This is a genomic window from Desulfosalsimonas sp. (assembly GCF_055149105.1).
Genome location: NZ_JBSRLA010000001.1, coordinates 1 through 112602 on the forward strand (window position 1 = coordinate 1; position 112602 = coordinate 112602).

General features: G+C 55.1%; 107 protein-coding genes, 1 tRNA gene and 1 riboswitch (1 of these 109 only partly in view). Of the genes, 57 read left to right on the top strand and 51 right to left on the bottom strand.

Annotated elements, in window-relative coordinates:
* The first annotated feature begins 383 nt into the window (after positions 1–383).
* From ACTCIA_RS00005 to ACTCIA_RS00045, 9 genes are all read left to right on the top strand, one after another.
* Complete coding sequence (locus tag ACTCIA_RS00005; RefSeq protein WP_462999752.1) at positions 384–1184, top strand: ParA family protein; 801 nt, start codon at positions 384–386, stop codon at positions 1182–1184.
* A 25-nt stretch (positions 1185–1209) separates the two neighbouring features.
* Complete coding sequence (locus ACTCIA_RS00010) at positions 1210–2100, top strand: ParB/RepB/Spo0J family partition protein (protein ID WP_462999753.1); 891 nt, start codon at positions 1210–1212, stop codon at positions 2098–2100.
* Positions 2101–2103: 3 nt separating this feature from the next.
* A complete protein-coding gene (locus ACTCIA_RS00015; protein ID WP_462999754.1) occupies positions 2104–2631 on the top strand; it encodes an NYN domain-containing protein in 528 nt (175 codons plus the stop codon).
* A gap of 1 nt (position 2632) precedes the next feature.
* Positions 2633–3058, top strand: coding sequence for a DUF3842 family protein (locus tag ACTCIA_RS00020; RefSeq protein WP_462999755.1), 426 nt, complete (start codon positions 2633–2635; stop codon positions 3056–3058).
* A gap of 19 nt (positions 3059–3077) precedes the next feature.
* Positions 3078–3272: a CooT family nickel-binding protein gene (locus tag ACTCIA_RS00025; protein WP_462999756.1), complete on the top strand. Its 195-nt coding sequence runs from the start codon at positions 3078–3080 to the stop codon at positions 3270–3272.
* A 34-nt stretch (positions 3273–3306) separates the two neighbouring features.
* On the top strand, positions 3307–5040 hold the full coding sequence (gene ispH, locus ACTCIA_RS00030) for a 4-hydroxy-3-methylbut-2-enyl diphosphate reductase (protein ID WP_462999757.1): 1734 nt from the start codon (positions 3307–3309) through the stop codon (positions 5038–5040).
* Positions 5041–5084: 44 nt separating this feature from the next.
* Positions 5085–5372, top strand: a complete 288-nt coding sequence (locus ACTCIA_RS00035; RefSeq protein WP_462999758.1) for a Smr/MutS family protein — start codon at positions 5085–5087, stop codon at positions 5370–5372.
* Between the two features lie 9 nt (positions 5373–5381).
* Entirely contained in the window at positions 5382–6581 is a 1200-nt protein-coding gene (locus ACTCIA_RS00040; protein ID WP_462999759.1) for an MFS transporter, read from the top strand.
* Positions 6582–7108: 527 nt separating this feature from the next.
* Complete coding sequence (locus ACTCIA_RS00045; RefSeq protein ID WP_462999760.1) at positions 7109–7765, top strand: hypothetical protein; 657 nt, start codon at positions 7109–7111, stop codon at positions 7763–7765.
* 321 nt (positions 7766–8086) lie between these two features.
* Here the strand turns inward: ACTCIA_RS00045 and ACTCIA_RS00050 are convergent, their stop codons facing one another.
* The 5 genes from ACTCIA_RS00050 to ACTCIA_RS00070 form a co-directional block, all read right to left on the bottom strand.
* Positions 8087–9901 (bottom strand): SUMF1/EgtB/PvdO family nonheme iron enzyme, encoded by a 1815-nt coding sequence (locus ACTCIA_RS00050; RefSeq protein WP_462999761.1) that lies wholly within the window; start codon positions 9899–9901, stop codon positions 8087–8089.
* Positions 9902–9903: 2 nt separating this feature from the next.
* Positions 9904–10632 carry a PP2C family protein-serine/threonine phosphatase gene (locus tag ACTCIA_RS00055; protein ID WP_462999762.1) on the bottom strand — a complete coding sequence of 243 codons (729 nt, stop codon included), beginning with the start codon at positions 10630–10632 and terminating at the stop codon, positions 9904–9906.
* A 151-nt stretch (positions 10633–10783) separates the two neighbouring features.
* Positions 10784–11215, bottom strand: a complete 432-nt coding sequence (locus ACTCIA_RS00060; protein ID WP_462999763.1) for a hypothetical protein — start codon at positions 11213–11215, stop codon at positions 10784–10786.
* Between the two features lie 128 nt (positions 11216–11343).
* Positions 11344–12978: an SLC13 family permease gene (locus tag ACTCIA_RS00065; protein ID WP_462999764.1), complete on the bottom strand. Its 1635-nt coding sequence runs from the start codon at positions 12976–12978 to the stop codon at positions 11344–11346.
* Positions 12979–13018: 40 nt separating this feature from the next.
* Positions 13019–13588, bottom strand: a complete 570-nt coding sequence (locus ACTCIA_RS00070) for a CBS domain-containing protein (RefSeq protein ID WP_462999765.1) — start codon at positions 13586–13588, stop codon at positions 13019–13021.
* A 467-nt stretch (positions 13589–14055) separates the two neighbouring features.
* On the opposite strand from ACTCIA_RS00070, the gene ACTCIA_RS00075 reads away from it, so the two are divergent.
* A complete protein-coding gene (locus ACTCIA_RS00075) occupies positions 14056–14958 on the top strand; it encodes an MBL fold metallo-hydrolase (RefSeq protein WP_462999766.1) in 903 nt (300 codons plus the stop codon).
* A gap of 36 nt (positions 14959–14994) precedes the next feature.
* Here ACTCIA_RS00075 and ACTCIA_RS00080 read toward each other — a convergent pair whose 3' ends face one another.
* Complete coding sequence (locus tag ACTCIA_RS00080; RefSeq protein WP_462999767.1) at positions 14995–16377, bottom strand: metallophosphoesterase family protein; 1383 nt, start codon at positions 16375–16377, stop codon at positions 14995–14997.
* 76 nt (positions 16378–16453) lie between these two features.
* Here ACTCIA_RS00080 and ACTCIA_RS00085 point away from each other — a divergent pair, with 76 nt between their 5' ends.
* Both ACTCIA_RS00085 and ACTCIA_RS00090 read left to right on the top strand, forming a co-directional pair.
* Positions 16454–16714 (top strand): hypothetical protein, encoded by a 261-nt coding sequence (locus ACTCIA_RS00085; protein ID WP_462999768.1) that lies wholly within the window; start codon positions 16454–16456, stop codon positions 16712–16714.
* Positions 16715–16749: 35 nt separating this feature from the next.
* Positions 16750–17265 (top strand): universal stress protein, encoded by a 516-nt coding sequence (locus tag ACTCIA_RS00090; protein WP_462999769.1) that lies wholly within the window; start codon positions 16750–16752, stop codon positions 17263–17265.
* Here the strand turns inward: ACTCIA_RS00090 and ACTCIA_RS00095 are convergent.
* The gene (locus ACTCIA_RS00095) at positions 17259–17648 is read right to left on the bottom strand and encodes a hypothetical protein (RefSeq protein WP_462999770.1); all 390 of its coding nucleotides are present in this window, start codon (positions 17646–17648) and stop codon (positions 17259–17261) included. The two genes, ACTCIA_RS00090 and ACTCIA_RS00095, sit on opposite strands and share 7 nt — an antisense overlap.
* A 34-nt stretch (positions 17649–17682) precedes the next feature.
* Entirely contained in the window at positions 17683–21090 is a 3408-nt protein-coding gene (locus ACTCIA_RS00100; protein WP_462999771.1) for a UvrD-helicase domain-containing protein, read from the bottom strand.
* 426 nt (positions 21091–21516) lie between these two features.
* Here ACTCIA_RS00100 and rdgC point away from each other — a divergent pair, with 426 nt between their 5' ends.
* Positions 21517–22143 carry a recombination-associated protein RdgC gene (rdgC, locus tag ACTCIA_RS00105; RefSeq protein ID WP_462999772.1) on the top strand — a complete coding sequence of 209 codons (627 nt, stop codon included), beginning with the start codon at positions 21517–21519 and terminating at the stop codon, positions 22141–22143.
* A complete protein-coding gene (locus ACTCIA_RS00110; RefSeq protein WP_462999773.1) occupies positions 22136–22675 on the top strand; it encodes a hypothetical protein in 540 nt (179 codons plus the stop codon). The genes rdgC and ACTCIA_RS00110 overlap by 8 nt, the downstream gene beginning before the upstream one ends.
* A gap of 32 nt (positions 22676–22707) precedes the next feature.
* Here ACTCIA_RS00110 and ACTCIA_RS00115 read toward each other — a convergent pair whose 3' ends face one another.
* Positions 22708–23265: a manganese efflux pump MntP gene (locus tag ACTCIA_RS00115; protein WP_462999774.1), complete on the bottom strand. Its 558-nt coding sequence runs from the start codon at positions 23263–23265 to the stop codon at positions 22708–22710.
* A 108-nt stretch (positions 23266–23373) separates the two neighbouring features.
* On the opposite strand from ACTCIA_RS00115, the gene ACTCIA_RS00120 reads away from it, so the two are divergent.
* The gene (locus tag ACTCIA_RS00120) at positions 23374–24624 is read left to right on the top strand and encodes a thiolase family protein (RefSeq protein ID WP_462999775.1); all 1251 of its coding nucleotides are present in this window, start codon (positions 23374–23376) and stop codon (positions 24622–24624) included.
* A gap of 81 nt (positions 24625–24705) precedes the next feature.
* Here the strand turns inward: ACTCIA_RS00120 and ACTCIA_RS00125 are convergent, their stop codons facing one another.
* Positions 24706–25152: a hypothetical protein gene (locus tag ACTCIA_RS00125; RefSeq protein ID WP_462999776.1), complete on the bottom strand. Its 447-nt coding sequence runs from the start codon at positions 25150–25152 to the stop codon at positions 24706–24708.
* Positions 25153–25269: 117 nt separating this feature from the next.
* On the opposite strand from ACTCIA_RS00125, the gene ACTCIA_RS00130 reads away from it, so the two are divergent.
* A complete protein-coding gene (locus ACTCIA_RS00130; protein WP_462999777.1) occupies positions 25270–26451 on the top strand; it encodes a TraB/GumN family protein in 1182 nt (393 codons plus the stop codon).
* Positions 26452–26464: 13 nt separating this feature from the next.
* On the opposite strand, the gene purN is transcribed toward ACTCIA_RS00130, so the two are convergent.
* Positions 26465–27268 (bottom strand): phosphoribosylglycinamide formyltransferase, encoded by an 804-nt coding sequence (gene purN / locus ACTCIA_RS00135; protein WP_462999778.1) that lies wholly within the window; start codon positions 27266–27268, stop codon positions 26465–26467.
* A gap of 191 nt (positions 27269–27459) precedes the next feature.
* On the opposite strand from purN, the gene mazG reads away from it, so the two are divergent.
* The 12 genes from mazG (at position 27460) to gltA (ending at position 41775) form a co-directional block, all read left to right on the top strand.
* Positions 27460–28224 carry a nucleoside triphosphate pyrophosphohydrolase gene (gene mazG, locus ACTCIA_RS00140; RefSeq protein ID WP_462999779.1) on the top strand — a complete coding sequence of 255 codons (765 nt, stop codon included), beginning with the start codon at positions 27460–27462 and terminating at the stop codon, positions 28222–28224.
* Between the two features lie 398 nt (positions 28225–28622).
* Positions 28623–29495: a methylenetetrahydrofolate reductase gene (locus ACTCIA_RS00145; RefSeq protein ID WP_462999780.1), complete on the top strand. Its 873-nt coding sequence runs from the start codon at positions 28623–28625 to the stop codon at positions 29493–29495.
* 106 nt (positions 29496–29601) lie between these two features.
* Positions 29602–32634: an FAD-dependent oxidoreductase gene (locus ACTCIA_RS00150; protein ID WP_462999781.1), complete on the top strand. Its 3033-nt coding sequence runs from the start codon at positions 29602–29604 to the stop codon at positions 32632–32634.
* Positions 32634–33080 carry a hydrogenase iron-sulfur subunit gene (locus ACTCIA_RS00155; protein ID WP_462999782.1) on the top strand — a complete coding sequence of 149 codons (447 nt, stop codon included), beginning with the start codon at positions 32634–32636 and terminating at the stop codon, positions 33078–33080. Before ACTCIA_RS00150 ends, ACTCIA_RS00155 begins: the two co-directional genes overlap by 1 nt.
* 29 nt (positions 33081–33109) lie before the next feature.
* Complete coding sequence (locus tag ACTCIA_RS00160; RefSeq protein ID WP_462999783.1) at positions 33110–33778, top strand: methylenetetrahydrofolate reductase C-terminal domain-containing protein; 669 nt, start codon at positions 33110–33112, stop codon at positions 33776–33778.
* Positions 33775–34698 carry a methylenetetrahydrofolate reductase gene (locus ACTCIA_RS00165; RefSeq protein ID WP_181549492.1) on the top strand — a complete coding sequence of 308 codons (924 nt, stop codon included), beginning with the start codon at positions 33775–33777 and terminating at the stop codon, positions 34696–34698. The genes ACTCIA_RS00160 and ACTCIA_RS00165 overlap by 4 nt, the downstream gene beginning before the upstream one ends.
* 61 nt (positions 34699–34759) lie before the next feature.
* Positions 34760–35146, top strand: a complete 387-nt coding sequence (locus tag ACTCIA_RS00170; protein ID WP_462999784.1) for a response regulator — start codon at positions 34760–34762, stop codon at positions 35144–35146.
* Between the two features lie 43 nt (positions 35147–35189).
* Positions 35190–36152, top strand: a complete 963-nt coding sequence (locus ACTCIA_RS00175) for a hypothetical protein (protein ID WP_462999785.1) — start codon at positions 35190–35192, stop codon at positions 36150–36152.
* A 59-nt stretch (positions 36153–36211) separates the two neighbouring features.
* Positions 36212–37699: a PAS domain-containing sensor histidine kinase gene (locus ACTCIA_RS00180; RefSeq protein WP_462999786.1), complete on the top strand. Its 1488-nt coding sequence runs from the start codon at positions 36212–36214 to the stop codon at positions 37697–37699.
* A gap of 166 nt (positions 37700–37865) precedes the next feature.
* The gene (locus ACTCIA_RS00185) at positions 37866–39413 is read left to right on the top strand and encodes an ATP-binding response regulator (protein WP_462999787.1); all 1548 of its coding nucleotides are present in this window, start codon (positions 37866–37868) and stop codon (positions 39411–39413) included.
* Between the two features lie 74 nt (positions 39414–39487).
* Positions 39488–40321 (top strand): sulfide/dihydroorotate dehydrogenase-like FAD/NAD-binding protein, encoded by an 834-nt coding sequence (locus tag ACTCIA_RS00190; protein WP_462999788.1) that lies wholly within the window; start codon positions 39488–39490, stop codon positions 40319–40321.
* Positions 40322–40362: 41 nt separating this feature from the next.
* Positions 40363–41775, top strand: a complete 1413-nt coding sequence (gene gltA / locus ACTCIA_RS00195; RefSeq protein ID WP_462999789.1) for an NADPH-dependent glutamate synthase — start codon at positions 40363–40365, stop codon at positions 41773–41775.
* A gap of 10 nt (positions 41776–41785) precedes the next feature.
* On the opposite strand, the gene nadA is transcribed toward gltA, so the two are convergent.
* A complete protein-coding gene (gene nadA, locus ACTCIA_RS00200) occupies positions 41786–42691 on the bottom strand; it encodes a quinolinate synthase NadA (protein ID WP_462999790.1) in 906 nt (301 codons plus the stop codon).
* Between the two features lie 64 nt (positions 42692–42755).
* Complete coding sequence (locus ACTCIA_RS00205) at positions 42756–43439, bottom strand: LolA family protein (RefSeq protein ID WP_462999791.1); 684 nt, start codon at positions 43437–43439, stop codon at positions 42756–42758.
* Between the two features lie 504 nt (positions 43440–43943).
* Between ACTCIA_RS00205 and ACTCIA_RS00210 the strand changes: the two genes are divergently transcribed.
* Positions 43944–46352, top strand: coding sequence for a 3-hydroxyacyl-CoA dehydrogenase NAD-binding domain-containing protein (locus ACTCIA_RS00210; protein ID WP_462999792.1), 2409 nt, complete (start codon positions 43944–43946; stop codon positions 46350–46352).
* 35 nt (positions 46353–46387) lie between these two features.
* Complete coding sequence (locus tag ACTCIA_RS00215) at positions 46388–47593, top strand: thiolase family protein (RefSeq protein ID WP_462999793.1); 1206 nt, start codon at positions 46388–46390, stop codon at positions 47591–47593.
* A gap of 116 nt (positions 47594–47709) precedes the next feature.
* Here ACTCIA_RS00215 and serC read toward each other — a convergent pair whose 3' ends face one another.
* Entirely contained in the window at positions 47710–48798 is a 1089-nt protein-coding gene (serC, locus tag ACTCIA_RS00220; protein ID WP_462999794.1) for a 3-phosphoserine/phosphohydroxythreonine transaminase, read from the bottom strand.
* Positions 48799–49095: 297 nt separating this feature from the next.
* On the opposite strand from serC, the gene hisD reads away from it, so the two are divergent.
* The 3 genes from hisD (at position 49096) to ACTCIA_RS00235 (ending at position 51878) form a co-directional block, all read left to right on the top strand.
* Positions 49096–50397, top strand: a complete 1302-nt coding sequence (gene hisD, locus ACTCIA_RS00225) for a histidinol dehydrogenase (RefSeq protein WP_462999795.1) — start codon at positions 49096–49098, stop codon at positions 50395–50397.
* 133 nt (positions 50398–50530) lie between these two features.
* Positions 50531–50971: a DUF134 domain-containing protein gene (locus ACTCIA_RS00230; protein ID WP_462999796.1), complete on the top strand. Its 441-nt coding sequence runs from the start codon at positions 50531–50533 to the stop codon at positions 50969–50971.
* A gap of 52 nt (positions 50972–51023) precedes the next feature.
* On the top strand, positions 51024–51878 hold the full coding sequence (locus tag ACTCIA_RS00235) for a P-loop NTPase (protein WP_462999797.1): 855 nt from the start codon (positions 51024–51026) through the stop codon (positions 51876–51878).
* A 101-nt stretch (positions 51879–51979) separates the two neighbouring features.
* Here the strand turns inward: ACTCIA_RS00235 and ACTCIA_RS00240 are convergent, their stop codons facing one another.
* On the bottom strand, positions 51980–54076 hold the full coding sequence (locus tag ACTCIA_RS00240) for a 6-phosphofructokinase (protein WP_462999798.1): 2097 nt from the start codon (positions 54074–54076) through the stop codon (positions 51980–51982).
* 254 nt (positions 54077–54330) lie between these two features.
* On the opposite strand from ACTCIA_RS00240, the gene ACTCIA_RS00245 reads away from it, so the two are divergent.
* Both ACTCIA_RS00245 and ACTCIA_RS00250 read left to right on the top strand, forming a co-directional pair.
* Positions 54331–54726, top strand: coding sequence for a pyridoxamine 5'-phosphate oxidase family protein (locus ACTCIA_RS00245; protein ID WP_462999799.1), 396 nt, complete (start codon positions 54331–54333; stop codon positions 54724–54726).
* A 447-nt stretch (positions 54727–55173) separates the two neighbouring features.
* Positions 55174–55878, top strand: coding sequence for a rubredoxin-like domain-containing protein (locus ACTCIA_RS00250; RefSeq protein ID WP_462999800.1), 705 nt, complete (start codon positions 55174–55176; stop codon positions 55876–55878).
* A 575-nt stretch (positions 55879–56453) separates the two neighbouring features.
* Here ACTCIA_RS00250 and ACTCIA_RS00255 read toward each other — a convergent pair.
* From ACTCIA_RS00255 to proV, 4 genes are all read right to left on the bottom strand, one after another.
* Positions 56454–57647 carry a hypothetical protein gene (locus tag ACTCIA_RS00255; RefSeq protein ID WP_462999801.1) on the bottom strand — a complete coding sequence of 398 codons (1194 nt, stop codon included), beginning with the start codon at positions 57645–57647 and terminating at the stop codon, positions 56454–56456.
* Between the two features lie 254 nt (positions 57648–57901).
* A complete protein-coding gene (proX, locus tag ACTCIA_RS00260; RefSeq protein WP_462999802.1) occupies positions 57902–58942 on the bottom strand; it encodes a glycine betaine/L-proline ABC transporter substrate-binding protein ProX in 1041 nt (346 codons plus the stop codon).
* Between the two features lie 82 nt (positions 58943–59024).
* Positions 59025–59870, bottom strand: a complete 846-nt coding sequence (locus ACTCIA_RS00265) for an ABC transporter permease (protein WP_462999803.1) — start codon at positions 59868–59870, stop codon at positions 59025–59027.
* An 8-nt stretch (positions 59871–59878) separates the two neighbouring features.
* The gene (proV, locus tag ACTCIA_RS00270) at positions 59879–61117 is read right to left on the bottom strand and encodes a glycine betaine/L-proline ABC transporter ATP-binding protein ProV (protein WP_462999804.1); all 1239 of its coding nucleotides are present in this window, start codon (positions 61115–61117) and stop codon (positions 59879–59881) included.
* A gap of 408 nt (positions 61118–61525) precedes the next feature.
* Between proV and ACTCIA_RS00275 the strand changes: the two genes are divergently transcribed.
* On the top strand, positions 61526–62422 hold the full coding sequence (locus tag ACTCIA_RS00275) for an acyltransferase (protein ID WP_462999805.1): 897 nt from the start codon (positions 61526–61528) through the stop codon (positions 62420–62422).
* A gap of 18 nt (positions 62423–62440) precedes the next feature.
* Here ACTCIA_RS00275 and ACTCIA_RS00280 read toward each other — a convergent pair whose 3' ends face one another.
* Positions 62441–62833, bottom strand: coding sequence for a hypothetical protein (locus tag ACTCIA_RS00280; protein ID WP_462999806.1), 393 nt, complete (start codon positions 62831–62833; stop codon positions 62441–62443).
* Between the two features lie 308 nt (positions 62834–63141).
* On the opposite strand from ACTCIA_RS00280, the gene ACTCIA_RS00285 reads away from it, so the two are divergent.
* Positions 63142–63639: a rubrerythrin family protein gene (locus ACTCIA_RS00285; protein ID WP_462999807.1), complete on the top strand. Its 498-nt coding sequence runs from the start codon at positions 63142–63144 to the stop codon at positions 63637–63639.
* Positions 63640–63654: 15 nt separating this feature from the next.
* Here the strand turns inward: ACTCIA_RS00285 and ACTCIA_RS00290 are convergent, their stop codons facing one another.
* From ACTCIA_RS00290 to infC, 22 genes are all read right to left on the bottom strand, one after another.
* Positions 63655–64995, bottom strand: coding sequence for a YihY/virulence factor BrkB family protein (locus ACTCIA_RS00290; RefSeq protein WP_462999808.1), 1341 nt, complete (start codon positions 64993–64995; stop codon positions 63655–63657).
* A 17-nt stretch (positions 64996–65012) separates the two neighbouring features.
* Positions 65013–66623 (bottom strand): fumarate hydratase, encoded by a 1611-nt coding sequence (locus ACTCIA_RS00295; protein ID WP_462999809.1) that lies wholly within the window; start codon positions 66621–66623, stop codon positions 65013–65015.
* A gap of 31 nt (positions 66624–66654) precedes the next feature.
* Positions 66655–67941 (bottom strand): phosphomethylpyrimidine synthase ThiC, encoded by a 1287-nt coding sequence (thiC, locus tag ACTCIA_RS00300; RefSeq protein ID WP_462999810.1) that lies wholly within the window; start codon positions 67939–67941, stop codon positions 66655–66657.
* A gap of 176 nt (positions 67942–68117) precedes the next feature.
* On the bottom strand, positions 68118–68891 hold the full coding sequence (locus ACTCIA_RS00305; RefSeq protein WP_462999811.1) for a sulfide-dependent adenosine diphosphate thiazole synthase: 774 nt from the start codon (positions 68889–68891) through the stop codon (positions 68118–68120).
* A gap of 99 nt (positions 68892–68990) precedes the next feature.
* Positions 68991–69099, bottom strand: a riboswitch (TPP riboswitch).
* Positions 69100–69212: 113 nt separating this feature from the next.
* Entirely contained in the window at positions 69213–70061 is an 849-nt protein-coding gene (locus ACTCIA_RS00310) for an MBL fold metallo-hydrolase (RefSeq protein ID WP_462999812.1), read from the bottom strand.
* Complete coding sequence (gene dut / locus ACTCIA_RS00315) at positions 70058–70516, bottom strand: dUTP diphosphatase (RefSeq protein WP_462999813.1); 459 nt, start codon at positions 70514–70516, stop codon at positions 70058–70060. The genes ACTCIA_RS00310 and dut overlap by 4 nt, the downstream gene beginning before the upstream one ends.
* A gap of 15 nt (positions 70517–70531) precedes the next feature.
* Positions 70532–72709: a polyribonucleotide nucleotidyltransferase gene (gene pnp, locus ACTCIA_RS00320; protein WP_462999814.1), complete on the bottom strand. Its 2178-nt coding sequence runs from the start codon at positions 72707–72709 to the stop codon at positions 70532–70534.
* 435 nt (positions 72710–73144) lie between these two features.
* Complete coding sequence (gene rpsO, locus ACTCIA_RS00325; protein WP_181549464.1) at positions 73145–73414, bottom strand: 30S ribosomal protein S15; 270 nt, start codon at positions 73412–73414, stop codon at positions 73145–73147.
* Positions 73415–73464: 50 nt separating this feature from the next.
* A complete protein-coding gene (gene truB / locus ACTCIA_RS00330) occupies positions 73465–74454 on the bottom strand; it encodes a tRNA pseudouridine(55) synthase TruB (protein ID WP_462999815.1) in 990 nt (329 codons plus the stop codon).
* Positions 74451–75434, bottom strand: a complete 984-nt coding sequence (locus tag ACTCIA_RS00335; protein ID WP_462999816.1) for a DHH family phosphoesterase — start codon at positions 75432–75434, stop codon at positions 74451–74453. The genes truB and ACTCIA_RS00335 overlap by 4 nt, the downstream gene beginning before the upstream one ends.
* Complete coding sequence (gene rbfA / locus ACTCIA_RS00340) at positions 75394–75774, bottom strand: 30S ribosome-binding factor RbfA (RefSeq protein ID WP_462999817.1); 381 nt, start codon at positions 75772–75774, stop codon at positions 75394–75396. The genes ACTCIA_RS00335 and rbfA overlap by 41 nt, the downstream gene beginning before the upstream one ends.
* Entirely contained in the window at positions 75771–76073 is a 303-nt protein-coding gene (locus ACTCIA_RS00345; RefSeq protein ID WP_462999818.1) for a DUF503 domain-containing protein, read from the bottom strand. Before ACTCIA_RS00345 ends, rbfA begins: the two co-directional genes overlap by 4 nt.
* Positions 76066–79059 carry a translation initiation factor IF-2 gene (gene infB / locus ACTCIA_RS00350; protein ID WP_462999819.1) on the bottom strand — a complete coding sequence of 998 codons (2994 nt, stop codon included), beginning with the start codon at positions 79057–79059 and terminating at the stop codon, positions 76066–76068. Before infB ends, ACTCIA_RS00345 begins: the two co-directional genes overlap by 8 nt.
* 50 nt (positions 79060–79109) lie before the next feature.
* Complete coding sequence (nusA, locus tag ACTCIA_RS00355) at positions 79110–80432, bottom strand: transcription termination factor NusA (protein ID WP_462999820.1); 1323 nt, start codon at positions 80430–80432, stop codon at positions 79110–79112.
* Positions 80426–80956 (bottom strand): ribosome maturation factor RimP, encoded by a 531-nt coding sequence (locus ACTCIA_RS00360; protein ID WP_462999821.1) that lies wholly within the window; start codon positions 80954–80956, stop codon positions 80426–80428. The genes nusA and ACTCIA_RS00360 overlap by 7 nt, the downstream gene beginning before the upstream one ends.
* Before the next feature lie 129 nt (positions 80957–81085).
* Positions 81086–81161, bottom strand: a tRNA-Gly gene (locus ACTCIA_RS00365).
* Positions 81162–81327: 166 nt separating this feature from the next.
* Positions 81328–81666 (bottom strand): MerR family transcriptional regulator, encoded by a 339-nt coding sequence (locus ACTCIA_RS00370; protein ID WP_462999822.1) that lies wholly within the window; start codon positions 81664–81666, stop codon positions 81328–81330.
* A 51-nt stretch (positions 81667–81717) separates the two neighbouring features.
* Positions 81718–84132: a phenylalanine--tRNA ligase subunit beta gene (pheT, locus tag ACTCIA_RS00375; RefSeq protein WP_462999823.1), complete on the bottom strand. Its 2415-nt coding sequence runs from the start codon at positions 84130–84132 to the stop codon at positions 81718–81720.
* A gap of 1 nt (position 84133) precedes the next feature.
* Entirely contained in the window at positions 84134–85141 is a 1008-nt protein-coding gene (gene pheS / locus ACTCIA_RS00380; RefSeq protein WP_462999824.1) for a phenylalanine--tRNA ligase subunit alpha, read from the bottom strand.
* Between the two features lie 38 nt (positions 85142–85179).
* Positions 85180–85530, bottom strand: coding sequence for a 50S ribosomal protein L20 (gene rplT / locus ACTCIA_RS00385; RefSeq protein WP_181549454.1), 351 nt, complete (start codon positions 85528–85530; stop codon positions 85180–85182).
* 27 nt (positions 85531–85557) lie between these two features.
* Positions 85558–85755, bottom strand: coding sequence for a 50S ribosomal protein L35 (gene rpmI / locus ACTCIA_RS00390; RefSeq protein WP_462999825.1), 198 nt, complete (start codon positions 85753–85755; stop codon positions 85558–85560).
* A 411-nt stretch (positions 85756–86166) separates the two neighbouring features.
* Positions 86167–86661 (bottom strand): translation initiation factor IF-3, encoded by a 495-nt coding sequence (infC, locus tag ACTCIA_RS00395; RefSeq protein WP_332308989.1) that lies wholly within the window; start codon positions 86659–86661, stop codon positions 86167–86169.
* A gap of 262 nt (positions 86662–86923) precedes the next feature.
* Between infC and ACTCIA_RS00400 the strand changes: the two genes are divergently transcribed.
* Genes ACTCIA_RS00400 through ACTCIA_RS00410 form a run of 3 tightly spaced genes read left to right on the top strand, consistent with a single transcriptional unit; the run spans position 86924 to position 89372 of the window.
* Positions 86924–87715, top strand: coding sequence for a YkgJ family cysteine cluster protein (locus ACTCIA_RS00400; protein ID WP_462999826.1), 792 nt, complete (start codon positions 86924–86926; stop codon positions 87713–87715).
* Positions 87699–88514, top strand: a complete 816-nt coding sequence (locus ACTCIA_RS00405) for an SDR family NAD(P)-dependent oxidoreductase (RefSeq protein WP_462999827.1) — start codon at positions 87699–87701, stop codon at positions 88512–88514. The genes ACTCIA_RS00400 and ACTCIA_RS00405 overlap by 17 nt, the downstream gene beginning before the upstream one ends.
* Positions 88515–88565: 51 nt before the next feature.
* Positions 88566–89372 (top strand): YkgJ family cysteine cluster protein, encoded by an 807-nt coding sequence (locus tag ACTCIA_RS00410; protein WP_462999828.1) that lies wholly within the window; start codon positions 88566–88568, stop codon positions 89370–89372.
* Between the two features lie 89 nt (positions 89373–89461).
* Here ACTCIA_RS00410 and dapA read toward each other — a convergent pair whose 3' ends face one another.
* The gene (gene dapA, locus ACTCIA_RS00415) at positions 89462–90496 is read right to left on the bottom strand and encodes a 4-hydroxy-tetrahydrodipicolinate synthase (protein ID WP_462999829.1); all 1035 of its coding nucleotides are present in this window, start codon (positions 90494–90496) and stop codon (positions 89462–89464) included.
* A gap of 359 nt (positions 90497–90855) precedes the next feature.
* Between dapA and ACTCIA_RS00420 the strand changes: the two genes are divergently transcribed.
* The 5 genes from ACTCIA_RS00420 (at position 90856) to ACTCIA_RS00440 (ending at position 96066) form a co-directional block, all read left to right on the top strand.
* On the top strand, positions 90856–91482 hold the full coding sequence (locus tag ACTCIA_RS00420; RefSeq protein WP_462999830.1) for a tetratricopeptide repeat protein: 627 nt from the start codon (positions 90856–90858) through the stop codon (positions 91480–91482).
* Between the two features lie 174 nt (positions 91483–91656).
* Positions 91657–92976, top strand: a complete 1320-nt coding sequence (gene dsrA, locus ACTCIA_RS00425) for a dissimilatory-type sulfite reductase subunit alpha (protein WP_462999831.1) — start codon at positions 91657–91659, stop codon at positions 92974–92976.
* Between the two features lie 15 nt (positions 92977–92991).
* A complete protein-coding gene (gene dsrB / locus ACTCIA_RS00430; protein ID WP_462999832.1) occupies positions 92992–94137 on the top strand; it encodes a dissimilatory-type sulfite reductase subunit beta in 1146 nt (381 codons plus the stop codon).
* 119 nt (positions 94138–94256) lie between these two features.
* Positions 94257–94502, top strand: coding sequence for a dissimilatory sulfite reductase D family protein (locus ACTCIA_RS00435; RefSeq protein ID WP_220128229.1), 246 nt, complete (start codon positions 94257–94259; stop codon positions 94500–94502).
* Between the two features lie 100 nt (positions 94503–94602).
* On the top strand, positions 94603–96066 hold the full coding sequence (locus ACTCIA_RS00440) for a cobyrinate a,c-diamide synthase (RefSeq protein ID WP_462999833.1): 1464 nt from the start codon (positions 94603–94605) through the stop codon (positions 96064–96066).
* 110 nt (positions 96067–96176) lie between these two features.
* Here ACTCIA_RS00440 and ACTCIA_RS00445 read toward each other — a convergent pair whose 3' ends face one another.
* From ACTCIA_RS00445 to pyrR, 5 genes are all read right to left on the bottom strand, one after another.
* Positions 96177–96629 (bottom strand): cytochrome c3 family protein, encoded by a 453-nt coding sequence (locus ACTCIA_RS00445; RefSeq protein ID WP_462999834.1) that lies wholly within the window; start codon positions 96627–96629, stop codon positions 96177–96179.
* A 152-nt stretch (positions 96630–96781) separates the two neighbouring features.
* Positions 96782–97552 (bottom strand): twin-arginine translocase subunit TatC, encoded by a 771-nt coding sequence (tatC, locus tag ACTCIA_RS00450; RefSeq protein WP_462999835.1) that lies wholly within the window; start codon positions 97550–97552, stop codon positions 96782–96784.
* On the bottom strand, positions 97545–97949 hold the full coding sequence (locus tag ACTCIA_RS00455; RefSeq protein ID WP_462999836.1) for a twin-arginine translocase TatA/TatE family subunit: 405 nt from the start codon (positions 97947–97949) through the stop codon (positions 97545–97547). Before ACTCIA_RS00455 ends, tatC begins: the two co-directional genes overlap by 8 nt.
* A 50-nt stretch (positions 97950–97999) precedes the next feature.
* The gene (locus ACTCIA_RS00460) at positions 98000–98503 is read right to left on the bottom strand and encodes a MogA/MoaB family molybdenum cofactor biosynthesis protein (protein ID WP_462999837.1); all 504 of its coding nucleotides are present in this window, start codon (positions 98501–98503) and stop codon (positions 98000–98002) included.
* Positions 98504–98540: 37 nt separating this feature from the next.
* Positions 98541–99083, bottom strand: a complete 543-nt coding sequence (gene pyrR / locus ACTCIA_RS00465) for a bifunctional pyr operon transcriptional regulator/uracil phosphoribosyltransferase PyrR (RefSeq protein ID WP_462999838.1) — start codon at positions 99081–99083, stop codon at positions 98541–98543.
* Between the two features lie 152 nt (positions 99084–99235).
* Between pyrR and mobA the strand changes: the two genes are divergently transcribed.
* The 5 genes from mobA to mltA are packed head-to-tail and all read left to right on the top strand — an operon-like array spanning position 99236 to position 103268.
* Positions 99236–99850, top strand: coding sequence for a molybdenum cofactor guanylyltransferase (gene mobA, locus ACTCIA_RS00470; protein WP_462999839.1), 615 nt, complete (start codon positions 99236–99238; stop codon positions 99848–99850).
* 4 nt (positions 99851–99854) lie between these two features.
* Positions 99855–100214, top strand: a complete 360-nt coding sequence (locus ACTCIA_RS00475; protein WP_462999840.1) for a molybdenum cofactor biosynthesis protein MoaE — start codon at positions 99855–99857, stop codon at positions 100212–100214.
* A 22-nt stretch (positions 100215–100236) separates the two neighbouring features.
* Positions 100237–100740: a cyclic pyranopterin monophosphate synthase MoaC gene (gene moaC / locus ACTCIA_RS00480; RefSeq protein WP_462999841.1), complete on the top strand. Its 504-nt coding sequence runs from the start codon at positions 100237–100239 to the stop codon at positions 100738–100740.
* 22 nt (positions 100741–100762) lie between these two features.
* A complete protein-coding gene (locus ACTCIA_RS00485) occupies positions 100763–102061 on the top strand; it encodes a DNA recombination protein RmuC (RefSeq protein ID WP_462999842.1) in 1299 nt (432 codons plus the stop codon).
* On the top strand, positions 102045–103268 hold the full coding sequence (gene mltA / locus ACTCIA_RS00490; protein ID WP_462999843.1) for a murein transglycosylase A: 1224 nt from the start codon (positions 102045–102047) through the stop codon (positions 103266–103268). The genes ACTCIA_RS00485 and mltA overlap by 17 nt, the downstream gene beginning before the upstream one ends.
* An 8-nt stretch (positions 103269–103276) precedes the next feature.
* Here mltA and ACTCIA_RS00495 read toward each other — a convergent pair whose 3' ends face one another.
* The gene (locus tag ACTCIA_RS00495; RefSeq protein ID WP_462999844.1) at positions 103277–104443 is read right to left on the bottom strand and encodes an MFS transporter; all 1167 of its coding nucleotides are present in this window, start codon (positions 104441–104443) and stop codon (positions 103277–103279) included.
* Positions 104440–105525, bottom strand: a complete 1086-nt coding sequence (locus ACTCIA_RS00500) for an AI-2E family transporter (protein WP_462999845.1) — start codon at positions 105523–105525, stop codon at positions 104440–104442. Before ACTCIA_RS00500 ends, ACTCIA_RS00495 begins: the two co-directional genes overlap by 4 nt.
* Positions 105526–105724: 199 nt before the next feature.
* On the opposite strand from ACTCIA_RS00500, the gene ACTCIA_RS00505 reads away from it, so the two are divergent.
* The 4 genes from ACTCIA_RS00505 to polA are packed head-to-tail and all read left to right on the top strand — an operon-like array spanning position 105725 to position 109805.
* Positions 105725–105949: a hypothetical protein gene (locus tag ACTCIA_RS00505; protein ID WP_462999846.1), complete on the top strand. Its 225-nt coding sequence runs from the start codon at positions 105725–105727 to the stop codon at positions 105947–105949.
* A 60-nt stretch (positions 105950–106009) separates the two neighbouring features.
* Positions 106010–106459, top strand: a complete 450-nt coding sequence (locus tag ACTCIA_RS00510; protein ID WP_462999847.1) for a hypothetical protein — start codon at positions 106010–106012, stop codon at positions 106457–106459.
* A gap of 9 nt (positions 106460–106468) precedes the next feature.
* The gene (locus ACTCIA_RS00515; RefSeq protein ID WP_462999848.1) at positions 106469–107095 is read left to right on the top strand and encodes an HAD family hydrolase; all 627 of its coding nucleotides are present in this window, start codon (positions 106469–106471) and stop codon (positions 107093–107095) included.
* A 28-nt stretch (positions 107096–107123) separates the two neighbouring features.
* On the top strand, positions 107124–109805 hold the full coding sequence (gene polA, locus ACTCIA_RS00520; RefSeq protein ID WP_462999849.1) for a DNA polymerase I: 2682 nt from the start codon (positions 107124–107126) through the stop codon (positions 109803–109805).
* Between the two features lie 53 nt (positions 109806–109858).
* On the opposite strand, the gene ACTCIA_RS00525 is transcribed toward polA, so the two are convergent.
* On the bottom strand, positions 109859–110035 hold the full coding sequence (locus tag ACTCIA_RS00525) for a hypothetical protein (RefSeq protein ID WP_410267926.1): 177 nt from the start codon (positions 110033–110035) through the stop codon (positions 109859–109861).
* Positions 110036–110256: 221 nt separating this feature from the next.
* Here ACTCIA_RS00525 and map point away from each other — a divergent pair, with 221 nt between their 5' ends.
* From map to ACTCIA_RS00540, 3 genes are all read left to right on the top strand, one after another.
* Positions 110257–111141 carry a type I methionyl aminopeptidase gene (gene map, locus ACTCIA_RS00530; RefSeq protein ID WP_462999850.1) on the top strand — a complete coding sequence of 295 codons (885 nt, stop codon included), beginning with the start codon at positions 110257–110259 and terminating at the stop codon, positions 111139–111141.
* Positions 111142–111204: 63 nt separating this feature from the next.
* The gene (locus tag ACTCIA_RS00535; RefSeq protein ID WP_462999851.1) at positions 111205–112155 is read left to right on the top strand and encodes an amidohydrolase family protein; all 951 of its coding nucleotides are present in this window, start codon (positions 111205–111207) and stop codon (positions 112153–112155) included.
* Positions 112139–112602, top strand: the 5' portion of a protein-coding gene (locus ACTCIA_RS00540; protein WP_462999852.1) for a YkgJ family cysteine cluster protein. It continues 313 nt past the right edge of the window; only the first 464 of its 777 coding nucleotides appear in the window; it begins with the start codon at positions 112139–112141; its stop codon lies off the right edge, out of view. The genes ACTCIA_RS00535 and ACTCIA_RS00540 overlap by 17 nt, the downstream gene beginning before the upstream one ends.

Genomic DNA, 112602 nt, shown 5'->3' on the forward strand with positions numbered 1-112602 from the left:
CGCGTCCGCTGTTGTTGCAGGAAGGAAGCCCTGCGGCCGGGGTCAGTTTTTTCGCTCCTGACCGTTTACGGATTCAGCCAATGCCTTCGCTTAAAATTTTAAAAACTCGGCCTGTCGGCCTCAAACAGTTTGAAATTTTTTAGCTCCGGCATTTGCTGAATTTTTCCGTAAACGCTCAATGTCGCTTCAAAAACTAACCCCTTCCTTGGACTTCCTTGGAAGTCCTAAAACTGGTATAATCGCCAATCAATAAAAAAATAACTTTTTGATTTTACTTAACACTTAATCACTTAAAACTTAACACTGCCTGCAAAAAAGACTTTTTACAGGCTTATCATTCTTGAATTTGCAAACAGTTATTTTTATGGTACAGAGGTTTTATTATGGCACATATGATCTGCATTGCAAATCAAAAGGGAGGGGTGGGCAAAACCACCACCGCCATCAATCTGGCTGCCGCCCTGGCCCATGCCGGCAAAACCACTCTTCTCGTGGACTGTGATCCCCAGGCCAATGCCACCACTGGCCTGGGAATCGACAAAAGCGGACTGGAAAAGACCCTGTACCATGGTTTGATCGGCCATGCCGATGCCCAGGACATCATTGTTGAAAGCGGTGTGCCCCGGCTCTGGCTGATGCCGTCCCGGGTGGAGCTGATCGGTTTTGAGGTGGAAATGTTAGGCGATGCCTCACGGGAGCGGCTGCTTCAGCAGTTGCTGTCCCCGTGCAGTCAGGCATATGATTATATCCTGCTGGATTGTCCGCCTTCTTTGAGTCTACTGACCGTCAACGCCATGACCGCCGCCCACGGGGTTCTGATTCCCCTGCAGAGCGAGTTTTACGCATTGGAAGGCCTGGGTCAGCTTCTGCAGACGGTCAAGCGGATCAAGCAGCGGATGAACCCGTCTTTGAAAATCGAGGGAATCCTGCTGACCCTTTTTGACAAGCGGACCAATCTTTCCGGTCAGGTGGCCGAAGATGCGGAAAAATATTTCAAAGACATGGTCTATGATACGCGGATTCCCAGGGCCGTGCGTCTGGCCGAGGCCCCCAGCTACGGCAAACCCATTCTTTCCTATGACCCGGCCTCGCCGGGGGCGGTGAGCTACAGTGCTCTGGCAAGGGAAATGTTGCGGAAGCACAATGCACCCGGAGCCCCGGGGCTGCAAAAGACCGCCAGCTGACAGATGCTCATGAAAAGGGGGGACCATGAAAGCCGATGATGCCGGCGCAACCGAGAAAAAACGCAAGCGCGGCCTTGGTAAAGGCCTGGATGCGCTGTTTCCGGATATTGAAATCGGGGACCAGAATCAACAGCCGGAATATTTTCCATGTGATATCAATCGCATCTGTCCCAATCCTTTTCAGCCCCGCAGGCAGTTTCCCCGGGAAGAAATGGCCGAACTGGCCGAATCCGTGAAAATCCATGGCGTGCTTCAGCCTCTGTTGGTTCGGGAAGCCAAAAACGGCTATGAACTCATTGCCGGCGAACGCCGGCTTCGGGCAGCCAAGATGGCGGGCTTGTTTACCGTGCCGGTGGTGGTTCGGGGCATTGGTGATCAGCAGCTGCTGGCCCTGTCCATTATTGAAAACATCCAGCGGGCCGATCTCAATGCCATGGATGAAGCTGAAGCTTATCAGCGGCTGCTTGACGAGTTTGGCTTAACCCAGGAGCAGGTGGCCGGCCAGGTGGGCAAAAGCCGCTCGGCAGTGGCCAATTTCCTGCGGCTGAACCAGCTTGCCGACACGGTCAAGGAGCATGTGCGCACAGGGGATCTGAGCATGGGCCATGCCCGGGCCCTTCTGGGCGCGGACAATCCGTCTTTGCAGCAAACCGCCTGCCGGACGGTGGTCTCGCGAAAGCTTTCCGTCCGGGAAACGGAAAAACTGGTTGCCCGGTTAAATACCCGGACCAGTGATCAACCACAGCCTGCGGCTTCCAGCGAGGAAATCCATTTTGCCGGTCTTGAAGAGGACCTGGGGCGCAGGTTCGGCACCCGGGTGAAAATCAAGCGGCGGGGCAAAAAAGGGCGCGTGGAGATCGAGTTCTATGATGACAATGATCTGGACCGCCTCCTGGCTTTGCTCAAAACCGATTAGATCATGGCCCTGCATCTGATCATAGACGGTTACAACCTGATCCGCAGGTCTGACCGATTGCGCCGCGCTGAAGACAAAAGCCTCGAACTCGGGCGCCGGGCCCTGATTGATGAACTGGCCGCTTATAAGCGGATCAAGGGCTACAAGATTACCGTGGTATTTGACGGCGGCCAAAACAATGATCCTTTTGAGGCCAGGTCTGCCGAAAAAGGAATACGGATCCGGTTTTCACGGTACGGACAGACCGCGGACGCGGTGATCGTAAATATGGCCTGCCGGGATGCGCAAAAGGCCATGGTGGTTACCGCGGATCGGGAACTGGCCGCCAAAGTGGCTGCAAAAGATGCAGTCCCCGTGGATCCGGGCGAGTTTGAGGAAAAAATGGAAATGGCAAGGCTGATGGAAGTCAAGGGTACCGGCGCAGAAGACGGGGATCGTCAGGGCTGGGTGCCGACCACCCGGAAAAAAGGGCCGGCCCGGCGCCTGCCCAAAAGCCGCCGCCGGCAGCTTCGAAAGGTGAAAAAATTATAGAATGAAAACCATCTGTGTCATAGACGGCCAGGGCGGCGGTATTGGTGCGGCCATCATCAAGCGGCTGCGTGCGTTGTTTGAAGAGGACGTGGAGATTGTGGCCCTGGGCACCAATGCCATTGCCACCGCCCAGATGCTCAAGGCCCGCGCCAATCGGGGTGCATCCGGAGAAAATGCCATTGTGCAGACCGTGGCCCGCATGGATGTGCTCATCGGGCCCCTGGGCATTGTCATGGCCAATGCCATGATGGGCGAGGTAACACCGGAAATCGCCGGGGCCGTTGCATCCAGCCCGGCACCCAAGATGCTGGTGCCCCTTTCCCAGGAAAATGTGGCGGTTGTGGGTGCATCCAGCATGCCCCTGCCCCACCTGCTGGATGTGCTCATTGCAGAGCATCTGCAGCCCTGGTTGGACGAATTCAATTGAAACAGGAGAATATTGAAAAATGTGCGAAGCCAATGCATATCTGATAAAAGAACAGGAACCGGAACTGATCATGGAGGCCGTGGATACCATCGAACCAGAAGACGGGGGATTTAAACTGGTCAATATTTTCGGGGAGCAGAAATTCGTCCGGGCGGCCATTCATTCCCTTTCCCTGGTGGATCACAAGGTGTTTTTCAAAAAGGATGAAGCCTGAATCCGGTGCCTGGCCAACAGTTCCCGGGAGATGCATGAAGATTACAATCGCAACAACGGCCGGGTTCTGCATGGGCGTGCGCCGGGCGGTGGAACTGGCCCTGGATTCCGCCAACCAGGATGGCGGGCCCATTTATACCTATGGCCCCCTGATACACAACCCCCAGGTTTTGGCCATTCTCGGGCAAAAACAGATCTCTGTGATAGAAGAGATCCCGGAAACCGGCCGGGGCACGGTGATCATCCGGGCCCACGGAGTACCGCCGGAAGATAAGCATGCTCTGAAAGATGCCGGTTTCAAGGTCATAGATGCCACCTGCCCAAGGGTCATCCGGGTCCAGTCCATTATTGCCCGGCACGCAAAGCAGGGTTTTGCTGTGATTATCGCAGGAGACCGGGAGCATCCCGAGGTGCGGGGGTTGCTTGGATATGCCGGCAGCCGGGGCCATGTGGTCAATTCCTTTGAAGAGATAGAGGCCCTGCCGGCCTTTGAAAATGCCATCATCGTTGCCCAGACCACCCAGAACACCGCGTTTTTCGAAAAGGTCAAGCAATGGGCCGGCGAAAACCGGCCGCATTATCGGGTTTTTGAAACCATTTGCGACTCCACGGAAAAGCGTCAGGCAGAGGTCCAGGCCCTGGCCCGGCAGGTGGATGCCGTGGTTGTGGTGGGCGGCTATAACTCCGGCAATACCCGGCGGCTGGCCGATATTGCGGGCCGGTCCGGGAAAAAGGCCTTTCACGTGGAAACCGCAGAGGAGCTTCCTGTCGAAGAGTTGACGGAATGCCGGAGCATCGGCATTACCGCCGGGGCGTCAACGCCCAACTGGACCATCCGTCAGGTCGTGCAGCACATGGATCGGCGGCTGACCGGAAAAGGCGGTCGATGCAGGCGATTTGTGCATATGCTGATGCGGTGCCTGATGCTTTCCAACCTGTATCTTGCCGTGGGGGCCGCAGGTCTGGCCGCAGCAGGGACCTGGCTGCAGGGTGTGCCTTTAAGACCCCATTATTTGGGTATTGCGGCATTATACACCCTTTCCATGCATACCCTGCACCATATGCTCGACCGGATGGCAGACCGGTACAATGACCCGGACCGGGCGCGGTTTTACCAGGAAAACCGGTATGCCCTGACAATTCTGGCCGGTGCCGCCGGTCTCGGGGGTCTGGGTGTGGCCTGGGCAATGGGGCCGTTGTTTTTCTGGCTGCTGCTGTGCATGAGCCTGCTCGGGGTGGTCTATAACCTGGAAATCGAGGGAAAAGGGCCGGGTGTGGAGAAAATTTCCGTGTTCAAGCGCATCCCCGGCTCCAAGACCGTGCTGGTGACCCTGGCCTGGGGGATGGCCGCGGCCCTGTTTCCGGCACTGGACGCCCAGGGCTACTTTACCCCGGCCAGTATTGCGGCCTTTGTCTGGATTTCCGCCCTGGTGTTTGTGCGAACAGCGTTTTTTGACATCAGTGACATGCAGGGAAGCCGGATTGTGGGCCGGGAAACCATTCCCATCATTCTGGGCGAGCGCCGGACCCTTTTGCTGCTCAAAGGCGTTCTGGCGGTGCTGATTGTGCTGCCGCCCCTGGCTGCGGCCGCAGGCGTTCTGCCCTTGTTATCGTCCGCGTTGAGTCTTTGCCCGGCAGCCATGCTCGCATTTCTGGTGAACCATGAACGCACCGGGCATTTTCCGGGTGTGTTCCAGGGGTTTATAATGGAAAGCCATTTTGTGTTTGCAGGCCTCCTGGCTTTTATCTGCACAGCCCTGGCCGGATAAACATTCGCAGACCAACCCGGCCGGGCAAAATCTGGACAAAAGACATGGATGAATTTGTTGAAATTCCGATAACCGGGGAATTGGATCTCCACACGTTCAGGCCTTCGGAAGCCGGCGACTTAATCGATGATTATCTGGAGGCGTGCCTGGAAAAAGACATTACCGTGGTGCGCATCATTCACGGAAAAGGCACCGGCAAACTCCGGCAGCGGGTGCATGCGGCACTCAAGCGCCACCGGCTGGTGGCCCGTTTTGAACTGGCCTCCCCGGATTCCGGCGGCTGGGGGGCCACCCGGGTGTGGCTCAAGTCCCCGGACGCCCGTGAAGCCTGACAGGCATTGATGGAAAAATTTCCCAGAAAAGTTTTTGCCACTCTTTTTTTTGCTATTTTTGTATCGGTTACAGGGGTGGGCATCGTGGTGCCCCTTTTGCCGGTATATGCCCATGAGCTTGGCGCCAGCGGTTTTTCCATCGCCCTGATTTTCGGCGGTTTTTCCCTTTCGCGCACGTTTTTTCTCCCCTGGTTCGGCCGGCTTTCTGATGCGCACGGCAGAAAACCCTTCCTGGTAATGGGGCTGTTTTCCTATTTTGTTATTTCCGTTGCATTTGTCCTGGCCCATCAAATCCACAGCCTGATTGCCATCCGGCTCATCCAGGGGGTGGCTTCGGCAATGATCATGCCCGTGGCCCAGGCATATGTGGGCGATATCACCCCTGAGGGAAAAGAGGGCATCACCATGGGCGGATTTAACATGTCGGTGTTTGCCGGCCTGAGCATCGGCCCCCTCATGGGCGGAGTGATCCGGGATGTGTTCGGCCTGAACATGGCTTTTGTCTGTATGGGGGCTTTGGCGTTTTTTGGTTTTTGTCTGGCCGCAGCCCTGCTTCCCCCGGTTACCGGAGAGCGGATTTATGCGGTGGGCCGGGTCCCGGTGAAGTGGCGCCTGCTCGTGCGCGACCCGATGCTGGTGTCGCTTTTTTCCTTCCGCATGGTCTATACCACCTGCATCGGCATCATCTGGGGGTTTTTGCCCGTTTATGCAAATGATGCATTTGCGCTTTCCAGTTCTGCTGTGGGCCTGCTGGTGATGCTTGGGGTTTCGGTAAGCGGTCTGATCCACATTCCCATGGGCATGCTGGCTGATCGCTGGGACAAGCGCTTTATGGTGGTGATCGGCGGCATCGGAGTGGTTGTGGCAATGCTTTTGATGGGCACTGCAAAGGGGTTTTCCGGTCTGTTTGCGGCAAACGTGGTTTTCGGAATCGGCGGCGGCATTGCCATGCCCGCAGTCATGGCTTTGGCCGTGATCCGGGGCCAGAAGATCGAGGCCATGGGGTCGGTGATGTCGATGATTACCGTGGCCCACAGTCTGGGCATGCTTATGGGATCGATTTTTGCCGGGCTGGTTATGGACTGGTTTGAACTCAGGTATGCATTTTTTCTGGGCATCCTGATCATGGCCGCGGGCACGGGCCAGTTTTTTGCCGGAACCCGGCATTCAGACGCAGCCGCCAGGCCCGGACGGGAAAAAACATCATAAAAAGCTTTTTTACCGCGTCCGCTGTTTGTCAGGAAGGAAGCCCTGCGGCCGGGGTCAGTTTTTTCGCTCCTGAGCGTTTACGGATTCAGCCAATGCCTTCGCTTAAAATTTCAAAAACTCGGCCTGTCGGCCTCAAACAGTTTGAAATTTTTTAGCTTCGGCATTCGCTGAATTTTTCCGTAAACGCTCAATGTCGCTTCAAAAACCGACCTCGTCCTTGGGCTTCCTTGGAACTGTTCCCCCAAGGCCGCAAGCCCGGGACCGAGCTATAACAGTAACTTTTCCTGAGGTTGCTTCAGAGACTTGAATGTGTTTCTCTGGCTCCCTTGGTGTGAAATTTTGCACACAGTCGGCCATGATGCCGGCCCGGGGGTGGTTTGCGAGTCGCATTGAGCGCGCAGGCGGTCAGCAGGGAGCAAATCGCCATATGCGAAAATTATAGAATCAAGCACTGGCAGCAACTTTTTTGAAGTTAGAAGGCCTTTTCAGATAGCCGGAGCTGAAAAACAGTTCGGAAGAGGAAATTTATGCAGACTGCAGGCCAATATGCCGTGATAACAGGTGATTTTACGGGATTTTCGGCAATGGATGCCAGTGCACGCCGGTCCATGCCCGGGCTCATGAACAAAGCCGGTAAGGCTTTTTGCCGGCTGATGCCCGGGGTTATGCCGTATCCCATCTCTGTGTTCCGGGGCGACAGCTGGCAGGCCCTGTTTTCCGATCCGTCATGCGCCTTGCGGGCCGCGGTGTTTATCCGGGCCTACATCCGGGCCTTTGGCGGCCATTCGGGTTTTGACACCCGCATGGCCATTGGCATCGGGGAAGTGGATTACGTGCCTGAAAAACAGGTGACAGCCGGAGACGGCACGGCCTTCCGGCGCTCCGGAAAGATGCTGGAAAAAATGGGTTCGCCCCGGGCCGGGGATCTTCGCTACGCTTTTGACAATGCTCCGTTTGAAGTCGTCATTGACGCACTGGTGCGCGCCACCGGGGCACTTATGGAAACCTGGCGGCCGCTTCAGGCCAGAGCGGTGATCGGACGTCTGGAGGGTTCAAAGATCGCCCAAATTGCGGCTGATTGGCCCGGGCCGGTTTCGCCCCAGGCCGTGTCCCGGCATTTGAAAAAAGCCCGCTGGAATGCAATCAACCACGCCATTGCAGTGTTTGAGCAAATCCATAAATAAGCCATTTAAGGTTTAATTTTTGTTTTAAATCTTAAAAGGTTTAATTTTTGCCTGGCTTCAAAATCTGCTGCAAAAAAAACATTTTCACGGGTTTTCGCACGCGGGGCGGTCGGGTGACGGTTTGCTCCCTGCTGACCGCTTGCGCGCTCAATGCGACTCGCAAACCGTCCCCCGTCCGCCCCGCGTGGCCGCCTGCAGGTCTTTGATGGGTAGGGCAAAAACAGGTGATGGGTATCGCGGTGAACTTCGGTCCGGGTGCGGCAGCCGGGCCTGCACCCCCACCGGGGCCACGCGGAAAAAGGCGAAGAAGACGGGGCTGGCTCAGGATTTTCTTTTTCGGCTCACAGGGGTCATGACAACGCGGAATCCCAGGTAATTGCCCTTGAAATCCGCATTTACGCTGGCCCGGTAGGAGCAGCGCAGTTCGCTGGCAAAGTTGCACCAGCTGCCGCCCCGGATGACCCGGCGGGGACCGTCAGCGGAATGCACGGGGTTTTTGTAGCCGTGGCGGCGGTATGCCTCTTCATGGTAAGTGTCTTCGCACCACTCATAGATATTTCCGGCCATGTCGTGCAAATCCAGGTCATTGGGCTCCAGGCCCCCCACCGGATGGGTCCGCATGCCGCTGTTGGCCGAATACCACGCGATCTTGTCCAAAGGCTTGTTTCCCGGGTATTTTTCCTGGCGGCCGCCGCTTCTGCAGGCGTATTCCCACTCGGCTTCCGTGGGCAGGCGGAAATGGTACCGCCCCTTGTTCATGGCGGTGAGTTTCTGGATAAAATCCCGGGCGTCATGCCAGGAAACCTGCTCCACGGGATGAAGACCGCTTTGCTTGAACCAGGCCGGATTTTTGCCGCGCACCTTCTGCCATAGGGTTCCTGAGGCCACCTTTTTCCACTGCTCCTGGGTGACCGTGTATTTGGCCAGCCAGAATCCGTCGATAAACACCTCGTGCACGGGCATTTCATCGCGGTTTCCCTCGCCGTCCCAGGTTCCGCAGCCCATCTGAAAAACTCCGGTGGGAACCCAGGTAAAAACCATTCCGATGGTGGGCTCCTCCCAGTTGTCCCCTGGCTGGTGCGGGCCGGATGCAGCAGGCAGCACCCGGGGCTTTTCTTTGGGCGACTGCCGCTCCAATCCGGTTTTTGACCGGGATTCAGGCCCGGATGCCGGGGCGGCGGAAGAAATCTGCTCTGCAATACCTGTCATTGCAGGCCTGGGCGTTTCAGGGTCTGCAATTTTGTTGGCGCCGCCTGTGCCGGTTTCCACAAAAGAAGCACTGCCCCGAAGATAACCAAGGATAGCTTCAAAATCCGGGGGACGGTCCTGGGGGCGGAAATTCAGACACTGGCTGATTAAAATCTGGATACCAAACGGCAGGTCCGGGCGGGTAAATTCCAGGTCATGTTCCTTGATCCGCCGAAGCCTTTCACTGAAGGTTTCCTGTTCATACGGAAGCGCACCGGCCCAGATGAAATAGCTGACAAACCCGTAGGAAAACACCAGGCTGGAGATGCCCGCCTGGCTGCTGTGGGTCAGGAGCTCCGGGGCGGACCAGTTGGGGGTGAACTGGGCGCTGGAGGAAACCGAGGTGCTGCTGATGCGCTCCAGCCCCCCGAGATCCCCGATAATTAAGCGGTTGTGCTGGTTGATCAGCAGATTTGAGGGTTTGAGATCCTTGACGATAAACGATTCACTGGTTCTGTCGGAAAGCCGGTTTAAGATTTCAGCCAGTTCCAGCATGAGCTTTTCCGCCTCTTCCGGAGGCAGTGGAAAATGGTCCAGAACCCGATCGAGCAGGTTATACGGACAGAATTCCATCAAGATCACCAGGTGTGCCCTGGCCTCCTGTTTGGACACCTGTTTGTCCACCAGGTGAAAATCATAGATCTCAATGACACCCTCGCCCTTGATCTTGTCGTAATATTCCTGGATGGCATAAAAATCATGGGAAATCTTGGAGTCCAGGTCCCCCGGGGTGCGGTGGGACAGGGAGCGCTCCACCATGATGGGCACCACCTTGACCGCCCGCTCCTTGAGATTGTCCTTTACATGGTAGACCACTCCGTAAACACCGGATCCGATTTTCCGGACAACCTCGTAGGTGGGAAGGCATTTTTTAATGATGTCCTTCAATTTTATTCCTCGATCCGGGCAATAATGAAACTGGTATTGTCGGTCAGTCCTTTCCTTCTGGCGGCGTTGGCCAGTCTGGCACCGTTTTTTACCGGTTCGGGGCCAAGTAGCTCATGAATTTGGGAATCCGGAAAAATATCCGTGAGTCCGTCAGAGCAGATCAGGTAGGTGGCTGAACCGTTGACGGGATGCAGATCTGCATAAATTTTGCGCTGGGGCCACACCTGGGAAAAGACCGGTCCGATTCCGAATTCGATCAAATGTTTGTAAGGGTGGGTGGCGGCTTTTTCCGCATTGACCATTTTTTGGTCAACCATGTCCTGGACCAGGGAATGATCATGGGAGACGTATTCGATAAAATCCGAATGAAAGCGGTAAACCCGGCTGTCTCCGGCATTAAAGACAATGGCCGTCATTCCGTCGCAAAGCAGGCCGGCAATAGTGGTGCCGCAGTGCATCGGCAGATCTTTTTCGGCCCGGGCCTGAATGGTGTTTAAGGCATCGCGCACTGCCTGCCGGGAGATGCCGTTGGTCCAGTTGTGGCTTTCAATCTGTCTGCAGGTAAACTGGCTGGCTTCCGCCCCGCCCTGGTGACCCCCCATGCCGTCGCAGACGGCGAGCAGCAAAGTGTCTGTGGAGAAGCTGTTTCTGCGGCTCAAAAGATCGGCCTGAAACAAACTCTGTCCGTCGACTATGCAGTCCTCCTGCCGGTGGCGGGGTCCGATCATCATGGCTGAAAATATCTGGCATTGCATAAGATTGGCCGCAAAAGTGTGGTTTCAGATCGTGGATATCATGGCAAAACCGTCTGGATTTTGCAAGACTGTTTTTCCTCTGTTTTTTTTCGGGGTTGCAGCAGGCAAGGTGTTTTTCACAGGCTGGCTACCGGAGCACGCCTGTCTGGCGGAGCCGGTAAATATATATGCATACAGCGATCAGGATACCGTAACCCAGGACATATCCGCCGATCATCTCCGTTGTGGTGCCGGAAAAGCCAGGGAGAGAAGACAGGCCGGAAAATACGGGCAATGTCAGCCGGACTGCGAGCAGGCCCGTGAAAATCGGAAAAGCGATGCGCCGCATCAGGAAAAGACTGACAGCCCCGACAATGTTGGCTGCAGGCAAAAGCCCCCACAGGGAAGCCTGCAGCAGCGTTTTCATGCTGTTGACTTCTTCCGGACCGGCCCCGCCCCTGTAAAGAAGAATCAACACCATGGCCACGGTCATCAGCCCGGATACACCGAATCCCAGATAAAAAATCGAGATCAGCCATACCCAGATGGAACGACTGCTTTTGGGCTGTGCCGGGTTCATTTTACGGCCTTCAAAACAGAGGGTGTCAGGGATATGCGTCCCAAATTGGCAGGGCACCCAAAAAAATCTTTCCATCTTGATCTTTTGGGTGCCCTGTTGATTAATACCGGTGATCAAACAATTTGCGGTTAATGGGCCGCGCCTTCGGCTGCCTTGGATAAGTCAGCGGCGCCGCTTTCAAATACTTTCGTGGCCGTCTCCAGAACTTCCGGCGGAAAACCCACAATCTTAAACATCACGCCAAAGGCCAGTACCCAGACCACCACCAGGCAGATGACCCAGAGGATAAAGCCGTATTTTAGAAAATCGATGGGAGCAATGGCCCGCTCGCCGGTATCCGGATAAGTCCCCAGCCCGTAGACAATGGCGTTGTTGGGGGTGCCAACGATGAGAAAATGGGCAAACGAGGTGGCAAAGGCCACGGCCAGGCCCGAAGCCCAGGGTTCTCCGGCGACTTCGGACATAATTCCCATGGGGATGACAATGGGTCCGAGAAGGGCCGTGGTTCCGGCATCAGACATGAAGTTGGTCATCAGGCCGGAAAATGAGGACAATCCCACCCAGAGGCCGAATCCCTGGCTCATGCCCGCATAGCTCAAAATGCCCATAACGCTCTGGGCCAGCCACAGGGCGGCACCGGTTTCCTTGAGCAGGGCGCCCAGGGTCAGGGCGCCGCAGTACATAAACCAGGCATCCCAGGAAATGCCGCCCAGGATTTTGTTCCAGGCCGTGGTGCGGAAAATCACGGGGATGATCAGGGCCAGCAGCGCAGGGCCGCCCAACCCGAGATCAGCGAAAATCCAGAGCCCCAGGATAACAATGAGCATGGCAAAGGTGACATATTCCGCGTATTTCATCTTGCCCATTTTCCGGGTTTCTTCCTTCATGGCCGCAAGGCCCGGGGTCAGGTCCTTGTGCTTGATTTTTCCGGAAAACAAAACAATCATGTACACGGCCACGATCAGGCCAAGCACCGGCACCATGGGAAAGCCGTAGGTCATCCAGGTGAAAAAATCCATGGGCACGTTATAACCCTGCCAGAAGCCCATCATGATCACGTTTCGCCCGCCGGCGGCCGGAGATCCCACGCCGCCAACGTTTAAGGCAAAACATAAGGCAAAAAGCAGAAACTTGGCCAGGTTGGGGTCGTGTTCGATTCTGCCGCCGGAGCTCTTTTCGGATACCACCCCGAAATAAACCGCCATCATCACCGGGGTCATGAATGCACACATGGCATGGGCGGAGATAAAAGAGCCGATAATGGCCATGCTGATGCACAAAACAAAAATGGGGGTGTAAAATCCCCTGGTCCAGCCCAGAATCCATGTGGCCAAACGCTTGTGCAGGCCCACATCCACTACGGCCACCCCCATGGCCAAAACCCCAAGCAAAAAAAGCGGGGCATCACCGGCAAAGGTTTTGCCGATCATGCCCCGGGGAAGAAGACCGAGAAAATAAGCCAGAAGCGGCATCAGGATGCCGGTCAGGCCGATGGGGATCGCTTCTGTGGCAAAAAAGATAATGGCCATGGGGATGATGCCCAGCACGGTCATGGCCTTGTCTGCGGCATGGTCCAGGTTTTCGGCAATGCCCCAGTCAATCAATTTATTGGCAATGCCGTGTTTGTCAATGGTTTCCACCAGGCTTTCCGGGGTGGGTAAAATAAATCCGACCACAACAAAAAATGCAATACCGACAATCAGCCAAAGGGTCTTGTTGGCCAGAATCCCGCCCTGGCCGCCGGTGTCTATTTCATGGCTCATATGTGCAATCTCCTCGGGTTGTAAACGGTTTGAACTCAGATTAGAGGCTGCATTCCTTCATTGCGTCCACGACCTGCTTAAATACGTCGGTCAATCGCAGAATGCCAACAATGTTGTCCCGGTCGTTGGTCACCAGCAGGGATTGGTGCTGGCCCATGATCAGCTGGTTGATGGCCACATCCAGGGAATCTGTATTTTTAACAAATTCGCCTTCTTCAGGAACGTGCATACAGTCTTTTGCCTGCATGCCGGCCGCCTTTTTGCAGATATCCATCAGCGGCTTGTCCCACAGGGAAAACTGCTTGACCATAGAGCGCAGAAATTCCTGGCTGAATCCGCTGGCCATCATCCGCCCGGCATTTCCGCCGGCGGCCTGTTTGTATTTTGGCTCCAGGCTGCGCAGGATGTCGAGCTGGCTGAGTTTTCCCACAACCCTTTTTTGTTTGTCATAGACCAGAATGGCCCTGTGGGGATATTGGGCGCCCGGGCGCTTGTATTGCTCCTGGGCTTTTTCCAGTGCCATGACCGCATCAAACAGGCTGGCGTTCTGGTCGATGGTGGCGTATTCTTCAAGCGGCACCATCATGTCCTGGACAGTAATTTTTTTCATGGCAGCACTCCTCCTGGTTTCCGGTGCTGTCACCGGGTTTTGGTCATATCCTTTTTGAATTTTTATGAAATTGACTTAAGCTTTGTTCAGCCTTTTGTGCATTTGTCCCTGTCTCTTCATTTCGGGCCATATCCCATGGATTGAAGATTGTGGACTTACTAAATTTTCTTTTTGGTGTCCAGTTTTTTGTTTCAAGTTGTTTATGTTTCAAAATGTTTCGAGGCGCATGTCTGCTGGATTTTTCCAGGAACCGGGGAGAATTAAAAAACGGCCAAATCCCCAATGAGACAATTTCTCAAACAGAAATCAGATTATAATCTTTCTGGCAGGTTGCAGGCAACCCTGAAATTTTGTATACTCGGCCTGAATTTTTCCTGGACTTTTACGGCGCCATCTGAAATCAGACTTTTTACGGTGCCATCTTCGTTGGAGTCTATCATTTTTTTTTGTTTTTGACAGGAGAATCAATGATTCTGCAAACCACCGGTTCTGTGACGCCTTTGCTGCATCTGCTTGGCCCGTCTGATCTGCCGGCCTTTCTGATTCAATCTGATCCGCCTGTTCTCATTGATGCGGGCATGAGCGCCGTGGCTCCGCAGTATATCCGTGAGGCAAAGGCTATATTAAACAGCCGCGGTCCTGCTGATCTGTTTTTGACCCATGTGCATTATGATCACTGCGGGGCTGCGGCATGGCTGAAAAAGGCTTTTCCGGAAATGCGCATCTGCTGCTCAGAAGCCGGAAAAGATCTGCTTTTGCGTCCCAATGCGGTTTCCACCATTGGAAAGTTAAACCATGCCGGTGCCGGCTATCTCCAACAGATGGGCCAGGCTGACAAGGAGGCCCCGGAATTTGAGGTCTTTGAAGTAGACCGTGTCATAGAAGACGGCCAGAGCATTGCCCTGGCACCGGGCCTGAGCCTGCAGGCGTTTGCCACCCCGGGCCATACCCGGGATTCCATGAGCTTTTATCTCCAGGAACAAAAAATCCTGTTTACCGGAGAAGCTGCCGGCATCATGGCGCCGGACGGCTATATTTTTTCCGAGTGGCTCACGGATTACACCGATTATATGAATTCCCTGGAAAAACTGGCCGACCTGGAAATCGAGATTCTGTGCCCCGGCCACGGGTTTGTTCTCACCGGAAAAGATGCCGCCGATTACATGCCCAGGGCCATTGAAAGCGGCCACAGGTTCCGGGAACTGATTGAGACCACCCTTGAGCAAACCGATTGGGATGTGGAGCAAGCCAAGCAGCACATCAAGCAGATCGAGTATGATCCGCTTGCCGATCCCAAGCAGCCGGAGTTTGCCTATCTGTTAAACCTGGACGCAAAGATCCGCGCGGTTATGCGCGTTTGCACCCAGTGATCCGGCAAGTGCCGGCCGGCATGTCCCGGCCTGGAGTCAGAAATTATCCGGTTGCTGCCGGGACGTGCTTTCCAGGTCGATGACCAGTCGGTTGTCTGCCGGGGGCAGGTCGGTCCACCATCCTTCCACAAGGTCTTTTTGAAAAAATAAAACCAGTCTGCCCATTATCCCGGTGCCCTTTGCGCTGATAACCGTATCGGGTTTCTGCTCGTCGCCTGCCAGATGGGCCAGGTAGGCCTCTGCGATTTGCGGGGCAAGCAGATCCATGCCTTTTTCTGAAACATGGTATTTTTCCAGTGCATCCCCGGCCAGGCCCACGGTGCCTTCCATGGCAAAGTTGCGGGCGTAGTCCGGAAATTCTTCTGGCATGGAATCAATGGCTTTTATAAACCGGCTTTCAATGGTGCAGGTCTGCCCGGCGGATATGGTGATTTCGCGCCAGGGGCAGGGCCAGGTCACCAGGGAGCCGGTTTCAATGTCAAATACCGGGTTTGGAATATCTTCAAACTGTTTTACCGTTATATCCTGGGCGTGGAAATGACCGGTAAACACCAGGCGCACCCCGTAGGCGGCCAGCAGCCGGGCAATGGCTTCACTGTGATCCACCACATATTCGCCGTAGTATTTTTCATTTCCGGGGTAATGCGCCACCAGTCCGTGATGCATCATTGCAATGGCGGCCTTGTTGTTTTTCCGGGCCTGTATCAGCATCTCCTCAAGCCATTTAAGGGTCTTGTCTGAAAAACGGCCGTTTACCATCGGATGGCCGCCGGCCCTGTTTTTGCGCCACAGGCATGAATCCAGGGCAAAAAGCCAGAGCCCGTCCACGGGTTCGGCCACATAGCTCAAAGATGCGGAGTCACGGGAGATGGCATTATCGTATCCGTAAGCGCCGTAAATCTCACTGAACCCTTGGGGTTCCACGGTTTCCACGCCCTGGCTGCCTTCATTGGTATAGCGCACCGCCTCGGGGTTGCGGACGTCATGGTTTCCCGGAACCACGTAAATGTCTGCCGTCGGGTGCAGGCGGCGGATTTTTTCAGCCACCCGCTGGTGGTTAATGCGTTCGCCGTCCTTGGTCATGTCCCCGCAAATGAGGATGAAATCCGCAGGTTCTTTTTGTATCTCAGAAGCGGCGGCTTCCAGGATTTCATCGCTTAGGGCCAGCATTTTTCGGTCTTCACGGATGTAACGGGCAAAATCCGGCCCCGAGGTGCCAAGGCCGGGATGGTAATAATGCGGATCAGTGAGAACAATAAAGCGGGCGGCGGGGTAATCGGCCGGCTGCGGCAGCCTATGGGAAAGCTTCGGGTCCTGCTGATACCGGAAAGAGGCCGGCTCCGGTCCGGATTTGCCGCAATTTGTGCAAAAGATGCAGGCGATGAATGACAAAATCAGGATAATGGGCCGGGTGCGCATGGGCTGCCTCCTTGCTGTGAAAATTTGCCTTGTTTTATAGCACACAAGCAAGGCCGGTTTCACGCCAAATTCCATAGTGCAGGCAAAAAAATCCGAACAAGGATTGAATTTGCAGTTGTGTGAATGTAAAACCAAAGCCATGAACAAAGTTTCTTTCCATGCCCCTGTATCGGATCGGATCCGGACGGCTGGTTTTGTCCTGGTGGCATTGGTGTACGTGATTTCAGGCTTCCGGGCAGTGAACTGGCGGACTGAAGACGGGATGGGCCATGCTTTTTTCAGGCTTTTACCGCTGGCGCCGGCCTGTTTTCATGCCTATTTTTATTTTGTTAAATGATAAAGACTGATTCCATGTTCCAGGGAGGTCTGCCCATGTTTAAAGAAGTTGAATCCATATTGTTTGCCACCAATCTTTCGGAAAACTGCCGGCCGGCACTGGATGCCGCCATTGCCATGGCCACCCGCCACCAGGCCGAGCTGGTGCTGCTCCATGTCGTTGACCGGGATGTGCCCGGCCAGATTGAGGAGCATTTCAAGGCCGTTTTGGGCGAGGAAAAATGGGCGGCAATCAAACTGGAGCACGAACAGGATGCCCGTCAGGCGCTGATCGGGAAAATGTCCACGGATAAACTCAGCCGGAAGGTGATCCGGCGTTACTGCCGGGATGCGGGTATGGACCCGGATTCCTGCGGCTTTGCCTGGCGGGAGGTTGTGGTCCTAAACAGCGATATTGCCGGCACCATTGTTTCCCAGTGCGATGGAAACAACTGCGACATGATTATCATGGGCAGCCGCAAAGGGTTTCTGGGGGGAAATTCTGTGGGGTCGGCCATCAAGGCGGTTTTGCGGAAATCCAAAATCCCGGTGCTGGTCGTGCCGGCTCAATAAGGGCGGTTTGCGGATTTGGTCTGGTCCTTGAGCTGTTTTTTTGCGTATTTTACCGGAAAATCCGGATGCATAAGATACGGCCGCATGTTTTTGTCAAAATCCGCGCGAAGACTTTCAAAAACGCTGGTTTTTTCCTGCTGGTCAATAAACCGGCGCTGACGGGTATGCTCCCAGACAAGCGTTTCTCCCAGCCGGTTTTTGATCTCCTCCTGCGGGGGCAGATCATTGTCCTGGTTTGTTCCGTAAAGGCTGTGGACGGAAACAAGTAGGCGGGCCCGAAGGGTCACCAGCATCCGGTCTCCGATCTGGGTGACAGATGCGTCATAAATTTCCAGCACAGCCTGGTTGTCCAGAATCGTTTTTTCAATCAGTGTCTCTTCCATCAGATCTGTCTGCCTTATGGTTATTTGTGCTGATTCATTGGGAAAATAATTGCAATTGTATCTGTCTGGATTTTTTTGAAAAATTGTCTGGAGCCGGTTTTTTGAGATCCGCTGCGATTTCGGCCATAAACGGTGAAGGTTTTTGCTGCCGGGTTTGACCGTAAATTTTCCGGGTCCGGGCCGAGCAAAGAAACAGCTCGGACATGGCCCGGGTGATGCCCACGTAAAAAAGCCGGCGCTCCTCTTCAATATCTGTCGGTTTGCTGTCCGCCCCGTGATAGGGAATCAGGCCGTCTTCGCATCCAGCCACAAAAACCACCGGAAACTCCAGGCCCTTGGCCGCGTGCAGGGTCAAAAGCGAGACGTTTTCACTGCCATCTTTGCAGAAATCGGCATCCGAGCAAAGGGCCAGCGTTTCTGTAAATCCACCGACATCTGCGCCAAAGGCCCCGGCCATCCGGCGCAGTTCCGCGATGGTTTCTTTTGTGCGCACGTCCGCCTCAGGCAAACCGGGGCCGAGCCATTGGAAAATTTTTTCCAGTTTTTCGGGTGCCGGATCCTTTCGGGCGCTTGTTTTCAGGTCTGTCAACTGCTCAACAAAACGCCCCAGGCTTTTTGATGCTCCGGAGCTCAGGCATTCCACCCCGGTCCGGTGGGCTTCTGCCAACAGGCCGTTTACCGAAAGCCCCTGTCTGCGGGCCCAAGCCTTGAGATCAGCCAGGTCTTTTTTGGGAAAGTCAGGGAAAAGCACCGCCAGGACCCGGAGCAGGTCCCGGCTGGCCGCTGATCCCTCCAGGATCTTGAGGGCTGAAACCGGTTCTGCAATGCCTGCGGCCTCCCAGACATGGGCCTTGCTGGCCAGCCGGCAGGGAATGCCGGCGTCCTGGAAAACCCCGGCAAAGACTTCGGCCTGGGCACGGGTGCGAAACAGCACGGCAAAATCGGCAAATGAGCGTTGGCCCCCGTCTTTGGCAAACTGGTCCGCTTTGTCAAAATCATGGAAATCAAAGCCCATGCCGCCCACCATCTGCTCGATGGTTTTGCCCACTGCCACGGCTTCGCCCCGTTGATCCGCCGCCTGGATCAGATGAAGGTAAGGGGTGCCGGAAATGTCGGAAAAAACGGGCTGGCAATGCCGGCTGTCGCCTTTTTCGCCCAGGACCTGGCCGGCGGCTGAAAGAATGGTTTGCGTGGACCGGTAGTTCCGGCGAAGATGTATGATGCGGGCACCCGGAAAATCCGTTTCAAAACATTGGAAATAGGCCGGATCCGATCCCCGGAAACCGTAAATGGACTGGTCCGGATCACCGATAACACAGATCTGTCCGTCTGCGGGGCAAAGTTGTCTGACCAGCCGGTACTGGGCGTAATTGAGATCCTGGTATTCATCAATAAACACAAAAGGCAGCCGCTTGCGCAGAGTTTCACACAGTGCCGGATCCGATTCAAGGAGCATGACGGTTTGGCAGATCAGGTCCTCGTAATCCCACAGGCGTTCGGCGTCCAGGATGTCCTGGTAGGTGCTGTAAATTTCCGAAAACACCGGGGCTGCCTCTCCGGCAATGGGTTCCAGGTTGTCATCCGGGCCAAGAATGCGCTGTTTTGCCGCTGCCACCCGGTCCATGAGGGTTTCGATCCGGTCATTGACCTGTGTGCCTCTTGCCTTGACCCTGTCTGCGGCTTCGGCCAGCAGTGCGCGCCGGTCCTGCTCATCGGCGATGCCGTGATTTGCCGTGTTTTTGATTTCCCTGAGCAGGGAAAAACAGAAGGAATGAAAGGTCCGGGCTTCGGGCAAAACCCCATCCGGACCCAGCAGGCCCCTTAAGCGCTGTTTCATCTGGTCTGCGGCCTTGTGGGTGAAGGTGACCGCCAGGATGTGCTCCGGGGTGGCGGATTTGGTTTGCAGAAGCCAGGCGATCCGGCAGGTCAGGGTCCGGGTTTTGCCTGTGCCCGGTCCGGCCGATATGAGCAATGGGCCGCCGGCATGGGTTACGGCCCGGTACTGGTCCGGGTTCAGGCCGGCAAGAACCGGGTTTTCATGATTGTTTGCCAAAGGGGTTTGCGGGCTGTGCGGTTTTTCCGGGGGATCAGGATCGGGGACCGCTGTTTTGGTTTTTGCGGATTTTGGCTTTTTTTTTACAGGCGCGGCCGGCAGGTCGAATAAAACCTGCTGGCCGGTCAAATGCTCGCGCTGCTCCGGGGTGAAAATGGTGACCCGCCCGTACTGGCCGTCAAATCCGGGTTGACGGTGGACCCGTCCCGCCCGCATGCGTTCCACGGCCTCGGCCAGAAGCCCGTTTCCGGAAGCCCGGATTTCTTCAACAGGCATGTCGTGCAATACCCTTAATTCCGGGCCCAGGCGGCTGATGACCGTCTGCCAGGCGGAAATCACCTTTTTGCTCTTGGGCCCGACGCTCAGCAGTTCGGACAGGATTTCAGCCAGGGGAATCAGACTGTAAAACGGATGGGTTTTTTCGGGTTTTTCGCCATCTTTCCGGCCGGCGAGCTGCTCGACCCGGTAGAGCACCCCCACAGTGACCGGGTTTCCGCATACCGGGCAGATGCTTCTGTTTTCAATGGTTTGTCTGGGATGCAGGTTGACCCCGCATTTGCGGTGGCCGTCCTGGTGGTATTTGCCTTCTTCCGGGAAAAATTCCAGGGTGCCCAGAAATTTTTCCGGGTCTCCGGTTGCGATGGCACTGCGCATGGCATCATAGCTGAGTTGGGTGTCAAACAAATTGGCCTCCCGGCCCAGGTTGGCCGGTGAGTGGGCGTCGGAGTTGGACACCAGGGTGCGGTTGTCCAAATCCTTTATCCGCCAGTTCATGGGCGGATCAGAGGAAAGACCGGTTTCCACGGCAAATATGTGATCGGAAAGATCTTCAAAGCATTCAGCCACCGAGTCAAACCCGGATTTGGACCCGAACAGGGAAAACCAGGGGGTCCAGATGTGGGCCGGGGTCAGAAAGCCCGATTCATGGGTTTCAAGCACGATTTCCAGCAGGCGCTTGGAATCCAGGCCCAGGATGGGACGGCCGTCTGCCTTGAGGTTACCGATCTGCGAAAGCCGGGCGTTGAATTTCTCCACATGGGACAGTTCGGGAAAAAATACCACATGGTGAAGTTTTCGGGTAACCCCGCCCTTTTTATAAATGTTGCTGATCTCGGTGCTCAAAACAAAGCGCACCGGATAATCGCCGGCCACGGAAATTTGTTTTTCGCACTCCTGTTCCAGGTCGTCTTTGAGCTTCAACAAGCCTTGTTCGGCGGGTTCCAGATATTGCCGGATTTCATCGAGCCATTGGGGATGGGTGTAATCCCCTGTGGCCACCATGGTGATGCCCTTTTGCCGGGCGGCCATGTACAAATGGGGAAAATCCAGGTTTTTGGCCGTGGCCCGGGAAAAGCGGGAATGAATGTGCAGATCAGCGATATATTTCATGGCTTGATTTTTTATCACACTGCCCGGAAGACTTCAAGGCAGGGTTGGCCGCAGACGCCAATTCCAGCCCGAATAGTGCCGGCTCTGGTAAAATTTTCCGCTCAGGGATGAAAAAACTGCCCCAGCCGAAGATAGACAATGCTTTTTATGGTTTCCGCATGAGCAGTCCCGGGTGGCAGCTTGCTCCCTGCTGACCGCTGGCGCGCTCAATGCGACTCGCAATCTGCCCCCCGGGCCCATGCGAAAACCCCGCCAATCTTTCGATCGGGAAAAGCGCTTCGGGCAACTCCGGTGTAAAGGCTGTGTGGTGGGGTTGCTCAATAAAGACAAACTCCGGCCTGAAAAAAGACTTGCCTGGCAAACCGGCAGCGGGTTATGAAGTGAACTTTGATACAAATCCCGCACTCAAATGAAATGGATGAATTTATGCAGCTTTTGGCTTCCACCCTTTCCGTGACCCGCTACCGGGTTCAGGGAAAACCGGCCGAGCCGGTGATGGACACGGTCCGAAACGGGCTCAAGGATCAGATGATCCGGGAGATCGACAATGATCCGGCCCAGAAAAGCATCGGATGGACTGAATCGGCCCGGCCCTTTGCCCCGGATTTTGAATCCGCCCAGTTCATGTTCGGCAACCATCTGGTGTTTTCCCTGCGCATGGACAAAAAATCGGTCCCTGCAAAGATCGTTGCCAAGCATGTGAACATGGCAACAGCCAAACGCCTTGCCGATAACGGCCAGAGCCATTTGTCAAAAAACGAAAAGCGCCAGATCAAGGACGAGGTCCTCCACCGGCTCTATACCCGGGTGCCGGCCACGCCCAATGTCTATGACCTGGCCTGGGACATGGAGGCCGGGGTTTTGTGGTTTTTCTCCAATTTGAAAGAGGCCAACGAGGAGTTGGAAACCCTGTTTTCAAAATCGTTCCGGATCTCGCTGATTCGGATGTTTCCCTATACAGAGGCTGATCTGGCCGCCGGGCTTTCAGATGATCAGCGCGATGCCCTAAAGCAGTCCGGACCCGCCCTGTTTTCCGGAGGTGGCCATGCTTGATGTCTCTGTTGCCTACAACCGGTACAAGTTTCTGGGCCACGAGTTTCTGACCTGGCTGTGGTACATGATTGACACGGATTTTGAGGCCCTGCAGAAGGCGGATCCGGAAATGGACGCCCTTGCCATCGGCAACCGGATCGTGCTGGAAAACCACCGGCACAACCGGGATGAAACCATCACCATCCGGGGCGACGGCGCGGGCCTGGAAGAAGGGGTCATGGCCCTGACAAAAGGCGCCAAGGTCACGGAAATGCACCTGCTTTTCCGGGCCGGGGAACTGGAGTGGCGGTTTTCGCTCAAGGGAGAAAGCCTGAGCATCAGCAGCCTGAAAACCCCGCAGACGGCAAAGCTGGAATCTGCGGCGGATATCGAGGGCGCGGTGCTGGAGAAAATCTATCTGGTGGAACGCGTGGTCAAACTGGTGGAGCAGTTGTATGCTCAGTTTGCAAAACAGCGGTTTGATCCGGACTGGGACAAAAAGACCGTGCACCGGATCATGGCCTGGATACGCCAGGGTCCGGCAGCGGATTAGCATTGCGCCGGATCCGGGGTGTTGAATTTTTTTTAGAAGAACAGATCCGCAATCAGAATCCGCGTGCCGATGGCCACGAGGATGATGCCGCCGGTCATTTCCATGCGCGGGCCGAATCTGCGGCCGAAAACACGGCCCAGGCGGATGCCGGCAAGGGACATGGCCGAAGTGATCACCCCGATCATGATGCTTGGATACCAGATACCCACGTTCATCATGGCAAGGGAAAAGCCAACGGCCAGGGCATCAATGCTGGTGGCCACAGACAGCACCACCAGGGTCAGTCCCCGGGAGGGATCTTTTTTGATTTGCTCTGACGGGTTTTCAAGGCTGCCGCGGATCATGCGCAGGCCCACAAACATCAGCAGGCCAAAGGCCACCCAGTGATCCACCGCAGATACCAGGTGGGCAATCCGGGACCCGGCATACCAGCCGAGCACCGGCATCATGAACTGGAACAGGCCGAAATGAAAGGAGAGCCGGAATATGGCCCTGGGATGCAGTCTGCCGGCGGTGCCGGCGGCCACGGACACGGCAAAGGCGTCCATGGCCAGGGACAGGGCAATGAGTATGATTTCAGCGATATTCATCAGCGCGCAGGCCGGATTTCTATGATGCGTTGTTTGCCTGTGTGATTGTCTGCATTTGTGAGGTAGCAATATAAATTGGAAATATCAACCAGGAAAGGAGCAGGATGTATGAAAGATGTGGTGATTGTATCTGCATGCCGAACCCCCATCGGAACCTTTGGCGGAACACTCAAGAGCCTCACCGGTGCGCATCTGGCCTCGGTGACAATGAAGGAAGCCGTTGAGCGGGCGGGAATTTCGCCTGAAATCATTGATGATGTGCGTTACGGATGCTGCATGGAGCCGGTGGACGCATTAAACGTCACCCGGGTGGCCTGGCTTCTGGCCGGTTTTCCCGATAGTGTACCCGCAGTGACCCTTAATCGGGTCTGCATTTCCGGCATGGAGGCGGTGCTGTCCGGTGCGGCCATGATCCGGGCGGAAATGGCGGATGTGATCCTGGCCGGCGGCGTGGAGCACATGTCCGGTGTGCCCTATGTGGTCGAAGAAGCCCGTTGGGGATGCCGGCTTCAGGATCAGACCTTCAAGGACGCCCTGATCCATGGGCTGCACTGCGGCTCCCATATTATTCCGCACCCGGAGGACGGGCCGGTCAATGCAGATGAGCCGCCCCTTTCGTATTTCAAGGGCAAACCCTATATCATGGGCCATACTGCGGAGTTTATTGCCCAGCACATGGGCATTTCCCGCGAAGAAATGGACGAGGTGGCCCTGCGGAGCCATAACAACGCCGAGCGGGCCAACCAGGACGGCTCCTTTACCGAAGAAACCGTGCCCGTGTCCGTGCCCCGGCGCAAAAAAGATCCCCTGGTTTTTGCCCATGACGAGCATTTCCGGCCGGGCCTGACAATGGACGATCTTCAAAAACTGCCCCCGGCTTTCGTGCCCAAGACCGGCACTGTCACGGCCGGCAATTCCAGCGGCATCAATGACGGCTCTGCGGCCATGGTGATCATGAGCGCAGACAAAGCCAAAGAACTTGGCTTAACCCCGCTGGCAAAAATCCGGGCCACCGGAAAAGGCGCCTGCCATCCCTCGGTGATGGGGTTGTCTCCTGTACCCGCCGTCAAGGACCTGGTGGCCAAAAGCGGTATTCAAACAGATGATTTTGAGTTGATCGAGGTGAATGAAGCCTTTGCCGCCCAGTACCTGGGTTGCGAAAAAGACCTGGGATTGAACCGGGAAATCACCAACGTCAACGGCTCGGGCATCGGTCTGGGCCATCCCGTGGGCGCCACCGGGGCCCGGATCATGGTCACCCTGATCCATGCCCTTCGCAAGCAGGGCAAAACCCTGGGGCTTGCCACCCTGTGCGGCGGCGGCGGGGTTTCCATGGCAACAGCGCTTGAGATTCTGTAACAGGCAAGGTTGGACAAAAGCGATGTAACGCATTTTCCGCAAATGGCGGGGTTGTTTTTCCACCCCGCCATTTGCGGATTCTTACGTGTATTCGGGCGACTGCTGCTGCGCGGAGTCCACCAGGTCTTTTACGACATTTAGCAGCGGGGGCTGCAGGTGCCGCCATTTGGGATGTATGGCCCGCCCCTGGTCCCAGACAAAATCCACGGCCACGTATTGCTCCGGGATTTCGTATTCGTTTCGCATGCCGTAGCGCACCGGGGGGTAATATTCAACATACAGCATCCGGTTGAAATCAATGGAGAAGTCCTGAATCACCCTGGTGGCAATATGGCCGGCACAGGACCGCACCGACATTTTGCTGTCAGCCACATCCGAGACCACCACCACCTTGGGCCGCAACACCGTCACTCGTTTTTCCATACCCGCCTGCCTGCGGTCAAAAACCCAAAGCCGGCATTTCCCGCTGGCCAGGCGCAGCTTGCCGCCCCAGCCTTCCCATTCGTAAATGTCGTTGTAAATCAGCATGCCCCTGGTGATTATCTCCTTGACAACAATGGCCTGATGCAGGCACTTTCTATAAATTTAACCAAAGCGGGCTAAAAAAACGTTTATTTGTGTCAAAAATAAGGATGCAATCGCCGGATGGCAAATGAATCACACAAACAAACCCGGGGTGTCACCCGCCTGGAGATTGACGGCAAACAAATCGTTTTGGTGGGCACCGCCCACGTCTCCCGGGAAAGCGCCGAGCTGGCCGAATCGGTAATCCATGAGGAAAAGCCCGATACCGTGTGCGTGGAGCTTTGCGCCGCCCGGCACCAGTCCATCCGCAACTCCGCCCAGTGGCGGCAGATGGATATTATCAAGGTGGTCCGGGAAAAAAAGGCCTTTGTGCTTCTGGTCAACATGATGCTCACCGCGTTTCAGCGCCGCATCGGCAAAAAACTCGGGGTTCGGCCCGGCGAGGAAATGATCCGGGCCCTGGATGCGGCCGAGGCCGCCGGCGCCGGGGTCTGCCTGGCAGACCGGGATATCACGGTAACCCTTTCGCGTACCTGGCGCAGCACGAGCTTCTGGAACAAAATCAAGCTGTTTTTTCAGCTTATGATGTCCATGGGCGGCATTGATGATATTGACGAGCAGGCCATTGAAGAGATGAAGCAGGAAGACATCCTCCAGAGCCTGCTCTCGGAACTGGAAAAATCCCATCCGTCCATCCGGCAGATCTTAATCGATGAGCGGGACCGGTACCTGGCCCACAGGATACGGCATGCAGAAGGCCAAAAGATCGTGGCCGTGGTGGGTGCCGGTCATGTGCCGGGCATCAGCAAATATCTTTTTGAAGACATTGATCCCGCCCCCCTGGAAACGGTGCCGCCCCGGGGCAAAAGCCTGGTGGTGCTCAAATGGCTGCTCCCCCTGGCCATTTTATTGGCAATTCTGGCCGGGTTTTTTTTCGGCGGCGCCCAGACGGGCAAGTCCATGGTTTTCTGGTGGGTGGCGGCCAATGCGGTTTTTGCCGGTATCGGCACCGCTGCGGCATTCGGACATCCCCTGACCATACTGTCTGCCATTGGTGCGGCTCCCCTTACCTCATTGAATCCCATGATTGCCGCCGGCTGGGTGGCCGGTCTTGTGGAGGCGGGCTTGCGCAAGCCCAAGGTGGGGGATTTGGAGGATCTGTCCACGGATATTTTGTCCATCCGGGGGTTCTGGCGCAACAAGGTCACCCGGATTCTTCTGGTTGTGGTGTTTGCCAATATCGGCAGCATGGTGGGCACCTTTGTGGCCCTGCCGCTGATGGCCCGGGTGCTCGGGGCCTGACAGGTCCGGCCCGTTAGGGCTGTATAATCTTTACCACCCGTCTTTGATAAACCTTCCCGCCGGGCAGGGTGTGGGAGGTGTTGACCACCTCCAGCCGGTTTTGGGCAAACAGCCCGATGCATTCCGGATAAAGCGCCCATTCCCGGGTCAGGCCCTTTTTTTTCACATCCGCAAGGGTGTCGGTTTCTTCAATGGCAAAGCAGCGCTGGCCGATAATGGGCCCGGAATCCTCGCCGTAATCAATGAAATGCACCGTGCACCCGCCCACCTTGCAGCCGTAGCGGAAGGTGTCGCCATACCCGTCAGTGCCGGCAAACGCCGGCAGAAGTGCCGGGTGAATATTCATGATCCGGGGCCGGGCCGGGTCTGTGTTGACCCGGTCGATGAAATAGGGGGAAAGATTGCGCATAAACCCGGCAAGCACCAGCAGGTCAAATGGGTAGGCACGCATTTGTTGAATCAGGGCGGCTTCGGCAATGGCTCTTGTGCGCAAAAAAGTCCGAACCTTTTGTGGCTCTGCATCTGCGCGGAAAAAAGACTGTTTGGCCAGGATTTCCGCTTCGTTGAAATCCGGTGGCAGGGTTTGGGGCCGGGGATCGGCGCGGTAATCCCGGATGATTTTTTTGTAGTTTACCACAAACGTGGCAATGCCGCGCTTGCCGGCTTTTTCCAGGCCGGCGGATTCGGGGTTGTCCGACCCGGTGAATACCACCTGCCCGTTGATCTGTCCGGTTTCACAGGCTTTTAAAATGGCTTCCAGATTGGTGCCCGATCCGCTGATCAGTGCGCCGATACGAAGTCGGGATGATGTTTGCACGGTTTTTTTCTTTCCCTGGTTGTTCTCACTGCTTGACACGGTTATGCCGATACATTAAAGAATGTGACTTCTTAGGCGATGATGCGGATATCATCAATGCTGAAAAGCGTAAAAAAAAAAACTTTTTTTGTAAACAAGGAATCCGGGGGCACGATCGGTTCAGGCGGCGTGCCCCGGTCAAGGAAATCGATATGAAGGAAATGGACCGGCTGGTTGGCATTATGGAAACCCTGCGCGCCCCGGGGGGGTGTCCCTGGGATGCCGCGCAGGACCACGAAAGCCTGGTGCCCGCCTTAATCGAGGAAGCTTATGAACTGGCCGAAGCCATTGAGTCCGGCGAATCGGCGGCCATGGCCGAAGAACTCGGCGATGTGCTGCTGCAGGTGGTGTTCCACAGCATCATCGGCCGGGAGCAAGGCGCCTTCAGTCTTTCCGATGTCATCGGGCAGCTCTGTGAAAAGCTGATTTATCGCCACCCCCACGTGTTTGGCCAAACCCGGGTCGCGGATGCCCGGGAAGTGGCCCGTAACTGGGATCAGCTGAAAAACGGTGAAAAGGGCAAAACAGACAGAACGGGTATTGCCGACGGCATTCCCCTGAGCCTGCCGGCGCTGATGTATGCGGCCAAGCTTCAGACCCGGGCAGCCAAAACCGGCTTTGACTGGGCCAATGCCTCGGGGGTGATGGAAAAAATCCAGGAGGAGGCCGATGAAACCCGGGCCGCCCTGGAGGCCGGGGATCAATCGGATGCCGCAGATGAAATCGGGGACTTGATTTTTTCCGCGGTCAATCTGGCAAGAAAGCTCGGCATTGATCCGGAGGCTGCTGTGCGCCGGGCAAATCGCAGGTTTGCAGACCGGTTTGCCCGGATTGAAAAGGCTGCTGCAGACCGGGACATCTCTGTTGCCGATATTCCCATGGATGAAAAGGAGCGTATCTGGCAGAAGGCCAAGTAAAAAAACGGCCTTTTCCGTATCCGGACGGTATTTTTTGCAGCGCGAACAGCCTGTTTTATTTTGAAGTATTTATGCATTTATTGCAGTGGGTTATAATAAAAGGTGCCGGAGCCGCCATGGGCTGGATGACAGCCGCGTGAATGATTTTTTTTGGCGGATGCTAAAAAAAATGGCAAAGGCATTTATTTAAAATTTCAGTAGTTATGTGCATATGTTCAAAAAATGTTTTTTGTTGTCTTGACAAGCCCTTAGCAGGGTGTTTTGATACTTTTTTTTAAAAATTGATGAAGACGTTACCCATGAAAAACATATTGCAATTATTACGTATCGGGTTTATCCATCCTTAAACCGTGCCCGTGGGGCCTGGGGATAACTGCCTTACACAATGAGGTTTGATTATGAATTTTAAGAAGAAGTTGTCAGCAGCTGAATTCGTGGTGCTTGCCGAGATGAATACCCCCAAGGGCGTGGATATCTCGGAGCTCGTGACCAATGCCAGGCGAGTAAAAGACCGGGTGGATGCCGTGGTGGTGCCGGACATGGACAACGGGGTGATGCGCATGAGCGCCCTGGCCGGGGGGGCATTGCTTCGCCGGGAGGGTCTGGAGACCATCGTGCATGTCTATGGCCGGGATAAAAACCGGATGGCCCTGCAGGGAGATCTCCTGGCGGCATATGTGCTGGGCATTCCCCACCTGCTGGTGGTTCCGGCCGAGCCCATGTCAAACGGCGACCACCGTGAAGCCGTAACCGTTGACGACCTTGATGAGTCCGGGATTCTGCAAATGATCCGCTCCCTGCGCGAGGGCGTGGATTTGTCCGGCTTTGACCTTAAAGGAACGCCGGATTTTACCTCGGGATGTGCCATGGCACAGGTGGCAGACGAAAGCGGTCTGGACCAGGAGATCGAGACTGTAAAGCGAAAAGTCGAGGCCGGGGCCCAGTACATTGTCACCCCGCCGGTGTTTGATCTGGCCGCCTACGGCCGGATCGCCGAAGCGTTAAAGCCCCTGGGCGTGCCGGTGATCGCCACGGTGTTTTTGCTGAAAAACGTAGGCATGGCCAGATATATGTCCATTCATGATCCGGGTTCCCGGATTTCCGAGGACATGATCCGGCGCATCCGCAAGGCCCCGGACCGGGAGGCCGAGTGCATCCGCATGGCCGGCGAAACTGCGGCGGAACTGAAAAAAATGGTTCAGGGCATCAAGATTGCCACCCTGGGCTGGGAACACCGGTTGCCCGATATCCTGGCCAGCGCCGGGCTCTAGGCAGAAAGCCGGATTGTCAGGCGGCCGGGTGCCGGCTGACCGCGTTTGAAATGCGGCAATCCAAATCATGCTATCAATGGGGGAACCCATGCAGGAATATACGGATATGAATACCAGAGAAACGGACAAACAAAGCGTGCTCGTCATCGGCGGGGGCGTGGGCGGCATCCGTGCAGCCCTGGACCTGGCCGAGTCCCGGCGCGATGTGGTTCTCATTGATAAATCCTATGCCATTGGCGGGCTGATGACCCGCCTGGACCGGACTTTTCCCACCAACAACTGCGATCTGTGCACCATCTCACCCCATCTGTCTGAAAGCGGCCGGCAGCTTCGCCTGGATTTAAAGCCCATGACCGTTGTGGAACAGGTGGAGGGGCAGGCCGGTGATTTTAAGGTCACGATCCGGACGCTGCCCCGCTACATTGATGTGGAAAAATGCACTGCCTGCGGCGAGTGTGCGGAAAAATTTCCGGACTGGGTCCGCTTTACCCCGGGCCTGGATCCAAGGGCGCCCACATGCATGCGCTATCCCCAGGCAACACCGTATGCATTTTCCGTGGATGCCGACAAGGTCACGGATTTTGACGCACTGCAGAAGGCCTGTAAAGTCGGGGCCATTATCGCCGATGACAAGGAAAAAACCGAGACCCTGTCTGTGGCTTCCATTATCCTTTCCACAGGCGCTGAATTATTTGATCCGGCAGTGCTGGACAATTTCGGCGGCGGCCAGTTTCCCAACGTGGTGACCGGACTGGAATACGAACGGCTCATGTCCGCCTCCGGACCCACCCTGGGCCAGCTGGCCCGGCCCTCGGACAACAAGCGGCCGGCCCGGGTGGCATGGATTCAATGCGTGGGATCCCGGGGCATCAACCGCCAGGACGTGCCCTATTGTTCCAGCGTCTGCTGCATGTATGCCTTAAAGGAAGCAATTGTCACCAAGGAGCGCTTTGCCGAAGATATCGAGGCCAGCATTTTTTACATGGACATGCGCACCTGCGGCAAGGATTATGAGCTGTATCTCAACCGGGCGGTAAACGAATACGGTGTGAACCTTGTCCGGTCCCGGCCCCATTCCGTGGTTGAAGATCCGGAAACCGGCAACCTGGTCATCACCTATGCCACAGACGACGATGAGCGCCACAAGACCGAGGTCTTTGATATGGTGGTGCTTTCCACGGGCTTTCGAATTCCGGCCAGCACCCGGGAACTCGCCGGCCGCCTGGGCATTGATCTCAATGAACACGGCTATGCGCAGACCAGCGGATTTTCTCCGGTGGCCACTTCCCGGCCGGGCATTTATGTCTGCGGTGTGAGCGAAAGCCCCAAGGATATTCCCGAAACCATGATTCAGGCCAGCGCGGCAGCAGCCATGGCCGGCACTCAGATGCACCTGGAACCAGACACCGGGGCGGAAGAAGAGGATTTCCCTCCGGAAATCGATGTATCCGGCCAGGATCCCCGGCTGGGGGTGTTTGTTTGCGACTGCGGCCCCAACATCGGTGATGTGATCACGGTTTCCTCGCTTGTGGAAGAAGTCCGCTCCTTTCCCGGGGTGGCCTGTGCCGAAGCCGTGGGCTATGGATGCAGCAAGGAATCCATGGACAAAATAGAGTCCATGATCCGGGAGCACGGGTTAAACCGTGTGGTTATCGGCGGATGCTCCCCCCGGACCCATGAAACCAAGTTCCAGGACATGTTGCGCCGCTGCGGCTTAAACAAGTACCTGGTGGAAATTGTCAATCTCCGGGACCAGGATACATGGGTGCATATGGACCGGCCGGCGGATGCCACCCGCAAGGCTTTAAAAATGCTGGAAATGGGAGTTTACGCGGCGGCCCGGGCCCATCCGCTCATGGAGCATTCCCTGCCCATGAATCAAAACGTGTTGGTGGTCGGCGGCGGGGTCACCGGAATGAATGCCGCCCTGATTCTGGCTGACCAGGGCTTCCGGGTTTATCTGGTGGAGCGTGAGGCCCGGCTCGGCGGCATTGCCCGAAATATCCGCGCCACCCTGGAAGGCGACGATGTGGGCCGGTATATCACCGAACTGGCGGAAAAAGTGGCGGCAGAACAGAAAATTCAGGTGCTGACCCAGTCAATAATCGTGGATCACAAGGGCATGCCCGGCCGGTTTACCACCGGCATCCAGACCGGTCCGCGGATGCACTACATGCAGATCGAGCACGGGGTGAGCATCCTTGCCACCGGTGCCCTGGCCAACCGGCCCGCGCAATACCTGCTCGGAGAAGACGACCGGGTCATGACCCAGCTGGATATGGATGCAAAAATCGCAGATGATCCGGAATCCGTCAAAAATATGGAGCAGGCGGTGATGATCCAGTGCGTTGGCTCCAGGGAGCCGGGCAATCCCAATTGTTCGCGCATCTGCTGTCAGAGCGCCATTAAAAACGCCCTGCGGATGAAAAACCTCAATCCGGACATGCAGATTTACGTTTTATACAGGGATATGCGCACCTACGGCTTCCAGGAGGATTATTACCGGGAGGCAAGAAAGCAGGGCGTGAAATTTATCCGCTATGAACCCGCCAGCCGGCCGGAAGTCAGGGCGGATAAGGACGGCCTGGCCGTCGAGGTCTACGATGAAGTCCTTGGCCGTTATCTTGAGATTTCCGCTGATGCCCTTGTCCTGAGTACCGGGCTGATTGCCGACGATGAAACCACTGAGGATCTCTCGGTGATGTTTCACCTGCCCCGCTCAGATGACGGATATTTCCTGGAGGATCATGTCAAGCTGCGGCCCACGGACATGTCCGTGCGCGGCTTTTTCGTGGCCGGCACGGCCCATGCGCCCAAATCCATTCGCGAAAGCATCGCCCAGGCCCAGGCCGCAGCCGGACGAGCCCAGACTTTGCTGGCAAAGCAGTGGATCAACCTGGGGGCGTCAGTGGCAAAGGTGGATGGCGATAAATGCGCTGCATGCCTGATATGCGTCCGGGTCTGCCCCTATAACGTGCCTTATATCAATGCAGAAGGCTATTCGGAAATCGATCCGGCCAGGTGCCACGGCTGCGGTACATGCGTGGCGGATTGCCCTGCCCGGGCCATACAGCTCATGCAGTATGAAGACGATCAGATACTGGCCAAACTCGATGGGCTATTTGAGAGGATGAACTGATGACCGACACCTTTGAACCCGAAATTGTTGCATTCTGCTGCCATTACTGCGCCTATACGGCCGCGGACATGGCCGGCAGCAAACGGATTTCCTATCCGCCAAACGTCAAAATCATCCGCGTGCCGTGTACCGGCAAGGTTGATGCCATTCATATCATGAAGGCCCTGGAAAAGGGCGCTGATGGTGTCTATGTGGCCGGATGCCTGGAGGGAGACTGCCATTTCAAGACCGGCAATATTCGCGCGGCCCACCGGGTCCGGCGGGTTCAGTCGCTTCTGGAAGAAATCGGCGTGGAGCCCGGGCGCGTGGAGATGATCACCATGTCAGCCGGCATGGGAGAGCGATTTGCGAAAACAGCCCGGGATTTTACGGAAAAGATCCGGCAGCTCGGCCCCAGCCCGGTCAAAACCGCTGCCCGGGATTTTCGCCGGCGGGCGGTGAGTTAATCATTGAAATCGAATCTGGAGACAAAAAGATGATCACGGCTGTACGAAAACCCATGGAAGAGATTATCGCGTGTGTCGAACCTTATGACCGGATTCTTCTGGTTGGGTGCAATGAATGCGTCAGTGTGTGCTCGGCGGGCGGCCGAAAGGAAGTCGCGCTTCTGGCTTCGGCGCTGCATATGCATTTCATGAAACAGGGCAAAACCATGGATATCCGGGAGATTACCCTGGAACGCCAGTGCGACCCCGAGTACGTGGAAGAGCTTGTGACTTCCGTGGACGGATCGGATGCCATTTTGTCCATGGCATGCGGCTGCGGGGTGCAGACCATCGCGGCCCGGTACCGGGAAAAGCCGGTATTTCCGGCGGTTAATACCACTTTTATGGGCGCATCCGAGCGCCAGGGGGTATGGTCGGAACGGTGCCAGGGGTGCGGAGACTGCGTGCTGGGCATTACCGGAGGGATCTGTCCCATTGCCCGCTGTTCCAAGCGCCTGATGAACGGCCCCTGCGGCGGCTCCACCAAGGGTAAGTGTGAAATCGATGCCAACGTTGACTGCGCCTGGCAGTTGATCTGGGACCGGTTAAAAGCCCTGGGCCTGGAAAGGCGCATTGAAGATATCATGGAAGCCAAGGACTGGCGGACAAGCCGGGACGGCGGACCCCGTAAAATTATAAGAGAGGATCTGGCATCATGAAAACCGAAAGCAGACTGGAGAAGGTACTGGCCTCGGGTGCGCTGGCGGTTACCTCCGAGTGCGGCCCGCCCAGGGGTGCGGTGCCCGAAAAGGTAAAGGAAAAGGCGGAATTGTTGCGGGGCAGCGTGGATGTGATCAATGTCACTGACAACCAGACAGCCATGGTCAGAATGTCGAGCTGGGCCGCCGGCATTCTCATCCGCCAGCTCGGGCTTGATCCGGTGCTCCAGATGGTGACCCGGGACCGCAATCGGCTTGCCATGCAGGCAGATATTATAGGTGCCTATTCACATGGCATCAATACTATGCTATGCTTATCAGGAGATCATCCGCATTTCGGCGATCATCCCATGGCCTCCAATGTTTATGATCTGGATTCCGTGCAATTGATCCAGGCAGTGGTGAAAATGCGCGATGAGGGCAAGTTTCAGGGGGGGAAAGATATTGATCATCCGCCGAAAATGTTTGTGGGCGCTGCGGCCAACCCCTTTGCCGATCCCTTTGAACTGCGGGTGATGCGGCTGGCCAAAAAGGTCAAGGCGGGCGTGGATTTTATCCAGACCCAGTGCATCTACAACCTGGACAAGTTTGAAACCTGGATGAAGGGGGTCTGCGACCGGGGCCTGGATGAGCAGGTTTATATCCTGGCCGGGATTACACCCATGAAAACCGCAGGCATGGCCAGATACATGAAAAACCGGGTGCCTGGCATGGATGTGCCCGACGAGGTGGTCAAGCGAATGGAGTCGGTTCCCAAGGAACAGCAGCCTGAAGAGGGTATAAAGATTGCCGTGGAAACCATCCAGCGCTTAAAAGAGGTCAAAGGCGTGGCCGGCTTTCATATCATGGCCATTGAATGGGAGGAAAAAGTTCCGGAAATCGTTGAAAAAGCGGGTCTTCTCCCCCGACCCGAAGTGTAGCGGCCCTGGCTTGAAACCAGGCGGATAGCAAAAATTGACGAATCAGCAAGGAGCCGATCAGATGAGTGAAAAATTTATTATGGTTGTCGATGATGATCCGGATTTGGTGGAGGCCGTCTCCATGAAGCTCGAGTCCAAGCAATTCCGGGTCGCCAAAGCCTATGACGGTGAAGAGGCGATGGAGAAACTCAAAGGGGAAAAACCGGATCTGGTGATCCTCGATGTGATGATGCCCAGGAAAAACGGCTGGGTGGTCTGCGATGAGATCAAAAACAACGAGGCCACCAAAAATATCGTTGTGGTGATGCTCACCGCAGTGGGCGATGCCGTTCAGAGCACGAGCTATACGCATCATGACGGCAAAACAACCCTGGCTGACGATTATGTGCCCAAGCCCATTGACATGGACAAGCTCATGGAAATCGTGGATGATCATCTGGGCGCCTGATGCTTGATTTGAAATGACTTTTATACGGATAAACGGTCTTCGGATGAGCGGTCGGTTTGCCCGGCTATACCAGGAAGTTGACGCTTCGGTTAATCAGGAGTCCGTTTATCTGTATCAGAAGCTGGCTGCCGACCGGATCAATATTGTTTTTTTGTCACTTGATTTTCTCCGGACCCCCCGGCAGATTACCTGCATGGTGGCACCCGGCGCGGCACCGGCGGCAGCAGGTCAGGACCATGATCAGGGGGCGGCCGGACTGGTTTCCCTCTTTCCGCACCGTTTTGATCCCGCTGCCATGGCAGTGGTGTTTTCTGCCCTGGGCCAAAAACAGATTCCATGGTACGCCATGGCCAGTTCCGGATCCATGGTCACGGTGGTCACGGATTTTGCTGTCCAGCAACAGGCTGCCGAAGCTTTGGCCGAATACGTTCAGCTGTCCCCCGGCCATGGGCCCCTGCGCGTTCAGCAGGATTACGATGACATTGCCAGACGGTTAAAGAGCGCACCCGAGACCGTGGCCCAATATGTGGAAGCCCGGATCCGGACCTATGGCATTGCTGTTAAGACCGGGCTGAAGCTGTGCCGGATTGACTTTCATTCCCATGAGCAGGTTTTGCTGGGCCGGGCCCTTGAGGGCCTGGCAGCAGACAAGGCCGGTTTTGCCTATATAAGCGCAAACCGCGCCGCAGAAGGCCAGGGCCATTTGGCTGTGGCCCTGGATCCGGGACAAACCCCTGCCCATGCCCCGGATATTGCCGATCACCTGTCGCCCGCCCTTTGTTCCAGCCGATTGGAAATCCGTGAAAATGTTGAAATGCTTTGTTTCCATGGCCCGCATTTCGGCGATCGATACGGGATTGCGGACAAGGCGCTGGGCTGTCTGATAAATGCAGGCATTCCCGTCTTGCTGGCCGGGTGTGTGGGCGCAACCGTTTCGATCATTGTCCCTCCGGGCATGGCCGAGCCCGGGGTGGAAGCGCTTTCAACAACATTTGACCGTCCCTGACCGATCCCGCTCCGGGTGGAGCCCAAACAGGGGCACGGATACGATAATTGGATGCAGTGATGAACAACGTCGTTGACAAAGAGGAATTAAACTGGCGCCTGCGCGTGTTTGATTCCCTTTCCTATCCGACCCTGATCATACGACCGGATTACACCCTTGTCAGCGCGAATCAGAAATTTCTGGAATTGTTTGAGGAAGACCAGGAACGGATCCGGAATCAAAAATGCTACCATTTTTTTTACAAAAAAAATACGCCCTGCAAAGCCGAGGACTGCCCGGTGGTAAGGGTTTTAAACACCCATCAGGGTCAGACCGTGACATGGCGGAAGGAGGGGCGCTGGGAGGACCGGGTTTTTTCCCCAATTCTCGATGACAACGGCGAGGTCGTCTATATCATTGAAAGCATTCGGGATGTTACCCGGGTCAAGATGCTTGAAAGCGAGCTTTCAGAAACCAAGGAACTCATTACCCGGGTGGTGCAGAGTTCGGCCAGTGCCATTGTGGCAGCTGACCGCAAGGGCCGGATCCAGCTCATGAACCGTGCGGCCAAGGAGTTGTTCGGGGTGGTCAACAAGGATTGCTGGCCCTTTGATAACGCAGAGCAGCTTTATCCGCCGGGCAAGGCCAAGGAGATCATGAGCATGCTCAGAGATGAAATCATGGGGGGCAAGGGAAAGCTCTCCGGGGTGCCCGCCACTATCGTCAGCGCAGACGGCGAGGAAATTCCCGTGGAAATGAGCGCGGCCATTATCTATGACGACGATGACAATGAATCGGCCACAATGGCCATATACAATGATCAGCGCAAAAAGCGCGAAATCGAAAAAAAGCTAAAGGACGCTCAGCAGCAGCTGGCCCAGTCTGAGAAAATGGCGTCCCTGGGCCAGCTTGCAGCCGGTGTGGCCCACGAGATCAACAATCCGCTGACCGGTATTTTGATGTATTCGAGCATGGTGCTGGAGCATCTGGAACCCGGCAATCCCCTGAGACAGGATCTTGAATGCGTCATTGAGGATGCCAACCGGTGCAAGGAGATCGTCAAAAGCCTGCTGGTCTACAGCCGGAGCACGGATTCCCGCCGTCAGATCATTCATATCAACAAACTGGTGGAGCAAAGCTTCCGCCTGACCCGGGACCAGAAGATTTTCCGCAATATCCGCATCCAAAAAGAGCTGGCCGATGAGATGATGCTGATCAACGTGGATACCAACAAGCTCAGTCAGGTGGTTATCAACCTGATTATCAATGCCGCCGATGCCATGGGCGGCAGGGGCGAGCTCACTGTGCGCACCTATCGGAACAAATCAGCCCAAAAGGTTTTTCTGGAAATTGCCGATACCGGTCCGGGCATTGCCGAAGAAAATCTCAACAAGATATTTGACCCCTTTTTTTCCACAAAGCCAAAGGGCAAAAGCACCGGCCTGGGCCTAAGCATTGCCTACGGCATTGTGGAGCAACACGGCGGCCGGATTTCCGTTAAACAAACCGGGCCGGAGGGCACAACGTTTCTGCTGGAACTGCCCCAGTATATCCCGGCAGAAAGTTGATGGCACCGCAAAAAGTCCAATATCTGCGTTACGCGCGAGTTCTCAGAATTTCACATAGGGATAACTGCCCTGCATTCTTCGAAATTGCGCAAGCCTTGATCTTGAACTTTTTACGGCGCCATCTATAATCAGACTTTTAAGGGCGCATTAAAGTTAAGAGGAAAAAATGACCATAAACCACGACCATGAAGAATATATGCAAAAGCCTTCCCGGAATCCGGATGCCGAGGGCGACACAACGGTGCGGGGAAACGTTGAGGAGATTTTTTTCCAGCCAAGGGTGCTGGTCATCGATGATGAGGAACGGATCCGGGATGCCTGTGACCGCATGCTCACCGAGGACGGTTTTGAGGTGGCCTGCGCCTGCAACGGCGAAGACGGTCTGCAGTTAATCCAGGAAGCCCATTTTGACATCATTCTGCTGGATCTGATGATGGCCGGGCTGTCTGGTTTTGAGGTGCTCACCCGGGTCAAGTCCCTTCATCCGGATACGGTGATCATCGTGATTACCGGTTATGCCACCATTGAGCACTCCATCGAGGCCATGAAAAAGGGGGCTTTTGATTTTCTGCCCAAGCCTTTTTCTCCCGAGGATCTGCGGCTGGTGGTGCGAAAGGCCATAGAGTTTATCCGCACACTTCAGGACATTTCCACGGAAAAGTCCCGGATGCGGGTGTTGATCAACCTGCTGGCCGACGGCGTGCTGACCACCGACAATCAGAAGAAAGTGGCCCTGGCCAACCCGGCTTTTCTGAAAATGATCGGCTCCACCCGCACAAATGTTCAGGGCTGCCCGGTGGATGAAATTGTTACCGATTCCGCGCTGCTGGAAATGATCGATCAGGCCCTGGGTCAGCCGTCCGGCAGTTTTGCCGAGATTACCGAGGAGATCCGGATCAACGGAGATTCACAAGACAAGGAAACGATTCTGGGTGCCACATGCATACCCTTCCGGGACCGGCTGGGCCGGAATCTGGGAACGGTGACCGTGTTAAACGACATTACCACCCTGAAGCATCTGGACCAGGTCAAGTCGGATTTTGTGTCCATGGTGGCCCACGAGATCAAAAGCCCTTTGAATTCGGTGCTGATGCTCCTCGATAATGTGAAATCCGGTCTGGCCGGGGAGGTTAGCGGCAAGCAGGCCGAAATCCTGGACCGGGTCACGGAGCGGATCAAATCTTTGACCTCGCTTTCGTCTGAACTGCTGGATCTGGCCAAGATCGAATCCGGGCTGATTCACCAGGAAAGAGAAGAGGTGGGTATAGCCGCACTGATGGCAGAGCAGGCGGATTTATACAAACCCAAGGCAGAAAGCCGATCCATTGACATGAAAGTGCAGCCGGCCGATGGGCCGGTAGCGGCCATGGGCAATCGCACCAATCTTTGCGAAGTCATGGCCAACCTGATCTCCAACGCCATCCGCTATACCCCGGAAGGCGGACAAATCCGGATTTCTGCGGGGGTTGAGGACAATTTTGCGGTTTTTTCCGTGGCTGACACGGGATTCGGCATTGACGCAGAGGAGCAGGAGCGGATTTTTCAGCGCTTTTACCGGGTAAAGACCGAGCAGACCCGGCCCATCAGCGGCACCGGACTGGGGCTTGCCATTGTCAAAAGCATTGTTGAGGCCCATCACGGCCGCATCCAGGTTGACAGCCAACCTGGTCAGGGCAGTACATTCCGCGTATATTTGCCCAGAATGCAAATGTAAACCAATCCGGGGGAATTGGAAAACCTGTTCCCTGTAATCCGGACGGGTTGAATCGAACCAGTGGAGGATAGAGCATGTTTAAAATTGTAAAACGAGAAACCATGGCTGATGACACGGTTGTCTTAAATGAAATCGAGGCGCCGCGGATCGCGGCCAGGGCCCGACCCGGCCAGTTTGTCATCCTGAAAGCCAATGAGACCGGAGAGCGGATTCCCCTGACCATCTCGGATCTGGATCCGGAGCGCGGCACCATCACCGTGATTTACATGGTGGTGGGCAAGTCCACGGCCCTGTTCCAGACCCTTGCGGTTGGAGACGGTTACCAGGACGTGATCGGTCCTTTGGGAAAACCCACGGATATTGAAAAGCTCGGCAAAGTGGTCTGTGTTGGCGGCGGTACGGGTGTGGCGGTGCTGTTTCCCATTACCCGGGGTTTTAAGGAGGCCGGAAACGAGGTGATCAGCATTATCGGCGCCAGAAACAAGGATTTGCTGCTGCTTGAAGACAAGATGGAAGCGGTATCCGATCAACTCCATGTGTGCACGGATGACGGTTCATACGGGCACAAGGGGTTTGTCACCGAGGTGTTAAAGGATGTCCTGGACAATCACAAAGTGGACCTGGTGGTGGCCATCGGACCGGTGCCCATGATGAAGTTTGTCTCCAAACTCACCTATGAATACAATGTCAAAACCCTTGTCAGCCTCAATCCCATCATGATTGACGGAACCGGGATGTGCGGCGGATGCCGGGTATCAGTGGGCGATGAAACCAAGTTTGCCTGCGTGGACGGCCCGGAATTCGACGGCCACAAGGTCGATTATGACGGACTGATGCAGCGGCTCAATGCCTATGCCCGGGAGGAAAAGGCCGCTTACGAACAATACTGCAAATTGCACCAAACCTGATGCATATATATGGCCTCCCCGGAGGCAACGGAGGAAGCAACATGACACAAAAAGCGTCGAAAAAGGAAAAAACACCGCGTCAGCCCATGCCGGAACAGGCCCCGGAGGTGCGGCGGCGAAATTTTGAGGAAGTCCCCCTGGGATACAGTCCGGAAACGGCTGTGACAGAGGCACAGCGCTGTCTGCAATGCAAAAAGCCCGCCTGCGTGACCGGATGCCCGGTCCAGGTGGATATCCCCGGGTTTGTGGGCCAGATTGCCCAGGGCAATTTTGAAAACGCCATTCAGACCATCTGGGGCAAAAACAGCCTGCCGGCCATCTGCGGCCGGGTCTGCCCCCAGGAAATTCAGTGCGAGGGCGAATGCATCCTTGGCAAAAAAGATCAGCCCCTGGCTATTGGCAACCTGGAACGGTTTGTGGCAGACCGTGCCCGGGAGGAAGTCGCCTGCGAATTTCCGGCAAAGGCGGCGCCCACGGGCAAAAAAGTGGCCATTGTGGGTTCCGGGCCCTCCGGGCTGACAGTGGCCGGCGACCTGCTGCTCAAGGGACATGACGTCACCCTTCTTGAAGCCTTCCATAAACCCGGCGGTGTTTTGGTTTACGGCATTCCGGAATTCCGCCTGCCCAAGGAAATCGTGGCCTGCGAGGTGGCGGGCCTTGAAAAGCTGGGCCTGCGCATTGAATGCAACAACGTGGTGGGACGCACCGTGAGCCTGGATGAATTGTTTGAGGACGGCTATGATGCGGTTTATATCGGCGTGGGTGCCGGCCTGCCCAAATTTCTCAATATCCCGGGGGAAAATCTCATCGGCATCTATTCGGCCAACGAATATTTGACCCGGGCCAACCTGATGAAAGCTTACCGGTTTCCCGAATACGACACGCCCCTGGCCAAGGGCAAAAACGTGGCGGTGCTGGGTGCGGGCAACGTGGCCATGGACTCGGCCCGAACGGCCATGCGCCTGGGAGCGGAAAAGGTGCGCATTGTTTATCGCAGAAGCCGCGATGAGATGCCGGCCCGGGCGGCGGAAATCCATCATGCCGAAGAAGAGGGCATTGAGTTCTATCTTCTCACCAGCCCTATTGCGTTTATCGGTGATGAAAACGGCCGGGTGGTGCAGATGAAGTGCCTGCAGATGGAACTTGGCGAGCCTGATGAATCCGGCCGCAGGCGGCCGGTTGCCGTTGAAGGCTCCGAGTTTTTCCTCGACTGCGACCTTGCGGTGGTGGCCGTGGGTGCTGACGCCAATCCCCTGCTGACCCAGTCGGATCCCGAGATCGCCCTGAACAAATGGGGTTATATCATTGCAGATCCCAAAACCGGCAAAACCACCAAAAAAGGCGTGTGGGCCGGCGGCGACATTGTCACGGGCCAGGCCACGGTGATCCTTGCCATGGGCGCGGGACGAGACGCAGCCAACTCCATTCATGATTATCTGACAATCGGCTGGTAGGCCTCCGGGTTTACCGGATGGACAGCATTTTTTTGACAGCGTAAAGCGCCGGGTTCCGGATTTCCTCCGGAACCCGGACCTCCCCGGACAAGTGCGCCAGGGTTTCGGCCACATGTTCCGGGGTTATTTTTTTCATGTCCGCGCAGTACATTTTTTCCGAAGCCGGATAAAACCGTTTGCCTGGATTGGCTTTTTCAAGGGGGTGAATCAGGCCGGTTTCGGTTCCCACGATAAACTCGGTGTGCGGCGATTGCCGGGCGAACAAAAGCATTCCCGAAGTCGATGTCACCACATCGGCCATGGCCGTCACCTCTGGCCGGCATTCAGGATGGGCCATGAAAACAGCCCCTGGATACCGCCGGCGGACCCGGTTTACCATCTCCGGGGTCAGCTGTTGGTGATAGGGGCAGTACCCGTCCCAGGCGTGAATGGTGAGGCCGGTTTGTGCCGCGGTATAGGCGGCCAGGTTCCGGTCAGGGGTCATGAGGATTTCATCTGACTCCAGGCTGCGGGTGACTTTCACGGCATTGGCCGAGGTGCAGCAGACCGTGGAAAGGGCCTTGACCGCAGCCGGTGAATTCACATACGTGACCACCGGCATTTCCGGCAAGGCTTTGCGTTTTTCGGTCAGGGCTGCGGGCGTGACCATGTCGGCCATGGGGCATCCGGCATCGGGCCGGGGCAGCAGCACGGTTTTGTCCGGGCAAAGGATGGATGCGGTTTCGGCCATGAAGTGCACTCCGCAGAACACCACCACATCAGCACTGGTTTCAGCGGCCTTTATGCTCAGTTCCAGGGAATCGCCGCACAAATCGGCCAGGTCCTGGATTTCCGGCGGCTGATAATTATGGGCCAGGATCAGGGCGTTTTGTTTTCGGGCAAGGTTTTTGATTTTTTCGATCATTTCCGGGTTCATGGGGTCCTGTTTTCTGCTGGTGACAATATTTTGTTAGCTCCGGAGTTTTGTGCATGGAACCGTATTAATCTTCCATTTGGATGACATCTGCGCCAGCCGGGATTTCAAAATCAAACAGCCGGTCCGGCATTTCCGGGTGAAATTCCACATCTTCAAATACAATCCGCGTAATGTCACCATAGATGTTTTCCGTGGTGACCTGCTCGATTTCAAGGCTTTTTCGGTTGACCTTCATGTAGATCTGCTCAAGATCGCCCTGCTGCCTGCGGGGAACCAGTTTGATCCGCCAGGACTGGTCATCGGAATCTGCAAGAGCAGCCTTGAAAACGTCGGTGATGCGGGTAAAGTCGGCCAGAAAGCTTGCTCCCCGGCCGCCGCCGAAATGCACGGCCGCATCGCCCACCACCACCTGGCGGTCAGCAGGACGGTGAATCCAAAGGGTGTTGCCGTCTGTTACAATAAGATAGGTCTCGGGCACCTCGTATTGCCAGCGCATTTTTCCGGGGTGCTTGAACCAGGCCCGGCCTTCGGCGGTGTCGGTGATATCCATGGCCTTGAGGGTGGATTTCTGGCGGAAATCCGCGGTGAAATTTTTTTCCCCGTAGTGATCATTTAGTCTTTCAATCACATCATCCACGGTTTTGGGGTCCGCAGTGTCGGTTTTTTCGGCCGCCTGGGGAATGCCGGCTGACAGGCAGAGCATGCAAATAACAGCCATGATGATAAAAAGCCGTTTTTTTGTCCGCATTTGCGGGTATCCTTCTTTTTGGGGTTTTGGCAGCATCCCGGGTTTATGACCGATTTGTGCCATCGGCTTTTGGCGGTTGCCGCCGATGTCTCTATTATAGTGCAAAGATTGATATTCATTTATATTTTTTGCCATGTAAAGTAAAATCCGGCAAAAATGTCAACCGCATTGTTTCTCCCGCGGGCAATCGCAGGCATACATTTTTTTCGGGGTGTTCGCATCATGGCCGCCACCCGGCCTGATTGGCGGTGCGATACCTGCGGCGGGGTTGTGCGGCCTTTTGGACAGGCCGGGCCGGGCGTCAGATTTTTTCTTAAATTCAGGCGGTTTTGCCTGCATTTGAAGCCTGTTTTTTCCTTGACTTGAGGTCTGCCGGTCTGATAGATAAAAACTTTTTATCAGAAGTAAATATTTGGCACGTCCAATTGACCGGATGCTCAGTATAAATCAAAAGCGTTTTACCCTAGTTTTGCTGGTTTAAACCAATATATCAGGAGGTAAGTTATGCAAAGAAGGATCGCAAAGGCAGCTGTTGTGGGTTCCGGGATCATGGGGGGCGGAATCGCCGCCCTGCTTGCCAGTGCAGGCATCAAGACCCTGCTGCTGGACATTGTTCCGTTTGACCTCTCCGATGAGGAGAAAAAGGATCCCAAGGCCCGCAACCGAATCGTGGAAAAGGGCCTGGATGACGCCATCAAGTCCAAGCCGCCGCTTTTTATGGACAAAAAAAGCGACCCGGCACTGGTCACCACCGGCAACCTGGAAGACGACATTGACAAACTCGCCGATGTTGACTGGATCGTGGAAGTGGTGGTGGAAAATGTGAAAATCAAGCAGGAGTTGTTCAAGAAAATCGACAAGGTGCGCAAGAAGGGCACTGTGATCAGCTCCAACACCTCGGGCATTCCCTTAAAGGAAATGTCCCAGGATCTCAGCGATGACATGAAAAAGCATTTTCTGGGCACCCATTTTTTCAACCCGGTGCGCTATATGCACCTGCTTGAGATCATCCCCGGCCCGGATACAAGCCGGGATGTGCTCCAGTTCATGGCTGATTTCTGTGAAAAATACCTGGGCAAAGGCATTGTCTGGGCCAAGGACACCCCCAATTTCATCGGCAACCGCATTGGTATCCAGGGCATGGGCAAAGCCATGCACGCCATGCTCGAACACGGCCTGACCATCCCTGAAGTGGATGCTATTTTCGGCCAGCCCATGGGCCGGCCCAAGACCGCTACATTTAAGACCGCCGACATGGTGGGGCTCGATACCATGTATCACGTGGCCAAGAACTGCTACGACATGTGTCCGGACGATGAAATGCGCGACACCATGGCCCTGCCCGCGTTTGTTGAAAAAATGGTCAACAACAACATGCTTGGCAACAAAACCAAGGGCGGGTTTTACAAAAAGGAAATCACCCCGGAATGGAAAACCATCCGCAAGGTGATCAACCCCGAGACCCTGGACTATGAGGAATACGGCAAGGTTGATTTTCCCTGCCTGGCAGAGGCCAAGAAAAAGGCCTCTCTTCCGGAAAAAATGCAGACCATTGTTTATGCCGACGACAAGGCCGGCAAGTATGCCTGGGATGTCATGGCCACCAGCCTGATTTACGCGGCCAACCGGATTCCCGAGATTTCCGATACCATCGTGGACATCGACAATGCCATGAAATGGGGTTACAATTTTGAAATGGGCCCGTTTGAGGCATGGGAAGCCATCGGGGTGAAAAAATCCGTGGAAAAAATGGAGAAAGAAGGCCGCACAGTGCCGGAAAAAATCAAGAAGTTTCTGGATGGCGGCAACGAGACCTTCTACAAGATCGAAGGCGGCAAAAAATATTTTTATGATTTTGCCTCCGGCTCCTACAAGCTTGTGCCGGTCAGCGAAAAACAGATCAGCCTCTATAACCTGCGCCAGGAAAACAAGGTGGTCAAAACTTCGGGTTCCTGCTCGCTGATCGATCTTGGCGACGGTGTTTTTGACATCGAGTTTCATTCCAAGATGAACGCGGTCAACCGCGAAATGATCGAGTTTATGATCGAGGCCCACCAATACGTGGCTGAAAACGGCGTGGGCGTGGTTGTGGGCAACCAGGCCTCGGGCATGCCGGCTCCGTTTTCCGCAGGCGGGGACCTGTCGTTTATGCTCGGTCTTGCAAAAGAGGGCAAGTTCTCTGAAATCGATGATTTCATCAAGACCGTGCACCAAAGCATTCTGGCATCCAAGTACGCGCCTTACCCGGTGGTGGCCGCTCCGTTCGGCCTGGCCCTGGGCGGCGGATGCGAAATCTGCCTGGCGGCCGACCGCGTGGTGGCCAATGCGGATCTGTTCATGGGACTGGTGGAAGTCGGCGCCGGTCTGGTGCCCGGAGGTGCGGGCATGATGCATCTGTGGCAGAACTACATCAAGTACAAACCCGAGATTGCCAAGATCACCGATTATTCCGGATTTTTTGTCCAGGCGTTCATGCAGGTGGCCCAGGCAAAAGTCTCCGGCTCTGCGGCAGAAGCCAGAAATGCCGGGTTTCTGAGACCCGCTGACCGGATCGTGTTCAACAAGGACTTGCTCATCGGCGAGGCCAAAAAGGAAGTGCTCAAGATGGTCGATGACTGCTACGCGCCCCCGCGCAAGGAAAAGTTTCCGGTGTTCGGCCGTGAGGGCCAGGGCATGATCTGGTCTGAGATGCTCAACATGAAATCGGGCGGATACATCACCCCGCACATGGAAACCATTGCCAAACGGGCCTGTTACTGCTTAGCCGGCGGTGACGTGCCCGCGGGCACACCGGTGGGCGAGGATTATCTGCTCAAGCTGGAGCGCGAAGCCTTTGTGGATCTCTGGCGCACAGAGCAGACCCAGCAGATGGCAGAGCACATGATGAAAACGGGCAAGCCCTTGTTCCTGTAACAGATATAATAACTGAAAGTTAGGAGGATATACAGATGAGAGAAGCCTATATTGTCACATCGCTCCGCACGCCGGGCTGCCGGAGGGGCAAAGGCGCATTGGCCCAGACGCGGCCGGAGGATTTGCTCAAGGCCGTGATAGAAGCTGTCATGGAAAAAACCCCCAATCTGGACAAAAAGGACGTTGAAGACCTGATGATCGGGTGCTCGTTTCCCGAAGCCCAGCAGGGTCTCAATATCGGCCGGATTATCGCCCAGATGGCCGGTTTCCCGGATGCAACCTGCGGGGCCACGGTCAATCGTTTCTGCTCTTCGGGGCTGGAAGCCATATCCCTGCAGGCCATGCGCATCAAAAGCGGATGGTGCGATGTGGCCATCGGCGGCGGCATTGAATCCATGAGCATCGTGCCCATGGGCGGCAACATGCCCCGCCCGCATCCCAAGATGGCAAAGGAAAATCCGGATGTCTATGTTTCCATGGGCATTACCGCGGAAAACGTGGCCAACCGGTACAATGTCACCCGGGAAATGCAGGACGAGTTTGCCTATCATTCCCAGATGAAGGCGGCAAATGCCAAAAAGAACGGACTTTACAAGGAACTCGTCCCCACCACGGCCTCGCGTTTTGTGGAAAAAGACGGCCAGTGGGAAGAGCAGACCTTTGTCCAGGATTTTGACGACGGCATCCGGGAGACCACCACCATTGAAGGGCTTGGCAAGCTTCGCCCGGTTTTTGCCGCAAACGGTTCGGTTACTGCGGGAAATTCCTCCCAGACCACTGACGGGGCCGCCGCTACGCTGATCGTAAGCGAAGAGGCCCTGAAGAAATACAACCTCGAGCCCATTGCAAAGGTCAAAACCTATACCGTGGCCGGCTGCAGGGCCGATGAAATGGGTGTGGGACCTGCTTACGCAATTCCCAAGGTCCTGGATATGGCCGGACTCAAGGTTGACGATATCGGCATTTTTGAAGTCAACGAGGCTTTTGCCTCCCAGGCCATCTACTGCATGCAGCAGCTCGGGCTATATGATGACAAGAGCCTGTGGACCGCTGACAGTGACAAGCGCATTGTCAATGTCAACGGCGGTGCCATCGCCCTGGGCCATCCCCTGGGCTGCACCGGCGCCAAGCTCTGCGCCCAGCTGATGACCGAGATGAAGGCGCGCGGCGTGAAATACGGCGTGGAATCCATGTGCATCGGCGGCGGTATGGGTGCTGCGGCTGTATTTGAGCTGGTATAGACGATACAATCGGGCGGTGGTTTGATGCCGCCTGTGTGCGATGAAAACAAAAAGGCTGCCGGGTTTGCCCGGCAGCCTTTTTTATGGGCTTTTGGTTTGTCCTTTAGCAGGGAAAATTATTTGTTCTTGCTTTCAAATTCCTTCATAAAGGATATCAGCTTTTCAACGTTTTCCACTGTGGTGGCGTTGTAGATCGAGGCCCGGCAGCCGCCAACCGATCGATGGCCCTTAAGACCGCCAAGGCCGTTTTGGGCGGCTTCGTCAATGAATTTCTTTTCCAGTTCCTCGCTGGGCAGCCGGAAAGTGACATTCATCAGAGAGCGGCTGTCGAGATCCGCGGTTCCCTTGTAAAAATCGCTTTCATCAAATGCGGCATAAAGGAGTTCCGCCTTTTTCCGGTTGATTTTCTCCATCTCCCCGAGTCCGCCAACCGTTTCCTCCAGCCACTTGAGCACCAGCTGCACCGCGTAGATGGCAAAGCAGGGCGGGGTGTTGTACATGGAGTTTTTTTCCACATGGGTGCGGTAGTCCAGCATGGTGGGCAGACCGTCGGGGATGAGCTTGAGCATATCATCGCGCACAATCACCATGCAAACCCCGGCCGGGCCGATATTTTTCTGGGCGCCCACATAGATCATGCCGAATTTGGACATGTCAATGGGCCGGCACATGAAGTCCGAGGACATGTCCGCCACCAGGGGTACATTGCCCGTGTCCGGAAACTGATCCCACTGAGTCCCCTTGATGGTGTTGTTGGAGGTGATATGGACAAATTCGGCATCCGGGGTAAATGAGAACTTCTTGGGAATGTAGGCAAAATTGCGGTCCTCGGAAGAGGCGGCCACGTTAAAGTTTTTCTTTTGGATTTGGGCTTCCTTGATGGCCTTGGTGGACCAGGTGCCGGTGTTGATGTAGTCGGCTGTGCGGCCGTCTGCAAGGAAATTCATGGGGATCATGGCAAACTGCAGACTGGCCCCGCCCTGGAGAAAGAGCACGTGGTAGTCATCGCCCACGCCAAGAAGCCGTTTGGTTCGGGCCACGGCATCGTTTATCACGTTGTCAAAGTCCTGGGATCTGTGGCTGATTTCCAGAATGGACATGCAGCAGTTTTGAAAATTCAGTACATTGGCCTGAAGTTCCTGGAGCACCGGTTCGGGCAGGGCTGCCGGACCGGCGTTAAAATTGCAAATTCGATTGACTTCCATAAATGATTCCTCCAATTTTTTATTAAAATAATTTGGGATAGATAACAAAATAAAACATAAACATTAAATATTACATAATTGTTAAAATAAGTCAACAGCTAATGATTGTCCGAAATTGCAGGCAGTTGCATTGTTTTCCCCGGGGCCCGTCCACGGGCCGCAGCGGCCGGGTTGTTGACATCTGCGCGGCTTTGCCATAAAACAGATACCAATTTTGATCGATCCCGGAACATCCCGGGACATTGATCCGGTCAGGCCGTAAAACCGGGTTGAATCTCAGCGCTGGAGAAGTGGAAAATGAAAATCTATGATTACCCCTCTGCTGAGGCGGAAAATCGGATTCAGGAAATTTTAAGCCGTGGCATTGATACGGCAGCGGCGGATTATCAAAATGTTTCCGCCATTGTCGAGGATGTCCGGACCCGGGGGGATGAAGCGGTGGTGGAATACACCAACCGCTTTGATGCACCTCAGATGCGCATCTCCGGACTCAGGGTGACAACACGGGAAATCGAGGCCGCCCGAAATTCCGTCAGTTCCGAATTTCTGACCGCCCTTGAGACGGCGGCATCCCAGATTGAGGCGTTTCATCGCAGGCAGGTGCGCAATTCCTGGTTTACTGCAGACCGCCAGGGCGTGGTGCTCGGCCAGTTGACCAATCCAGTGGATGCGGCCGGGGTTTATGTTCCCGGGGCAAAGGGCGGCACAACGCCCTTGGTGTCATCGGTGCTCATGGGCGCCATACCGGCTGCCATTGCCGGTGTCAGCCGGGTTGTAATGGTGACCCCGCCCATGGAAGACGGCGCAGTCAATGCGCATTTGCTGGCAGCAGCAGATCGGGTCGGGGTCACGGAAATTTACAAAACCGGCAGCGCCTGGGCCATAGCCGCCCTGGCATACGGTACAAAGACCATTGATCCCGTGGATGTGATCGTTGGGCCGGGAAATATTTACGTGACCCTGGCCAAAAAAATTGTCTCCGCGTTCGTGGGCGTGGATATGATTGCCGGGCCCAGTGAAATCCTGGTTGTGGCCGACGAAGCAGCCGATCCGGGTTTTATCGCAGCCGACCTGCTGTCCCAGGCAGAACACGATCCCCTGTCATCGGCCATACTTGTGGCCACATCCCGTGATTTGGCCCAATCCGTGCAATCCGAGATTCAGCGCCAGATGGCCGGACTTTCCAGAAAACAAATCGCAGCGCAGTCCATGGAAGATTTTGGTGCGGTTTTTGTGGTCCGTGATATTTCCGTGGCCCTGGCGTTGTCCAACCGGATCGCACCCGAGCATCTGGAATTGCAGATCCGGGATCCGTTTGCCTGGCTGTCGCTGGTCAAAAACGCAGGGGCGGTTTTCCTCGGCGCCTACACCCCGGAGCCGGTTGGCGATTACATGGCCGGCCCCAATCACGTGCTGCCCACCGGCGGTTCGGCTAGGTTTTCATCGGCCCTTTCGGTTGACTGCTTTGTCAAACAGTCCAGCGTGGTTTATTATTCAAAAGAAGCGTTTGAACGCGAGGCCCACGCAATTGCCGGTCTGGCCGAAATTGAGGGATTGTCCGCACATGCGGCATCCATACGCCAGCGGCTTAAATCATGAGGCAGGCCTTAAAGTTCTCTGCCGGGATCCAGAGCCCGAACAGGATGTCTGCTTGGGGAAAAACCCGGCCTTGACAAGAGACCGGGCAGTACATATTTTAAATATTTGAGATTATACTCATAAGGTGGGAAAAATGGGAAGACCGCATAAAAAACGCAATGTCGCATACAATCCAAATGTCAGCTATTTCAAGCCCCGGGGGATTCCCATGAAGGAGCTTTCAGAAAGTGTTCTGACAGTGGATGAATGTGAAGCCATCCGGCTGGCCGATTATGAAGGATACTCCCATGAGGCCGCAGGAGAGCTCATGGGTGTTTCCAGGGCCACTTTCGGCCGGATTATCGAACAGGCGCGCAAGGTGGTGGCCGATGCCCTGATAAACGGCAGGGCCATCCGCATTGAAGGCGGTTCCTACCGGTTTGTGGATACGGAGCGACGATTCGGCTGTAAGGTATGCAACCATCAGTGGGTGCTGCCGTGCGGAACCGGCCGGCCGGAGAATTGCCCGGAGTGCGGGGATATGCAGGTAGGACGGGTTGGGCCCTCAGACAGCAAGCCCTCCGAGTGCCGATAGGCGCCGGCTTTTGAATTGTTCATTTTATTTTGCATATAAGGAGCAGGCAATCATGGAAAAGTGTCAGCAGGGCGGGTGCGGATCGCAGCAGGCCCAGCAGCAGCAACAGCAACAGCAGCAGCAGCAGCAGGAACAGTCGGTCAAGGAAACCCTTGCCAAAATCAAAAACAAGTTCGTGGTCATGAGCGGCAAGGGCGGCGTGGGAAAGACCAGCGTGTCTGTGAACCTGGCCATGGCCCTGGCAGAAAAGGGCTATCAGGTGGGCATTATGGATGTGGATGTGCACGGCCCGGATGTGCCAAGGATGCTGGGTTTATCGGGCATGCTCACCGGAGACGGCAAAAAACTCGCTCCCATGCGCTACAGCGACCACCTGGCGGCCATTTCCATTGAGGGGCTCATGCCGGACAAGGATTCAGCCGTGATCTGGCGGGGGCCGCTCAAGCATTCGGCCATTACCCAGTTTGTCTCCGACGTGGACTGGGGGGAACTGGATTTTCTGATTGTGGATTCGCCTCCGGGCACCGGAGATGAGCCCATGAGCGTGGCCCAGACCATTGCCGACGCACAGGCCATTATCGTGACCACTCCCCAGGAGGTGGCCCTTTCAGACGTGCGCAAATCCATCAACTTCTGCAGCAAGGTGGAAATGCCCGTATTCGGCGTTATTGAGAACATGAGCGGGTATGCCTGTCCCCACTGCGGCGAAACCATTGAGCTGTTTGGTTCCGGCGGCGGGGAGAAAACCGCGCAGCAGTTCGGGCTCAATTTCCTGGGCCGGATTCCCTTTGATGCCAACATGGTCAAGTCCGGCGATGCCGGTCAGTCCTATATGCGTGCGTATGCGGATTCGGCAGTTACCAAGGCCTTTGACCGTATCGTGGAGCAGATGGGCAAGCTGATCTAAACCTCAGCTCAGGCCAAAGGGTTCGGCCGGACAAAAACGGTTCAGAACCCTGATTTAAAAATCAGGGCGGGGCGCAGTGTTATTGAATGTGCCCCGCTTTTTTATTTGCGTCCCAGTTCATTTAACACCAGGGTAATGGGCCGGGAATCCTCGCTTTCGCCTGAATAGCGGATGGGGCCGGGCTTGCGGTAACAATCCGGTCCGGGTTCGGCGGCCAGCCATTTCTCCCGCATGGCCGAAAAAACCCCGAAAGCCGGGGCTTCAATGTCCACAAGGGATTTTTCCAGCACCAGGGCCAGTTTCCCCTTGCGTTCTTCCAGGTGCATGAGGGGGGCGATGGGGATGCCCAACGGTGTCCAGTCGGAAAAATCCTTTTCCAGGTTCTTGATGGCTGCCATCTGCCCGGTGGCCCCGCAGGCGATTAAGGCAAATACGGTTCGCCCCAGATTATAGGTGTAGGTGCAGTCAAACCAGGTGGGATCATTTCCCCGGCCGTCATAGCCGTAGAAATGGTTCTGGGTCTTGAATTTGGGCATGGAGGCCTTGTAGATTTTGTCAATGGGTTTGGGAATATCTTTGCTTTCATCCAACACCCCTTCCCGGGCCAGGGTCTGTTTTAAGGTTTTTACCGAAACCGCGGATTTTTTGACCAGCAGAAAGGCATCATCGGTGTCAAAGTTTTGAAACAGGGCCCGGCCGTAGGTTTGCGGATCCAGGCCGCCTTTTTCCATGGTTCGGGCATACCAGCCCCGTTCGATGCCGATTTTATAGACGCCCTGTTCGGCCAGGGTTTTCAGGTAATCCTTGACCAGGCCCATGATCACCTTGTCGGTCTCCACCTGAGAGAACTGGAAGTTGCCGTGGCTGTCGCGTTCTGTGAGCAGGCCTTCCTGGAAAAACGGGGGCAGGACATTAAACAGGTCGTCATCCCGGGTGTTCCAGACCGTGAAAATATGGTTTTCCCGGGCCATGCGGGCCATGCGCCGCAAATAGTCCAGCTTGTCGTCCAGGGTCGGGAAATTCGAGTGAAAATCCGTGTCATGGGTCTGGTTGTAGTCTGCGATAATGGTGTTGAGCTTGATGATAAAAACCTGGATTTCATTGATAAATTCCAAAAGACCCTCGGGCATGACAATCACGCCGTAATTTTTGCCCGCAGCCGCCCGCTTGACAATGCCGTCGCAGATCAGCCGGGAGACGTGCCGAAGGGTCATGCCATAGGCGGTATAATCCACGGTTCCCTGCTGGCGGGCTTTTTCGATCCTTTCCTCGTCGATGAAATCAGCCACCTCCTCGCCGATGAGCGTAATATTGGGGTGGACCTGCAGGCCCACTTCCAGGGCCAGGTGGCTGGCCACACGCCCCATGACCTTGCAGATATGCCAGTATTTCACATCTGAGCTGCAGTCCGCGCACAATCCGCTGACGTTGTGGGCAAAGGCCCGGGCCGCGGTGTGAAAGCCAAAGGACATGGCACACAACAGCTCGTTGTTTTTGTCCCGCACCTGGATGTCGCCGTCAATGGTTTTGGGCACGCCAATGACCTGGATGCCGTCGTTGAAAAACTCCTGGGCCATGAATGCGGCATTGGTGTTGGAATCATCGCCGCCCACGATCACCAGGGCATCCAGGTTCAGATCCTGGCAGTGACGGCGGGCCAAATCCATCTTTTCCGGTGTGTCAATTTTGGACCTTCCGGTGCCGATCATGGTAAAGCCGCCCAGGTTGCGGTAGGAGTCGACTTTTTCCCGGGTGATTTCCATGTAATTGTTTTCCAGGATACCGTCGGGACCCAAAAGAAATCCAAAAAGGCGGCTGTTTTCATTGGCTGCGGTCATGGCGTCAAATACCCCGGCAATCACGTTATGCCCTCCCGGGGCCGGGCCGCCGGAAAAAACAATACCGATGTTGAGCCGCCGGTCCGAAGGTTTGGCTGCCGGGTCCGGCTCATCTGCGCCCACGATGCCCTCCACCGGGTTGTCAATGATATCCGGCAGGCTTTCCCGGGCCGAGGGGTGGATCTGGAAACCATAACGGTTTTCTGTTTCCAGCCGGATAAAAGGGGATTTGAAGACTTCGCACACAGGGGGAACAAACCCGAGCCGTTCAGACAAGGCGGAACTGGCGCTGCTGACGGTTTTTTCAACGTCTGCCTGCGCCATAAAAGATTCCAGCGACCAGGTGCTTTTTTCCGTCATTTGCTTTTTTCTCCGTTTTTTTCCGGGTTGCCGATTTTTACATGCGGGTCTGTATTCAAGTATATCGTCTGATGCCGGGGTGTCAAGCATCCAGGGCAGGAGGCGGTTTGATTTTTCTGAAAAACCGGATTTTGCGCAAATATCCTGCATTCTTTTTGCGCAGCCGTGCAATCATTGCTATATTTGGTGGGAAATATCCGAAAACGAAGTTTATTTTTAAAATAGCAAACCATTGGATCACAAGGAGAAGACAAATGCAGAAGGATCTGAAATCGTATTTTGAAGAAAACGAGGGCACCGGCATTCTGGCCACGGCCGATGCGGCCGGAAATGTCAACGCTGCGGTCTATGCAAGGCCCCATATACTCGAAGACGGCTCTGTGGCCATGATCATGCGCGACCGGCTGACGCGGAAAAATCTGCTGGAAAATCCAAAGGCGTCCTATCTGTTTATGGAGAAGGGCCCGGGCTACAAGGGCTGCCGGCTGTATCTGACAAGAACCGGCGAGGAAAGCGATGTTGAAAAAATCCGTTCCATGAAGCGGCGGTGTCCCACCACGGATGCGGATCCGGACCAGACCGATCTGTACCTGGTCACTTTCCGGCTGGATAAAACCCTGCCCCTGATCGGTGCGGGCAGTGACAAGTGATAATGGAGAGAAGAAGCCGGAAGTCCTTATATTTATAAAAGATTGTTGTTAGTGCTATGTTCTGTGATTTTCGCATGATGCCAACCCGGTGGCGGTTTGCTCCCTGCTGACCGCTTGCGCGCTCAATGCGACTCGCAAACCACCCCCGGGCCGGCATCAGGGCCGACTGTGTGCAAGGTTTCACCCCAAGGGGGGCCGGAGCAACACATCTAAAGAACTTCGTTCAAGGTTCAAGGTTCAAGGTTCAAAGTTCAAGGTTCAAAGTTCAAGGTTCAAAATAATAAAATCAACGCTTTTAAGCATGCGGCAAAAAGTTATTTGCAGTGTTGGGCTCTGGGGAAACACTTCCCCCGGCCGAAGGGTTTTCTTCCTGAAAAACATCAAGCCAGGCGATGTAAAAAGCGTTTGCAAACCTATTATTATTTTAAAAAAAGGAGAAAGTCCAAAATGAAAAAATGGCGGTGCACGGTCTGCAACTACATTCATGAGGGGGATCAGCCGCCGGAGACCTGTCCGGTATGCGGAGCGGATAAAAGCAAGTTTGTTGAAGTCAGTGATGCGGAAGCCAAAGAGATCCAGGCCAAAAAAAGCGAAAAGCAGCTTGAGCGGGAAAAGGCCATGGCTGAGAAGGCAAAAGCCCAAAGCTCGGGTTCAAAACAAAAGTCCCAAACAGGACAAAGCGCATCCGGGCAAAAGGGTTCCGGTAAAAAGGGCTGGATCGAGTTTGTCAATGCTCAGATGATCCGGCATCATGCCCATCCCGTGTCCGTACATATCCCCAATGGGGTGCTGCCGGTATCTGTTCTTTTTGTCCTCCTTGCCCTCTGGTGCACAGGCCAGGGGTTTGCCACGGCAGCGTTTTACAACTCCGTGGTGGTGTTGATCGCCATGCCTGCAGTGCTTTATACCGGTTACAATGCCTGGCAGCGCAAATACGGCGGTTCATGGACCACGATTTTTATCTTCAAGATCATCACCGCGTTGATTGTGACTGTCACCTGTCTGCTGGTGGTGATCTGGTATGTTGTCAACCCGGAGATTTTATCCGGCGGGGCAGCCCGGCAGGCCGGGTTTGTGTTTTTAAACCTGATCATGCTGGCTGCGGCAGTGGTGGCCGGGTTAATCGGCGGGAAGCTTGTTTTCAAGGAATAGAGCCGATTTATAACCTGTTTGACCGGCTGTTTTTTTGCACCGGTTTATTGTATTTTTCCCGGTTTTTGTATTTGCCGCGGCTTTCGCACGGGGCTGGTCGGGGTATGGTTTGTGCCTTGCTGACCGCTGGCGCGCTCAATGCAATTCACAAACCATCCCCCGCCCGACCCGTGGACCTGCCTCCCGACGTCATTTGCCCAATTTTTGCAAAGTAAAATTGTAACATTTCTATCCGATGCGGATGAAGTCTTTGGTTGTTCTGGTTCGGAGAGGAACGGGCGTTTTTCCGTGCGGTTCGGCGCTGGTGCCGTCCCCCTGGGGGCGCATTGCACGTTGGGCCGGCCAGCAGTTCTTGGCGAAGCGAAGCGGCCGGGGCTGAATTACTTCGGCCGCAGCGGAGCAAGCCTTAGAACTGCCCGGCCCGAGTGCGCGACCGCAGGGGGACGGCACCAGCGACGGGCCGCACGCGACGGGCGGGCGCCGGCGGAAAAAACAAGGCCCGGATTTCGGTTTTCCGAAATCCGGGCCTTTTCAGGTCATACTTTTTTAATACAATTTGGCTTTAAGCCATTGGCTTAGAAATAATAGCCAAAGTTGATGTTAAAGCGGTATTCCCATTCGTCGTCAAGGTTTTCGCCGAACCGACTCCAGTCGCTTTCGTCTCCAACAAAATCGTTGCCATTGGAGTAGGCCAGATCGGTATAGATGTACCATCCGCCACGGGCCCATGCTGCGCCAAATATCCACATTTCGCTGTCGTTAAAGTCGCTTTCCTCCTTCATGATCGAGGAGTATTCCACATAGGGAATGACATAATCGAGAAAATCAATCTGCGGGGTTTCCAGGTAGTAGCTCAAAGAGACCGCCGGAACCCAAGCTTCGGCGGCCACGCCCGTATAATAGTCATACGCGCCAAAGTTGACAAGATCAGCGCTGGAGCCATCGGCATTTTCTACGTCATAGTCGTAGTAGGTGAGTTGTGCAGCCAGAGTCCAGTTGCTGAACTTGTTGACAGCATGGATGGAGCCGGCAAAATGGTCGCCGTCATCCCGGTCTCCGCCACTGGCCCCCAGCTGGCCATACTGCAGGGAAGCGCCCAAATCAGTCTTGATGTCACCCATTTGAACCGGATAGATGGCGCGAATATTGAACTGATGTTCTTCTTTATAACCATCGCCTTCTTCGTCTTCTACGGCATCATAGGAATAGCGGGCTGCGTTTTCGGTTTTCCCAAAGTAGGAGCCTTCGTCCATCAGATAATAGCCAAAATCCATTTTCAGGTCGCCAAAAGAAGTGGTGTACTTGGCGCCCAGGTCCATGTCGTCGGACAGTCCTACATAGTAATGCTGATCAAACATCCAGCTCTGGGATACGCCGTAGGGGCCGGGACCGAAGGGAACCCGGTTGACACCCACCTGAAGCTGGCTTTTTTCATCAAAGTTGTAGCCCATCCAGCCGGTGTGCAGGAAATGATACCCGTTATAAAACCGGTACTCAGCTTTCCCGACCCATTGATCTTGTTCATAATCGAGGTTGATACGGAAGGTATCTAACTCAAAATTTCCGCCATCTTCTTCAGCCCTTGAAGGTCTCGAAGTTGAATAGCCATCATCATATTCGGGGACTGCATAATCACCAATCACATAGTTGGCCCGGATGGCGCCGCCTACGTCCAGGGGGCCGAGTTCGATGGCCATGGCGCCGGCGGGGAATGCCAGTAATAATACCAGCAGCCCTGCTAAAAACAGGTTCCTTTTGCTTTTGCTCATTTGTTGCTCCTTTCGTTTGTGTTTCTGATTTGCCGTTGTTTTTTGTTTTCCCGTCTTTGCGGGAAAACGGTTTGAATTAAATAAACATATTTTCAGATTTCAGTTTTTGTGGTTTTTCATAAGAATCTCCCAGGGCAAACGGATTAGTCCTTTTTACCCCGGGAGATTTTGCAGGTCAACAATTATTGGATGCCGGCCGGCCGGTCACAAAGAGATTTTCAGACCGGCTCCGGCCGGGTTGGAAGCGCAGTGGTCTATTTTGCCGCGGCCTTGGCTGCTGCCAGCCAGGCGTCCCACTTGTTCTGGTTGTCTTTAATCCATTGGTCCACGTGTCTTTCAACGTCTTCCTGCTTGTCTTCGCCCTCAAACATGCGGTTGTTCTGCGCGGCAATGTCAGGGAAGGGAACAGACATCAGGGCAAACATGGTTTTCACAGCCGGATTTTCCTCAAGAAAATCCTTGTTTGCCACCACGCGAATGTCATTTGCCACAAAGCCCATTTTGCACGGATCTGTGACCGTGCCGGTCAGGCCCTTGGCGATCATGGCATCTTCTAAGCCTTTCTGGCCTTCCTTGGGAATGATTTCCGGCACGTTGATCCACATGACATCCTCGCCCGGCTTGAACTTGTAGACCGTCCAGTTGGGGGTCCAGGTGTAGAAAAACACCGGCTGGCCGTCCTCGTAACGGGCCAGGGCATCGGCCATGCCGGCGCTGTATCCGGCCTTGATCAGGTTGATGTCATCATGGAGGTCATAGACGTCCATGTGATGGGCAATGGTTTTTTCGCATCCCCAGCCCGGGGGGCAGGCCACGAGATCAGCCTTGCCGTCGCCGTTTGCGTCAAAAGCTTCCTTGACCTCGTCGCGGCGGAAATCATCCAGGGATTTGATGTCATATTCTTCCACATGTTCCTTGGACACCAGATAGCCCTGGACAGCCCCGGCCTTGACCACCGTGCCGGCCATCACGATTTTTTTGTCCCAGTTTCTGGGAAGAAATTCCGCGTGCAGGGGAAACCAGCCGTTGGCCCAGAAATCCACCTCGCCATTGGCAAGGGATCGGTAAAAAATCGGGCCGCCGAGTTTTTTTGCGTCTTCGACTTCATAACCCAGTTCTTCACAGGCCCTGGAATAAAGCGCTTCCAGAAAAAAACCCGTGGTCCATGTGGCCGCGGCCGGTTCAATGGTTTTGCCCTTGCCGGGCAGGTCCTCTGCCATGGTTGTGCCGGAAAATGCCATCATGCAGGCGGCTATCACAAGCCCTGCAAGACCGATTCTTTTTGCCAGTTTCATGGGAATCCTCCTTTTTTTGTGTTGTCCTGTCAATGGTTACAGGTTTTGTTCACCGGGCATGGGATCCGCACCCGGCAAAGCGCTATTCATCATATTTGGTTTGTCCCAGCGCCTGGGTGATGCGGTCAAGTACCATGGCCATCAAAACAATGCCGAGACCGCCGATGCCGGCCAGTCCCACCTGAAGACTGTTTAAGCCCTCAAACACGGGCACGCCCAGGCCGCCGGCGCCGATCAGTGAGGCAATGACCACCATGGACAATGACAGCATGATGGTCTGGTTTAAGCCCGCCATGATGGTTTTCAGGGCCAGGGGAATCTGGACCTTCAATAATACCTGGCTTTGGGTGGCGCCAAAGGAGTAGGTGGCCTCAATGAGTTCCGGGTGCACCTGCCGGATGCCCAGGTTGGTCAGCCGGATAATCGGGGGCATGGAAAAGATAATGGTGGCAATAACACCGGCCACCGTGCCGATGGAAAAAAGCATCACAACCGGCACCAGGTAGACGAATGCCGGTGTGGTCTGCATGGCGTCGAGAACCGGGCGCAGAACCGATTCAAAACGGTTGCTCCGGGATGATAAAATGCCCAGGGGCACACCGATTAACACGCAGACCACCACAGCGGAAATCACCATGGCCAGGGTGGTCATGGTCTCGTCCCACAAACCGATCATGCCGATAAAGGCCATGGAAACAAAACTGAAAACCCCCACCTTCCAGCCGGCAGCCTTCCAGCCGACGATGAGAAACAGAACCAGGATGATTTCCGGCGGCAGCCACAGCAAAAGATCGTTGATGCCGTTTAGCATCCATTGAATGGGCATCTTGATGGCCTGGAACTGCGGCCGGAAATTGCCCACCAGCCAGTCAACCCCGTATGCGATCCAGTCATCCAGAGGGATGGTGTATCGGAATATATCAAACATGGTGCCTCCTATGCGTATTGGTCGTCAAAGTTGGTTTCCCGGCTCAGTGTCCGCAAAAACAAATGCCTGGAGATTGTGCCCTTGTATTTGTTATTGGAATCCACGATGGGAACCGGGCATTCATATTCGGTCAGTTTCGGCAGCACCTCCTGAAGGGTTGCATCCTGCTGCACCGGCGCGATGCCTTCAAGGTAGGCAGGGGTGATGTCCTGGGAATTGATGCTTTCATCCTCCAGGGCCTGCTGGATTTTGTTCAGGGATACCACGCCCACATAGGTGCGGTCCTTGCGCAGCACATAGGCATATTCCCGGTCATATTCATTGAGGCGCTGGCGCACCGCCCGAAGCCCGGCCTTGTGCAGGGGGAAGGTAACCTGGGTGTTTGTGGCGATGTCTCCGGCGGTATAGACATTGGTGGGATCCACCCCGCGGAAAAAGGCCTTTACGTAGTCATCTGCGGGGTTTCTCATGATTTCTTCCGGCGCGCCGATCTGAACGATCCGGCCGCTTTCCATGATGGCGATGCGGTCGCCGATGCGCATGGCCTCATCCAGGTCATGGGAAATAAAAATAACCGTCCGGTCGCTTCCTTCCTGGAGTTTGAGCAGTTCGTCCTGCATCTCTGTTCGGATCAGGGGGTCTAATGCAGAAAACGCCTCGTCCATGAGCATGATATCGGGATCCACGGCCAGGCCCCGGGCCAGGCCCACGCGCTGCTGCATGCCGCCGGAAAGGGATTTGGGATAGCTGTCAGCCACATGGGCAAGACCCACCTGTTCAAGGGCGCTCATTGCCCTTTCCTTTCGCTTCTGCAGGGGGATGCCCATGATCTCCAGGCCGAATGCGGCGTTTTCGTGAACCGTCAAATGGGGCATCAAAGCAAAGGACTGGAAGACCATGCTCATGTATTTTCTTCGCATTTCCGTCAGTTGCTTGGTGTCCATCTTGGTGATGTCCTGGTCTTCGACAAGGATCTTGCCGGATGTGGGCTCGATCAGCCGGTTTAGCAGCCGCACCAGTGTTGATTTGCCTGAGCCGGAAAGCCCCATGATCACAAAAACTTCTCCGGCGTAAACAGAGAAGTTGGCGTCCTGGACCCCGATGGTCAGGCCGGTTTCCTTGTAGATTTCATCCTTGGACTTGCCCTGCTTCAGAAGCTCAAAGGCAGGGCCGGGGTCGCCTCCGAAAATTTTGTAGGCATTCTCCACCACAAGGCGCTTCTGCCCGTTTGATGAGTCGTTGGCCATGGTTATTGTCCTCTTTTTTGAATGATCTTGATAACAACACTGATTTCATATCTGCCTGAAAAAGCCGAATTTCAAAACAGCTCTGCGATGATTGAAGCTACTTTAAAAAGGTTATTGGCAATTTGAAAAAAATCAAATAGATTATTTCTGCTTCATGAATAAGTTTTTGATATAGCGTTATATGTATGCTTTCAGCAGTCTGATAAATAATAGTATTTACTACAATTTTAATATTTTGTCAATTTCGTTGAACCGGAAGATGTTTGCCTTGATCCGCGCATATGACATAAATTTTTAAAATTATTTAAGATTTTGATATTCAAAAAAATGAGAAAACAGATCAATGTTCATTTTCTGGCCGGTATGTTCAGTCCGGACAATAAACGATAGCCGGAAAGGTTGTGTCTGATGCGGTTTGATTTTCCATCGGTGTTGCGGGGGATGCTCACCCTGGGGATTTACGTGGGTTTTACCGTTGTGCTGTGCCTGTTTTTTTTCCTGGTGGCTGCGGTAAAGCTGCTGGTTCCCGTGAAAACAGTGCGAAAGCGCGCAACCGGGATCCTGGACCGGATTGCCAGCCGCATGTGGGTGGCCTGTTCGGTCTGGACCCACAGATTTTTTGGCCGGGTGGTCTATGATATGAGGGGTGAAACGCAACTGCACATGGATCGCTGGTGCCTGATTGTCTCCAATCACCAGAGCTGGGTGGACATCCTGGTGTTAATCCGGGTGCTGGCCGGCCGGGTCCCGCCATATAAGTTTTTCGTTAAAAAGGAGCTGCTCTGGCTGCCGCTTATGGGGCAGTGTTTTTTGGGGCTGGATTTTCCGGTGATGAAGCGCTACCCAAGGCATGTGGTGGAAAAATACCCCCATTTGAAGGGACAGGATCTGGAGACCACCCGCAAATCCTGTGAAAAATTTCGACACACCCCGGTGGCGGTGATGAATTTTGTGGAAGGCACCCGGTTTACCCGGGAAAAACAGAAAAAACAGGGCTCGCCCTACCGGCACCTGCTCCGGCCAAGAGCCGGCGGGGTCGCCATGATTCTTTACGCCATGGGCGATCAGCTACGGGATCTGGTGGATATCACCATCGCATATCCCGATGGTGTGCCCGGTTTGTGGGACTTTTTCTGCGGCCGGACCCGGCGGGTGCGGGTGGATGTCCGGCTGCGGGCCATTGATGAGGGTTTAAAGGACGGCCGGTATTTTGAGGACCAGCAGGGCCGGGACCGGTTTTATCAATGGCTGGATCAGCTGTGGGCCCAAAAGGATCAGACCCTGGATCAGCTGCTGTCTGAATAAGCCGGATCGCTGTCTTGTTTAAAAATGGCCTCCGCATCCGCAGTCACATCCGTTGCAGGCAGTGATTTCCGCCATGGCCCGCACCACCTCCCGGGCATCGGCCGGGGCCACGGACACGATCTTCAGATTCAGATAAAATGGATCCAGGGCAATTTTCAAGCGCAGGGGAAATGGGAAAATATGCCCGAAAAATTCGGGTATGGCGGATTTGCTGATTTCCAGGCTCAGCTGCTCATCTGCGTACCGGCCTTCGATTTTTCGTTCCAGGGGGGTCAGGCCCGCCTTGCCGATGCCGAAAATAAACCCCACCGGTGCCGGGTCCATGACTTCTGTGCCGGATGGGCGCTTGCCGGCCGAAACCAGTAAATCCACCTTTATTAAGGGCTCAATATGTTGTTTTGCAGTTTTCATCCACCTTCCTTTAATCTGTGACGGCTTTCTCCGTCTTTTTGGGTTTTACATAACACAGGCCCGGCCCGGGCATCAATACAAGTTGATACCAAGGCGACGATTCTTTGTCTCACCCGGGGACCGGGTGTATCACGGCGGGCAGTGTCTCATTGAGACAAAAAGGGAAAAGTCTGCCAAAAAAGCCTGAAATATCGGGCCCTGGCTTGTGGCACAAAAATTGAACTATTTTCAACAAAACTTGAAAAGTGATGCGGGATGCATACGTTAATGATTTACAACCATAAACACATCAATCCAAGGAGGAAAAAATGGGAAAGACCATGCAGCATTTAAAGGACGCATTTGCCGGGGAATCCCAGGCCAACCGCAAGTATCTGGCATTCGCAAAGCAGGCGGACAAAGAGGGCTATCCGGCTGCGGCAAGACTTTTCCGGGCCGCAGCCGCAGCTGAAACCGTGCATGCGCACGCCCACCTGCGGGCCATGAACGGCATCGGCAGTACAGCGGAAAATCTCAAGGAAGCCATCGAAGGCGAGACCTATGAATTTAAATCCATGTATCCGGACATGATCAAAGACGCCCGGGCAGAGGGTGAAAAAGCCGCGGACCAGAGCTTTACCTGGGCAAACGAAGTCGAGCAGATCCATGCCGGGCTTTATCGAAAGGCCCTGGATGAACTGGGCCAGGGCGAGGACGTGGAATGCTATTATGTCTGTTCCCTTTGCGGCAACACCGTTGCCAATCAGCCCCCGGACACCTGCCCCATATGCAAGGCCAAGGCCAAAGCCTTTGAACGGGTGGACTAGATTTTTTCCGGCCGCCTAAGGAGCCGGGTTTTCCCGGTCCCCGGACAGAAGCCGGGACAGGGAGATCTGTTGCGGAGATTGTTCGCCTTCAGGCCGGCAATCCCGTATCAGGTCCTCGATCTGCGGGTCCCTGGCGGGTTCGGGAACCTGCCAGGGACTTTTTCCGTGATCGCAAATCGCGTTGAGCACATCCGCCACCCGGATCCGGGAAAGATCCATTGCCGGCTGCCATATATGGCCGTCGCCTTCGATTTCCCGCAACAGACCCTGACTGCAGAGCATTTCACCGATCTCATGCACCAGCCGGGTGGGTATGGCCAGGTGCCGGGAGATCTCATCGGCTGTCGGCGGCGGGTTGCCGGCAAGAAAGTGCCGGGCGATTTCGTGCATGATGTATAGCGCCATGTGCTGACGCTGGCCGAAACTTGCGCCTGTGCCACGGAATTCCTGCTGATAGGTCTTTATGTGCTGAATGGCATTGGAAATCCTGGCCCCCAGCAGCACGATGATCCAGCTGATATAAATCCAGATGATGAAAATGGGCAGGGCGGCAAAGGTGCCGTATATTTTGTTGTATCGGGCCATGCCGACATTGAAGGTTGTATAGACTTCAAATGCCAGCGCCCATACGCTTCCGCATATCACCCCGGCGATGAGTGCCGGCAGAAAGCGCACGCGGGTGTTTGGCATGAGCATATACATGGCCGTAAACGCGATCCAAAGACCCATGTAGGGGATCAGCATGCCAAACAGGACAAAAAAATTCCGGAACACCGGGTAGTTGGACAATGTCTGGACCATGGTGCGGGAGGAAAACGATGTGAACACCGCAGTTGAAACCACCATCAGCAGCGGACCCAGGAGCAATACACTGATGTAGTCGGAAATTTTCCGGACTATCGGACGGTTGCGGGTGACCCCCCAGATGCTGTTAAACGCGCCCTCCACATGACTGAGCATCATGATCACGGCATAGATGAGCACGGCGGTTCCCAAAGCGCCCAGGGCCTTGAAATCGGTGTTGGAAATATATTCCACAATCCGGCTGGTCAACTCCTCCTGCTCTGCGGTCAGATAATTGACCAGCACGTGTTCGATCTGGGTATGAAACCCCAGGCCCTTTAGCATGGAAAAGCCCACGGCCAGCACCGGCACCACCGCCAGCAGGGTGCTGTAGGCCAGTGCCGATGCCCGAAGCAGCAGCAGCTGGCTTCGGAAGCTGTTGGCCGTGATCAGCACCACCCGCATCACGTGCAGAAATGCCTGGTGAAGCCGCCCGGCTTCGGGCGGATCATTCCAGATATCGTTTTTCAGAAACCCGACCGCCCGACTGGCCACGTTTTGGAGTTTTTCCATTTTAACCCTTACAAATATTAACCAAGGATCTGTTCGAAAAAGTCATTGCCCTTGTCATCAATGATGATAAACGCGGGAAAATCCCGTACCCGTATCTTGTAAACCGCCTCCATGCCAAGCTCGGCAAAATCGATCACCTCCACTTTTGTGATACAGTCCCTGCCCAGCCTGGCCGCGGGCCCGCCGATGGAGCCCAGGTAAAACCCGCCGTAATCCTTGCACGCATCTTTGACAATGGCTGAGCGGTTGCCTTTGGCCAGGGTGACAAATGCACCGCCGTGTTTTTGAAATAGAGGCACGTAAGGATCCATGCGCGCGGCCGTGGTTGGGCCGAAAGCTCCGGATGCATAGCCTTCCGGGGTTTTGGCCGGGCCTGCATAATAGATGATGTGATCTTTGATGTAATCCGGGATCTTCCCGGTTTTTTCAAGCTGCTCATTGATCCGGGCATGGGCGATGTCTCTGGCCACCACGATATCGCCGGAAAGCAGCAGGCGGGTGGTGACCGGATAGCCGGAAAGCTCCCTGCGGATTTCGTCCATGGGCCGGTTTAAATCAATTTTCACCGCCGGGGTGTCCACAGCCGGAGCATCCGGCAGAAACCGGGCCGGGTTGGTATCGAGCTGTTCCACAAAGATACCGTCTTTTGTGATTTTGCCCTTGATATTGCGGTCTGCGCTGCAGCTTACCCCGATGCCGATGGGACACGATGCGCCGTGTCTGGGCAGGCGGATGACGCGGACGTCATGGCAGAAATATTTTCCCCCGAACTGGGCCCCCAGACCCAGCTGCCGGGATGCGCTCTGAAGCCTGGCTTCCATGTCCGGGTCGCGAAAAGCGTGTCCGTATTCATTGCCTGAAACGGGCAAAGTGTCAAGATAGCCGGCAGTGGCCAGTTTCACGGTTTTGAGATTGGCCTCGGCCGAAGTGCCGCCGATGACAACGCCCAGGTGATAGGGCGGGCAGGCCGCAGTGCCCAAAGATTTCATTTTTTCGGTTAAAAACGCGACAAGGGCCTTTTCGTTTAATACGGCCTTGGTTTCCTGAAACAGGTAGGTTTTGTTGGCCGACCCCCCGCCTTTTGCGATCATGAGAAAACTGTAGGCGTCGCCCGGGGTGGCGTAAAGCTCGATCTGGGCCGGCAGGTTGCATCCGGTGTTTTTTTCCGTGTACAAATCCAGGGGCGCGTTTTGTGAATAACGCAGGTTGTTTTGGGTGTAGGCGTCAAACACGCCCTTGGAAAGGGCCTTTTCGTCATCTGCGCCGGTCCGGACCTGCTCGCCCTTTTTGCCGATGATCACCGCCGTGCCCGTGTCCTGGCACATGGGAAAGACAAATTCTGCCGAAATCACGGCATTTTTCAGCATTTCCAGGGCCACGAACCGGTCATTGTCCGAGCTTTCCGGATCATCTAAAATATCTGCAAGCTGCTGCAAATGCCGGGTCCGGTAAAGATGGGCCACGTCTGTGAAAGCGGTTCTGGCAAGCTCGGAAAGGGCTTCGGCAGTCACCTTAAGCACGGGCAGGCCTTCAAATTCGGCCATGCCAACACCTTCATCACTGAGTTTTCGGTACTGCGTGTCATCGGCTCCCAGAGGAAACATGGGCTGATAATGAAACTCGGCCATCACAGACTCCTTTGCTTTAAGGGTTGCGCTGTTATTTGATTTCTTCCATGGCCCGGCCATAGGTTTTAAGGGCACAGAAGTCACCGCACATGGTGCAGACGTCCTTGTCGTGGTCCTCGCTTTGGGCCCGCATGGCCCGGGCTTTTTCCGGGTCAATGGCATGGGCGAAAACCGCCGCCCAGTCAAAGTTTCTTCGCGCTGCGGTCATTTCCCGGTCCCGGTCCCATGCGCCGGCCACGCCCTTTTCCAGGTCCCCGATATGAGCGGCGATTTTTGAGGCAATAACACCCTCGCGCACTTCATCCACACCGGGCAGGGTCAGATGCTCGGCCGGTGTCACGTAGCAGAGAAAATCCGCGCCTGCAGCAGCGGCAATGGCGCCGCCCACGGCCCCGGCAATATGGTCGTGGCCGGCGGCGATATCTGTGGGCAGCGGTCCGAGCACGTAATAAGGGGCCTGTCCGCACAACTGCTGCTGCAGCTTCATGTCCATGGCAATCCTGGATAAAGGCACATGCCCCGGCCCTTCAATCATCACCTGAACCCCGGCCTCCCGGGCCTGTTGGGCCAGTTGTCCAAGTACCACCAGCTCGCTGATCTGGGCCCGGTCCTGGGCGTCAAAAATGCTGCCCGGCCGCAGGCCGTCGCCCAACGACAGGGTCACGTCATGGGCCCGGGTGATCTCCAGCAGGCGGTCATATTGGCAATATAACGGATTTTGCGCGTTGTGGCGAGCCATCCATTCCGCCAGCAGGCTGCCGCCCCTGGAAACCATGCCCAGATGCCGGCCGCATTGTTTGAGCACCTTTAGCGTCTCTGTGGTAATGCCGCAGTGAACGGTGATAAAATCCACCCCTGCCCTGCACTGGAGCTCAATTTCATCAAAAATATCATCAGAAGTCAAATCAATGCAGGTCCGTCCTGCTGTCAGCATCCGGCTGACTGCCTTGTAAACCGGTACAGTGCCCACCATTACCGGGCTTTTGTCCAGTATGGACCGCAGTGTCGCGTCCAGGTCCCCGCCGGTGGAGAGATCCATGACCGCATCAGCGCCCGCAGCCACGGCTGCATCGAGCTTGGCCAGTTCCTGGGCGAGGTCGTAGCGGCTCGGGGATGTGCCGATATTGGCGTTGACCTTGGTGCAAAGCCCTTTTCCGATTGCCCGGGGGACAAATTGCCGGGCGAGGTTTTTGGGTATCACCACGCGGCCTGAAGCGATTTTATCGCGCAGTTGCTCCGGGGAGATTTGTTCATATTCCGACACCTGGCGCATTTCATCGGTGATGCGCCCGGCCCTGGCCGATTCCAGCTGTGTCATGGGATTTTCCTGTTTTTGATTTAAAGTTGATGAGCCTGTAAAAAAGTCTTTTTACAGGCAGTGTTAAGTTTTAAGTGATTAAGTGTTAAGTAAAATCAATAAATTATTTCTTTAAAAGCTTTTTGCGAAACCGTCAAAGTTCATGCGTCTGAATTTTCAATGATATTTGCGGCCAATCAGACCTTGTCGGCCAGTTCCCGGGCCACCTTGCGGCCGGAAAGCAGCATGCCGCCGAAAATCGGTCCCATTCGGGGACCGCCGGCTGTCGCATTGGCGGCCATGCCGGCAACGTAAAGTCCGGGAAAGATTTCTTTTGTGTTTTCCGTGGTATCGCTTTCAGCCCGGTCCGCCCACATGGCCTTCTGACCGATGATGCCGCCGGTGGATGTATTGAGCCGGCCCGGATTTTTTTTGTCCACCATTTGCACCACATCGGTGTCATGGCCGGTGGCGTCAATCACGTAGCTTGCGCGTACCGTGAGCGGATCCACGTGCAGGCCGGCCATTTCCACCGGCGACCAGTTGATCACCAGCCCTTCGACCCGGTCGGGCCGCATCATCACGTCTTCGACGCTGATGCAGTTAAATATGGTCAGCCCGGCGCGCACGGCTTCTGCGGTCAGCGAGGCGACTGTCTCGACTCCGTCTGCGGTGTAGTAGTCGTCCTGGTACTGCCGGTAACGGATGCCAAAGGCATCCAGGATGGCAAGGGCTTCAGCCTGGACCACGATTTCGTTAAACAGCATGCCGCCTCCCCACATGCCGCCGCCAATGCTGAGTTTGCGTTCAAACAACACCACCTTTTTGCCGGCCTTTGCCAGAAAATAACCTGCCACCAGGCCGGAGGGGCCGGCGCCCACAATGGCCACGTCTGTTTCCAGGTTGTCTGTGAGCTTTTGGTGATACCGTTCGATGATGGCCCGGGAAATCAGAATTTCGTCAAGTGCCATGATTGTCATCTCCTTGGTTTTGCGTTGAAAAACAAAAAAGCCGTTTTCCCGGCCGGAAAAACGGCTTTAACTTCCATTTGCGATCAGATGTCACGGATGGATGTGTTTGCGGCGTTTTCCCTGCGCAGGCATTACCCTGATCAGGTTTAAAGGGTTATCCGTGGAACTGCGGATTCTCAGCCGGATGTCGGCACCCCCAACGGCGGTTTCGGATTGTATTCAATAAAATAAAAGTCCGTTGCGCCTGGTGTCAAGAAAAACTTCAAAAAAGTTTTCAAAAAGGCGCAGGTGCTGTTTTTTCAAGATGTGTACATGGGTGGGTCAGGGCGTTTTTGTGATTTCAAACATGCGGCTGCATGTCTCCTGACAGGCTGCGGAAAACCGGGGGCCACGTCCGTTTACGGGTTCGGCCACCACGCTCAGGGCTTTTTCGGCGGTGTTGTTGGTTTGGCTGATATGGGCCAGGACCACATGTTTGAGGCGGTCGTGGATGACTTCCATGAGCAGATCCCGGGCGGCTTCATTGGAGAGATGACCGGTACGGCCCTTGACCCGCTGTTTGGTGGGCCAGGGATAGGGGCCTTGTTCGAGCATGGGCACATCATGGTTGGCTTCGAGCACCAGCAGGTTACAGCCTTGGAGATGGTGGCGCACCATGGCCGTGGCCATGCCCAGATCCGTGGCAATTCCGATTTTGCCGGCATTGTTTTCCACTGTAAAGCCAGCGGGCTCGGCTGCATCGTGGGAAACGGAAAAGGGGCGGAAAACAAGATCGTTTATGACAAACCGGGTGCCGCAGGAAAACGGGCAAAACGCGTCAATGCGGCCAAGATTTCGGGCTGCGGCCTTTCTGGTGCCGTCATTGATGTAAACCGGCAGGTTGTAGCGCCGGGCCAGCACACCCACGCCGGTTACATGATCGTTGTGCTCATGGGAAACCACCAGGGCGTCGAGGTTTCGGGGACAGATGCCCTGCTGCTGCATCCGGCGCTCGATCTGCACCCCGGAAAGGCCGGCGTCAATTAATACAGCGGTTTGGTCTGATGCCACATAAATGGCATTGCCCTTGCTGCCGCTGGCAAGCATGCAGATGCAGAGTCGGGCGGTGAGATCCGGCGATGACACGCACGACCGGGAAACAGATGCGCCAAAAGGGGGTTGCTGTTTCATATGCCGGTATGCCCGAATCCCCCGGAACTGCGCTCCGAATCCGGCAGGCGTTCCACAAGTTCAACCTGCACACGGCTCACCGGGCTGATGACCATCTGGGCGATTCTGTCGCCACGATTGATCACAAAGCCGGATCGGCCGTGATTGATCACGGCCACCTGGATCTCCCCCCGATAGTCGGCATCAATGGTGCCCGGAGAATTGATCAGTCCGATGCCGTGCTTAACGGCAAGACCGGATCTGGGACGGATCTGGGCCTCGTGATCTGCGGGCAGGCATACGGCAAAACCCGTGGGTATCAGCCGGATTTCTCCGGGCTCGATGGCCACGGGTTCATTTATCGCCGCGCACAAATCCATACCCGCAGAGCCGGCAGTCATGTATTCGGGCGCGGCAATGTCTGCATCCGATTCCGGCCGTATCCGCCGGCACTGGATCACGGGTTTGTTTGACATATGAGAAAAGGCCGTTTATTTGTCGTTTTTCCTGGGCGGCCTGCGGGAACGGTTGTCTTTGTCCTTGCCGCCGCGGTTGTCTTTAGGCGGCCGGGATTCGCCATCCTCCTTTGCCGGGGCTTCAAGCAGGGCCTTGTGGCTTAGGCGGATTTTGCCGTCCCGGATGTCAATGACCTTGACCTGCAGCTTATCGCCTTCCTTGACAATGTCGGTTACGCTTTTGACCCGGTAATGGGCCAGCTCGGAGATGTGTACCAGACCTTCGGTCTTGGCTTTGATCTGGACAAATGCCCCGAAATCCGTAACCCGGACAACAGTGCCTTCATATACCTGGCCGATCTCCGGCTCAGAGCCGATATCCCGGACCATTTCAGCGGCAGCCTCGCCTTCTTCCTTGGAGAATGCGGCGATTTTCACAAGTCCGCTGTCATTGATCTCGATCTGGGTGTTGGTGTCGTTCTGGAGCTGTCGGATGTGCTTGCCGCCGGGTCCGATCAATTCCCCGATGCGCTCCGGGCTTATCTGAACGGTGGTTACGTTGGGGGCATAGGGGGAAAGCTCTTCGCGCGGGGCGTTGAGTGTCTCCTCCATCCGGTCCAGGATGTGGAGACGACCGTTTTTGGCCTGCTCCAGGGCTGTTTCCAGGATGCTCCGGGACAGTTCCTTGATTTTGATGTCCATCTGCAGGGCGGTGATGCCCTTTCGGGTTCCGGCCACCTTGAAGTCCATGTCCCCGAACTGATCCTCGTCACCGAGAATGTCTGAGAGCACCACGGATTTTTCCCCGTCCGTGATCAGGCCCATGGCAATGCCGGATACCGGTGCGGTCACCGGGACCCCGCCGTCCATCAAAGCCAGGCTGGATGCGCAAACCGTGGCCATGGAAGATGATCCGTTGGATTCCAGGACTTCCGAAACCAGGCGGATGGTGTAGTCAAAGGTTTCCTTGGCCGGAATGACCTTTTCAATGGCCCGCTTGGCCAGCGCGCCGTGTCCGATGTCCCTTCGGCTGGGCCCGCCGGGGCGCTTGACCTCTCCCACGGAATAGGGCGGAAAGTTGTAATGCAGCAGGAACGGATAGGTTTCATCGCCCAGAAGCGTTTCCACCCGCTGTTCATCCTGGCCCGAGCCCAGGGTCAGGGCGGCCAGCACCTGGGTTTCGCCCCGGGTAAACAATGCGCTTCCGTGAACCCTGGGAAGAGGGGCGGTCTCGCAGGAAATCGGGCGCACCTGATCGGTTGCGCGGTTGTCAATGCGCTTGCCCTCCTTGAGAATCATCTCCCGGCAGATTTGTTTCTGCAGATCGCCAAGGATCTCAGATGCCTCTGATTTTCGCTCCTCGTATGCCTCGCCCAGCGCCTCGATGGCCTGTTTTTTGACACTGGAAAGGGCCTGGCGCCGTTCGAGCTTGTCAGCTATGGTCAGTGCCTGGCGGATATTGTCTGCAGCCAGCTGTTCCAGGCGCTCGGCCAGGCTTGCGTCTTTTTCCGGCAGGGCAAAGGGCCGTTTTTCTTTTGCCATGCTGTCGCGCAGTTTTTCCTGGATATCGATTAAGGGCTGCATTTCCTTGTGGGCAAAAAAGATGGCCTCGATCATTTCCGCCTCGGAAACAAAATCGCCGCCGCCTTCCACCATGATGATGCCGTTTCTGGAGCCGGCCACGATGAGGTTGATATCCGACTGCTCCCACTGGTCAATGGCCGGGTTGATCACGTAGCTGCCTTCAATCCGTCCCACCCGCACACAGGCAATGGGGCCGTCAAACGGGATGTCAGACAGCTCCAGTGCGGCCGAGGCGCCGATCATGGCCAGAACATCGGGTTCGTTCTGCTTGTCCATGGAAAGCACCGTGGCAATGACCTGGGTTTCGTAGTTGTAGCCCTTGGGGAACAACGGACGGATGGGCCGGTCAATGAGCCGGGAGGTAAGGGTTTCTTTTTCACTGGGCCGGCCGATTTCCCTGCGGAAGTAATTGCCCGGGATTCGGCCTGCGGCATAGATTTTTTCCTGATATTCCACGGTAAGCGGTAAAAAGGAGACATCCGGTCTGGGGTCGGCACTGGATACGGCCGTTACCAGCACCATGGTTTCCCCGTACTGGACCAGGACCGAGCCCGAGGCCTGCTTGGCCAGTTTGCCGGCCTGGATGCTAAGCGTCTCCCCGCCGATCTGGGTTTTAAATGATATTTCCATATTCAACTCCTGAGTCTCTCAAAAATAGTGTAAATTTTTTTTATTCTATACGGTCAAAAGCGGCTGCGCCGCAAAGGCCGGGGTTTTACAATATTGAGGACCCTGTTTAAGTGATTTGCCGGCATTTCCGGCATTGGCGCGCCAAAAGGGCGCGCGCGAAATTGGTTTTATTAATTTTGATGGCGCCGTAAAAAGTCCAATATCTGCGTTACGCGCAATTTCTCAGAATTTCACGTACGGATAAGTACGCTGCATTCTTCGAAATTGCGCAAGCATTGATCTTGAACTTTTTTCGGCACCATCTAAAGTCAGACTTTTTACGGTGCCATCAATTTTAAGTATTTTCGGGCCAAACCCGCAGACCGCCAAAAAAATTTTAATTTCTATAAAAAATAGACAAATAAAAATTTTAAAATTTAGAACGCTCTGTGTAGGCTATTTCCGGATGCCAAGCTGTTTGATCAAATCGCGATAGCGGTTGATGTCCTGGTTTTTCAGGTAGTTTAACAGACGTCTGCGGCGCCCCACCATCACCAGCAGTCCGCGGCGGGAATGATGGTCCTTTTTATGGGTTTTCAGGTGCTCGGTGAGATTGGTGATCCGCTCTGTCAAAAGGGCGATCTGGACTTCCGGTGAGCCGGTGTCAACCTCGTGGCGCTTGAACCGTTCTATGGTGTTTTGCTTGTTTTCCACGGCGATATTCAATTTGGCCTCCTTAAAGATCTTTTCTCTTTTTAGTCTCTATATCACAGGTATCAGGTGTAATGAAAGACACAACAATATGAATAGTCAATTTTGTCCGGGCTTTTGCCTGTTTTTTTTTCAATAACCGCAACCAGGCGCTTTTCCGTATCCAGAATCCGGATCCGGCCGTCTGCTTCGGTTGCCGGTTCCGGTTCCAGGTCGTTTGCGGCAATGGGCCGGCCATGCCGGATTTTTTCCAAAAGCCATGTGTCTGCCGTATATGCCGGCATGCCTGCGATGGCCCCGGCCATGGAAATGATCCATGGCTGCAGATCAGCAGGGGTCTGCACCTTTTCCAGATTCTCCAGCGCCGCCGCCTCAGCAATGCCAAACCCGCAGCTTTCGGTTCTCATCAGCCGGCTCAGATGCCCCCCGCAGCCCAGGGCATGGCCGATGTCCGCACAAAGGCTGCGGATATAGGTTCCGGCGCTGCACGTTACGTCAAAACAAATATCCGGCAGGTCAATGCCCGTGACCCGAATGCTTTCGATGTGCACTGTTCGTGCGGGTTTCTCCACCGGGGTGCCGTTTCTGGCGTACCGGTAAAGCGGCACGCCATTGTGTTTTAGCGCCGAAAATACCGGCGGAACCTGCTGGATGTCTCCGGCAAAACTTTCCACTGCCTGACAGATCCGGTGCTCGCTCAGATCTTTGACCGGGCGGCGGGCTGTGATTTCACCGGTGCAGTCCAGGGTGTCGGTTTCCGTGCCCAGGCTCAGCACGGCCCGGTATTTTTTGGCCCCGTGAAGGAAAAATCGGGACAGGCGCGTGGCGCGGTTTACCGGGCAAATCAGCACCCCGGTGGCAAAGGGATCGAGCGTGCCGGTGTGTCCGGTCTTTTTGACCCCGGGCAGCCGCTTGATCCGGCTGACCACGGCTGCAGATGTCATGTTCGCCGGCTTGTTGACCACAAGAATGCCGTCAGGCCGTTCCGCGTCCCGGGTTACTGTCTGCTGCCCACTGTTTTCCGGCTCCTGTGTCCGGCCGTGCATGTTTATCATAAATGGCCGGCCATGGAGTAAAGCTCATTTTTTAAATCCAAAAGGGAGCTGTGAATGTCAAATCCGGCCGCGCTGCGGTGGCCGCCGCCGCCGAAAACCGCAGCGAGATTGGCCACATCCACTGATCCGTCAGACCGCAGGCTTACGTGAAAGACGCTGTTTCTTTGCCGTTGCATCTGACGACTGCTTGCGCGTTCATAAAGCAGGGCCGCAACCTTGACGTTTTCGATGCGCCGGGCATAGTTGATCAGGCCGTTGACATCCGTGATTGAAGTTCCCGTAGCATGAAGCATGTTCTGGGTCAATGTCATAATCGAAAGCCTGCCGTTTTCCGAGACCTCGATGGTGTCATAGAGCATGTTGAGCAGCTTGATCCGCTTCAGGGAAGTTGTTTCATATACGTGATGCGCCACCTTGTGGGGATCAGCCCCCTGGCAGACCATTTCATGACAGATTTTAAAGGCCTCCGGCGTGGTGTTGGAAAACCGGAAGGAGCCTGTATCCGCCATGATTCCCGTATAAATGGCATAGGCCATGGCGCAGGTGATGGGCATTTCCATCGCCCGCAGCAGCCGGTGTAGAATCTCCGTGGTGGCCGCGGCCCTGGGCTCGATGAGCTGGTAATTGCCAAACCGGGTATTGGTTGCGTGATGATCGATATTGATGACCTTTGGAATCCGGCTGATGGCTTCGGCGGCTTTGCCCACGCGCTGCAGATCCGAGCAATCAAGGATCACGGCCGTGTCATAGGCCTTTATATCGCCGGGCTCGTTTTTGATCCGGTGAATCGACGGCAGAAAATGATAGACCGCAGGCAGCACACTTTCATTGTACAATTGTACTTTTTTCTTCAGCCCTTCTTCCAGCGCCAGGCCCAGGGCCAGCAGCGAGCCGATGGCATCGCCGTCCGGGTGGATATGGGTCGCCAGCAGTACGCGTCTACTCTTCTTTAGTTGTTGGATGATCTGGTTCATGTTCATTGTGCAACCGCTTGAGCACGCTGTCGATATGCATCCCGTAGTCAATGGATTCGTCGTAGAAAAATTCTAAATCCGGCATATACCGAAGTTCCAGTTCCCGGGCGAGACTGCTTTTGATAAAGCCGTGGGCTTTTCGGAAACCCGCGGCTGCATCCTCCCGGGAGGAAAAATGCCCGGAAGTGACAAAATAGATCCGGGCCAGTTTTAAATCCCCGGTCATTTTCACACCGGTAATGGAAACCGCGGCCAGCCGGGGATCTTTGATTGATTTGAGCAGTATTTCAGAAAGGGCCTGCTGGATCAGACCGCTGACCCTTTCGGCACGGCCGTAGGGTTTCATATGTTGTGAATCTCCGTTTCCATGTCCGTAACTTCGGCCAGTTCCAGGCGGCAGATGAATTCATAGAGCTTGTCCATCTGCGAATTGATCGTCCGCCGGTCATTTCCCACCAGGGCAAAGCCGATTTTGGCGCGCTGGTGCATATTATTGAAGTCGACTTCGGCAATGGCGGCGTTAAAGTTGTTTCTGCTCCGGGCGATAATCGACTTGATGATTTTGCGTTTTTCCTTTAATCCATGGCACTCGTGCAGCCGGAAGGTCAGGGTGCCGAACCCGATTACCATAAGTCTTTTAGTCAATCACGGGTTTGATTTCTTCAAGCCAGTAGCACTCAATGATGTCACCGATTTTGATATCATTGAATTTCTCAATGCCCATACCGCATTCGTAATTGTGGGTCACTTCCCTGACATCGTCTTTGTACCGTTTCAATGAAGCCAGCTTGCCTTCATGGATGACAATGCCGTCTCGCACCAGTCGGATGGGCTGGCCTCTCTGGATCTTGCCTTCAAGCACCATGCAGCCGGCAACCGATCCCGTGCCGGGCACGTGGAATACCTGCCGCACCTCGGCGCGGCCAAGCACGCGGTCTTCAAACCGGGAGTCCATCATGCCCACCATGGCATCCTTGATGTCCTTGATGGCATTGTAGATCACATTGTAATACTTGATATCCACATTTTCATCCTCGGCCAGATGCGACACCTTTGCCGAGGGCCGGACATTGAATCCCAGGATAATGGCATTGGACACGGCCGCCAGGGACACGTCGGATTCGTGAATGGTGCCGGCGGCCGAATGCACCACATTGACCTTGACTTCGTCTGTGGACAGCTTGGTCAAAGAATCCCTCAGCGCCTCAATGGAGCCCTGAACATCGGCCTTGATGATCAGGTTTAAGTCCTTGACCTCTCCTTCCTGCATTTTTTCATACAGGCTTTCCAGGCTCATGCGCGTGGTTTTGGACAGGTCCTTGGAGCGCTGTTTTTCCATTCTGTGCTCACTGACCTGTTTGGCGTCCTTTTCGTCAGCCACGGCCATAAGCTCATCACCGGCCATGGGAACCCCGGACAGGCCGATGATTTCAACCGGGTAGGACGGCCCGGCCTCTTTGACGGCTTTGCCCATGTCGTCGAACATGGCCCGGATCTTTCCGTAGTAGATCCCGGAAACCACGGGTTCGCCGGTATGCAGGGTGCCTTCGCTGATCAGCACTGTGGCCACAGGACCCCGGCCGGTTTCAAGTTTGGACTCCACAATAAAGCCACGGGCCAGCTTGCTGGGATTGGCTTTGAGTTCCAGGACCTCGGATTGGAGCAGCACCATCTCCAGCAATTCGTCAAGGCCGGTTTCCTGCTTGGCCGATACCGGAACGCAGATGGTATCTCCGCCCCATTCCTCGGGAACCAGGTCTTTTTCAGCAAGCTCCCGTTTGATTTTGTCCAGATCCGCGCCGGGCTTGTCAATTTTGTTGATGGCGACAATAATGGGCACGCCCGCGGCCTTGGAGTGGTCAATGGCCTCGATGGTCTGGGGCATGACCCCGTCGTCTGCGGCCACCACCAGAATCACCAGGTCGGTCACCTTTGCCCCGCGGGCCCGCATGGCAGTAAATGCCTCATGGCCGGGGGTGTCGAGAAAGATAATGTCGCCGTTTTCATACGGCACCCGATAAGCTCCGATGTGCTGGGTGATGCCCCCGGCTTCCTTTTCAGTGATCTTGGAATGGCGGATCACGTCTAGCAGCGAGGTCTTTCCGTGGTCCACGTGGCCCATGATGGTCACCACCGGCGGCCGCGGCCGGAGTTGCTCCGGGGCGTCTTCTTCGCTTTGAAAAATGGTTTCTTCTTCAAATGCCGCCTTTTCCACTTCGAACTGATATTCCGAGGCCAGCAGCTCTGCGGTTTCATAATCGATGCTCTGGTTTAGGGTCACCATCATGCCCATTTCCATGAGACGCTTGATCAGCTCGTTTCCCTTAACCCCCATGCGCTTGGCCAGATCCGAGAGCACCACGGTGTCATCGATTTTGATGCGCCGCTTGATGGCCTTGGGCGTGGTGATCTGGGGCCGCTGGTCAGATGCCGGCCGGGCCGCCTTGCCCTTTTTTTTGCCTTTTCGGCCCCGTCCGAAGCGCTGGTCATATAAGGCGTCGCCTTCCACAACTTCCTTGCGCTTGAACCCGGCTTTTTTCCTCGCGGTTTTCTTTGCCTTATCCACCTCCTCGGCGGTCTCGGCAGCAGCCTTTTTCTTTTTGGAACGGCGCTTTTCCTCTTCAGTTCCGGGCGAGGCCGGAGCCGCCGGGGTCTTGTCTTTGGCCTTGGTTTCAGGCGCCGGAGCGATTTCTTCCGGTGCGGGTGGGGCGGTTTCAGCCTCGGGTTCGGGCAGCCGGATGATTTTGGCAGGCTCGCCCTTTTTGGATTTCTTTTTGGGCTTTTTGATCCTTGCGGTTTTTTTGGCTTCTGTCTCACCCGGTTCTCCGGGTTCTCCGGGTTCCGACGATTCCGCCGGAGCTTGAGCCGGCTGGTTTTCCGCAGGCGTTTCCGTGTCAGCCGCCGGCTCTTGTACTTGTTGTGCTTTGCCGGGCGCGGAGGTTTCTTCAAACGACTCGGCAACGGACTCTTGTTTTTCTTTGGGAACTTCTTCGGGTTCGTCTGCGGCGGCCGATGCGGCCGGGGCTTCAGCCTCGGGTTCTTCGGGCAGGGCCTGAGCCGTTGGTTCGGGTTCTTCTTCGGGCGTCTCTTTGGTTGTGCTTTCAGGTTCCGGGGCAACAGGCTCCCCGGTTTCCGGCGGCCTGGCTTCGGGCTCTTCGGAAACCCGGGGGGAAGCGGTCTCCGGTTCTGTTTCCGCCGCTGGTGCTGCCTCTGTGTCCGCCTCGGCTTCCCCGGGGGATGGTGGGGGCTGGGTCTCGGCTTCCTCGGTTTTTGCAGCAGTTGTTTCTTCGGGTTCACCGGTTTCCGGAGGTGTCGGGGCGGTTTCTCCGGCAGCTGTTTCTTCTGCCTGCCCGGCGCTCGGCTGTTCTAAATCCCCTTCTGCTTGGGTCTCGGTTTGCCGGGGCGCAGCTTTCCTGCGTCTGCGGATGACATTGGGCCTCACCCGCGTATCCTCCACGGCAACTTCCTTTTTCCGGCCGAAAATTGCGGTTTTTATCTGCTCAACAGTGTCGTCTTCCAGAGAACTGAGGTGACTGGACACCTCGATGTTGTTTTCCTGCATCTTGTCGAGCAGTTCCTTGTTGCCCATGTTTAGCTCTCTGGCAAGCTCAAATACTCTGCGTTTTGCCATCCATCCCCCTTGATTGTCCAGGGCGCCGCGTCAAACACTTTCGGCTGCCTTTATATTTCCTGATTTTGCGTGTCTTTATCATCATCTCCGGCGCTGTTGTCCAAAGACCCATCGTCTGCATCATCTTCGGGTTCTGCCATGGTCTGCTGGTTTGCGGCGGCTTCAACCAGGTCCCTGGCCTCAGGCTCAGACAGGTTGAACTCCTGGGCCAGTTCTTCGGGCAAAGCCTTGCTGACGTCTTCGGTGGAAAAATATCCTTTTTCAAACAGCAGATTGGCAAGGGGTTCGGTCATGCCGGGCAAATCCATCAAGGAAGCAAATCCAAGTTGTAACCGTTCATTGTATCGTTTTTCGCTGATCACATCAAGATGCCATCCGGATAATTTGGATGCCAGCCGCACATTCTGGCCCTGTTTGCCGATGGCAATGGACAGGGAGTCGTCCGGGACCACCACTTCCATTACGTGGTTGACCTCATCGATGATAACCCGCGAGATTTCGGCCGGAGCCAGGGCGTTGCATACGAACTTGGCCGGATCGATATGCCAGGGAATGATATCGATTTTTTCACCCTTTAGTTCCTGGACCACGCTCTGGACCCGGCTGCCCTTGATTCCGACGCAGGCGCCCACCGGATCAATATCCGGATCATTGGACCGCACGGCGATTTTTCCCCGGCTGCCGGCTTCCCGGGCCGCGCCGATGACGCTGACCATGCCTTCACTGATTTCCGGCACCTCGGTTTTAAACAGGTTGATGAGAAACTCCGGATGGGTCCTGGACAACACAATCTGGGGGCCCCGGCTTTCATCGTGGACTTTCAGGATATAAGCCCGGATTCGGTCGCCCCGCCGGTAAGTCTCGTTGGGGATCTGTTCACGCTTGGGCAAGACCGCTTCTGCCTGTCCGAGGTTGACAATGATTTCATTGCGGCTGACGCGCTGGACAATGCCGTTGACGATTTCCCCCTTGCGGCCGATGAAATTCTGATAGACCACGCTTCGTTCAGCCGCCTTGAGTTTCTGGATGATGACCTGCTTGGCAGACTGGGCCGCGATCCGGCCGAATGTGGTGGTATCCATCTTGGTGCCGAGGCTGTCGCCCATTTCGCATTCAGGGTCCAGTTTTCGTCCCTCCTCCAGGCTGATTTCAAAATCCGGGTCTGTGATGGTTTCCACGACGTTTTTAAACTGGAAGACTTCCAGTTCTCCGGATTCTTCATTATACTGGATTTCAATATCAATTTTATTGCCGAACTTTTTTTTGACCGCGGAGCGCAGGGCTTCCTCAAGTGTTTTGACCAGGACGTAAAAATCAATACCCTTGTCCCGGCTTACCTGCTCAATAACGCGTTTCATATCTGTGATCAGCATTTGTCGTCTCCGTGATAATTCGTCAGCCTGGCTTTGGTGATCTCTTGGTACGGTATTTCAATGGTTTCGCAATCCAGTGTCAGCCGGACAGCGTCATCGGCTGTACCGGCAAGAATACCCTTGAAGTTTTTTTGTCCCCCCAGGGCCTGCCGTGTACGAATCCGGGCCATTTCCCCGATAAAACGAGCAAAGTCGGCCTGTTTTGACAACGGCCGCTGGGGCCCGGGGGAGGAAACCTCCAGAGTATAGGAGACATCCGTATCCAGTTTGATATCCAGAAGATCTCCGAGCTGCCTGGACACCCGGCTGCATTCCTCTACCCCGACGCCGCCGGGTTTTTCAATAAACAGCCGCAAGACCCAGCCTGTGGGTTCGCGCTGATATTCCACATGGATTAACTCCAGGCCTTCGGCCGCGCAAAGCGGATCGCCCAGTTCCCAGGCCAGTTCAGCCACCTGCCGGCTGGATACGGCGCTGTTTTTTTCCGGCTTTGGTTGTGAATGCGTCTTTTTTTTCGTTTTCATTGCTTCTTTTCAATAGAAATAAAAAACGGGCATTTTGCCCGTTTTGATCAACTCCTCCAACCTTTGGCGCTTCATCTTTCCGGAAAAATGTTCCGGAAGTTTTCCCCCGGCTGATCGCCACGGAAAAGATGGAGCGGGCAACGAGATTCGAACTCGCGACACCAAGCTTGGGAAGCTTGTACTCTACCAGCTGAGCTATGCCCGCTCGAAAATATACCTGGCAACAGTAAGCAATAAAATAAAAATTGTCAATATGAAAAATCAATCAAAAGCAGGTACAACCGTCGGAGAATTGGTGAAAAACGGTTTTGGCTCCAAAACCGGCAGGGTTTTGGGTCCGGCCGGAAAACAAAGGGCGGGGAAGGAGGGATTTATTCGTCAAGCATGTTCCGGATGGCGCGGAGTTCTGCCCGAATTTGTTCTATCAGCGGGTCCCGTGCATTCCGGGATCCATGTGAACCCCGCTTCTTGAGGTGCTTTCGGGCCCCTTCGATGGTGAATTTTTTTTCATACAACAGATGCTTGATCTCCAGGATGGCCTCAATATCGGTTCTGCGGTAAAGCCGCTGGCCGGATTCACTGCGCCTGGGCCGGATGACTGAAAATTCCGACTCCCAGAACCGCAGCACGTATGCCGCCAGACCCGTGATCTCGGTAACCTCCTTGATCCGGTAATAGAGCTTGTCGGGTATATGGGCCTGGGAAGCCACGAAAAAACCCTCCGCAACCGGTTAGGGGGTTGTTAGCGGGTTCGCACCGGTTTACGCCGGAAGCGCTGCATTAAAGGCTGTCAGCAGGCTTTGGGTGATGTTCCGGTGCAGTTCATTGACCTGAGCGTCTTCAAGCGTCCGGGTCGTTGAGCGGTATACAAGCCGCACGGACAGGCTTTTATGCCCCTCGGCAATGGGCGGTCCGGAGTAGACGTCAAACAAAAATACGTCTTCAAGCCATTGGGTTTCCGCCTTTCGAAGATGATCAAGAATTTGTCGGCCTTCCACGCTCTGGTCAACAATGAGCGTAATATCCCGGGTCACGGCCGGAAATTTCGGAACCGGAACAAAATGGGCGGTTTCGGGAACAAACGGCACCAGGGCTTCCATGTGAAGTTCAAGGGCAAAGACCGGCTGGTGAATATCGAATTTTTCCAGAACAGCGGGCCGGATTTCCCCGATGATGCCAAGGAAAGTGTTTTTGCAGCGGATCTGGGCGGTTTGCCCAGGCTGGGTATAGCTGCAGGCCGATGCGGGCAGTGCTGAAAAATCCCCGTCAGTTATGCCCAGGCCGGCCAGCAGACCCTCGGCCACGCCCTTTAGATCATAGAAATCGGTTTCAATCGGTTTGGCATGCCAGGTCAGGGGTTTTTGCAATCCCGTCCACAGGGCGGCCAGCATTTCAATTTCCCGGGGAAGGGCGCCGGGCTGTGTGTGATAAAAAGCCTTGCCCTGTTCAAAGAGTTTCAGTGTTTTTTCCTGGCGGAAGATGTTTTTCTGCACGGTTTCCAGCAGAGCCGGGAGCAGGCTGGTGCGCATCACGGACTGATCTTCGGTCAAGGGATTTAAAACAGCCTCAGTCCGGCGTCTGGGATCGTCTTCGGGCAGCATCATCTGATCTGCCGCGCGATGACTGATAAAACTGTAGTGAATGGTTTCATGAAACCCGAACCCCTCCATGCGGTCGCGTATTTGTTCACGGACGCTCAGGGGTTTTTCGGGCGCCTCGGCCTGGGCGGTGATTCCGGGAAATGTGGTGGCAATGCGGTTGTAGCCCCAGAGCCGCGCGACTTCCTCCATGAGGTCTTCGGGCCGGAGTACATCCACCCGATAGGAAGGCGCTGTGACAGCAAGCTGGTCCGCATCCACGGTCTGAATTTCAAAAGCCGCGCTTTGAAGCAGGTCCGTGATCTCAGACTGGTTGAGCCCGGTTCCCAGATGCTGGTTTGTCCGCCGGGTGCTCAGCCGGATGGGGGATTTGGCCGGCGGCCGGGGGTGTTTATCTATATGAGAGCCGATGAGCTGGCCTTCGCCGAGCTCGGCCATGAGCGCTGCGGCGCGCTGCATGGCGTACACGGTGCCGCCAGGGTCCACGCCCCGCTCAAACCGGTATGAGGCATCTGTTGAAATGCCGAGCCGCTTGGCAGTTTTGCGGATGGAAATCGGGTCAAAACAGGCGCTTTCAATGAGAACCCGGCTTGTGGTCTCCAGGATTTCTGAGTTTTCACCCCCCATGACCCCGGCAATGGCCACGGGTTTTTTCCCGTCGCAGATCAGCAGAGTATCGGCGTCAAGTTGGCGGGATTTGCCGTCGAGGGTGGAAAACTCGGTTTCTTTGTCAGGGGTGCGCACCACGATGCGGTTTTCTTCGAGCCTGTCAAAATCAAAGCCATGCAGGGGTTGGCCGGTTTCCATCATTACATAGTTGGTGATATCCACAATATTGTTGATGGGCTTTAAATCCACGGCCCGCAGCCTGCGCCGGAGCCATTGCGGGGAAGGCCCCACCTTGATATGGGCTATCAGCCGGGCCGCGTATCTGGGGCAGAGCTCGGGGTTTTCGATGGTCACGGAACTTTGTTGGGCAATATCGCCGGATTCCGGCAAAGGCGGGATTTCCGGCAGATGCAGTTTTTTTCCGAGCAGGGCGGCAATTTCACGGGCAACACCGATGTGGCTGAGACAATCGGGTCGGTTGGGCGTCAGTCCAATCTCAAAAACCGTATCTTCCAGGCCAAGAGCCCGGGCAACGGGCGTGCCGGCAGCATGTTCCGTCCCAAGGTCCATCAGCCCGGAGGCATCTTCGCCCAGGCCCAGTTCGGTTTCGCTGCACAGCATCCCCTCGGAGGCCTGGCCACGGATGCGGGTTTTTTTGATTTCCATTCCCGAAGCCAGGACTGTTCCCGCCGGGGCGCAGGGCACATACATTCCGGCGGCGGCATTGGGGGCCCCGCAGACGATTTCCAGGGTTTGTGATCCCGCGTCCACCCGGCAGCAGGAAAGCCGGTCTGCATCCGGATGCGGCCGGACTTCGAGAATTTTTCCCGCCACCACACCGTCGAGATGGGAATGGGGCCGGACAACAGCCTCCACTTCCAGGCCCGCCATGGTCAGCCGGTCTGCAAGGGCGTTTTCGCTGATATCAATATCTACATATTGCTGTAACCACTCCAGGCTGACCTTCATTTCAAAACTGCCTCAAAAAACGGATATCGTTTTCAAAAAACATGCGGATGTCGTTGATGCCATACTTGAGCATGGCAATGCGCTCCACGCCCATGCCGAACGCAAATCCTGAATACCGGTTGGTATCATAGCCTACATTTTCAAACACGGCCGGATGCACCATCCCGCAGCCCAGCACTTCGAGCCAGCCGGTATTGGAGCAGACCTTGCAGCCCGTGCCCCGGCAGATTACGCACTGGATGTCGACCTCGGCGCTGGGTTCGGTAAACGGAAAAAAACTGGGCCGGAAGCGCACCCGGATATCCGGATCAAAAATCTGGTGGACAAATGCGGTTAAAATACCTTTCAGATCCCCGAAACAGACCTGCTCATCCACCAAAAGCCCTTCCACCTGGTGAAACATGGGCGTGTGGGTCAGATCCGAGTCGCAGCGGTATACCTTGCCCGGGGCAATAATGCGCACCGGCGGCTGGTGGGCTTCCATATACCGGACCTGGATGGGGGAGGTATGGGTGCGCAAAACCACATTGTCGGAAACGTAAAAGGTGTCCTGCATGTCCCGGGCCGGATGATTCGGCGGAATATTGAGCGCTTCAAAATTGTAGTAATCGGCTTCCACTTCCGGGCCTTCGGCGATGCCGAATCCCATGCGCTCAAAAATTCGTGCAATGGTCCGGGTTATCCGGGTGATCGGGTGCAGGCTGCCAACGGGCGCGGGCCGGCCGGGAAGCGATACGTCAATGGCCGCCCGGTCCTCTTCCCCGGATGCGGCCAGTTTTTCAAGCGCATCGGAAAAAGCGGCTTCCAGTTCCTTTTTGACTTCATTGGCTCTTTTTCCGGCAGCGGGCCGCTGCTCTGCAGGCAGACTGGAAATATTGCGCAAAAAAGCGGTTACCCGCCCTTTACGGCCCAGGTAGGCAACCGACAGGGCCTGGACTGCATCGGCGTCTTTGGCGGCCTGAAGTTCAGACAGGGCTTGTTCTCGGATCTCTTCTATGGAGGCGTTCACGCTGGGTCACCCGCGGTTTTTTCCGTCAGATCGCATGGTTAAAGCTGGGCTGAAGCGGTCTGCGCAAGTTGGGAGAACGCATAGGGATCGGATACGGCCAGTTCAGCCAGGACTTTGCGGTCCAGTTCAATATCCGCGCGTTTGAGCCCGTTGATGAATTTGCTGTATGACAGATTGTTCATGCGCGCGCCTGCATTGATCCGAACAATCCAAAGGCGCCGGAAATCCCGCTTGCGGACCTTGCGGTCCCTATACGCGTAGACCAGCGCCTTGTCCACGGCATCGGCCGCGGTGCGGTACAGCTTGCTTCTGCCGCCCTGGTATCCCTTGGCCAGCTTCAGCACTTTTTTACGGCGTTGTCTTGCCTTATATCCTCTTTTGACTCGCATGGTGAAACTCCTTTGCCTGCACCTTGTTTATCTGTACGGTAGCATCCGCTTGACGGCCTTGAGATTGGTTGTGTCCATAACCTGCTGTTTTCTGAGCGCTCTTTTGCGTTTCCGGGTTTTCTTTGTCAGGATATGGCTGGCATGGGATTTGGAAAACATGTATTTGCCCGTGCCGGTGCGTCTAAAGCGTTTGGCTGCCGCGCGGTTGGTTTTGATTTTCGGCATAATGGCTCTCCCTTAAAAACAACATCGATTTTAAACAAAAATTTCCATTACAGCAGAAATGATCCCGCAACAATGAATAAATTTTAAAAACAATAAAATATGCAATATCTTTGGAGCACAGTCAATAAAAAAATATAAAGCGCGGGAAACACGTTTCCCCGCGCTTATCTGCCGGGTTCTGCACGAAGCTACACGGGCGGCTGCCAACGCTGATGGTGCCGTAAAAAGTCCAATATCTGCGTTACGCGCAATTCCTCAGAATTTCACGTACGGCTAAGTACGCTGCATTCTTCAAAATTGCGCAGGCCTTGATCTTGAACTTTTTACGACACCATTTGAAATCAGACTTTTTAAGGTGCTATCAACGCTGATTTTCAAGAAAAGCCGGCTTGTTTATCTGGTTTATCTGGTTTATCTGGGGCCCAGGAGCATGGTCATGGTGCGGCCCTCCATTTTGGGGTACTGTTCCACTGTGGCAAACTCCGCAGCCCTTTCGGCGACCTGTTCAAGCACCCAGCGACCCCGTTCGGTCATGGTGATCTCACGTCCCCGGAACATGACCGTGACCTTGACCTTGTTTTTTTTGCTGATGAATTTTTCAATGTGCCCCAGCTTGATATCCAGGTCATGGGTGTCGGTTTTGGGCCGCACCTTGATCTCTTTGACCTGCAGGGCTGCCTGCTTTTTCCGGGCTTCCTGCTGTTTTTTGTCCTGCTGGTATCGGAAACGTCCGTAATCCATGATTTTGCAAACCGGCGGGTTTGCATTCGGGGAAATTTCCACCAGGTCAAGCCCGGCATTTTCCGCAGTGGAAAGCGCGGTGGAGATGGGCAGTACTCCGAGCTGGTTGCCTTCTGCATCGATTAACCGCACATCTCTGGCTTTGATTTCGCTGTTGATGTTCACCCGTTTGTCGTTGGTCTTTGCCTTGGCTATTTGGCACCTCCCCTGAAAAAAAATTTACCTGTTTGGGCTGTTGTCCCTTGTTTTCGCCGGCCTCCCGGGGCCCGACCATTGCATTTCGAGCAAAAATGTATAACACACTCATTTCAAGATGCAAGGGAAAATAGTTACATCATCGGGTTTTTTTGTCAAAAATCCATTGATCCTGTTGATGAAAATGCATATGGTTGGGACGTTTATTTCAGCAAGGAGAAAGGCTGGTTTTATGGAAGCGCCAAACACTTTCCGTCCCATTGATATTGACGAAATTTTTGATTTTTCGTGCAATCCCGCAGTCCCGTGTTTCAACGCCTGCTGCCGGGATCTCAACCAGTTTCTGACCCCCTATGATGTGCTGCGCCTGTCCCGGCACCTGCAGATGCCTACAGGGGATTTTTTGCAGGCCCATACGGTATGTCACACCGGCCCGGAAACCGGCCTTCCCGTGGTGGGACTGAAACCCGCCGGCGGCGGCGAAAAAAAATGTCCCTTTGTGACAGACCAGGGCTGCCGGGTTTACGAAAACCGGCCCGGTTCATGCCGGATGTACCCGCTGGCCAGAATGCTTAGAAGATCCAGGCAAACAGGGCACCTTGCGGAAAGCTACGTTCTGATTTGCGAACAGCACTGCCGGGGATTTGACGGGGGCCATCCCGTTTCCGTCCGCCAGTGGATGGCTGATCAGGGGCTTTCGCCTTACAATAAAGGAAACGACGCCATGATTGAGGTGATTTCCGTAAAGCAGCAGCATATGCCGGGATCGCTTGAATCAGGGTTGAGGCAAAAGCTGTATACAAGCCTTTATGACCTGGATGCGTTCAGAGATGGCCTTGGCGGCCCTGTGGGTGAGGAATGCCGGAAACCGGGGATGGATTGCACGGGGCGGAAATCCTGGAATGACGAGAGATTGCTCGATTTTGCCCTTCAATATTCCGGGCAAATAATGCGGCAGGCCTCAGGGAAGGCTTTTAAAAATTTTGAAAATTCCGGGGCGAACGCTCATGGATCTAAATGGTAAAACCGCCCTGGTGCTCGGCGGCATCAAGGGCATCGGCAAGGCCGTGGGCCTGGCCCTGGCACGGCAGGGCGTGCGCCTGGCACTGACGTGGTATGACTGGGAAGAATCCCTGGACGCCATGAAGCGCGACTTTGCCGCCATTGGCACGCCCCATCTTATCCAACAGGTAAACCTGCTGGAGACTTCGGCCATTGCCCCGTTTGTTAACCGGATGGCCGAACACTTCGGCGGTATTGACATTTTGATCAACAATATTGAACGGGGCGGATGGCCGGTGGTTCATGGCCCCTATACCCGGCAGCAGTGGGACCTGGAGCTGTCCACCACCCTCCGGGCCAAGCAGTGGGTATTTGAAGCCGCCCTGCCGCACCTGAAAAACAGCGGCAACGGCTGTGTGATCAATTTTTCCTCCATCGCCGGAATGGTGGGCCGCAGCGGTCCGGCCAGTTACCTGTTTAACGAGGGCTATTCAGCGGCCAACCGGGGTGTTTCCCTGCTCACAGAAACCTGGGCCCGCCTGGGTGCGCCCGAAGTCCGGGTCAATGAGCTGATGCTCGGCATTTTTCAAACCCGTCACGCCCAGGGTACCCGGGGGTGGGAGCTGCTTTCGGAAAAACAGCAGCAGGCCATAGTTGATCATACCCTGCTGGGCCGGACCGGGCGACCCGATGATGTGGTCCGTGCGGTGTTGTTTTTATTAAAGGATGCGCCGTATATGACCGGTTCGGTGATCCGCCTCGACGGCGGCTATGTTCTGGGCGGCGAACCCGTGGCCCCCATGCCCGAGGGTGTGGTTTGAGATATTGACAGTTTATCAATAAGTTATCTTAATTAAATAAGGAGTCAAGTAATGGAAACTGAAGAAAATGCCGGGATTCCGCCGGTAAAACTAAGCGCCAACAGCCGGTTTCACTTCCGGTGCCATCCGGAGATTTCCTGTTTTACCAAGTGCTGCCGGGGGATTAACATCATGCTGACCCCCTATGACATCGTGCGGCTGAAAAATCGCCTGGAACTGAGTTCAGAGGACTTTCTGGCCATTTACACCACCCCGCAGCTTCTGGAAAAAACCGATTTGCCGGTTGTGACCCTGCGCATGTTGGATGATGAGCCCGGAGAGCCGGTATGCCCCTTTGTCCGGGAGGATCAGGGATGTATTATCTACGAGGACCGGCCCACCACCTGCCGTTATTATCCCCTGGGCGTGGCTTCCCTGAGCCATAAGGACGAAGCTGATGAGGGCTTTTATTTTTTTATTAATGAGCCCCACTGCAGGGGCTTTGAAGAGGATGCGGAGTGGACCGTGGACCAGTGGCGAAGCGATCAGGGCGTGGATGTTTATGACCGCATCAATGCCCCTTGGACCGAACTCATTGTCCGGAAGCGCTCCATACCCGCCAATATCCGTCTGACGGAGAAAACCAAGAACATGTTTTTCACGGCCAGCTACGACATCGACCGGTTCCGGCGCTTTGTGTTTGAAAGCTCGTTTTTGAATGTCTATGAGGTGGATCCGGAAACCGTTGAAAAAATCCGGTCTGATGAACTGGAACTGTTAAATTTCAGTTTCAGGTGGCTCAAATGGGTGCTGTTTCAGGAAGGTGAGGAGTTTGCCATCAATCAGCAAGCCGCCGAGGCCCGCGGAAAACGCAGCTGAATGGGACAGACAGTTTTAACCGCATAGCCCGGATCTGCAGGGGCGGACCCATGGGTCCGCCCCTGCAGAAAAATGGATGTGGGTTTGATTTAATAGGTTTCGTAGGTCAATTCCGCCGGAACGGCCGGATCATTTAGCCGCTGGTCGATGTCCACCCCGAAAAACTCGGCTGCAGGCCGGAGGATATGGGGATTTTCCGTGTGTACCCGGCGGGCTGCTGCCAGCACCGTGTCCATGCCGGCCCGGGTCATTTTTCCCAGGGGCCGGCGGCAGGGACCTGCGGGCATCCCCAGGATCTGCATCAGGGTCTTGACCGGCACCGGATTGCGTGACCGGCAGACCACTTCGCCGTGGGGCGTTTTTTCCGTGGTTTTCACCGAAACCAGGTCAAACAGGGGCTTTAAGGCATCAAATTGGATTTTCGCCGCATCAGTGTCGCCGGCGAGAAGGGAATTGATCATTTCCGCCACCGGGCCCGGGGCGATATTGGACATCACCGAGATCGCCCCGCCGCCGGCGATGGTCTTATCTGCCATCATGTCATGGGTGATGCCGTCATCGCCGGAAAGAATCAGATAGGCGTCCCCGCAGCACTGCCGGGTCCGGCGCATGTTGTCCAGGCTGCCGGTGGCCTCCTTGACGCAGCTGACATTGGGATATTCCTTGTAGAGGATGGCAAGGTCTTCTGCAAACATCTGGGCGCCGGTACGGCCCGGTATGATGTAGGGAATTATGGTGGTGTCCGGGTGGGCCGCGGCCACCGGCGCGACGTATTCCCGCCGGATTTCCAGGGAGCTGGGGCCGTTATAATAAGGGTCCACCAGCAGAACGGCCTCGCATCCGGATTTTACGGCGTGTTTCGTGGCTTCCAGGGTTTCGGCGGTGTTGTTGCTGCCGGTGCCGGCAATGCAGATACACTGGTTTCGGGTGTTGGCGGCAATGCGCTCAATCACGCCGATGTGTTCATTCCAGTTAAGCGTGGGGCTTTCACCGGTTGTGCCCACAGCCAGAAGGCCGGTGATGCCGTTTGCCAGTTGAAAGGAAATCAGTTTTTCCAGCCCCGCCTCATCAATTTCATTGTTTTTAAACGGCGTAATCAGGGCGGTATAACATCCAGGCTGCATAAATCCTCCTTTTCCGGCACATCTGAACCGATTCCCATTTCCGGGCGAATCCGCGGGCGGGCTTTGTTGTGCGCCGGATTGCCGCTGTTTTCACCGGACGATGTGATATTTATAATTTATAGGTAGTTATTGTTTGAAACGGTTTTTATTATTATGAATTTGGCAATCCCCTGTCAAATAAAAAATCGGTATTGGCGGCGAAAGCAAGGGGCAGGGGATTTTTCTTGACAATCTGTGCCGGCTTTCTTTAAGTTTCAACGAACAGATGTTTATCTGGGGTTCCAGGTGTAAAAAAAGCATGTAACGCACTGAGTTGTCAGAATCAGAAGCGTTGGAATACAAATTCAGAGGGGAGTTTTATGACGACCGAAAAAACAGTGGATCAATATATCGAGGAACAGCGTTTTGCCATCATGTCGAATCCGGAATGCAGCAACAGCCACTACAATCTGGCCACTGCCCTGCTGGGGCTGCGCAAATTCGACGAGGCTGAAGAAGAATTCAAGGAGGCCATCCGGTGCAGCCCCAATTTTGCCGAAGCCTACGTGCAGCTGGGCGGTATCTGTCTGCAGCGTGGCGATATTGACGGATGTCTGGCTTACAATCAGCAGAGTGTGAAAGTCCGGGCCGCGTTTGCCGAAGGGTGGGGCAATATCGGATTTGTGCAGATGCAGAAGGGCAAAATTGACGAGGCCATTTCCGCACTGGAAAAGGCCATCAAATATAATTCCAATTTTATCCAGGCCTATGCCACCCTGGCCAATGCCTATCTTTTTGACGGACAGGTGGACAAAAGCATTGCCGCCGGGCAAAAAGCCATAGAAATTGATGAAAATTTTGCTGTGGCCCACAATAACCTGGCCATTGCGTATCTGGAAAAAGGAGACACGGAAAAAGCCGCCTACCACTGCGACCGGGCGCGCCAGCTTGGTTATGAGGTGGCCCCGGAGATTGTCCGGGAGATTGAAACCGCACGCGCCGTGTAGAGACAAATCCAAACCAGCGCCCTTTTTTATTGACAATGCGGGCTGAATCATTTTATAAGAAAACCTTTTGTATTCCATAGTTGTTGATACGGACGGATGATGTAAGAAAGCAGTATAAGGGTCTTATATCTGGATAGACACGTGGCTTAATTTTAATGAAAGGGAGGTATGACAATGGCAAAACATGAAACCCCCTTGCTCGATCAGCTGGAGAGCGGACCATGGCCGAGTTTTGTATCGGACATGAAGCAGGAAGCTGAATCAAGGGCAAAGAATGCAAACAACATTAACTATCAGATCCCTGTGGATGTCGTCGAAGACCTGCTGGGCGTGCTTGAACTTTCCTACAAGGACGGGGAAACCCATTGGAAGCACGGCGGAATCGTGGGTGTTTTCGGCTACGGCGGCGGAGTTATCGGCCGTTACTGCGACCAGCCGGAAAATTTCCCCGGCGTGGCGCACTTTCATACGATGCGGGTCAATCAGCCCTCCGGCAAGTTCTACACCACTGAATACCTCAGGCAGCTCTGTGATCTGTGGGAGATGAGAGGTTCGGGCATCACCAACATGCACGGTTCCACAGGCGACATCATTTTTCTGGGAACCACCACCAAGCAGCTCGAGGAAATCTTTTTTGAGCTGACCCATAATCTCAAACAGGACCTGGGCGGTTCCGGCTCCAACCTGAGAACTCCGGCAGACTGCATCGGCTCAGCCCGCTGCGAATATTCCTGCTATGATACTCAGGATCTGTGCAACCACCTGACCCAGGAATACCAGGATGAGCTGCATCGGCCGGCCTTCCCCTACAAGTTCAAGTTCAAGTTCGACGGCTGCCCCAACTGCTGCGTGGCCTCCATCGCCCGTGCGGACATGTCCTTTATCGGTACCTGGAAAGATGATATCCGCATTGACCAGGAAGCGGTCAAGGCCTATGTGGCCGGCGAGCTCAAGCCCAATGCCGGCGCCCATGCCGGCCGTGACTGGGGCAAGTTCGACATCCAGAAGGAAGTCATTGACCTGTGCCCGACCAAATGCATGTGGTATGAAAACGGCAAGCTGGAGATCGACAACAAGGAATGCACCCGGTGCATGCACTGCATCAACGTTATGCCCCGCGCCCTGCGTCCCGGCAAGCAGACCGGATGTTCCATCCTGGTCGGCGCCAAGGCACCGATTCTTGACGGCGCCCAGATGGGTTCTTTGCTGGTGCCCTTTGTCGAGGTCAACAAGGACAACGACTATCAGGAAGTCAAGGACGTCATCGAGGCGATCTGGGACTGGTGGATGGAAGAAGGCAAAAACCGCGAGCGCCTCGGCGAGCTCATGAAGCGCCAGGGCTTCCAGAAACTGCTTGAAGTCACGGGCATTGACCCGGTTCCGCAGCATGTACAGGAACCGCGGCACAATCCGTACATCTTCTGGAAGGAAGAAGAAGTCGAGGGCGGCTGGGAACGCGACATCAATGAATTCCGCAAACATCACCTGCGATAACAAAGGGGGTTGAGCATGGCTTTTATATCTTCAGGATACGATCCCGAAAATCCGATGAAGGATCGGATTACCGATATCGGTCCGCGAAATTACGAGGAGTTTTATCCGCCGGTCATCAAAAACAACAAGGGCAAATGGCTGTACCATGAAGTTCTGCAGCCCGGTGTGCTTGTCCATGTTTCCGAAACCGGCGACGAGGTATACACGGTTCGCGTGGGCGGGGCCCGGCTTATGAGTATTTCCCTGATCCGGGAAATCTGTGAAATTGCCGACAAGCACTGCGGCGGTTATGTGCGCTGGACCACCCGTAACAATGTTGAGTTCATGGTTGACAGCAAGGACAAGGTCCAGCCGTTGATCGATGACCTGCAGGGCAGAAAGTTTGCCGGCGGTTCCTACAAGTTCCCTGTTGGCGGCACCGGTGCGGGCATCACCAACATTGTCCACACCCAGGGGTGGATCCACTGCCACACACCGGCCACCGACGCATCGGGTCCGGTCAAGGCGGTCATGGACGAGGTCTTTGAGGACTTCCAGAACATGCGCATGCCTGCTCATGTGCGCATTTCCCTGGCCTGCTGCCTGAACATGTGCGGCGCTGTCCATTGCTCCGACATTGCCATCCTGGGCTATCATCGCAAGCCGCCCATGGTTGACCATGAATATCTCGACAAAATGTGTGAAATTCCGCTGGCAATCGCCTCGTGTCCCACTGCGGCCATCAAGCCGAAGAAGGTGGAAGTCGGCGGAAAGACCGTCAACAGTGTCGAGGTCAACCAGAGCCGCTGCATGTTCTGCGGCAACTGTTACACCATGTGCCCCTGTCTGCCCCTGGCCGACAAGGAAGGCGACGGCATCGTCCTGATGGTCGGCGGCAAGGTGTCCAACCGGATTTCCGCGCCCAAGTTCTCCAAGGTGGCTGTGGCGTTTATTCCCAATGAACCGCCCCGCTGGCCGAAAACCGCGGAAACGATCAAAAAGATCGTTGAAACCTATGCGGCAGACGCCAACAAATACGAGCGCCTGGGCGAGTGGGCCGAGCGGATCGGCTGGGAACGGTTTTTTGAGAAAACCGGGCTGGAATTCACCCATCATCTTATTGATGACTTCCGTGATCCGGCTTACTACACCTGGCGTCAGACTTCGCAGTTTAAGTTCTAATTCAAGTGAAAATTATTTCCCTTGTTCTTACAGAGCCAGGGAGGCTATTGCGGTTGCGGCGCATCAATTTTGATGCGCCGCAACCCGGCATTTCAATCAACCAATGAGGAAACAGACCAATGGCACTGGACTACGAAGAATGTAAGCAAAAGGTCCTTGATGGCATCGAGAAGAAATCCAAATCCAAGTCCAAGTTTTATTTCAGCGACCTGGCCAAGATGATGGACGCCAAGCCCCGCGAAGCCAAAAAGATTGTCACCCAGATGGTGGAAGAAGGCATTCTGGTCTTCTGGTCAAGCGGCAGCACTTCCATGTATGGCCTTAAAGGTGCCGGCAAGCAATCTGCAGCCGAGCATGAAGAATAGCACGGCAATATGCGGCATTGAACAGGCCGCACTTGTGATTCGCTGTGATTTTTTGAGCAAGCCTGATGGTTTTTTCTGCCGGTGGACTGGATAGTATTTGATGGAGCCGGCACAAAAGATTTCCCGGGTTCTGATTGCCGCCCTTCGGGGCGGCTCAGGCAAGACCGTTGTTTCAATCGGTTTGATTTCGGCCCTTGCCCGGCGGGGCTATATTGTTGCCCCCTTCAAAAAGGGGCCGGACTACATTGATGCAGGCTGGCTGGCTCTGGCGGCCGGCCGGCCCTGCCACAACCTGGATCCTTTCCTTTTTTCTGATGCCTGTGTCAAAGCATCCTTCTGCAGGCATTCCGCTGATTCAGACATTTCTGTAATCGAAGGCAATCGGGGTCTTTTTGACGGCCTGGATGCCCAGGGGTCCACTTCTACTGCTTCTTTGGCCAAGCTTTTGAACACACCGGTTATCCTGTGTGTTGACTGCACCAAGACCACCCGCACCATGGCCGCTATTATCCTGGGCTGCCTCCATTTTGATCCCATGGTCAACATCGGTGGCGTGATTTTAAACCGGGTGGCAGGGGCCCGTCATGAACGGATCCTGCGCACCAGTATTGAATCGCGCTGCAATGTTCCCGTATTCGGGGCTATTCCCAAGCTTCCCCAGCAGGATTTTCCAGAAAGGCATATGGGGCTGATTCCGACCCCGGAGCACGCCCTTGCAGCAGGGGCGGTGGAGTCGGTGGCAAAAGCAGTCTCATCGAGTGTGGATCTGGATCGCATTGTTGAAACCGCCCGCACGGCTGCGGAAAACCCTTTTGCGGCCGAAAGCGGCAGCAATGACACGGAGGAGATCCGCTCCCTTATTTCCCTTTCCCCGGGGGGGCAGGGGGAAACAAATGTATCCTTTGGTAAAAACCGTGTGCGGATCGGTGTAATCCGTGATTCGGCATTCCAGTTCTACTATCCGGAAAACCTGGCGGCCATTGATGCTTTGGGGGCGGAAATCGTTGATTTAAGCCCGCTTTCGGATTCCGGTCTGCAAGATGTGGATGGTCTTTATATCGGCGGGGGATTTCCGGAAACCCACGCCCTTCGCCTGGCTCAAAACAATGATTTCCGCAATGCGGTCAAGGCGGCCGCGGATTGCGGACTGCCCATTTATGCAGAATGCGGGGGTCTTATGTATCTTGGACAATCTCTTGTTCTGGAGGGTGAAACCTATCCCATGGCCGGTGTCTTTCCCCTTGTTTTCGGGTTTTCCTCCGGGCGCCCCCAAGGGCACGGTTACACCATTGCGGATGTGGACGGGCCGAATTTGTATTTCCCCGAAGGCACCAGAATCCGGGGCCATGAATTTCATTACTCCCGGGTCCTGGAATTTACGGGCAGGAAGTCGGACATGGTGTTTTGCATGGAAAAGGGCCGGGGAATTGTCAACGGAAGAGACGGGTTATGTTATAAAAACGTGCTTGCCACCTATACCCATATTCACTGTCTGGGGATGCCGGGCTGGGCGCCTGCTTTTATAAAGGCCGCCAGAAACCATCGGCATCAGGTGCAAAAATAGCCTGTGATTGAGAAAAGGCAGCAAAAAGCCCCGTAAAGCAAAATCATTTGCTTTACGGGGCTTTTTTTTCAATGGCTTGTTTGAAAAAACCGGCTTTTATACCGATTTGGCTACTCCCTGACGTGGCATTCGTTGCAAGCTTTTGGACCGCCCTGCTCTTTGTGGCAGCCAACGCAATTGACGTGAACGGCGGTGTAGTATGAATTCAGTGTCTCTGCGTCAGGTGCGGGGCCCATGAAATCCTTCGGGGTGCCGGCGCCGGTACCGTCGTGGCATTCAAAGCAGCCCTGGACCTCGTCGCCGGCCTGCAGATCCGCCAGGGGTTCGCCGTTTTCATCATGGTGGCATTCGCCGCAGCCAATGCCCAATCCATCCGGATCGGCCTTGAGATGGGCGCCGTGGTCAAACTCGACAATGGGCATGCGGTGCTGCTCAAAGGCCTCTTGATTTTCCATCTTGATTACATCCGGGCAGCTGTCTCCGGTGCCGGCATAAAGGCCTGCAGCCAGAAATACCACGACCATGCATGCAGCTGCTGTCAGGATCGCAAATCGTTTTTTCATTCTGTCCTCCTTGCGCCAAACTGGTTAAAAGCATATTTATGTGGAATCGCCCACCTATAACAATCCGCCAAATTTTCTATTCTTCAGGTATATTTTTATAGCAGCATTTGGCAAGCCTGTCAATTACATTTGATGAAGCATGAAATCGGGCATCAGACATCTTTATTGCCGTCGCTTTTCTGCTCATCCGGGTCTTCTGCCTGTCGGGATCGGCCGAAAACTCGTGCGCCCATAATGCTGATTTCATAAAGCACCATCATGGGGGCGGCAAGCATGATCTGGGTGATAACATCCGGAGGCGTAAGAAGCGCGGCACCGGCAAAAAAGATCAGCAGGGCATATTTCCGGTTTTTTTTCAGAAAAGGCACGGTTACCAGGCCCAGCCGGGCCATAAACGTGATGACAATGGGCAGTTCAAAAACAAACCCAAAGGCCAGCAAAAGCTTTGCGGAAAAGCTCAAATACTCCCGCATGGACGGCAGGGGCCGGATGGTTTCAGAGGCAAAGCCGAGCAGGAATTTGAACCCAAAGGGAAACACCAGGAAATAGCCAAACAGGGCGCCGCCGATAAAAAAAAAGGCAGAGACGAACACGATGGGTATCATCAGCCGCCGCTCGTCTTTATACAGCCCCGGGGCCACAAACATCCAGAACTGGTAGATCACAACAGGGGCGGCCAGCATCAGGCCGGCCAGCAGGGACACTTTCAGGTAAGTGAAAAAGGCTTCCGGAATGCCGGTGAAAATCAGGGTGTCGCCTTGCTCCATGACACGGATCAGGGGCCGGGTCAAAATCTGAAACAGTCTTTCCTTGAAGACGTAGGCGATGACAAAGCCGCCGAATATGGCGACAAAGCACCGGATCAGCCGGTCTCGCAACTCCTCGAGATGCTCGGTTAAAGGCAGTTTTTCTTCTTCATCCATGGCCATGTTCGTTTTTTTGGCTCTGGGTTTGGGCCTCCGGGTCAAAAGAGTGCGAAAATTCGCCGGTATCTGCGTCTTGCCCTGTCCTGTCTGACGGTTTGGTGTCCGGGGCTGCGGTTACGGGTTCCTTTTTTTCAGAATCCGGTGAAAAACTGTCATTCGCAGAAGGTTTGGGGCGGTTCTCTATCTGGTTGACGTCTTTGGCCGCATCCTCGAAAGGTTTTTTAACGTCCTTGAATTCGCTGTCCACCGAATCCTTCAGGTCTTGCGTTGCGTTTTTGAATTCATTGATCGCTTTTCCCAAAGACCGGGCAAGATCCGGCAGTTTTTTGGGCCCGAATACAATCAGGGCCACGGCTAAAATCACGATCAGTTCGGGCATGCCGATACCGAACATGGCAATGTTCTCCTTGTTAAGATAAGATCTTCTATATGAGCCGCTTGGATCTATGTGATGAGATGGGCGGCGATATGTTTGATTTCCGGAAAAATCAATTCATTGCACGCCAGTTTGCAGGCTTCCAGGCTCCCTGGAAGGCAGAATACGGCGGTTTTGCCGATGATACCGGCCGCGGCCCTGGACAGCAATGCTGCGGAATCGACTTTCTCAAAGCTGAGCTGGGTGAAAAGTGTTGAAAACGCGCCCATCTCCTTGTCAAACAAGGGTCTGACAGCTTCAATGGTGACATCGGAAAAACCCATGCCCGTACCCCCGGTCAATATCAGGGCGTGCAAGCCATTACCGGAGACGCTGTGGGCCACTTCCCGGACAATAAGCTCCCGGCTGTCTGAGACAATGCAATAGCGGGCAATCCTGTGGCCTTCTTTTTTGGCCTGCTTTTTTATCCACAGCCCGCTTTTGTCATCATCGGCGGTGCGGGTGGTGGAGACTGTTATCACGCCAATGTCAATGTTTTTTGGTGCGTGGTGAAGATGCTGCTTTCGTCCCATGAGAATTTTTGACCTTATGAAATGCGCCCCCGGCGCGCTATTGTTCGGCAATCAGGTCCACCCGGTCAACACCGTCGTATTCGGTGAGCAAAACATTGACCGCTTCGGTTTTGCGGGTCTGGACAAGCAGACCGGTATAATCGGGCTGAATCGGCAGTTCCCGGTGGCCGCGGTCAATGAGCACGGCCAGTTCTATGCGTTTGGGCCGGCCAAAGTCGATGATCGCATCCAGGGCAGCCCTTATGGTGCGGCCGGTATAAAGAACATCATCCACGAGAATGACCTCCCGGTGATTGACGTCAAAATCAATGCGAGTGGACCGGACCTCGGGCTGATGGTTGATGCCGGTCCAGTCATCCCTGTACAGATTGATGTCCATTTCCCCGGCAGGTATGTCCATGGCAGCCATGTTGGCGATCTGCTGCCGGATCCGCTTTGCCAGAAACACGCCTCTGGAGTGGATCCCCACCAGGGCAAGATTTTTTGCGTCTTTACGGGAACTGAGAATATCTGCAGCCATCCGGTCGAGCGCATCTTTGATGTCTGCTGCCTGATACAGGGTTTTGGCGGTATTGTTCATTGAAGCGTCCTTGTTTTCAGCCGCTGTTTTTCAGCAACCAGAATATGACAGATGGCCATGTACCGGGCCGTCTGCCATAAAACAATTGAAAATAAACGCAGTCTATACTATTGCTGCCCACTAGATCAAGATTTTGTTTTCCTGGAGATAAGATGGATCTTTCCTGCAGCGGGGTGATTCTGGCCGGGGGGCGGAGTTCCCGGTTTAACGGCATCAACAAGGCATTTCTGGATCTGCACGGCCGGCCCGTGATAGAACCGGTGACGGCCCTGCTGGGGCAGATGTTTTCCCGGGTGCTGATCATAACCCATGATCCCCTGGCCTACCTGCCCTGGGATGCCGGCCTGGTGACGGATTTGTTTTCAGCGCGCAGTTCGCTTACCGGCATTCATGCCGGGCTGTTTTATTCCCCGACCCCCTATATTTTCGCTGTTGCCTGTGATACTCCCTTTATTCGGAAATCCGTGGTGGATCTGGTTTTATCCGAACTGGAGCCGGGCGTCGATGCGGTCATGGCCCGGACCCCTGCGGGTTTGGAGCCTCTTTGTGCCGCGTATGCCAGCCAAAGCCTTGCCGTTGTGGAGCGCCATCTGCGGCAGGAAAAATTCAAGATCCGACGGGTGTTTGAAAACCTCCGGGTCAAGGTGATTCCGGCGGAAAAAGTCATGGAGGCTGATCCTGATCTGGATACGTTTTTTAACATCAACACACCGGCGGACCTGGAAACCGCAAGATCCCGCCTGGAAAAACAGAAAAAAGGACCTTAATACAATGGATCAGAACCGGCTTATAAACCAGATCAAGACATCTGCGGATTATGACCGGGTGGGCATGATCCTGACCCACCACGGCGTTGTCCGGGCCACTTCCCGCGACGGCCGCCCCGTGTCCGGGGTGCGGCTGGAAGTCAACCGGGACCGGATCGACGAGATCATTGATACAGAGAAGCAGCAGCCCGGGATTGTGGAAATCCTGGTGGAAATCACGGAAACAACCGAACTGGCGGTGGGTGATGATATCATGCTCATAGCCGTGGCCGGCGATTTCCGGGAAAACGTGCTGGCCTGCATGGCCCGGATGATTGATGCGGTCAAAAAGCGCGTGACCGCCAAAACTGAGTATTTTGAATAAAAACAGCAGGAGGGCGCTATAGATGGCGGAATTTACCCACCTGGATCAGCAGGGACGGGTGCGGATGGTTGATGTGGGCGGAAAGGATGTCTCCAGCCGCCAGGCCGTTGCCCGGGCTGTGGTTTCCATGAAGGCCGACACGTTTGAAAAAATTGTGTCCAATCAGGGCCGCAAGGGCAATGTTCTGGAAACCGCCAGGATCGCCGGGGTCATGGCCGCCAAGCAGACCCATTTGCTCATTCCCATGTGCCATCCCATTTGTATCCGGCACGTGCAGGTGGATTTTTACCCGGACAAGGATGCCGGCTGTTTTGAAATCCGGGCCGCAGTCCGGGCCGATGACCGCACCGGCGTGGAAATGGAGGCCATGACGGCCGCATCTGTTGCCGCACTGACCGTCTATGACATGTGCAAGTCCCATGACCGGGCCATGACCATTTCAGAGGTGTGTCTTGTGGAAAAATCCGGCGGCAAAAGCGGCCATTTTGTCCGCAGTCCCGAATCCCCGCAGGATTCAGGCGCGTGAATTTCCGGGTGTGTGATTTCTGATGCGTATTTCCGTTTCCCTTGAAATTCTGTACCTGGCTGCCGGCATAGCTGCCGGTGCTCTGGCCGTGCTCCTTGTTTTGGGCATTGTCCTGTACAGGCTGCGGGCCCGGCACAATCAGCTATATCGGCAGTACACCCAGTGCCGCACGGAGTTGAGCGCCGCCCGGGAAAAATCAGCCATGCTCGAGCAGGCCCGGGACCGGATGGCGGAAAGTTTCTCCGCACTATCGGCCCGGGCCCTGCAGGAAAACAACCAGGCATTCATGAACTTGGCCAAAACAACGTTTTCCCGGTACTTAGGCGCGGCAAAGACCGACATGGAAGGCCGCAGCAGGGCAGTGGGAGACATGGTCCAGCCCCTGGTCGACACCCTGGAAAAATACGAGAAAAGAGTCCGGGAAATGGAGCAGGCCCGTCAGCAGGCCTACGGCAGCCTCACCGAGCAGGTTTCCTCCATGGCCCGCACCCAGCAGGATCTGCAGCGGGAAACCGGACGCCTGGTCCAGGCCCTGCGCCTGCCTCAGGTCCGGGGCCGCTGGGGGGAGATGACGCTGCGCCGGGTGGCCGAGATTGCGGGCATGCAGGATCATTGCGACTTTTACCAGCAACCCTCTGCTGCCACTGAAGACGGGATGCTGCGGCCGGATATGATTGTCCGGCTGCCGGGGAATCGTCAGGTGGTCGTTGACGCAAAGGTGCCCTTGTCGGCCTACCTCGATTCTCTGGATAACGGTGATGAAGAAGATGTCCAACAACCCCTTGAGCGCCACGCGGGCCAGGTCAAAAGCCACATGAACCGCCTGGCCCAGAAGGCTTACTGGCGGCAGTTTGAGCCCACCCCCGAGTTTGTGGTGCTGTTTATGCCGGGGGAGAATTTCTTCAGCGCAGCCCTGTCCTGCCAGCCCGGCTTAATTGAGGAGGGGGCTGCCAAAGGTGTGATTCTGGCCACACCCACAACCCTGATCACATTGCTCAAAACCGTGGCCTATTCCTGGCGCCAGGAAACGGCGGTGGAAAACGCCAGGGCGGCCATTGATCTGGGAAGTGAACTTTACGGGCGGATTTACTCCATGGTCCGGCATTTCAACCAATTGGGGCGGGACCTGGACAAAAGTGTTTCGGCTTACAACAAGACAGCCGGCGCCCTGGAACGCCGGGTACTGGTATCTGCGCGCCGTTTCCGGGAAATGGGTGTGGTGGAAGATGATCGCAAGGATTTAAACCCGCCAGGGCCGGTGGACAACAAGGCCAGGCAGATGGAAACAGAGAGCGCGGATGAAAATGACACAGATGGGTAATTGGCGGCGATCTGTCCCGGTTTTTGTGTTTCAGCAGCTGACAGCCGCAGTCTTATTTGCCGCCCTGTGGGCGCTGCCGACTCTGGCATGCGCGCAAATGACCGAAGTGCCGGAAGCCAGACATCCCGTGTTTGCCGATGATCTCGACTATTCCGGGCTATTCCGGGCCATCGGGCAAACCATTGCCTATTACGAAAAACTTCCCCCCTCCCGCAGGATGGCTTATGGTCCGGATACTTACGCGGTGGAAGATTTGATCTCAGGATTGCGCAGATTTCAGCAGTTTGTGGAAAAAAAGCCTTCTGCAGGGGCACTAAAGAAATTTTTCCGGAAAAATGCCCGGGTCTATGCCCACATTGAGCAAAGCAAGCCGGTTTCAGTGTTGTTTACAGGCTATTATGAACCCGTGATCCAGGGCAGCAGGAAAAAGACCGGCTTGTTTCAATACCCGGTTTACGGCCGGCCAAAGGATCTGGTTGAGCTGGATCTGTCGGCATTTGATGCCGGATGTGACAGCCGCTCCGCCGTGGGCCGCCTGGCAGAAGGCCGGGTGGTCCCCTATTATGACCGCCGCACCATTGATACAAGCGATGTGCTCCAAGCCAGGGCGGAGGTGATTGCCTGGGTGGCAGATCCGGTAAAGCTGTTTTTCCTGCATGTGCAGGGCTCCGGCCGGATCCGCCTGCAGGACGGGGATATGATTGCCGTGCAGTTTGACATCACAAACGGCCGGCCTTACAAAAGCATCGGCAAGTATTTGATAGATAAAGGAAAAATTGAAAGATCCGAGATGTCCATGCAGGCCATTGCCGCATATCTTGAAAAACACCCCGGGGAGATCCGGGAGGTGTTGTTTTCCAATCCCAGGTACGTGTTTTTCAGAAAAGCCCGGGGCGGCCCGAAAGGTTCCCTGGGCGTGGATCTGACCCCGGGCCGTTCAGTGGCGCTGGACCGTGATGTTTCCCCTGCAGGGGCGCTTTTGTTTATTTGCGCAAAAAAGCCGCCAGATAGAAATGCGGCCGGCCGTAAGCATGACTGGGTGCCTTTTTGCCGCTTTGCCTGCAGCCAGGATACGGGAAGTGCGATTTCCGGCAAAAAGCGCGCAGACCTGTTCTGGGGCTCCGGGGCCGGCGCACGCATGGCCGCAGGTCACATGCAGCACAGGGGACGGATTTATTATCTGGTGATCCTGCCAAAATCCGGATAAAGGCCCGCCTATGGCGCCTGCTTTCGGGTGGCGGTTTCAAATACCATAAGCAGCCCGCCAAGCAATGCCAGCACGCCGCTTGCCGTAAAAAGGGCCGGCGCTCCGATAATCTCGAAAAAAATGCCGTTGACAAAAAAACCGATCATGATGCCCAGGCCGTAGGTGACGGCATTGTTGACCGCCTGGCCCAGGGTTTTGGCCGCTGCCGGGGTCAGTTCGTCGATGTAGAGGATGCTGGCCACGTGAAAGGCCCCGTAGGAAAAGGCGTGGAGCATCTGGGTAACAATAATGAGCCAGGCCGATTGGGCGCCTGCCACCACAAACCATCTCAGACAGGTGAATGCAAACGCGGCAATGAGCACCCGTTCATGGGAAAAGCGCTGGAATATGGGCCTGGAGTAAATCATGATGCCGATTTCGGCAATAACGGCCAGGGCCCAGGCAAAACCGATAAAGGTGCTTGTAAAGCCCAGGTTTTCCAGGTGGATGGAGAAAAAACCATAATATGTGCCGTGGCTGGCCAGCATCAGAAAGGCGGCCATCAGAAAAAAAACCACGCGTTTGTTCCAAAGATAACGGGCGCCTGCGGAAAAATCGAACTTTTTGCCTTTGGCGGTTTGCGGCACCTTGAAGGCCAGGATGGATTGCAGCAAAGAGCCGGTCAGGATCAGGGGGATGATGATTTGCACGGAAAAAATGTCAATGGCCCGGCCCACGCCCGTGACCATAAGGATAAAGCCGATCGACCCCCAGGCCCGCAGGTTGCCGTAGCGGTTTTTCTCCGTATCCAGCAGATCCATTGAAAATGATTCCAGAAAGGAAATCAAGGGCGCGTAAAACACCCCGTAAAAGGCCGTGATTACAAACATGGTCGCAAAATCCGTGAAGACCAGATAAAATGCCCATATGGCTGTGCTGGTAAAATGACAGAAAATAAATATGGGCCGGCGCATGGAAAACCGGTCTGCCAGCGCTGCCCAGATCAGGGGGAAAAGGGCGGTGGTAAGGGTGCGCATGGCCGAAATGGAGCCGATTTCAAACCCGGAAAATCCAAGCCTGTAGCAGTATAGGTTGAAATAGGGCAGATAGATGCCCAGTACCCCGAAGTAAAGAAAATACAAGCTGCTCAGGGTATATTTCAGGGGTATGGGGGATCTCTGCTTTGGAAAAATCATTTGCTTTCAGGCAAAACCGGTGCGTTCTGATCTGGATGGGCATCCGCGGCAGCCGTGGCCTCGCTGTCGAGCATGACAGACAGCCACCTGGCTTCCGGGCTGTTTTCCAGGGCGATTTTAAAAATCATGGTCAGGGGCACAGACAGCAGCATTCCCACCGGGCCCAGAACCCAGCCCCAGAACACCAGGGAGAGAAACGCCACCAGGGTGGAAAGGCCCAGGCCGCTTCCCATAAACCGGGGTTCAAGAAGGTTTCCGATAACCACGTTGACCGCCACAAAACCCAGGGCGCAAAGGGTCGCCGGCCAGACGCCCAGCTGGGCCAGGGCCAGCAGAATGGGGGGAACAGCTGCGATAATGGAGCCAATATTGGGCACATAGTTGAGCAGAAACGCCAGAAGGCCCCAGAGAAAGGCAAAGTCCAGGCCCAGTACAGACAGCCAGATCCAGATGAAAATGCCGGTAGCCAGGCTGAAAAGGGTCTTTAAGGCCAGGTAGCGGTTGACGCTTTTGGTAAACCGGCTGAAGTTGGCCAGGGATTTTTCCGGATCCTTGAATGCGGAGCGGATTTTTTCCGGAAAACGGGCGGCTTCCAAAAGGATGAAAATCACGGTCAACAGAATTAAAAACGCGTTGGTCAGCGCCCCGCTCAGACCGGTCAGTGTGCGGGAGACCATTTGCATGGCCATTCCCGGATCCAGGTATTCCCGAAACATCTGTTCGGAAACCACAATGCCCCGGTCATTTAACCAGGATATGAGTTTTGAGGATTCGGCCAGCAGGCGTTTCTGGTATATGGGAAGGGTGGTTGTGAACTCACCCACAGAACCGCCCACAAACTGGATCAAAAGCGTGCCCAGGGCAATGATAATGGCCATGATCAGGCCGATGGCCGCAATTTTGGGCAGTCTTTTTTTCTGAAGCCAGAACAGCAGGGGCGTAAAAATGATGGCAATGAATACCGAGAGCAGAAACGGCACAAGGATGCCGGCAGCCGCGCGCATTCCCGCCACGATCACCACAAAGCAGGCCGCGCCGATCATAAAACGGATTTCCCGTGAAAGCGCCGATTGGATTTCCATTATAACGTTTGTCTCCGGATCAGGGGGTTGTCCAAGTGCCCAGGATATACCGATTCCTATCAGAAACCCGGCCGCCCGGCAAGCCCTGTATCCGGCTTTTGTCCGGCAGGCCTTGACATTGCCTCCGGGATTCCGTATTACCCATGGAAAAGGTTTGTTAAAGCGTTTTGCATTATCTGCTGATGAAAGGAAACACGATATGCTACAATATCGGATATTGCAGGCTGCATTGATTGCCCTTCTATCAGCAGCCCTTTGCATGCCGGCAGCAGTGCCGGCCCAGGAAAATGCCCCCCGGGCAGTGGTGGAAAATGCCGTCCATGACTGGGGCGCGGTTTATGCCGGTGAAAAGATCATTTATTCCTTTGTTATCGCCAATCCGGGGGATGCGCCCCTGGAGATCGGGTCCGTGCGCACCGGGTGAGGGTGTGCCACGGTCGAAAAACCCGACCGCATCCTTCCCGGCGAGGAGGGAAAATTAAAAGTGCGGGTAACCACAAGCTCCGGCAATGCCGGCCATGATCTGAGCAAAACCATAAAGGTGGATACCAGTGATCCGGAAAACCCGCAGCTTGAGTTAAAGATTTACGGCAAAGTAAAGCCTTATGTCACGGTCTCCCCCCGCAGGGTGATTTTAAAGGGGCGGCAGGGGGAGAGCATTGCCCAAACAGTTAAAATTTTTCCGGAAACCGACGAAGGCCTCAACATTACCGGGCTTTCCGCAGCCCGGGGGGTGGATATCGACTATAGGCTCAGCCAGATCCGGGAAAACGGGAAAAACGGCTACGCCCTGCACGTGGAAAACCAGCGGGATAAACCCGGCCGGTTTTATGATACTGTCTTTCTTAAAACAGACAGTGACGTGGCCGGCACCATTTCCATTGTGGTCTCGGGTCTGCTCCGGCCCGCGGGCCCGGGAAAGACCAAACAGTAAGGTTAGGGTATGACAGCATTAAAGGTTGCGGCCTTTGACTGCGACGGGGTCATGTTTGACACTGAAGCGGCCAACCAGGCCTATTACAACGATATCCTGGCTCATTTTTCCAAACCGCCCATGACCGATGCGCAGTTTGCCTACTGCCAGATGCACACCGCAGACCAGGCCATAGCCCATCTTTTCCCGGATGCCGATGAATTTGCCGCAGCCCAGGCCTTTCGCAGAAAAAGGGGCTACGGCCCTTATATCCGTTACATGAAAATGGCCCCGGACTTAAAGGATGTGCTTTGCTGGTGCAGAAACGGTCTGAAAACCGCTGTGGCCACCAACCGCTCGGATACCATGAACCGGGTTCTGGAAGAACACGGGCTGGAGAATTGTTTTGACCTGGTGGTCACGGCCATGGACGTGGCCAACCCAAAACCGCACCCGGAGCAGCTGTATGCCATCATGGCCCGTTTCCGGGCCGGCCCCCGGGAGGTGCTCTACATCGGAGATTCGCAACTGGATCAATACGCGGCCGAAGCCGCGGGCGTGGTGTTTGTCGCCTGCGGCAATCCCGGGCTTTGTGCGGACTACTACATTGACCAGTTATCAGAGATCAAATCCATCATAGCCGGCCGGCAGCAATAACCCGGCAAAAAAGATCCGGATACAGCCCATGAGCGATGAACAACGAATTTATCTGGTCGACGGCAGCACCTACATTCACCGGGCCTATCACGCCATCCGGTCCCTTTCCACCTCCAGGGGATTTCCCACCAACGCGGCCTACGGGTTTGCCCGGATGCTGATCAAGCTCATCCATGACCGGGACCCCAAATATGTGGCCATGGTTTTTGACAGCCGGAAGCCCACGTTCCGCCATGAACTCTATCCGGACTACAAGGGCCACCGGCCTGAGATGCCCGAAGACCTGGCCATGCAGATCCCGGTGATCCACGAGATCACCGGGGGCTTTAACGTCCCGGTTTTTCTTATGGACGGCTATGAAGCAGATGATCTTATCGGGACCCTGGCCCGCCAGGCAGAGGCGGCGGGATTTGAAGTGGTCATGGTCACCGGGGATAAGGACATGATCCAGTTGATCACCGACAAGGTCACCATGTGGGACCCCATGAAGGACCAGGTCACGGACAGGGACCGCGTACTGGCTGAAAAGGGCGTGGAACCGCACCAGATGCTCGATATTCAGGGCCTTTCCGGAGATTCTTCCGATAATATTCCGGGCGTGCCCGGCATCGGGCCCAAGACTGCCGCCACTCTGGTGCAGACCTACGGGGGCATGGACGAGCTCTATGCCCGCATAGATGAGATCCGTGCGGGCAAGCAGCGGGAGAAACTCGAACAATTCCGGGATCAGGCGTTTTTGAGCCGGAAACTGGCAAAAATTGTCACAAATGCGCCCGTCGCTTTCAACCCCAAAGATCTGGCCAAAAAAGCCCCGGATGCCAATCATCTGGCCCGGCTGTTTCGGGACCTGGAGTTTCGAAAGCTCCAGGAGGACTATCCCGTGGTCTCGGATCTGTCGGCCAAGGATTATCGTGTGGTGCGCGATGCCGCCGGCCTTGAGGTCCTTGCGGAAAAACTGGAAAAAAGCCCCTTTTTTGCCATTGACACGGAAACCACTTCAACCGAAGCGGTGCGCGCCGAATTGGTGGGCATTTCCGTGGCCATGGAAACCGACTGCGCCTATTACATCCCATGCGGCCACACAGGCCCGGATGCCGCACCCCAGCTTTCAAAAGCCGAGGTCTTAAAAAGGCTCGCCCCGGTGCTGGAAAACCCGGAAATCGGAAAGATCGGCCAGAACATCAAGTATGACTGGACGGTTCTGCGCCGCAGCGGGGCGAATCTGGAAGGCGTAATCTTTGACACCATGCTGGCCTCCTATCTGATCAACCCGGAAAAGCGGGCTCATGGATTAAACCAGATTGCCATGGATTATCTGGATCACCGGATGATCACCTATGACGAAGTTGTCTCAGCCCAGGGGGGCAGGCTTGAAAGCTTTGCCCAGGTGCCCGTGGAAAAGGCGGTGACCTATGCGTGCGAGGATGCAGACATCACCCTGGCCGCTTATTTCAAGCTTTCTCCAATGCTTGACTCCGCGGGCCTGTCTGAACTTTTGTCCGGCATTGAACTGCCGCTGGTGCCGGTGCTGGTGAAAATGGAGGAAACCGGTATCCGGGTGGACAAAGACCGGCTGCAGGCCATGTCCGGGGACCTGGCCCAAGAGCTTGAGCGCATTGAAGCCGATATTTACACCCTGGCCGGTGAAGAATTCAACATCAATTCCTCTCAGCAGCTTGGCCGTATTCTTTTTGACAAGCTCAATCTGCCCACACAGAAAAAAACAAAGAAAAAAACCGGCTATTCCACGGATGTGGAGGTGCTCACCGCCCTGTGCCGGCACCATGAACTGCCGGAGCTGGTGCTGCACCACCGGATGCTGGCCAAGCTCAAGTCCACATACGTGGATGCGCTTTTCGGGCTGATCAACCCGGCAACCGGCCGGATTCATACCTCTTTTAACCAGACGATAACGGCCACGGGCCGGCTGAGCAGTTCCAATCCCAATCTGCAAAACATTCCCATCCGCACTGAGGCGGGCCGGGATGTGCGCCGGGCGTTTATTCCCAAACAGGGCTGGCATTTTGTGGCAGCCGATTATTCCCAGATCGAGCTTCGCCTGCTGGCCCATTACTCAGGCGATGAAATTCTGATTTCCGCTTTTGCCAATGATGAAGACATCCACGCCCGGACCGCGGCCGAAGTGTTTTTCACGGATCGGCAAAACGTGACCCCGGAACTGCGCCAGCAGGCCAAGACCATCAATTTCGGCATCATTTACGGTATGGGTGCCTATTCCCTGTCCAGGGAGCTGGGGATCACCCGGAAAATGGCGCAAACCTATATTGATCATTATTTTGAGCGCTACGCCGGGGTAAAAAGGTTCATTGACCAGACCATTGAAGATGCCCGCCAAACCGGGCGGGTTTCCACGCGATTCGGGCGGATCCGCCATATTCCCGACATTAACAGCAAAAACGCCAATATGCGCGGTATGGCCGAGCGCGCAGCCATCAACACCCCCATCCAGGGCACAGCGGCCGATCTTTTGAAGCTGGCCATGATACAAGTGGATGCGGATCTTTCAAAACAGGGGCTGCAAACGGCCATGCTGCTGACCGTGCATGACGAACTGGTATTTGAGGTTCCGGAAGAGGAGTTGGAAACGGTTCAGCAGCGGGTCCGGCAGATCATGGAAAATATCGCCGAACTTTCCGTGCCTTTAAAGGTCAACATGGCCGTGGGCGGCAACTGGGCCGCGGCCCACTGATCCACCCGGGCAAAGCTTCATCAATACCCTCCGGGCAGGCGTGCGGGCGCGGATTATTCAGACCGGGATTGATCGGGTTTTTCCGAAGGGGTCTCGCGCACGGATTTTTCCACGGTCCTGTAGATATTGCGGAAATGGTCATGGAAACTCGAAGGGGAAACCGTTCCCACCTCTATGAATTTAACCACAATTTCCTTGACGGTCTTTAAGATCAATTCGTCCTGTTTCATGATTTGGCCTTGTTCAACGGGGTTTGGAGATACGGAATTTAACAACTGTCTTCATACCAGAAAAGACCTTGCCGTGCAATTGCTTGACAGGCCGGACCGCCTGGATTATTAATAAAGTTCTTGTGATTTAAGCCAATTGGATAAATGTTGGAAAAAACGGCCCGCCGGCTTTCAAAAATCCATGAAAATCCAGCCGGCCCGGTTAAAGCAGGTAACAGACAATGAAAAACATGAGTAAAATCGGAAGAAACGACCCGTGTCCCTGCGGCAGCGGGAAAAAATACAAGAAATGCTGCATGGGCAAACAAAATGCCAATCCCGTTGATATCGGCAAATGGTACCGTCAGAAATACAACATCGAGCTCAAGCAGGCAGCAGATATTGAGGCCATCCGCGCTGCCGGCCGGCTGGTGATCGAGGGGCTGGATCTTGTGGCCGGCAAGCTTGCGGCCGGCATGACCACTGAAGAGATCAACACCCTTGTCCACGAACATGCCATGGCCAACAATGCCGTACCCGCCCCGCTCAATTACCGGGGCTTTCCCAAGAGTGTTTGCACATCGGTCAACGAGGTGATCTGCCACGGCATTCCCGGCGATTACGTGTTAAAGGACGGCGATATCATCAATGTGGATATCACCCATATTTATAACGGCTATTACGCGGATGCCAGCAAAACATTTTTTGTGGGCACTCCGTCACCGGATGCGGAAAAGATTGTGAACGTGGCCGCCGGCAGCCTCAAAGCCGCCATGGAAATGCTGACCCCTGACCGTACCATCGGCGATATCGGATGGGCCGTCCAGCGCTATGCCGAGGGCCGGGGCTGCTCCGTGGTAAGGGAGTTTGTGGGCCACGGCGTGGGTTTTGATTTTCATGAACCGCCCCAGGTGCCCCATTACGGCAAAAAAGGCCAGGGCGTGGTGCTGGTGCCGGGGATGGTCTTTACTGTGGAGCCCATGATCAACCTGGGTACGGCCAAGCTGTTTGTGGAAGATGACGGGTGGACCGCAGTGACCGCGGACCGCAAACTGTCGGCCCAGTTTGAGCAGACCTTTGTGATCACGGAAGACGGGTTTGAAAGTCTTACGCCGTATCCCCTGTGATCGGCTCTGCGCCCGCCGGAAACAATGCCCGTAAAAGTGAGAAAATAAGATTGTAAGGCGCCAATGAGCACTGAATCCAGACAATCAGAGCCCAATATGGCCAACATGCCCGCGCTAAACGATGCAGAGGGCGACCGTGTTCCGCATGAAGCGGGCTTTGTGATCGATGCCCATGTGCACGTGTTTCCCAGGGCCATTTTTTCGGCCATCTGGAAATGGTTTGACGCCCATGCCTGGCCCATACGCTACCGGCTCGATGCCCGGGCGGTGATTGACTTTCTGCTGGCCCGGAAAGTGGGCCATGTGGTGGCCCTGCAGTATGCGCACAAGCCCGGCATTGCAGAGCAGTTAAACAGCTTCATGGCAGAGATCTGCCGGGATTATCCGGGCCGCGTCACCGGTCTGGCCTCGGTTTTTCCCGGAGAGCCGGATGCCGCCGGGATCCTGGAAAAAGCCTTTGATTCCGGCCTGGCCGGGGTCAAGCTGCATGCCCATGTCCAGTGCTTTGACTTAAACAGCCCGGAAATGGATGAAATCTGCCGGGTTTGCAGCCGGGCCAAAAAGCCCCTGCTCATCCATGCCGGAAGGGAACCCAAAAGTCCGGCTTATGCCTGTGATCCTTATGAAATCTGTGCGGTGGAAAAAATCGAGCGCATGCTTGATAACCATCAGGATCTCAGGCTTTGCGTGCCCCATCTCGGGGCTGACGAGTTTTCCGCCTATGCCCGGCTCATTGAATCCAGTGACCGGCTCTGGCTGGACACGGCCATGGCGGTTACCGATTATCTGCCCATAGACAACCCGGTAAGGCTTTCGGAGATGCGCGCAGACAGGGTTTTGTACGGGTCGGATTTTCCCAACATTCCCTATGCCTGGGACCGGGAGCTAAGAGAGCTGGCGCAAGCCGGGTTTTCCCGGGATTTTCTGGACCGGCTCATGTGGCAAAACGCCCGGGATCTTTTTGACATTTCTTTAAATCCCAATGAACCAGAGGCTTATGAAACAATCGCCTGACAAGGTGGTTTACGGCAGCCGCAGCGAAGTGACAGGCGGCGGGTTTTATTTTGCCTGTCACCCCGGGGTGCCCTGCTTTACCCGCTGCTGCCGGAACCCGGACATGTATTTGTATCCCTATGACATCATCCGGCTCAAATCCCGGCTGGAAATGGATTCGGAAACCTTTCTTGACACCCATACCTATACGGCCGTGCGCGACAATCCCTGGTTTCCGCACGTGATGCTCAAAATGAGCCAGAACCAGGGCCGGCCGTGTTCCTTTTTAACCGATCAGGGATGCACGGTCTATGAGGACCGGCCCTTTTCATGCCGGGCCTACCCCATAGAACCTGCCCTGTCCAGGAACATGGAGGACAGCCGGCCGGATCGGTATTTTGTCATGCGCCATCCTTACTGCAAGGGCCATGAGCAGGAGCAGTACCAGAGCGTGGAGCAGTGGATCGC

What these genes read in the sequence shown, in the direction of transcription:
- ACTCIA_RS00075 (WP_462999766.1), top strand. Translation starts at nt 14,056, where the DNA reads ATGATTCTGCAAACCACCGGTTCTGTGACGCCTTTGCTGCATCTGCTT.
- ACTCIA_RS00400 (WP_462999826.1), top strand. Translation starts at nt 86,924, where the DNA reads ATGGAAGCGCCAAACACTTTCCGTCCCATTGATATTGACGAAATTTTT.
- ACTCIA_RS00420 (WP_462999830.1), top strand. Translation starts at nt 90,856, where the DNA reads ATGACGACCGAAAAAACAGTGGATCAATATATCGAGGAACAGCGTTTT.
- ACTCIA_RS00230 (WP_462999796.1), top strand. Translation starts at nt 50,531, where the DNA reads ATGGGAAGACCGCATAAAAAACGCAATGTCGCATACAATCCAAATGTC.
- ACTCIA_RS00150 (WP_462999781.1), top strand. Translation starts at nt 29,602, where the DNA reads ATGAATACCAGAGAAACGGACAAACAAAGCGTGCTCGTCATCGGCGGG.
- rbfA (WP_462999817.1), bottom strand. Translation starts at nt 75,774, where the DNA reads ATGAAACCCTACGGCCGTGCCGAAAGGGTCAGCGGTCTGATCCAGCAG.
- ACTCIA_RS00095 (WP_462999770.1), bottom strand. Translation starts at nt 17,648, where the DNA reads ATGGAAGAGACACTGATTGAAAAAACGATTCTGGACAACCAGGCTGTG.
- ACTCIA_RS00255 (WP_462999801.1), bottom strand. Translation starts at nt 57,647, where the DNA reads ATGAGCAAAAGCAAAAGGAACCTGTTTTTAGCAGGGCTGCTGGTATTA.
- ACTCIA_RS00210 (WP_462999792.1), top strand. Translation starts at nt 43,944, where the DNA reads ATGCAAAGAAGGATCGCAAAGGCAGCTGTTGTGGGTTCCGGGATCATG.
- rdgC (WP_462999772.1), top strand. Translation starts at nt 21,517, where the DNA reads ATGCAGCTTTTGGCTTCCACCCTTTCCGTGACCCGCTACCGGGTTCAG.
- ACTCIA_RS00040 (WP_462999759.1), top strand. Translation starts at nt 5,382, where the DNA reads ATGGAAAAATTTCCCAGAAAAGTTTTTGCCACTCTTTTTTTTGCTATT.
- ACTCIA_RS00015 (WP_462999754.1), top strand. Translation starts at nt 2,104, where the DNA reads ATGGCCCTGCATCTGATCATAGACGGTTACAACCTGATCCGCAGGTCT.
- ACTCIA_RS00305 (WP_462999811.1), bottom strand. Translation starts at nt 68,891, where the DNA reads ATGGCACTTGACGAAATTCTGATTTCCCGGGCCATCATCGAACGGTAT.
- ACTCIA_RS00120 (WP_462999775.1), top strand. Translation starts at nt 23,374, where the DNA reads ATGAAAGATGTGGTGATTGTATCTGCATGCCGAACCCCCATCGGAACC.
- ACTCIA_RS00405 (WP_462999827.1), top strand. Translation starts at nt 87,699, where the DNA reads ATGGATCTAAATGGTAAAACCGCCCTGGTGCTCGGCGGCATCAAGGGC.
- truB (WP_462999815.1), bottom strand. Translation starts at nt 74,454, where the DNA reads ATGATAAACATGCACGGCCGGACACAGGAGCCGGAAAACAGTGGGCAG.
- ACTCIA_RS00180 (WP_462999786.1), top strand. Translation starts at nt 36,212, where the DNA reads ATGAACAACGTCGTTGACAAAGAGGAATTAAACTGGCGCCTGCGCGTG.
- ACTCIA_RS00070 (WP_462999765.1), bottom strand. Translation starts at nt 13,588, where the DNA reads ATGAAAAAAATTACTGTCCAGGACATGATGGTGCCGCTTGAAGAATAC.
- rpmI (WP_462999825.1), bottom strand. Translation starts at nt 85,755, where the DNA reads ATGCCGAAAATCAAAACCAACCGCGCGGCAGCCAAACGCTTTAGACGC.
- ACTCIA_RS00335 (WP_462999816.1), bottom strand. Translation starts at nt 75,434, where the DNA reads ATGAACATGAACCAGATCATCCAACAACTAAAGAAGAGTAGACGCGTA.
- ACTCIA_RS00205 (WP_462999791.1), bottom strand. Translation starts at nt 43,439, where the DNA reads ATGCGGACAAAAAAACGGCTTTTTATCATCATGGCTGTTATTTGCATG.
- ACTCIA_RS00265 (WP_462999803.1), bottom strand. Translation starts at nt 59,870, where the DNA reads ATGTTTGATATATTCCGATACACCATCCCTCTGGATGACTGGATCGCA.
- ACTCIA_RS00285 (WP_462999807.1), top strand. Translation starts at nt 63,142, where the DNA reads ATGGGAAAGACCATGCAGCATTTAAAGGACGCATTTGCCGGGGAATCC.
- ACTCIA_RS00295 (WP_462999809.1), bottom strand. Translation starts at nt 66,623, where the DNA reads ATGGCCGAGTTTCATTATCAGCCCATGTTTCCTCTGGGAGCCGATGAC.
- rplT (WP_181549454.1), bottom strand. Translation starts at nt 85,530, where the DNA reads ATGCGAGTCAAAAGAGGATATAAGGCAAGACAACGCCGTAAAAAAGTG.
- ACTCIA_RS00360 (WP_462999821.1), bottom strand. Translation starts at nt 80,956, where the DNA reads ATGAAAACGAAAAAAAAGACGCATTCACAACCAAAGCCGGAAAAAAAC.
- ACTCIA_RS00275 (WP_462999805.1), top strand. Translation starts at nt 61,526, where the DNA reads ATGCGGTTTGATTTTCCATCGGTGTTGCGGGGGATGCTCACCCTGGGG.
- ACTCIA_RS00440 (WP_462999833.1), top strand. Translation starts at nt 94,603, where the DNA reads ATGGAGCCGGCACAAAAGATTTCCCGGGTTCTGATTGCCGCCCTTCGG.
- ACTCIA_RS00515 (WP_462999848.1), top strand. Translation starts at nt 106,469, where the DNA reads ATGACAGCATTAAAGGTTGCGGCCTTTGACTGCGACGGGGTCATGTTT.
- ACTCIA_RS00005 (WP_462999752.1), top strand. Translation starts at nt 384, where the DNA reads ATGGCACATATGATCTGCATTGCAAATCAAAAGGGAGGGGTGGGCAAA.
- thiC (WP_462999810.1), bottom strand. Translation starts at nt 67,941, where the DNA reads ATGACACAGCTGGAATCGGCCAGGGCCGGGCGCATCACCGATGAAATG.
- ACTCIA_RS00310 (WP_462999812.1), bottom strand. Translation starts at nt 70,061, where the DNA reads ATGAAACAGCAACCCCCTTTTGGCGCATCTGTTTCCCGGTCGTGCGTG.
- pheT (WP_462999823.1), bottom strand. Translation starts at nt 84,132, where the DNA reads ATGAAGGTCAGCCTGGAGTGGTTACAGCAATATGTAGATATTGATATC.
- ACTCIA_RS00290 (WP_462999808.1), bottom strand. Translation starts at nt 64,995, where the DNA reads ATGGAAAAACTCCAAAACGTGGCCAGTCGGGCGGTCGGGTTTCTGAAA.
- ACTCIA_RS00090 (WP_462999769.1), top strand. Translation starts at nt 16,750, where the DNA reads ATGTTTAAAGAAGTTGAATCCATATTGTTTGCCACCAATCTTTCGGAA.
- ACTCIA_RS00525 (WP_410267926.1), bottom strand. Translation starts at nt 110,035, where the DNA reads ATGAAACAGGACGAATTGATCTTAAAGACCGTCAAGGAAATTGTGGTT.
- ACTCIA_RS00185 (WP_462999787.1), top strand. Translation starts at nt 37,866, where the DNA reads ATGACCATAAACCACGACCATGAAGAATATATGCAAAAGCCTTCCCGG.
- ACTCIA_RS00165 (WP_181549492.1), top strand. Translation starts at nt 33,775, where the DNA reads ATGAAAACCGAAAGCAGACTGGAGAAGGTACTGGCCTCGGGTGCGCTG.
- ACTCIA_RS00235 (WP_462999797.1), top strand. Translation starts at nt 51,024, where the DNA reads ATGGAAAAGTGTCAGCAGGGCGGGTGCGGATCGCAGCAGGCCCAGCAG.
- gltA (WP_462999789.1), top strand. Translation starts at nt 40,363, where the DNA reads ATGACACAAAAAGCGTCGAAAAAGGAAAAAACACCGCGTCAGCCCATG.
- ACTCIA_RS00505 (WP_462999846.1), top strand. Translation starts at nt 105,725, where the DNA reads ATGCTACAATATCGGATATTGCAGGCTGCATTGATTGCCCTTCTATCA.
- ACTCIA_RS00485 (WP_462999842.1), top strand. Translation starts at nt 100,763, where the DNA reads ATGCGTATTTCCGTTTCCCTTGAAATTCTGTACCTGGCTGCCGGCATA.
- ACTCIA_RS00160 (WP_462999783.1), top strand. Translation starts at nt 33,110, where the DNA reads ATGATCACGGCTGTACGAAAACCCATGGAAGAGATTATCGCGTGTGTC.
- ACTCIA_RS00125 (WP_462999776.1), bottom strand. Translation starts at nt 25,152, where the DNA reads ATGCTGATTTACAACGACATTTACGAATGGGAAGGCTGGGGCGGCAAG.
- ACTCIA_RS00020 (WP_462999755.1), top strand. Translation starts at nt 2,633, where the DNA reads ATGAAAACCATCTGTGTCATAGACGGCCAGGGCGGCGGTATTGGTGCG.
- ACTCIA_RS00280 (WP_462999806.1), bottom strand. Translation starts at nt 62,833, where the DNA reads ATGAAAACTGCAAAACAACATATTGAGCCCTTAATAAAGGTGGATTTA.
- ispH (WP_462999757.1), top strand. Translation starts at nt 3,307, where the DNA reads ATGAAGATTACAATCGCAACAACGGCCGGGTTCTGCATGGGCGTGCGC.
- ACTCIA_RS00110 (WP_462999773.1), top strand. Translation starts at nt 22,136, where the DNA reads ATGCTTGATGTCTCTGTTGCCTACAACCGGTACAAGTTTCTGGGCCAC.
- ACTCIA_RS00495 (WP_462999844.1), bottom strand. Translation starts at nt 104,443, where the DNA reads ATGATTTTTCCAAAGCAGAGATCCCCCATACCCCTGAAATATACCCTG.
- proX (WP_462999802.1), bottom strand. Translation starts at nt 58,942, where the DNA reads ATGAAACTGGCAAAAAGAATCGGTCTTGCAGGGCTTGTGATAGCCGCC.
- dapA (WP_462999829.1), bottom strand. Translation starts at nt 90,496, where the DNA reads ATGCAGCCTGGATGTTATACCGCCCTGATTACGCCGTTTAAAAACAAT.
- ACTCIA_RS00475 (WP_462999840.1), top strand. Translation starts at nt 99,855, where the DNA reads ATGGATCAGAACCGGCTTATAAACCAGATCAAGACATCTGCGGATTAT.
- ACTCIA_RS00435 (WP_220128229.1), top strand. Translation starts at nt 94,257, where the DNA reads ATGGCACTGGACTACGAAGAATGTAAGCAAAAGGTCCTTGATGGCATC.
- ACTCIA_RS00115 (WP_462999774.1), bottom strand. Translation starts at nt 23,265, where the DNA reads ATGAATATCGCTGAAATCATACTCATTGCCCTGTCCCTGGCCATGGAC.
- ACTCIA_RS00535 (WP_462999851.1), top strand. Translation starts at nt 111,205, where the DNA reads ATGAGCACTGAATCCAGACAATCAGAGCCCAATATGGCCAACATGCCC.
- ACTCIA_RS00060 (WP_462999763.1), bottom strand. Translation starts at nt 11,215, where the DNA reads ATGAACCCGGCACAGCCCAAAAGCAGTCGTTCCATCTGGGTATGGCTG.
- map (WP_462999850.1), top strand. Translation starts at nt 110,257, where the DNA reads ATGAAAAACATGAGTAAAATCGGAAGAAACGACCCGTGTCCCTGCGGC.
- ACTCIA_RS00250 (WP_462999800.1), top strand. Translation starts at nt 55,174, where the DNA reads ATGAAAAAATGGCGGTGCACGGTCTGCAACTACATTCATGAGGGGGAT.
- ACTCIA_RS00010 (WP_462999753.1), top strand. Translation starts at nt 1,210, where the DNA reads ATGAAAGCCGATGATGCCGGCGCAACCGAGAAAAAACGCAAGCGCGGC.
- dsrB (WP_462999832.1), top strand. Translation starts at nt 92,992, where the DNA reads ATGGCTTTTATATCTTCAGGATACGATCCCGAAAATCCGATGAAGGAT.
- polA (WP_462999849.1), top strand. Translation starts at nt 107,124, where the DNA reads ATGAGCGATGAACAACGAATTTATCTGGTCGACGGCAGCACCTACATT.
- hisD (WP_462999795.1), top strand. Translation starts at nt 49,096, where the DNA reads ATGAAAATCTATGATTACCCCTCTGCTGAGGCGGAAAATCGGATTCAG.
- ACTCIA_RS00190 (WP_462999788.1), top strand. Translation starts at nt 39,488, where the DNA reads ATGTTTAAAATTGTAAAACGAGAAACCATGGCTGATGACACGGTTGTC.
- ACTCIA_RS00500 (WP_462999845.1), bottom strand. Translation starts at nt 105,525, where the DNA reads ATGGAAATCCAATCGGCGCTTTCACGGGAAATCCGTTTTATGATCGGC.
- ACTCIA_RS00245 (WP_462999799.1), top strand. Translation starts at nt 54,331, where the DNA reads ATGCAGAAGGATCTGAAATCGTATTTTGAAGAAAACGAGGGCACCGGC.
- ACTCIA_RS00445 (WP_462999834.1), bottom strand. Translation starts at nt 96,629, where the DNA reads ATGAAAAAACGATTTGCGATCCTGACAGCAGCTGCATGCATGGTCGTG.
- tatC (WP_462999835.1), bottom strand. Translation starts at nt 97,552, where the DNA reads ATGGATGAAGAAGAAAAACTGCCTTTAACCGAGCATCTCGAGGAGTTG.
- dsrA (WP_462999831.1), top strand. Translation starts at nt 91,657, where the DNA reads ATGGCAAAACATGAAACCCCCTTGCTCGATCAGCTGGAGAGCGGACCA.
- mazG (WP_462999779.1), top strand. Translation starts at nt 27,460, where the DNA reads ATGAAGGAAATGGACCGGCTGGTTGGCATTATGGAAACCCTGCGCGCC.
- ACTCIA_RS00170 (WP_462999784.1), top strand. Translation starts at nt 34,760, where the DNA reads ATGAGTGAAAAATTTATTATGGTTGTCGATGATGATCCGGATTTGGTG.
- ACTCIA_RS00410 (WP_462999828.1), top strand. Translation starts at nt 88,566, where the DNA reads ATGGAAACTGAAGAAAATGCCGGGATTCCGCCGGTAAAACTAAGCGCC.
- ACTCIA_RS00035 (WP_462999758.1), top strand. Translation starts at nt 5,085, where the DNA reads ATGGATGAATTTGTTGAAATTCCGATAACCGGGGAATTGGATCTCCAC.
- ACTCIA_RS00240 (WP_462999798.1), bottom strand. Translation starts at nt 54,076, where the DNA reads ATGACGGAAAAAAGCACCTGGTCGCTGGAATCTTTTATGGCGCAGGCA.
- ACTCIA_RS00065 (WP_462999764.1), bottom strand. Translation starts at nt 12,978, where the DNA reads ATGAGCCATGAAATAGACACCGGCGGCCAGGGCGGGATTCTGGCCAAC.
- ACTCIA_RS00100 (WP_462999771.1), bottom strand. Translation starts at nt 21,090, where the DNA reads ATGAAATATATCGCTGATCTGCACATTCATTCCCGCTTTTCCCGGGCC.
- infB (WP_462999819.1), bottom strand. Translation starts at nt 79,059, where the DNA reads ATGGCAAAACGCAGAGTATTTGAGCTTGCCAGAGAGCTAAACATGGGC.
- pnp (WP_462999814.1), bottom strand. Translation starts at nt 72,709, where the DNA reads ATGGAAATATCATTTAAAACCCAGATCGGCGGGGAGACGCTTAGCATC.
- ACTCIA_RS00175 (WP_462999785.1), top strand. Translation starts at nt 35,190, where the DNA reads ATGAGCGGTCGGTTTGCCCGGCTATACCAGGAAGTTGACGCTTCGGTT.
- ACTCIA_RS00460 (WP_462999837.1), bottom strand. Translation starts at nt 98,503, where the DNA reads ATGGGACGAAAGCAGCATCTTCACCACGCACCAAAAAACATTGACATT.
- serC (WP_462999794.1), bottom strand. Translation starts at nt 48,798, where the DNA reads ATGGAAGTCAATCGAATTTGCAATTTTAACGCCGGTCCGGCAGCCCTG.
- ACTCIA_RS00455 (WP_462999836.1), bottom strand. Translation starts at nt 97,949, where the DNA reads ATGTTCGGTATCGGCATGCCCGAACTGATCGTGATTTTAGCCGTGGCC.
- proV (WP_462999804.1), bottom strand. Translation starts at nt 61,117, where the DNA reads ATGGCCAACGACTCATCAAACGGGCAGAAGCGCCTTGTGGTGGAGAAT.
- dut (WP_462999813.1), bottom strand. Translation starts at nt 70,516, where the DNA reads ATGTCAAACAAACCCGTGATCCAGTGCCGGCGGATACGGCCGGAATCG.
- ACTCIA_RS00080 (WP_462999767.1), bottom strand. Translation starts at nt 16,377, where the DNA reads ATGCGCACCCGGCCCATTATCCTGATTTTGTCATTCATCGCCTGCATC.
- ACTCIA_RS00145 (WP_462999780.1), top strand. Translation starts at nt 28,623, where the DNA reads ATGAATTTTAAGAAGAAGTTGTCAGCAGCTGAATTCGTGGTGCTTGCC.
- ACTCIA_RS00215 (WP_462999793.1), top strand. Translation starts at nt 46,388, where the DNA reads ATGAGAGAAGCCTATATTGTCACATCGCTCCGCACGCCGGGCTGCCGG.
- ACTCIA_RS00025 (WP_462999756.1), top strand. Translation starts at nt 3,078, where the DNA reads ATGTGCGAAGCCAATGCATATCTGATAAAAGAACAGGAACCGGAACTG.
- mltA (WP_462999843.1), top strand. Translation starts at nt 102,045, where the DNA reads ATGACACAGATGGGTAATTGGCGGCGATCTGTCCCGGTTTTTGTGTTT.
- ACTCIA_RS00055 (WP_462999762.1), bottom strand. Translation starts at nt 10,632, where the DNA reads ATGATGATCGGACCCCGCCACCGGCAGGAGGACTGCATAGTCGACGGA.
- mobA (WP_462999839.1), top strand. Translation starts at nt 99,236, where the DNA reads ATGGATCTTTCCTGCAGCGGGGTGATTCTGGCCGGGGGGCGGAGTTCC.
- ACTCIA_RS00130 (WP_462999777.1), top strand. Translation starts at nt 25,270, where the DNA reads ATGGCAAATGAATCACACAAACAAACCCGGGGTGTCACCCGCCTGGAG.
- pyrR (WP_462999838.1), bottom strand. Translation starts at nt 99,083, where the DNA reads ATGAACAATACCGCCAAAACCCTGTATCAGGCAGCAGACATCAAAGAT.
- nusA (WP_462999820.1), bottom strand. Translation starts at nt 80,432, where the DNA reads ATGCTGATCACAGATATGAAACGCGTTATTGAGCAGGTAAGCCGGGAC.
- nadA (WP_462999790.1), bottom strand. Translation starts at nt 42,691, where the DNA reads ATGAACCCGGAAATGATCGAAAAAATCAAAAACCTTGCCCGAAAACAA.
- moaC (WP_462999841.1), top strand. Translation starts at nt 100,237, where the DNA reads ATGGCGGAATTTACCCACCTGGATCAGCAGGGACGGGTGCGGATGGTT.
- ACTCIA_RS00155 (WP_462999782.1), top strand. Translation starts at nt 32,634, where the DNA reads ATGACCGACACCTTTGAACCCGAAATTGTTGCATTCTGCTGCCATTAC.
- ACTCIA_RS00045 (WP_462999760.1), top strand. Translation starts at nt 7,109, where the DNA reads ATGCAGACTGCAGGCCAATATGCCGTGATAACAGGTGATTTTACGGGA.